Source organism: Rhodopirellula bahusiensis, from assembly GCF_002727185.1.
GTDB lineage: Bacteria > Planctomycetota > Planctomycetia > Pirellulales > Pirellulaceae > Rhodopirellula > Rhodopirellula bahusiensis.
Genome location: NZ_NIZW01000006.1, coordinates 1 through 115343, shown reverse-complemented (window position 1 = coordinate 115343; position 115343 = coordinate 1). Strand labels below are relative to the sequence as shown.

Here is a 115343-nt window from a genome sequence, read left to right as displayed (position 1 = left end):
CTTCCCGGCGGAACCCTTCGCGGCCGATCGCAGGAGGTGCTGCTTCGCGGGAGTGACAAGAGTTCGGTTGGGTCCGGGATCGAAGAAATTCCGCTGGTGAGCCAGCCCGGTGGCGCTGTGTTGACCGTTGGAGATCTCGGTCGCGTTCGTGATGAGTTCTCGGTCGAAGGAAGCATCAATGAGGTCAATGGTCATCCCGCTGTTTTGGTTTCAATTGAAACGACCAGTGCCGATGACCTGATTCAGGTTGCGGAAGAAGTTCGACAGTTCGTTGCAGAGGGCAGTGATGCACTGCCAAACGGCTACTCATTGATTGCGATGCGCGATCGCTCGACCAGCGTCAAAAATCGCCTCAATCTGCTGAGCAAGAACGCTTGGATGGGCTTGGTTCTCGTTTTTATCGTCCTGGCTTTGTTCCTGGAAATGCGATTGGCGTGGTGGGTGATGCTCGGCATTCCCATTTCGTTGTTGGGCGCATGCATCTACATGCACTTCGGCGGACATACACTCAACATGACTTCCATGTTCGCGTTCTTGATCGCGTTGGGGACTGTCGTCGATGACGCGATCGTGGTTGGCGAGAACATCTATGCGCATCGCGAAATGGGAAAGAGCTATCACCAAGCTGCCATCGACGGGGCGTATGAGGTGATGCCGTCCGTGATCACCGCGATTCTAACGACGGTGATTGCGTTCGCGCCGATCATGTACATGGAAGGCCGAATCAAACGATTGACCGTCGTTTTACCGATGTGTGTCGGTGCAATGTTGATCGTCTCGATGTTCGAAAGTTTGACCATCCTGCCATCGCACCTCTCGCACAAACGCAGTCGATTCTTGGATGTGGTGACGTATTTGTTGATGCCTTTGCGTCCATTGGCGTGGTTGCTTCAAAAAGCAAACTCGGGGATGTCGAAGCTTTTGACCAAATGCATTGATCGGATCTACACACCGATCTTGGGGTGGTCGCTCAGGAACCCGGCCGTTGTACTGTCGACGCTTGCCGGTCTGTTGATCTTGTCGGTGGGAGTCGTTCGGTCGGGCATGGTTCCGTTCTTGCTGCTGCCCAAGATCGACTTTGGTTTCATCACCGTGCAGGTGACCTACCCTGACGGAACGCCGGTGGAAATCACCAACGCGGCCACAAAACGCTTGGAAGACGCGATCTGGAAAGTCAATCAGCGTTCGATCGACGAAAAGATGACGGCTGATCCTGGTGGGTTTGTTCAAGCGGTTCAACGAACCGTTGGCTCGTCGGGCGATGAGGTAGGCAGCAGCGTTGCCGGTCACGTCGGCGGTCTGTTCATCCAGCTCAACGACATCGGTGAACGAACGGTATCAAGCGATGACATTGTGCGGATGTGGCGTGAGGAATCAGGGCGATTTCCTGGAGCCGAAGCCGTTGCTTTTGGCGCGACGCCCCGTGGACCTGCATCTCTGCCCATCGAGCTGAGGTTGATGGCGACCGGTGAGAACCTGGCGATGCTGGACGCCGCGATCGAGCGATGCAAGGCAAAGCTGGGTGAGTACCCCTATGTCTCTGACATCGCAACGGACACACGCCAAGGCAAATGGGAATACCGCATCAAGGTTCGCGACGATGCGAAAGCGATGGGCGTTTCGCTGGCCGATGTAGCGGGGACCGTCCGAGCATCTTACTACGGTGAAGAGGTCATGCGATTGCAGCGGGGACGCCATGAAGTGCCCCTGCGAGTTCGCTACCCTCGTGAGGATCGCAACACATTGGTCAGCTTCAACGACATTCGCGTTCGAGGCACGGATCGTATGGAGAGGCCCCTCAACGAAATTGTCAAAGTCGATGTGCAACGGGGGTACTCCGAGATTAGTCGGGTCAACCAAATGCGTAGCATTTCAGTGGTGGCCGATGTCGACGAAACTCGCGGCAATGCGTTCAATGTCGTCTCCGATCTCAAAGCGAACTTCGTTCCGGAATTCCGAAAGGAGTTTCCTGGAGTTCAGTTGCAGTGGGGCGGACAACAGGAGCAGACCGATGAGACGGTCAATAGTTTGGTGGTGGGGTTTGTGTTCGTTTTGGGAGCGATGTTCCTGTTGCTGACAATCCAGTTCAATTCGAGTTGGCAAGCGATTCTAATCCTTTCGATCATTCCGTTTGGTTTCATCGGAGCCATCTTCGGTCACATCGTGATGAACATCGATCTGACGTTGTTCAGCATCTTTGGAATCGTGGCACTCGCTGGAGTGGTTGTGAACGACTCGATTGTGCTGGTCGACTTTATCAATCGTCGTGTGGCCGATGGCTTGCCGCTTCACGAAGCGATCATCGACGGCGGACGACGACGCTTTCGAGCCGTTTTGCTGACGTCGGTGACCACATGCGCCGGAATGATGCCGATTCTGCTGGAGCGATCCAAGGAAGCCCAAGTGGTTTCGCCGATGGCAACCAGCCTCACCTTCGGGCTTGCACTCAGCACCCTCGTCGTATTGATTCTGGCCCCGGTGATGTATCTCGTTGTCGCGAAGCTTTCCCCGCCTCAGTAGGATGCAGCAGATCAGGTAAGCCGCAAACAGATTTCTTGTGAGTGAGATGGGAGTGGTGGGGATGGCGTCGGATGTTCAAAAATTGGCAATGCAGGGTCGGCGATTGACACCGGAAGAGGTCGCTGAGCTCGAAAAGAAGGTGGCTGACCAACCGGCGGACATTGATTCTCGAACCAAGCTATTAGGGTATTACTTTCTCTGCCGGCGTGAGCAGCCTGGTGCAGAGGAAACGCATCAGCGACACGTGCTGTGGTTGATTGAGAATGCACCGGAGGCCGAGATCATGGGGACGCCCTTTGTCACAATCGACCGAATCTTGCAACCGGATGCTTATGACACAGCGAAGAAGGCTTGGATCAAGACAACGGATGATTTGCCTGAAAGTCCAGCGGTTCTTCGCCATGCTGCACGTTACTTTTTGCTTCACGATCGTGATTTGTCAGAAACGTTGTTGCAGAGAGGCAAACGATTGGCTCCAAATGATCCCGAGTGGTCTTCCGCTGTGGGCCAATTGTATTCCTTGGGAATGATCTCGCTTTCCGAGGGGCCCGAACGGAAGGACCTTGCAATCAAATCGTTTGGCGAGTACCAATCCGCTTATCGACTCTCGGGGCCAATGGAGCAAGAGTTTCTACTGCAAAGTTTGGCCAAGGTTGCCTTCGAAGCCGGGGACATCGACGCGGCAGCAACCTATGCCAAGGAGATGCTCCAAGTCGCTGAGTCCGGACGAAATCGAGGGAACCATCTCCATCATGGGAATTTGATCCTGGGCCGCGTGGCACTCTTCAACGGCGACGTGGAAGAAGCGAAATCGTATCTGCTTCGGGCCGGCCAAACGCCAGGTTCTCCTCAGTTGAAATCGTTCGGGCCCAACATGGTTTTGGCGAAAGCATTGCTGGAGGTGGGGCAAAAGAACGTGGTTCTGGAGTACTTCGAACTGTGCGAAGAGTTTTGGGAAATGTCTCGTGGAAGATTGAATCAATGGGCCGACCTCGTGAAAGCCGACCGCGTTCCTGAGTTTGGTGGCAATTTGGCGTACTGATTGGAAGGTGAACCACTGGCGTTCGCCATGATTCCCAGGCACAAACAGGCGAACACCTGAAAAGGTCGCCGTTCACCCACTACGACGAAGCTTTGCGGCTCAAAAGAAGGTCCACAACTGGGACCGGAAAAGGGTGCCGCTTTCTCCTGCGACATAACCCGTTCGCGATTGCTGTGCGGGTGAATCGTCGATGGAAGTCACGTCGAACGTGAATCGAGCGGATCGCTTGTTGAACAAGTACCAGTTGAACCCAGCCGAAATTTCGTCGCCGCTGCCGTACTCCCCGTTCACCTGGGATCCACGTGCAAACAGTTCCAGCGTTTGTGGAATCACAAACACGCCGCTCTGAACGAAGAACCCTTGGTCAAACTGTGACGGTAGCCCGGTGCCGGTGTCGCCTTCGATGTTGCGAAGCCACCTTAGGAACACTTCGCTGCTGAAGCTGAATCCTCGCCGTTTGATTCCAAAGTGAGCGGAGTACAACCAGATATCAAAGGCATTCACCGTCACCCCGGGAGCGATCGCATTGGGTTCGATCAGGCGAGTTCCGTCGCTGAGTCGAATGACGGTTTGCTCGGCCGCGGGGTCAGCGTTGCTGCTGCTGGCGTTTCTGGTTTGAGTCAGTCCATGTCCCAACCGGAATGCCAGTGACGGGTGGTTCTCGATGTCTGAGAAACCGGGCCCGAACTCCTCCAATGGTTCCCACCACGAGAGGGCGGAATAGGCGAGTTGCGTGTCGAGTTCGGATGCTTGCAGTGACAGCGTGTTGTATCCGTTCCCGACCAGCACGTGATACGAGATGTCGTCGGTCAGTTTGCCTTTGGCCCATATGCCCGCTGTGATGGACGGTCGAAAGAATGTCGTCGCCATCGTTCGGTCGGCACCGAGCGTGTACCGAGATGTTTCCGTCCATTCCCAGGTTCCTGGCAGTTTGCCAAGCCCAAGGTAGATCGATAACCGATCGGACATCCGAAACGAAATCCATCCCAACAGCAATTGGATGGGATTGGAGGTGACGGTGCTGTAGTCGATGTTGGAATAGAACCGCAGGTCCTCGTCAAACGCATACCCGGAAAACACCAACCGACCTCGGTTGATGTTGAAGTCGTTCCGGTTGTTGATCTCGCGAATGTTTCCGGCAGCGTCGACCGACGAGGCTTCCTCACGAGAGAAGCCCGTGTAGCGAAACTGGTTGTGCAATCCAACGGTCAACTCAAAAGGCGATTCCTGAGGGTTGCGGGGACGCCATGTCCAGCCGGAATCATAGATTCCATCGTGCGTGGATCGATCCGTGAACGGCACGTGTTGGGAGGCTGTCCCGTCGACCGTTGCTGGTATGGCCGCACTCGCCGACTCGGCCTGCATGTCCGCGACGATCGTTTCCAATTCGCGAATTCACGTGATGGCGTCAGACAAATCACTCTGACTGACACTGTCTTCGACGGGGGCGAAGGTTGTTGAAACGGCGGAGGGCTCTGCGACCAGACCGTCGGTTTCAGCTCGTGCGTTGGGAGCAGATCCTGAACCAATGACGGTCAGAGCTAGCACTGTCAAACAGTGGACGGCGCGGTGGTGCTAGCGGCTACCCATCGGAATGACTTGCCCAAACAAGAAGACGTTGTCTCGTTCATCGACCTTTCTGCTTGTAAGGGTTGCATCAAACACAGAAGATTTGCGGAATTGAGCCAGTGATCGACCAACGCGGGCATTCAGGCCTCGATCACGCTGACACACATTTTCATCAGGATCTTCTGAAGCGTCGTCAGTTCCTTGGCTGTCAGCACCGACATCACGCTCTTTTCCATTTCGCGAACATCTGGCTTGATCTTCTTCGTGAGTCGTTTGCCTTTCGCGGTCAGTTCAATGATGACCCGAGAGCGATTGGTGGCGTCCACTTCCCGCCGAATCAATTCGGCATTTTGCATCTTGCGCATCAAACGCGAGAGATTGGAGGCGTCGATCCCAAGGTAAGTAGCGATCTCCGAAGGCGAATTCAAACCTTTGTCCAATTTGAGAAGCAGGTTCGCTTCCATTCCGCTGAGCCCATGCGGAGCGACCGCCGCGGCCATGGCCGATGACAGACTGCGGGAGGCGATGTGCAGCCCGCACGCGATTCGCTCTTGGTCACTGACCTCCATCGCGTCGCAACTCGTCAGCATCAAGGCTGGCTTGCCACCGATTTTTGGATTCGTCACTCTCACCACCCGCCAAATTTGTCAAACGAAACTGTGAACAATGACAAGTGTTTGGGAGCGCGACCACAAAGTCAACGGCTATTGACCAAGCAAGTGTTGCCACATTCGAACGGATTGGGTTCGCCAGCTCACCCAATCGCTGCCCGTGCCGATTCCCTCGGAGGTGACTTCGTGGCCACCGTCCGCCAAAATTTTTGCGACAATTTGTGCTTGATCGCCCATGTTCCAGTTTTCCGACGGGTTCCGAAACTCATGCCGACTCCACTGCACCAAGATTTGACAACGGTCGTTGGGCAGTTTGGAAAGCTGTGACACCATCGGGTGCAACATTTCAAAGGCAAACGGAGAATGGCATCCGATCACGCCAATTTGGTCGCTCACCGGGAGAGTCGCCATCAACGCGAGCGTCGCACCGAACCCGCCACTCAGGCTGGCGCGGTCGTCGCGGTTCGCAGAGATGCGGTATTCACGGTCGATCATCGGGAGCAATTCTTTCGCGAAGAACTCCGGATAGCCGGATGCCCCTTGCATCGGGTAGAAGCGTTTGTCGATGAACACGACGACGACGGGATGAATGGTTTTCGACTGAATCAACTGATCGACAATCGACGCCTGATTGCCGCTATCCATTGCACCGTTGCCGTCGTGCACGAACACAACCGGGTAGGTTTTCTCTGGGGCACTTTGTTCGCTTTCGACGTATCCAGGTGGCAAGTAGATCGAAAGTTCAACGCTCTCTTTCAACGCAGCACTGTCCAGCCGTGTTTCGACGATTTTTCCCGAGATATCCGAGTTCGGTTGGTCAACATCGATCACCAAGTCCTCGGTGAGGTTGCCTTTGTCAAACCAAGAAAGCTGCAGCGAGGAGCTTGGTTTTCGGAAGATCGGTTCCATTTCGCCCGCGACTAAACCACTCGTGAACTGTTGATCCGAGGTTGGGTCAACCAGTGGTTGGTAGTCGGCAAAGAAGACGTAAGAAAGTCGCGTTGTCTCAGGAACTTGAACCCCAAAGTAAAACAGGTCGGTTCCTTGCATTCGCTGCATGGCTCGTTCTTGGCGTACACCAAACAGTTCGCTTGCCACGGCAACGTCTTTGTAGTCCCCTTGAAGAATGAAGTGGACGAAGTCGTCTTCGATCAGGGGCAGAGACTTCCCACGCAAGTACTCGTCGACCGTGGTTTGTTTGTCGTCCGAGGACTCCACACTCTGGATGAACGCGGCGAAGTCAGGCCCAAGTTTGGGTTCATCGGAAGATGCCGTTTGAAGTTGTTGGCCAGATTCGAGATCGATTCTCGCGATTGCACCGAGACTTCGCAGGTAAATCGAACGACCGGCGATCGATGGCAGGCTCCACATCAGCCCGTCCGAATCGGTGTCGCCTGTCTTGAACACTCGCGTTTGAGCCGCTTCGTCGAACCCGTCTTCCGTGACATCGCCAACATGCAACGTTCCGTCCAGCGTTGCCACCACCAAGCGTCCGGCAACCGTCGCGAGAAAGCCGTTGCTCGGCGACCGAGTTCTCCAGACCTGATCGCCGGTCTCGGGATCCACGGCGACCAGAAAACGAGACGAGTACGAACACAGCAGCCCGCCCGACATCACCGGCACGCAGTACGTGTTGCGAATGGTGCGTCCTGACCAACGCTCCGACGCGCTGTCCGCATGAAGATTCAAGCCTGTCGATCCATCACGACTGTCGTTCAAGAACAGCCCGTCGCCCGGCAGCGGAACAGGCACGACTGCGGCCACCGGTTCACCCGAGGCACCGCCGTGAGGCCGAGACCAAATGACCTTTCCGGTTGCAGGTGCGATCGCAAACAAAGTTGTGTTGCAAGCGACGAGAACGGTGGTTTCTCCTGCTAGCTCCATCAAGACGGCCGACTGAAACGCGGCTTGGTCCTGTCCCACTTTCCAAGCCACTTGGCCCGTCTTCGTATCAAATCCCATCACAGCCCCTTCGGGCGATCCGACTGGAATGATTAGCACTCCATCATGAACAATCGGTGAAGTTCCAAATCCATAAAAGTTTGGTTCGACAGAATACTCCTTCTTTAAATCATGCTGCCAAGCGATGCTCCCGTCCGTCAGGTCATAAGCAGCCAGAATGCCAAACGGTGAAAGATGATATGCCTGAGTGTCATCGACGGCTGGGGTAGACACAGGGCCGTCGAACGATCCGTTCGCTCCCTTCATCACCTTCCCGGTCGGAGTTTTCCAGAGTGTCTCGCCGGTCTTTGCCGACATGGCGACCACGTACTCTTGGTCAGCCGCCACGTCCGCCATCGCCGAGACCAAACGTTCGCCTGATTTCACGACACCGGAATAACCGCTGCCGATGGGTTGCTTCCAAACCACCTTCAATTGCAGTGGGCCTTCCGCCAAATCCTGGTCGCCTGAGGCGGCTGATCCGTCATACTGCGGTCCTCGGATTGAGGGCCAATCCTGTGCGACAACCGGAATCGCATGCAGCCCAATCGCGAGGAGAGCCAAGCAGTGGAGGCGGGGGCGGAATCTTTCGGTCGTCATGGAATCTGCCAATGCATTGGGTGGAGGAGGCTTGAACGCCAACGACCTGTTCCGGAGTTCGGTTCAACGGTTGACATGACCAGTGTTGGCCGCGTGGCAAGAGATGTCAATGCATTTTCGGATCGCTCTGATCTCCAGGGATCCCAGCGAGGAAATGCCCGCCCTCGACCACGACGCAGTGACGCTTGTCTTCATCATCCAATCTGGTCGGGGGCGACGGACACCCGGCGATGGTTTGTGTATCTTCGTGTGGAAGGGAACGGTGGAATCAAATTTGTTTTCCATCCCTCCGGACCATTCCTGCTGTCGCTGACCACCCAAGTCTTTCCTCGCTCCCGCCTTCGTTGCCGAACATGATCAACCCAGTCTGCTTTTGCCTGTTCCATCCGTTCTGGCTGGTGTTCGTTCTCAGCATCGTTTCGCCGGTTGTGGTGGTTGGCGACGAATCGGTGGGTTCCAATCAGCCGGCATCTGTTGCGGTGGCGGAGGACACTCCCGCTGGTCAACTTGAAAATCAACCTGGTGTCCAAGTTTCCGTCAGCGATTTCCATGGGTTTGTTCAACGTGAATTCAAGCTGGACGGAGTGGCTTGTAAGTTGGTCAGCCCTGCGACGTCCGCCGAGAATGCACCATGGATTTGGCGGGCTCGGTTTTGGGGCCACGAACCGCAACTCGACGTGGCTTTGTTGAATCAGGGGTGGCACGTCGGTTACTGCGACGTCGCAGATTTGTTTGGCAACGAAACCGCGCTCAAGCGTTGGGATCAGTTTTACAAACTCAGCCAGCAGATCGGTTTGAATCCCAAGCCGTTGTTGGAAGGGATGAGTCGTGGCGGGTTGATTGTGATGCGGTGGGCATCCGCCAACCCGGACCAGGTCAGCGGCATCTATGTCGACAACGCGGTCATGGACATTCGTTCGTGGCCAGGTGGCAAAGGAGACGGCATCGGCGCGCCTCGAGCATGGAAGACGTGTTTGGATGCCTATCAAATCACCGAAGAAGAATCAAAGTCGATGGAAGATGGACCGCTGCATCGTTTGGCTGGACTTGCCAAAGCGGGAGTGCCCATTTTCGCCATGATCAACGAACAGGACAACGTCGTTCCGCCGAGTGAGAACAGTGATGTGTTAGTCCGACGCTACCGAGAATTCGGCGGCCAAGTCCGAGAATTCCGTCGACCCGGATTGGGGCATCACCCGCACTCATTGAAGGACCCTGCTCCGCTTGTCGAGTTCGCCGTTCAAGCGGTTGCGAATTAAAGGGACTTGGCCACAATTGGAATTCCGACAGTGGCAACTCTGAAGTCAATGATCTCGCTCAGTTGGGCGAGTTAGCTTTCACGCAGGGCACGTGAATGGCGAGGGACGAAGGGAAGTCAGTGTGAATGAGGATTGGGTGAATGGATTGTCCGTCGTGGACACTACTGCAACATCGACCACGTCCCTTGGACGCGTAAAGTGCAGCGTCGGCACGTTTGAAGGCGGTTCGGAAAGTGTCGTCGCTGTGAACGGCGGTGACTCCGCAGCTCACTGAAATTTTGATCAGATCCTGAGGGCCGTGTGAGAAAGTACAGGAAGCTTGTAGTCGACTCGCAATCGCTGATAGTTCTTTCAGGTCTTCGACCGGGAACAAAACGGTGAACTCCTCTCCGCCATGGCGGTGTAGATCCCACTGCTCATCGGATGCTTGCGAGAGTTGGTTTGCAACACGTTGGATGACTTGGTCGCCCTCATCGTGCCCGTACAAATCGTTGATTGCTTTGAATCGATCGATGTCGACGACGACCAAACCAAACATGACGTGATCATTTCCAAGTCTTGTTCGTCGCTGCTCGAAGGCAATGTCGCTCGCACGACGATTGCCAAGTTGCGTGAGTCCGTCGGTGAGCGAGTCTTCTTCCGCTTGCCGCAGACGCTTCTGTCTTGCAATGGAAAGCTGAGTCATTCTTGCGAGGACCTGTCCCACCATGTGTTGTTTGGGCAAGTAGTCCTGTGCGCCTGCTTGGATCGCTGCGATCGCAGTTGTTTGCCGCTCGTCACCACTCAGAATGAAAATGGGGACGTGGGGTGAATGATTGCGTATCGTCTCGACGGCTTCGACTCCGACATTGTCGGGCAGTCCGAGATCGAGAAGCACGAGGTCGAAGTTGGAGATTGCCAGTTCGGAGAGCGCCATGGCCAATGATTCGGCCTGCGTGACCGACACTTCAAAGTCAGGAGACCTGCCCAGCATCATTTGGATGAACTGGGCTTCCTCTTTTCGATCTTCGACGTGAAGTATATTGATGGTCATGTCAGTTTCGATGTTATTGCGATCGATAGGGCAGATTCGCCTGCTGGGGCACGTGAACTGTAGGACACAAAGGTGTGACCCATGTTTGGTTATCAGGTAGGTGGATCAACTCAAAAAGCCTTGGTCCATCTCCGGTTTGGTCAGTCCGTTTCCATCGATTGTGAGGGATACATTGGATCCTCGTGATGTTCTTGCTCGATCCGTGCGTTGACGCATTGAGAGCCGTATGGCTATCGCGGGTTGTGTGCCAAAACACACGTTTTGCTTGACCGGGCCGCGTTTTGACATAGGCCCATGCGTGAAATTCGCGGGCAGAGCGATTTGGATCGCCGATTCATTTTGATGGAACGTGAGGGAACAATCGACTTGGTTTGGCTGGTTCCTGATCCCCCGCCGGATACACTCGTCTTGAACCGCGGAGAGAACTTGGTTGAAGTCTGCTACTTCCAACGAGCGTGCTGAACGATGGGATTCGACGAAGGCTACGAGTCCATGTTTCTCACTCGGGAGTTCGCACCTGCAAGTCTGCTGAGTCCTGTCATCCTGTTGCACCCGACCAGTAAGACGAGGGTGAGCAGCCCTTTCACTCCGAACTTTGTTTTGCGGCTGATCGGAATGCTGATATTGAATTCAAACTTTTCCATCCATTGGCTCCTGGTTTTCAACCTTCTTTCGTTCCTTTTGTTCAGCGTAATGGGTTTCAGCCCGGATTCAAATTTACGCTGATAGATCGGTGAAGCTTGTGTTCAAAAGCCGCTGTTGGCAAAGCTGGCCACTCTGAAATGGGCTTGCCGCAGCCATCGCGCGCATCCTGGTAGCAGCTCGCCGCACGGCACGTCGCTCATTCGGCCATAACCTGACAGGTAGGGTGTCAGTGCATCTCTTGCGTCGCCGACGGTCGGGATTGCTTTGTCGATTTCATGCCTGCCGTCTTGTGTTCCGGTGGACCATGGATCCAATCTTCGCCTAGTCGATCGATATCCATCGGGCAAATTCGGCAGATCTCCTATGGGCGGGCGCCTGCTGCGACCTGAACACGGACCGTCGCAACAACGGTCGGAGAGAGAGACTCCGCAGTGGCCCGAACGATAGTGAGGTCGACTGGTTGCTGCTGCTTCTTCGGCTCGGGTGCGGTCGTTTGCCCTCGCTTCTCCGGTGAGTTGTGCTCACCCAGGTAGTACGTCCTGCCACTGAGTGTGGCGACGGCCTGTCCAGAAACTTCGAGCCGGTACTGCGGCATTGCCTTTCAGATGCGTCCCATGGTCGTTGCTCATTCGAACAAGAGTTTTTGGGTATCGATTCCCTAAAAACTTGGTGGCAATGATTCGCACGCCCAATGGCTTTCGCACCGCAATCGATGAGTCAACAAAGAATAGCAAAGCTGTTTTGAGTACCCCCGACAGGATTCGACCAGGGCCGTATTTCTCGGGGAAAAGTAGGCTCTGCGGCAAAGTCGGGACAGAAAGCGGGACAGGTTAAAAAGCCTCGTCGAGCTTTGACCTGGCTTCTTCATCGACGGCACACCCGCCCATCAATTGCCGGCACGCACTCTGGCATGATTTCGGTTGCCGCATCACGCGGCGATTTCTTCCGGCGTGTCTCCAACGACAGCGACACACGGGAACATCGGAGAGTTCGACGGTGCAACAACGATCGACCTCGCTTCGCAACCGCCCATCGGATCTAGCGTGGGCGCTGCTCACTTGGATTGATTGCGTCGTTCTCAATCACTCCACTCCCTCTGCGGATCAGGTTTTGATCCGTCGCCTTCGCGTCTTCTGACTTGAGGCCGCACCGAGCCACTCTTGCTGCGGTGAGGGCTTGCACCGAATCGACTGCAAATTTTCCTCGCTCAGCCGCCGTTTTGTTCCCTGGTGCAACAAATCGGGAATAGCCGTTTGCCAAATTCAGTTTGTACTTGACGCATTTACCAGGGTGAACGTCGGGCAGTTGGTCAACGTGGCCACTCGATTTTCACCTGATGCGTCGCCTCAATTGCAAGTTTTTGGCGAGCACATGAGTGATTCTCCGAATCGAAAGATCTCCGTCCCCAAACGATTGGACGCCCGTTCAACGCGGATTGAACTGCGGCGTCCGAAAACCGACCGATCAAGCGAACCCCTCGCGTTCACGTACCAGCAAGCAGCGGACGCGTTGCAGGTCAGCGTGTCGACGATCAAGCGTCGCGTCGAATCAGGAGATCTCCACGTCGTGATGATCGGCACGCTCCCCCGGATCCCCAAAGCCTCGATCCAGCAACTGCTGGGCGAAGCGTAGCCGTCGGCTGCTCGCTCCTGGAATGGATCCAAATCCTAAACCAATCAACTTCTTAGAAAGGGCATCATGCCAAACCCCATTGCGTACAAAAAGTACAACAAGACAGCGTACCTCTTCCGTTTCAATCGACCTGATACAGGCAAGCGAACCACCTTGCGTCTGGGTGTCGTTTCGAAGTCCGTTGCAAATGACTTCGGTCAAAGGATTGACGAGATTCTGGAATGCAACAAGTACCAAACCGATTTGAGCCCGAAGCTCTATAGCTGGCTCTCGAAGCTGGAAGACGAGACCTACGATTTGCTCGTCAGGGCCGGGCTCCTGGCTGCCCGTCAGGCATCGACCCTGCCGCGATTGAAAGTCTTCCTTGATGACTATCGAGAACTCAAGAAGGGCGGTGGCGGACGAAGCGGCGGCTGGAAGCCTGGCACCTCGAACAATCGCAAACAAAGCGCGGATGACTTGGTCCGGTACTTCGGCGAAGACAAGGCTCTCCACGAAATCAGTGCTGGTGACGCGGAGGACTGGTTCCAGTGGATGCAGAAGCCAGCTCCCAAGGGACGTGGACTATCCGCGGCCACGGCATCGAAGAAGCTCAAGGACGCTCGCCAGTTTTTCCGTTACGCGGTCAAGAAAAAACTGATCGACGAAAATCCATTCGAAGATCTTCGAATTCCAACCCAGGACAATCCTGATCGGCTGGTCGAAGTGACTCGCGAGACGGTGCAGAAACTGATTGATGCGTTCGACGATCCTGAGTTCAAGCTGGTCCTTGCGTTGGCCCGGTTTGCTGGGCTGCGTGTGCCCTCGGAGGTTTCTTGCCTCACCTGGGATGACATCGACTTTGATGAGGAGACGATGCGTGTCTTTGCTTCCAAGACGGAGCACCACTCACGTGGTGGCCACAGAATCTGCCCGCTTCTTCCTGAGCTCGTTCCTTACCTCCAGGCCGTACGGCCAGCCGACGCAAAGCACGATGACTTCGTGTTCAGGCAACTACGAGGCCCGAAGTTGAATTTGCGGACACCTCTGCTTCGCAAGATTGAGTCGCTGAAGATGGAGCCATGGCCAAAACTCTTCCAGAATCTACGAGCGAATGCACTAACCGACTTGGCTGAGGAGCACCCGATCCACAAGGTTTGTCGTTGGCTTGGCAACACGGTCGATGTAGCGATGCGACACTACGTGATCATCAAGAAGCGAGAATATGACGGGCCCCGCCAGGACAGGAAAAATCGCTAATCGATCAAGTGACACCCATTCCAATTTCCCTCGTTCCAAACAAGGAAAACAAGATGATGATGCCCAGCAAAAGCGGGACAGAAAGCGGACAGATTGAAAAGCCTCGTGGAGCTTTGACTTGGCTTCTTCGTAGGCGGCATGCCTGCCCATCAATTGCCGGGACGCACTCTGGTGTGAATTTAGTTGCCGCACCACGCGGCGACTTCTTCCGGCGTGTCTCGGCTCTCAGTTGTCTGCATCCCTTTTGATGCGACCTCGTGCGTCCTTCGGATCTTCGAAAGACGCACCTCTCTCTTCGTTCTCGCACACAGCAAGGCGTTCGTCCAACGCCGAATCAACCATACAAATCGAAAGTAACTCACATGTCAAAAATCAACTCGCCTCAAACGACGTCATCAGGTTTCGTTGTCGTGTCCACTTTCAGTCAAGGGAAGCGTCCTCGGGGCCTTCCGGAACGTGCCGACTTGCTTGCACTCGCGACAACCTATCTGGAAAAACAGACTTTGCATTGGCCTGGGCTCGCCGGCGGCAAGCTTCTTCCCAAACAAGACCAGGAGTCACTTGCTCGGTTGGCGAACGAGTTCGAGGCAAGCTACGCCTCGGGCCAGTTGGGCTCTCCAATTGCTCCGGCGACCCTCGGATCCGACTCCCCTGAACTTGGTGCTGCCTACATCCGCTACAGCGACGCCAACTCGAATACGCGGTCGCTCGATCAACAGCTAATCAACGTTCTGCAAATCGCGCGGCGGGAACAGGTCTTCATCCCTTGGAACCGCGTTTTCGCCGACGCGGCAATTAGCGGAACAACGGTCAATCGATCGGGCTACCAAATGCTCCGCGAGCTGGTTCAGTCTGATCAATCGCAGATCACTCGACTGTTTGTCGACGACCTTGACCGACTGAATCGAGAGCAGATCGAGTCGCTTCGGTTTCTTCAGCTAGTAAACGCAAACAACATGCGTCTCACAACTGCCAATGGCTTTGACTCGTCGCAGCAAATGTCGAAATTGACACACGCGTTCAAAGCGATTCAGAATGAGCTTTTCGTTGATCAGCTGAAGGAGAAGGTGATTCGAGGGATGAAAGACGAACATGCCCAGGGACAGAATCTCGGCCTTCCGCCAACGGGATTCAAGGTTGTGCCCAAACGTGACGCTTCGGGAGTTCCCATCCTCGATCGGAACGGCAAGTGCGAAACAGAAGTCGTGATCGATGAGGAAGCGGCGGCGGTTGTTCGCAGAATTTTCTCGATGTACGCAGACGAGAAGAAGAGCCCTGGAGACATTGCTCGAACACTGTGCCAAGAAAACGCGTTGGATCGAAATGGCTGGAACGCGACAACGATTGGCCGCACGTTGAGAAACGAACGCTACATTGGAGTCTACGTGTGGGGGAAGCGCCGTACCACAAAGAATCCAGAGACCGGAAAGCGTCAAGATGTCATGCGTCCGGAGTCTGAGCATCTTCGACGCGAGGATCCTCACCTGCGTATCATTGACGACGAACTTTGGAAGGCCGTCCAAAACCGCCTCGCTGAAATGTCGCGCAACACCCGGCCGAAGGGGGCCAAGAAATCGCGGCAAGCATGCTATCCTACGAGGTTGTTCGATTTGTACTGTGGGTATTGTGACAAGCCGCTATGGCTCAGCAGAAGCGGCAAGTACTCTCACCTGCAGTGTCTCCATGGAAAAGGGGGATCAAATAATTGTGAGCTGCGAACCTCCAAATCGATCCGCATCATTGATGACTGCATTCTCCAATTCATTAAAACCCAGGTTCTCGACGAAGCGATCGTCGACGGTCTGCTCGTGAAGGCCAACGCATTCTTAGCCGAAGAGGCCGCGAAGCCGACAAAGGACACTGCGGAGCTGATTGCCAAGATTCAAGCGGAAGAACATACCATCAAGCGACTTGCCGAACGGCTTGCCGTTCTCGGTGACGGCATCGCGGCCCAGACGCTGCTGCAAAGCGCCGTGAGAGCTCAAGAAGAGTTGAAACGCCTGCAGGCGGAACTGGATATCGCTTCGGCAGTGAATTTTCGTCCGGAGCCAATTGGTCGTGAAGCGTTCATGGCGTTGCTAGTGCATCTACGTGAGCTGATGCACGAGGATGTGGTTGCATCACACGAAGTCTTGGCAAAGTCGCTCGGCCGAGTCAACATCACGCAGGGCCCCAAGGCCAAACGGGGGCACACTTGGATTGCTGAACTGGACATCAACCCAGCCCCCGTATTTCTGGAGATCGCCAAGAACAAGAATTGTCCAAGTTCGGGTTCACTGGATTACCTCCAGATCCGAAGTTGGACAAACAAAAATCCCATCACTGTTAAGATTGACCAACGCGGGGAATACCAGCAAATCAGCAGCGACCCAAAGGCCTCGTCGCCAAACACTCCTCCATCCGGATAGGCCTTCCGAGCCTTCGGACCGTCAACTCGCGAGTCAGTCGGCTGAACTCCGTTGGCATTACGACCAGGCAAGACGATCAGCCGTTGAGGCGAGCATAAGCATAAGCCACCGTCAGTGTTGACTGTCGTGGCTTGGGGCCCCACTCACGCGCCCATACCCCATTTCGTGCCAGACAACTAACCTCGGCTGGAACAGCTCGTCACCGAGGTCACAGAGCACTGGCTCCATCAACTGCATCGACGCAGTCAGAGGGGCTGAGCGGCATGGCCCTCAACTCGAATCAACCAACTCGTTGACCGCTACCTCCGGCAGCCGAAGATTCTACATCCGTATCTGAAAGACTGCTTTCTCGCTCGACTGGCAGCAGGAGCAGTGTGAATTACAGCTTCGCCTACGGATCTGTGCGGGGGGCGGCTAGCAACAGCCGTCCCTATCGTGATTCTTGGTGAAGTCCTCTCGAAGCCAGCGACACCGTCTTCGAACGTCTCGTCGGCCAGGACGCTCGCGGCAAGTAACCGCCGCCGCTCCGGTGATTCGAATCACGAATGGAAACTTTTCTCTCGGCCCCATCCTCCCTCGGCTCCGGCCCATCGTCAAACTCCTGCTCCGTTTGAGTGTAGCGGCATCCATCCGCCCCCGCGGGAGATATTGCGCACCGATTTTCCGCCGGGCAACTTTATTCCCCCGCTAAAACATGCTGATCACTTGCCCACAAGTGGGGGGGCGAGGATAATCTGCCTGCGGAAGATCCACCACAGGATGAACCGCACGTGAATGCTTAGACAGAACATCATGAAAAAACGCACTCGACGGCAATCTGCAAAATCACGACGAAGTTCAATCGAACGACTCGAAGCGAGGAACCTTCTCGCTTCCGACTGGACCAATCCAGTTGTTTGGGAGGATGTCAACTCCGATGGTCGAATCAGTGCGCTCGACGCACTGAATGTAATCAACCAAATCAACCGTGAAGGATTGAACGAGGATCTGTCATCGGTGCGTCCAGCTTCCGAGCGTTATTTCTACGATGTAAACGGAGATGCCCGCTTGACTGCGGCTGACGCACTATGGGTAATCAACGCCCTTAATCGCAACTCAACAATTCCCGTTGAACTTCGCGAGAGCGAAGATTCTCTTGGCTTGAGTGATGTCAAAACTCTCAGGATTTCCATCGGCGAATCGGCACAACAAACGAGGAAGTATCGGTTCCGCCTGGACACGTTTTGGGGAGACCAATCGGCGAGCAATGTTTTAGATAGCGTCAGCGTTTACCTGGTATCTGAAAACGCTTCTGACTTGAACGATGAGTCAACGACAGACCGTTCCTTGTTGACGGTGACCCCTAGAGGTATCGCGTCTGGGAATGAACGCGTTCGCTTCGATGGCAATGTCGTTGAAGTCGATCTTTCGAGCGCAGGCGACCTGCAGGGAGCCTTGCTCGAATTTCGACCGCTCTGGGCTGGGAATTTGAGCAGCCGAGTTGTTGTGACGCCACTAACAAATGAAGTGCGGTCAGCGAACCTAGTGAGCGCCGCGTACTCGCCAAATTTTGCTGTCCAACCTGGGCAAGCAACCGATACGACGGTACTTCAGTCAAAAGAAACTTTTGCGATTTCCCTGCAAGATGTCTCTTTTGATCGCGACCTTGAAACGACTTCCGTGACACTCTCGATCAAGAACGAAGGATCAGCTATTGGAGCGGGTAGCGTTCTCACATTCCAAAACCTTCCGACTGGCGTGGAGGTACTCAACCGCTCTGGAATCACAAGCGACGGCTTACCCTATGTATCGCTTCGTAACGCCATTCCAAGTGGATGGCTCGGGAAGAACGCGACGACACTTCCGATCACAGTCAATTTGACTGGTGTTCGCACACGTTTTGGGAAAACTCGAATTGGCTTGCTTGCGACAGGTGAAAACCAAGCGCCTACGGTATCGTCAATTCCGCCGAGAGAGGTTGCGATCGGATCGACAGGACGCATCAACATTGCAGCGTCCGATGCAAATGGAGATTTGCTCTCCTATGTCATGCGAGATCGAGATGGACTGACGGCGGTCACTATTTCAGGAACCGAGCTGATTGTACGGCCTGAACCGGGTGATCAAGGAACGTATGAAATAGTTGTCGCCGTTTCTGACGGCCTCCTCAGCACCGAGCAGAAAATTGAAATCAATGTGCCTGAGTTGACGGAGGGAGACACACGCATCGCGGGAACCGTACTTGGTATTGATGGTAGTCCCCTGGCCGGCGTGCCAATCGAACTCGGCGGATACTTTGACACAACCGACGAAAGCGGGCGATTTGAAATCGCACTCCCGACAATGCTTGTGCCCACCGCGCGGTTCGATATAGCGATTCCTGTTGGGGATGTACAGTTCGATCCATTCAACACCGGCACCCAAACCATTCCCTTCAGGCGGGCGCGGCATGAACCGGGAACAGGAACGGACCTCGCGAACCCTCGCCTCCATCCGAATCTCGTCTCCAGCTTTCTAGACGCAAGCGTCGTCTACGGCTCTGACGAAGCGAGAGCGACGGCACTACGAACACTTTCGGGTGGGAAGCTCAAAATGGACGCAGGCAATTTGCTTCCTGCAAACACGGATGAGAACTTCCCTGATGGCCCGCTTGAAAACGACAATGAAGGACGGTCAGACCCGTCCACACTTTTCTCTACGGGTGACACGCGAGCAAACGAGAACGTTGCACTGCTTTCGCTTCACACCGTTCTGGTGCGTGAGCACAATCGGCTGACCGACCTCTTCGCAGCAGAGAATCCCGCAGCGAATGATGAAACGCTTTACCAACGTGCCAGGCAGGTCGTTGGTGGTCTTCTGCAACAGATCACGTATTCTGAATACTTACCGGCGTTATTGGGCCAAGACGCGATTGCTCCCTATGATGGGTACGATCCTGAAGTGAACCCAAGCCAGAGCGCATTGTTTGCTGTCGCAGCGTTTCGACTGGGGCACTCGCAAGTCTTCAGTGAACTTGAGCGACTCGACACGGACGGAAACTCGCTGCCGGGTGGACCGATCGCGTTGAAAGATGCCTTCTTCAGCACCGACCCGATTCGCTTGGATGGAATCGACCCGTTTCTTCGCGGCTTGGTTCAATCGAGGGCGGAGTCAATCGATCCGTTTGTTATCGATGATCTAAGAAACTTTTTGTTCGGCCCTCCTGGGTCAGGCGGTATGGATCTCGCCGCGATGAACATTCAGCGCGGGCGGGACATGGGCTTGCCGTCCTACAACCAAGCTCGGATTGATTTTGGCTTGGCACCTGCGGCGACGTTTGATGAAATTTCTTCTGACTCGTCAATCGTGTCGTCTCTCCAGAACACCTATCAGTCGGTCGATGATGTCGACGTGTGGGTTGGGGGACTTTCAGAAGATCATGTGGCGGGCGGCGCAACGGGCGAATTATTCAGTCGAATCATTGCGGATCAATTCCAGCGTGCGAGAGACGGCGATCGTTTCTGGTTCCAGAACGGGGTATTCAACGAAAGCGATCTCGACTTGATTCAGCAAACGACACTTGCGGGTCTAATCGAACGGAACACGGAGATTTCGGGCTTACCCGATAGTGTCCTCACGCCCGACCTCTCGACAAAAATGGAGCTTGGTGACGGGACGGCAAGCGATACGCTCATCTCGGAGTATCGGACTTTTTCGGGCGTGGGCAACAACCAAACACAACCAGAACTCGGTGCGGTTGGCACACCGCTTGTTCAGAATCACTCCTTGGGATACTCCGACGGTTTCAACAGTCCCGCAGGTGAAAATGCTCCTAACCCTCGCACCATTAGCAACAACGTACAAGCTGATCGAGGAGCGAGTGCATCAGCCAGTCTTTCCGGCATGATGGTTTATTGGGGACAGCTTATCGACCACGATCTTGGGCTTACTCCTGGTGGCGTGTCCGACACGCTCAAGATTTTTGGAGACTTGAAAGAAGGAACGGACTCGTATCCTTTTGTTGCCGAACGACTTGGCCTTGTTCTTGGTCACGATGCTTACGTGGGTGCTCTAAATGAGATTGAGCGTCCGATCTATTTGCCTGTACTGGACATGGCAAATTCGGTGACGGTCGATCCGAACGCAATGACAATGGTGACGACAGCCAATATTCCGATGGCCGAGCTTGGCATTGCAGCGGGAACGCTCAAAAATCGTCAAGGGCAGTTGTTCAGTGGCAATATCAGCATCACCGAAGTGCCACGCGATCTCACGCCTGCCTCATTACCGGACAACTTGATTCCAGAAATGGTCGTCACCATTCAGCCAGCCGACATGGTGTTTGAGACTCCAGCTCCACTTAGTTTGCCAAACACGGCTGGCTACGAACCTGGGGCAATCGTCGATCTCTATTCGATCAATCCCACGACGGGCGAGTTCGATGATGTGGGCGATGGTGTTGTCAGCGCCGACGGCCTGCAAATTACCACAACCTCGGGCGGGGTTAGAAACAGTAGCTGGCATTTCTTCTGTCCGCCCAATCCAGATTCGTCTAATAATCCACAGAATCCACATCCGGGATGCCCCACCTGCCCATCGGCGACTGGAACGGCAAGTTCCGATGTTGAATTTCAAACAGGTGCGTTAATCGAAACGCACGATCTCGTTTCATACAATTCGCTGGGTGTTCAACGCGGCGTATCGCTCGTTTACGACTCAATTCGCGCTGATCCGCGACCGGTGATCCATTTCGGTTTTGACCGAGTGGCAAGCAATTTTCCAGAGGTTTTTCTGACAGGTCGAGTTGACTCGGCAGCATTCACATCCGGAGGGATTGGAACGGTAGACAATGGTCTGTTGCCGGGTGAGAACATCTGGGCAATTCCAGATGGACAAACGACGGCACGTGGCGCCATTCAGCTCGATCTACGTAATTTGCGAACCGGGACTTACCAATACACGACTTATCCCCGCTTACTTGTTGGAGATGATGGGCGATTCCGGAATGTCGTGAACACTGAATTTCAATCCATACTTACGCATGTCAACACTCGCGAAAGCGTTTTTGGTGCTGGGTGGGGAGTATCAGGTTTGCGGGAAGCCAAGCTTGATTGGCGGTCAGCTGGCGGAGGTGGAGGTGGAGGAGGCATCACGGCATATTTTCTAGATAACGTGCTGATCGTCGATGGCGATGGTGGTGAGATTTTGTATCAGCGCGACCCTTCAAAAGAAAATCAGTTCAAGAGTTTTGCTTCTGGTGATTATTCCACCTTGACGCAAGAAGGGCTCAATTCGCTCGTACACCGGATGAAGAATGGGACAACATATCGATATGAATTCGTATTTGGCGAAAACAGATCTGGTCGTCCCGAGACGCTGCAATTGATTTCGATGACTGATCGAAACGGAAACACGACTAGTTACCGTTATGACAACGGGATCGGAATCACGGAAATCGTCGATCCCGTCGGTCTCTCAACAACATTCGTTTACGTCGGGGATCACGTTGCCTCAATAACTGATCCCGCTGGTCGGACTACGAAACTATCGGTTGAGAACAATGGACTGACTTCGATCGAGGATCCCGATACAACCGTTCGAACATGGTCATACGATGAACTCGGGCATATGGTCAGCGAGACAACCAAGCGAGGATTTGAGCAGCAAGCATTCTTTGACTTCTCAGGTCGTACCTATCAAGCGATTCGCGAAGACGGACAACTCATTGAGTACCAGCCGCTGCAAACCATTGGCTTGTTGCCTCCTGATCAAACACGAAACTTCACGAATCCGCCAAACGCTTTTGAACGCCTGAGCGAGGCGACAGTTCCTTATGTAGATGGAAACGGGAACCTGATTGAGACTGTGGTCGATGGCCGTGGGCAATCGACAGAAGAACGTGATTCAGTTGGGAACGTTCGACGCATAACGCGGAATGAGGAGAACCAGGTCTCCAATGTTATTGATGGAAGAGGTAATCTTACTGAATATCGATACGATAATCTGGGAAATGTCGTCGAAATCATCGATGAAGTTGTAAGTGGGGCGGTCGCGTTTGAAGCTTCGATTTCCTGGACGGGGGCTATCGATAATCAATGGAATAATCCATTGAATTGGAATGAAGAACGAGTGCCAACATCTGTTGATAGGGTTTTGATTCGACGGACGAACGAAGCGATTGGTTCGGTTGTGGTTGGTCAAGCTCCAGTCAATGTCGATGCACTTGATTCATCCCTTCCAATCACGATTGACGGCGTGGCACTGACTCTGCGTGGCCAGTCTCGCCTGCAAGATGACCTGGGGGTTGTCGCTGGTGGGCAACTGGTCGTTACGGGCAACGATTCCGATCTCATTGTTCTGGGACAGATTTCTGACGATGAAGGCGAGATCATCGCTCGCGATGGGGCAACCATCGAATTTATATCGGTCGACAAAATTATTGATGCCGATGGATCCATCGCTTTGGGAATTCGAGCAATTGGGTCAGAAAGCAGCGTCAAATTTTCGAACCTCACAAGCATTGCTGCAATTCCTAGACGCTTGACCATTTCTGCTTTGGAAGGGGGGGCTGTCGATCTGGGGTCGATTGAGGCACCTGTTGGTTTGCAGCTAGAAGCATCCAATTCCGGTGTAATCAACCTTGCCCGCGCAACTAGCTTGATTGGGGGTGGAATCTCAATTTCTGGCGGAACGATCAACGGAATAGAATCACTTGAAAGAATTAGTGATACGAACATCTCGATTTCGGCTGGATCAGTTCTCGAACTGCCTTTGCTACTATCAACATTTGAAGAAGGGGGGGCGACTAGCCAATCCCGCTTCGATATTTCCGAAGCCGCAACTCTAATTTTTAGATCGCTAGAAAGTTCTTCCTATATCTCGGCAAGCCTACGCACTGGTGGAGAAGTCCAAGCTCCAGAGTTGCTGGAAGCGAACAACTTCTTTTTTGATGTTCAGGGCGACTCACGGTTCGATGCACCAAAGCTGACACGGGCCACGCGTGGTGAGGTCCGTTTTCAAAATGTGAACGCATTCCCTATCGCTCAGATTTCGGACTTTGACTATTCAACTGTTCGAGTTCGGGATATCAGTGTGACGATGCCGCTGCTGACAAGCTATGCGGAACCGGATTCGCTTGCGGGTATGTCAGCGTTTCAAGTTACGGGAGAGGGAGCTGAACTTTCTTTGCCAGCACTTGCGACATTCATCGATTCCGGTGCCGGGCAAGCAGCGACGACTTTCCTTGCGGAGGATGGTGGCACGCTTAATATCCCACTGCTAATACAAAGTAACACTGCAAGGTTTGAGGCTCGTCGGGGTGGAACGATACGATTGCCAGAATTGGTTGCTTTCAATAATTCGAATGTGATCGTCGCTTCTGAATCCGCCATTGAAACTCCGAAATTAGAAACATTCACCTCTGGTTTCCTGCAACTTACCGGAAGCGGTCAGTTCCCATCGGAGAGAATCACAGGTCTCGATTTTGCTTCAGTTCACGTCACAGACAAGGTTGTCAGTTTTCCTCTGATCACCAGCTACTTGGAGCCGAATCAGCTCGCCGGGATGTCATCGCTCCGGGTAAGTGGCGAGAACGCGGAGTTGTCGTTACCTGAACTCGCGACCTTCGTCGACTCAGGTGCCGGACAAGCGGTGACAACCTTCCTTGCTGAGGATGGTGGTACGCTCAGCATTCCACTGCTGACACAAAGTAACACTGCAACGTTTGAAGCTCGCAGGAATGGCGTAGTTCAGCTTCCTGAGCTGACCAACTTTGATCGCTCCACGGTTTCTATCTCGGACGGTGGTGTGTTCGAGGCACCCATGGTTGAATCAATTGAGTCTGGTACGGTTACTGTCGTCGGAGATGTCACGTTTCCGTTTGATCAAATCACAAGCCTGAATGACACCTTGGTGAACGTTCGTGGCGGCCAAGTGAGTCTTCCGCAAATTTCTACGGTGACAACAGCGAGTTTTCGCTTGTCGAACAGCGGGATGGTCACACTTCCTGAACTCGTTGATTTTCGAGGATCAGAGGTGATCGTCAGCGATGGTTCGGCATTTGAAGCCGACAAACTTGAAACTCTCTCCGGGACACTTGAGATATTCGGTTCCGGTCTATTCCCAACGAGTCAACTTACAGACATTGATCAAGCGTCTATCAAGGCAACTGACGCAGCGGTTAGTTTTCCGTTGATCACGAGTTACCAAGAATCAGGAAATCCGTTTGGAGGAAGCATTCGCGCGATTGGAGTTTCTACAACGCTTAGTTTCCCAGCCCTTGCCAACATCATCGACTCACCAGTCGCTGGAACCGTCTTTTCCGCTGAGCAAGGTGGTCTACTTGAGCTGCCAAGACTCACGTCAAGTAACACAGCATCACTTCGAGCACAGGGTGGTGGAAAGATCGATCTTCCGACATTGACGATCGTCGAAAACTCAGACGTGATTGTTGGTGACGGATCGCTTTTTGTAGCACCTCTGTTGACTACTCTCACTGGCAGCCTCGCAATCACTGGAAGCGGCCAATTTCCTACAAACCAAATTTCAAACATTGATGAAGCAACGATTACAGTAGTTGATGCAGTGGTGAGCTTTCCGTTGATCACCAGCTATGTTGAATCTGGAAGGCCATTTGGAGGAAGTGTCCGAGTAAGCGGTTTATCGGCAAGCCTGAGTTTTCCAGCACTCGAATCGATTGTCGATTCACCTGTCGCTGGCACCGTGTTTTCAGCCGATCAGGGAGGCGTTTTGGAGCTACCGCTTCTCATCTCAAGCAACACAGCAGGGCTTCGGGCGCAAAATGGTGGCACGGTCGAAGCACCCAAGCTGACGACAATCGAAAATTCCGAAGTGATAGTCGGTGACGGTTCGATCTTCATGGCGGAAAGTCTGAGGAGTGTCACGGGTCGCTTGTCGATCACGGGAAGTGCTGCTTTCCCAGCAAGTCAAGTCACAAGTGTTGGTAACACTGCGGTAACCGTCCTTGACTCATCCGTTGTTTTTTCCGGCTTGACCACAGTTGAATTGAACGGCACAAACCGACTTGAGTTCCAGGCCACTGGTCAAGAGGCTTTACTCTCGTTTCCCAATTTGATAACCCTCTCAGTTGGCGATGCCGGGACATCGTCATTCGCTTTTTCCGCGAACAATGGAGCAAGTCTACGACTAGCATCATTCGTGAACGCCGATGCCGACCGAGTGCGATTCAATTTAACCAATAATAGTCGTGCAGCACTTCTGAGCTTAGCTGACACGGCCGGCATCGAACTTAACTCCGATGCTACGTCTGAGTTCTTCTTTGATGAGCCGCCAAATGGAGAAGGCGAGTTCTTGAATCAGTCGACTTTCTTTTCGGCGTCGGAGCTAGCAGGTAGCGTAACTGCCGCCGAGGGCGAAGATGACGAGGAACCAACAGAACCTCAGACTGTTTTCTCAAGAACGTTTCGCTATGACCCAATCTTCAATCAAATGGTCTATGAATCAGATGGATTGGGACGGCAAACACTCTACCAAATTGATCCTCGAAACGGAAACGTTCTATCGGTTACGAACGAAGTTGGATCTCAAAGAAGTTTTCCAGAAGACACCTCGATTGCGATTGATGTATCTGGGGCTGACTACAGATACATCGATTTTGATGGAGATCAATCGCGAGAACTTGCCTTCACTAGCGGTACACAGTTGTTCGTTGGCACTGAAACCGACGGAACTGTTGATGCGTTGGTTGCTTTCGAGTCGGAAGATGCGATAACGAGTTTTTCCGAAGGTGACTTCAACCAAGATGGTTTGCAAGACGTTGCTATCGCGACGCGAACTTCAGCAAGCGTTTTACTAAGAACGGCATCCGGAGGATTTGAAGAACTCAGCATTTTGGCTGACTCAGATGAGTTGGTTTCAATGGCGGCATTAGAAGACCTTGATGGGGATGGAGTCGATGAACTTGTCGTTGGACAACGTGCTTTTGACCCAAACAGTCGGACATTCGGAACTCAGCTTGATTTCTACCGACGCAGTGGTAATGAAACAATTCTGGCCGGCGGCTATTTAGAAGAGTTCACACAAAACGGTCCTGTTAGTTCCATCAAAGCGGGCGATTTTGACCGAGATGGCGAACGAGACTTACTCCTGTTGGTTACTCAGCTCGTAGATGAAAGAGGGTCAAGTCTTAGCTTTCTCCGAGTAGCCTGGGGAACATCAACTTTGCAATATGAAGGGGATGGATTCTTAGGGCAGACGAATACCGCAGCAAGAATGGAGTTTGAGCTAATCGATTCGGACCTTGACGGAAATCTTGAACTCGTGTCTCCAACGCTGAGGAATGTCGAGATAAACTCGGACCGCTCGTTGGATTATCTGCAAGTCGCGGATGTCGATCGTTTCCTGACAGATCTTTCGCTTGCTGACCTCAATGATGACGGACGCCTCGATATTATTGGAATCGTGAGGGGTGACAACGCAACCCAACGACTTGATCAACAGCCCGGAAATCTTGTGATCCGACTGTCTGCCGCCGATGGTGGTTTCTTAAATCCATTTTCCGTTGCAGTCGGAGACGATCCTCGGAACGTTTTTGTCGAAGACTTTGATAACGATGGACGCCTAGATATTCGGACCCGTCATAAAGCGAACGATGCGGACTCTTCAGAATTGCACACCATCTTCGCGGCGCACGAGCGTTTCTTCGGAGCTATTGGCGATTCTGATGACCAGATCACTCGGTACAGCTACACGCCACAAGGCTTGGTTGACACGATGACAGACCCGTTCGGGCGGGTGATGGACTACGACTACGACCAATTTGGTCGTCTGATCACAACCACGATGGCTAAGGGCACGCCTGACGAGGTTGTTTATCGCAACGAGTACGACCAATCGAAAGTTGGCGGACGAGCAGGGATGCCGACGGCGACGATTGATGCGAACGGTAATCGAACTGAGTTCGATTATTTGGCAATGAATCCAGTCGAGCGGATTTCGGAAGCCGATCCAGACGGTGACGGACCACTCACGTCGCCTGAGACGACGTTCTTCTACGACGAAGAACTCAACATGACTTTGGTGGTTGATCCCCTCGGACATGAAACGAGGTACGAGTTTGATGAGCGTGATCGTCAGGTGACTGTCATCGAAGCCGATCCCGATGGCGACGGGCCGCTTGAGCAGCCAATCACTCGCTACGAGTATGACGGAAACGATAATCTCACCAGCACCACCGATCCGCTCGGTAACGGTTCGCAGAATGAATACGATGCTCGCAATCGTTTGGTCAAGTCGATTGATCCCGATGGGGGTGGCATTCGGTACGAGTATGATCTCGACAACAACTTGATCGCTCTCATTGATCCAGTCGGCAACCGCACTGAGTTTGTCTACGACTCGCGTGACAGGCTAGTGAGCGAAGTGGATCCACTCGGGGCAATCACGCAGTATCGCTACGACGGAGCGAATAACCTCATCGAGAAAGTTGATCGGAACGGTCGGGTCACACAGTTTCATTACGATGATCTTGATCGACTTGTGACTGAAAACTGGCTCGTCGGTGAAGAAATCGTCAACACAATCACGTCGGTGTACGACATCGTCGGAAACCTCGAATCGATCACAGATGTCTACAGCGATTTGACCTTCACTTACGACAGCCTCGACCGAGTAAAATCGGTCGACAACGCGGGAACACCCGAAGCTCCAAACGTCCTTCTCGAATACACGTATGACGGTAATGGGAATGTCCTCACGGTCATTGACACGATTGAAGGCGAAGCGGGAGCAACAACAAGCTACGCTTACGATGGACTCGACCGACTCGCAACACTCCAGCAAACGGGAACGGATGTCGCGGACAAACTCGTCGACTTTTCCTACAATGCTATCGCTCAATATACAGGCATCCAGCGATACTCGGACACCGTTCGCAGCCAGCTTTCGGTTCAATCAAGCTATCTCTACGACTCGCTCAACCGCCTGAAGAATCTTTCGCACGATAACGCATCTGGCGAGCGATTGAGCTTCTTCGACTTCCGCTATGATGTTGCAAGTCGAATCACGCGAATCGAAGACGTCCACGGCGTCACGGACTATCAATTTGACGACCGCGATCAGCTCACTGCGGCTGAGCGAAGCGACTCAGACGCAAGAGGCGATGAAGCTTTCGTCTTCGATGCAAACGGCAACCGTGTTTCGAGCGAACTACACGGTGACGGGTACGTCACCGGAGACTCCAACCGTCTGCTTTCCGACGGCACCTTCAGCTACGAGTACGACGACGAAGGCAACACAGTCAAACGAATAGAGATTGCGACAGGTAACTATCGAATATTTGAATGGGACCATCGAAATCGCCTGCTCGCACTGAATGACTTCATGGGCAACGGAATATTGTATCAAGAGATAAAGTTCAACTATGACGCGATGAACCGCCGCATAACGAAAGTCGTTCGTGTATCGCCTAATAGTGAATTCGAAGAATCGACGATCTTTTTTATCTATGACGTTGAAAACGTAATAATAGACTTGACGTTATCATCGAATTCAGGAGAGATCGCAACGTTTGAAGAATCTGTCAGGTATCTGCATGGCATTGATACCGACCAGGTTATTAGCCAAGAGACGGCGAAGCTCTCTGCCAATATTAGGTTGGATTGGTTGCTTACTGACCAGCTTGGGACAATTCAAGCAATCGCTTCGGCAAATGGTACTGAAGTGTCGACGTTCCGGTACGACGCATTTGGTAATCGAAAAGATGATGAAAGCCAAATTGGCCGCTACGGATTTACTGGGCGTGAGATCGATGAAGAATCAGGCATGATTTACTCGAGATCGCGATACCTTAACCCTGTAGTTGGTCGATTCTTTTCCGAGGACACAATTGGATTCGAAGGACTGGATGCGAACTTATACAGATATGTGACTAATTCACCTTTGCAGTACGTCGATGCTGATGGGAAACTACCGCGGATTTTTTCTGGCGAAGGATTCGATGTATTTGCGAACACCGCAGGAGACACAGCCAGCCCTGGCTCCCGTGTTGAGCACGGCCCGCGCCACGTCGACATCAAACATAAAGACGGCATCACAAAAGTCAAAGTCGATGATTTGTCGAAGATGGGAGCTGGTGACAGATTGGATGGCAAGAAAATCCCGGCTAATGTTCGAAAGAAAATCAAAAACGCCTCCGACTCAATAATCGGAGAGTTCGACAAACAGATTAGATGGCCAAACCAAGCTGGAAAGATCAGCCTCAAGTGCTTGCGTTTCCTCGGTTTTGTCGGAGCAGTTGTTGACATTATGACACCGCAGACACTGCAGTGCATTCCTGAGGAAGGATGCAACCCAGAAAATAACTAATTGCAAAAAAGAGCAAATTATGAACGTATTGACACCGATATGCCAAGTGTATTTGAAGTAATTGCCGAGACTGTTGAGAACAATATTTCATACCCGTGTGAAGCGAGCGAAACGCGACTAGGTTTTTTTGATTCAAATGGAAATGCGCAGAAGTTTGTCGATCGTGTAGCTCAGGCCCAACGTGTAGAGAAACTGTGGAGTGTTGATCCTTCGGAGCGTTTACTGGCGTTTCGGATTGAGTAATACACTTTCAAGTCGCCGTTTGTTCACTTATCAACGTCCCGCCAGCTAGCGTCGAGTACGCTCTGGATGCAGTACAACCACACATATGGAAGGCTAAAAGGCAGCCCAAAAACTACTTTAAGATTTGGAGTTGGTGAATTTGTCGAATTCTTGAACTACAGCGCAGGTGATTCCTCGTATTTGCAGCTTGGTGTAGTGGCCTGCCTGCCTCCGAATTCTTGCCGGGCTGGGACTGTGTTTTCTCCGGAGTTAGATGCATCAGACGAGAAATATCTAGTTCTCTATGAGAACGATAAATATTGGCACATACATGAAGTCTATTTGAGTGTCGCTCTTTCTAGGATAACGCCTGAAGAAAAACTAAAACTCCAGATTCGACTAAATCGACAAAGAGGTTAGCTGGAAAGCGCCGCTTTGACGAATGAACGTCGTATTTCGTCGATCGTAAAGACACGTGGTGCGTGGATCGGGGTGCCCAGCTAGGCGCTGAATGTCCTGATTGAGTGAGTTGAAAATTATTGCGACCCGAACGGAGTGGGGCGAAAGACGTTATGGGTAAAACAAGGTTATAGGAGTAGCCAAATCGCAAAAAGCACGCTTACCAAAAAGCAATTCTGTAAGGGCAGCACTGACAAGAGGCTCAGCCACCATGGGGAAGCAGGGGCTTTTTCGGCCCACGCGGACTCGACGTAAGACGAATTTGCGAACCAAGGCTTCCAGTACTTCCGAACAAACTCCTCGTTGAAAAAGTCGCTGTGCCCGTAGTCGTGGCCTCGATCAATGACTGACGCTCCACGTCCGAATCCGTGTCGTCCAGTGTCTCCGTAACCCCAGCTCAAAGATTTGGCTAAGACGGGAAGAACATCGCGTGTGCCGTAGTCATTGATAACATCGGTTTCAACACGGTGGGTGACTGTCTCCCAGGGGAACGAGCGCGGGATGATGCACCCGCACAACACGAGACGCTTTAACTTCAGGTCGGTCTGATCGGCGAGGATTCGTGAGATTGCATAGCTTCCAAAGCTGTGCGCGACCACTGAAATAGCCGCGCCGTCATTTGCAAACTTAGCGTTCTGAATTTCATGACGAACGTCATTGATCGCCGCAGAACGAGTCCCGATTGGAATCCAGAAACGGATAATGTCCAAGTAGCCAAACTTGATCGGTACAACCTTCACTCCGTCGATTTCACGAAGTACTCGCCCGACCATCGGCTGCCAATTCGCGTGCGTACGTATTCCGTGAGTTAGAACGACCTTCTCAGTAATTGAATCAGATGATGATGGCATCGGCCACGACTTGCCGAGTGATCTCGGGTGGCGTGATGATCGAAAGTGATTCGGGAATGATCGGTAGATCGGCGATCTTCGGATACGCCTTGTTCACGTCAATCTCATTTGAGCGGATAGGTTTTGCGGTCGGCGGCGAGCAAGGCTTTGAAGACCTTGTAACCATACTTGTGCGTGCGAGCCGATGCGCCGCCGACGGCGTAGGTTTGCAGCAAGAAGAGATTCGGTTTCGTTCATGCGGTCGAGTACTTTTGCAGAAGCGTGCGGTTCTGTAGTTGAGGGCGGAGACGTCGCAGGGAAACATTTTCGCGAAAAAACGATTTCGTGCGAACCCTGCTGACGCGAAAGCGTCTATTTCTCCGAACACACAAGTCACATTCATAGACGAGCGAGTAACGAGCTTTCTGATGTTAACGAATATTGAATCCAGTCGACTCGAACGGATACACGAAGGCAATCTCTTCGGCGGGCAACCGTTGAATACAGATAATGCCCCGGCGTATCCGCGTCTGATGTGACACTCGCTTTTATTAGCGAACGACTTCTTGATGAAGGCTCGGTGTCACACAGGCATCGAGCCTTTTTTCGTGTCCGCATTGCAGCGGGCAACCCCAATAACGAACCCAACATGGGCTGGTAGCTGAGACGGTCTAGCGGCGGTCTGAAGAACCGCAGACGAGGATTCGAGCGCCTCCCGGCCCACTGACAAGGAAGATATGCGCCGACAGCAAACGCTGCGGCGATGGAAGTAACACAACATCGGATACAGGTGCAGATGGAAGCACGCCTGGTTTGGGACCAGGAGGCTGTTTTCATTTGTGAGTGGCTCCGCCACGGGCGGTTCGACTCCGAGGTGTCCGACTTTTGCAACGACAGATGGTAGTCGAGGGCTGGTTGTCCAGGCCTTGCTGATAACGAGGTTGTGCCGAGTTCGATCCTCGGGGCTACCACTCACGACAACGACACGAAAGGAAACCAACATGCTGCCTGCACTGCGATTGAAACGCATAGCCGCGACTGAAAAAGCGGGGCTGTGGTGTAACTGGCAGCATGACGGACTTTTAATCCGTTCGGTGAGGGTTCAACTCCCTTCGGCCCCATCGCTACACATCGGCGTGTAGCTCAGGGGTGAGAGCGGCGTCCTTATAAGGCGACGGTCGCGGGTTCAATTCCCGCCACGCCGACTGAAACGAAACAACGACGACACATGGGATTGTGGCAGACAAGGTAATGCATCGGACTCTTAATCCGAGCGATGTGAGTTCAATTCTCACCGATCCCACTGAAGAAAGCGACTAGCAATTAGCTGCTAGCGCCTAGCTCCATTATTGGAAAGCTGATTGCTAAGAGCTAACCGCTAAAAGCTATTTTGATCTTTGACAGTTTGGTAGTGATGCATTTTTGCGCCCATGATGTAGCGGTAGCCTGCTGCCTTGCCATGGCGGAAGTGTGGGTTCGACTCCCACTGGGCGCTCTTTTGAGGTTTGCAACGAGAAGTTCGAAGCCCGAGAAAGTCACGATGCGGTGGGTCCTGTGTTGGTACGGGAACGCGGCTGTTAACCGCGCTGACGCAGGTTCGATTCCTGCCTCCGCAGCATTCACGCTTCAACCATCCCGCTTCCAACTTCCATTTGTGTCGTTGGCCGATCGGCAAAGGCGTCGGACCTCCAATCCGATCAGGCGGGTTCGATTCCCGCAGGACACTTTTCAGCAATGCCGGTCGCGATCAACCGATCGCGGAACGACGAGGGAGCACTGGCAACCATTTTCTCACCGAGGCGGCAACTGTTGGTTGTTGCACCTGACTTTGACTCAGGCAAACACAGGTTCGATTCCTGTCCTCGGCGCTGTGGCCGTCCTGCATTGGTTTCAGGAACTTCGCTGTGAACGAAGTCCATGTCGGTTCAATTCCGATCGGTCACACTGTGAACATATTCGGTGGCAATTTCCTCTGGGAAGGAAGCTTGATTGTCTATCAAGTCGCTGCGGGTTCGACTCCCGTTGCCATCGCTTTACTCAAGCCGCATTCGACTACTGGCTAGGTCGGCTGCTTCTCAGGCAGCAGGAAGGAGATCGAAACTGCTATGCGGTACTCGCTTCGATCGAAGCAACAAAACGGCATGGTAGATTCTGTTGGCAGAATCGTCTGGTTTTCATCCAGGAGTCCGCGGGTTCGATTCCCGCTCACGTCGCTGCGAGCAATCGCAAACTTCGGAAGTCACCCGGCCGGATGAGGACACTGTCTTGAAAACAGCTGCGGGTCAAACCGTTGTGGGTTCGAGTCCCACGGCTTCCGCTTGTTTGACGAAAACTTGGGAGCGTTTCCACACGGGAGGTTGTAACCCTTCTGCCTTTAATTGTGTGGTAGCCGGCGAGAGGTGCGATTCCTTGCGTTCCCACTTTTGCAAACACACGTCTCTGGTGTAACGGTAGCACTGCTGATTCCAAACCAGTAAGTCAGGGTTCAAATCCTTGGGGACGTGCTCTCCGGATCGACAAACACAGTCCTGTGGTCCAACGGCTACGACACCTGTTTTACACGCAGGAAACGATGGTTCGATTCCATCCGGGACTACTGCCGGCGTCGTGGTGACGCCGGCCCGCATTTGACCACGGAGAACGACAATGTCCAGAAACACGAAGTACGTGCAATGTGCGATGAGACGCAGCATCGCCGGCGGATCAGAGCAGATGACTTCGTTCATTCCGCGAGAATTTGCCAAGGTCGGCCGAGTGCTGAGACTACGAGACGACAGCGTTGGTTGGGTCGACGGCTGGGTGGTCGAATGCGTCGGTGAGGTAGTTGTCGAAGGCGACCAACTTCCTGACTCGCACAAGGCGATCAAAAACCATCGCAAGTCGACGGGCGACAGTGCTCCGCGACTGCATGCGTAGCACGGAAGGAAGCTTGAAGAGTGAAACTCCCGAGATGAACCATTTTCGCTATCCACTCATCACTCTTCTTGCTTCATTCATGGGGCGCTCGTCCAACGGGAAGACGTCTGTTTTGCAAGCAGAAAATCGGGGTTCGATTCCCCGGTGCTCCACTCATTCACAAACGCTGAGGTAGGCCAACGGCGAGCCGCTTGTCTTAGGAACAAGTGCTTGCGGGTTCGACTCCCGCCCTCAGTACTGACTCAACATGCTGTGGTACGCAAACCGGCAAAGCGGCGAATTTCAAACGTTCGTGTTTGAGGGTTCGACTCCCTCCCGCAGTACTTCGATTCATACAAAGCCAAGTGGTGGAATCGGTAGACACGCGACACTCAGAATGTCGTGCACCGCATTCTGAAAACGGGGCGGCGTGCGAGTTCAACTCTCGCCATGGCTACTTTCACTCTTGCAGGTGAAACAACGATGCGGGTGAGCCAGGCTCATCCGGGCCTCATAAGCCTGGACCGTCGGGTGCGACCCCCGAACCCGCTACTGAAATACCTTTTAACGACTAGCAATTAGCTGTTGGCTCAGGAGGAAAAGCTAACAGCTAATCGCTTCCTCAACGATCGCGTGGTCCAGCGGCTAAGACGCCTGCGTGACAAGCAGGAGACCGATGGTTCGATTCCATCCGTGATCACTGAAACGACAAGGTCTGTAAGTGTTACGGCAGCACGCGTCTGTGGTATGGACGAAGACCGGGATCAATTCCCGGACGGACCTCTGAGTGACGTTTGAAACAAATGGGCTGGCATGTTCCAAGGAGGCGACTGACTTTTGCAAAGTCGGTGGAAGGGTTCGATTCCCTTCCGGTCCACTCTCAGCTTTGATTTACGGAAGGCAGCCGGATACGGTTTGCCGGGCCGCACTGCTAACGCGTGCCACCTTCGGGTGATGAGGGTTCGACTCCCTCGCCTTCCGCTCGTTTGAAAAACGGCTCGATGGTGAAACGGACATCCTCTCTGGCTTCTAACCAGAAATTCCGGGTTCGATTCCTGGTCGGGCTACTGATGCGACAACCCATGCCGACGTGGCTCGACGCAGAAAGGCACCGCTCTTGTAAAGCGGCTCATGCTGGTGCGAACCCAGTCGTCGGCTCTTGAACCTTCTTGAAAACACACCGAGACAACTTGATGACTGATGGAAACCTATATTCGATTTCAAACCCAATTGCGATGCTCGGACACTGGTCGTCCTGCAGGCATCTTTGTTGCCGCTGGCCGTGTTGAAGACCGTACAACGTTGCCCAACGCGACTCGCGAGAGGCTTCACGAAGTACTCACTTGGTTTAACCGCAACCTGACCGTTCCCAAATTGGACAAAGCAGATTTGAGATGCTTGTTTTGGTTTCGCTCAGACTCACAGCCGGTCATCAGTCGCCTCTGGGAACTGGCCTACCTGTTGGAAGATGAGGGTGTTTTCGTGAGTAAGGTGCGAACCCGACAACCCGGAATGATTGTCTATCGAGACGAACATCAAGTCGCGGCCAAACCGCAACGAAAGAAACAGGCCTTGCGAGTGTGATGGACAGCACGACGGTCTTCGAAACCGTTAGACGGGGTTCGACTCCCTGGCGAGGTACTCGGCTTCTTGATGAGCCATCCCATATTCTCGGAGTGTGCCGGAACGCACGCGACTTTGCGAAGGTCGTAGACCAGGTTCGATTCCTGGCGAGAGCACTTGTTTTCAGGCGAACGTTGAACACTCAAACTGGAGCAGACCAATGCGATACGAACACGAGCACAACGAAGACCACTGCTTTCGAGCCCATGAGTAAACGACGACGCGGTTTCCCGTCGGAAACGCACGTCAAATGCGGAGTGCGAGTCGTTCATGGCGACAAGCAGCTCGAAGAAAAGCTTGGACGCAACGATCCCTGTCCATGCGGAAGCGGTCTGCGATTCAAACGATGTTGTCTCAAGTCGGGCCACTTTTGATGGTTCCAATCGGGACGACTACTTTTAGGGACAAAGACTGAAACGCGTCCGCCACATCGGCGGACAACAAAACGCTGGAGCCAGATGGCAAGGCAACCGGCTGCAACCCGGTCGAAGTGGGTTCGACTCCCACCAGCGTTTCTGATTCGAGGACTAGCACGTCATTACAGCTAGCTCATTTGGTTAGAGCATCAGATCCTTAATCTGAGTGTAACGGGTTCGAGTCCCGTGCTTGAAACATGACTGGCAACCTACCTCGAATTTCTTACATGGTTCTTCGGAACCGTGATGCCGGGGACTCTCTCGTCAATTCAGTGCGTGTTACCAACGCGAGGGTTTGAGAAACCTTTACCAAAGGCATTGACCAGAACCTTACCCCGGCACTTTTGCATCACAACCAAATCGCAAGGGAACCCTGAACACATTGCATCGGGAACTAGCGCGTCGATACAGAGCCATCAAAATGGCTGTACGCGAAAGCGTTTGAGGGTTCGAATCCCTCCTCCTGCGCTTTCAACGACCTCCTCGGTCGTTGCACACACGCGGGAGTGGTGGAATTGGCAGACACACAGTTGTAAGCGTCCCGCACCTTGCCCCGATGTTGTGTTCTCAATTCGTCTTGTTTTTGAACTGAACACGAAGGAGTTACACGAATGGATCTGATCAAGACTGCAAGCCTGCCATTGCGGCCGACTGATGCGTTGTCCGATTCGCAGCGTGAATTGCTGCCGCTTGCATTCGGTTCCTTCCTTGACTCGGTCGCAACGGCTACCGGTCGCGGCACGTTCTATAACTCACGTGAAGAACAAGCGGCAGCCGTCGAAGCAGCCCACCGTGACCTGTTCGATATCGACCGTGACGTTTACACCGCAGCTCTGATGCTGCCGGGCGTGACGGACTACAGTCGACAGATCGGTGTGCGTCGATTGCTGCAAACGACTCGCGACGGCGGAATCCTGCCGGCCGAGTTCGAAGCAGCGGCAATGACGCACCTGGTCCGTGGTCTGCCAACGCAGCGAATGCTGAAGTTGTTCGGAATGCTACGTCGTGACCGCGTCAACAACGCGCGAACGCGTCGATTGATCCTGAGTGAAATCCTCGGTGCTGACGGTCTGGAGTTCTGGGCGGTCAAGTACCGCGAGAAGCTACGGGTCGCGTTGACGCACGCGTGGGGACGCCGAACGACGAGCATCCTGCGAAGCGTGTTGGCGAAGTCGAAGGATGAGCGTACCGAAAAGGAATCGCAGATCGTTCGCCAGAACGTGACACGTTTTTCAAGTGGGATAGGCATCCTGCCTGTCGAGTCGCAAACCTCAGGCTGGAAGCCTAAGCCACAGTCTGTCGCTCGAGTCGAACAATGCGTTCGTTTCATCCTCGGTGATGAAGACGGCGTGACACTGAATCGTTTGGCGGCGTACCGTGACGCGAAGTCCGACTTCGATCGTGGATCAGTCCTGCCACCGGAAACGATGGAAGGTCTGCGAAGCCGATATCACAAGGATCGTACCAACGCCGAAGTGCTCGCACTGACGAAGTCTCAACTGACGACCGGTCAAAAGATCGCCGTTCAGCGAAAGGCGGAACGGTCGGGTGTTGAGGTCGAATTCGATCCGGCGAAGTACGACGCAGTTCGGCTGTACGTTTACGCTTTCGAGATGGGCATGACCGATGCAATTCGCCAAGCCCTTCGCGACAAGGCTGAAGCGGCTGCCGCACGGCTGCCGGTACAGTTCGAGCGAGTGGGTGTGCTGATCGACGCATCGCAGTCGATGATCGGTCACGACACGCAGGCTCGTCGTCCGATCGCCACGGCACTCGCACTACGCGACCTCTTGTCGGCGACTGCGGGTGATGCCGTCGCGATTACTTCGGATGGTCGAGCGATCGACAGCTACGAACTGGTTGAACCTTCGGGCGACACGTCGCTGGCGGCAGGACTGGTTCAGTTGCTGAAGTCCGATCCGGATGTCGTATTCGTTCTGTCGGATGGATACGAAAACGCGCCGGCCGGACGCTTCGGTGAAACGGTCGCGGCCGTACGACGAATCGGTATTCAAACACCGATTCACCAATTTACGCCGGTCTTCGCGGCCGAATCACAAGGCGTTCGCACGCTGAGCGATTCTGTGGTTGCGATGCCGGTCAGCAAGCCGGAAGCAATCGGACTTGGATTGCTGAAGGCGTTGATCGAGTCCGACGTCGACCGAGGCGTTGCGGCTCTGTTTGGAATGACCAAGGTCGCTGGCTACTTGCCGGCGGCCTAATTCCATCGAATGCCCCGGCGTCCGATCCACTACCGGGCGCCGGGCATCTCGGTGAATAGCTAGGAGATCTTTGAGAAATGTTCCGTAAGCGAAAGAAGAACACAAGCACGCGCATCGAGGTACGCGAGGTCCTGCGCGGATGTGAGGCTAGCCGACTGCAAAGTGTTGGCTACATGCAGGTCATCCCTTTGGTCAGCGACTTGAACGACGATCGATTCGTATCGCCGGTCCAGTGTGATGCGGACGTCTACACGACCAGCTACGGAACGCTCGGTTTTCGCAACTCGAGCGAGTCGGTGATGATCGTTCCGTGCCATGCCGGCTATGTCGTTAAGCAGCACGCACAGGACCACGCGATGGCGCACGCCGGCGTGGTCGCTGCTGCGGGCGATCGCCGCTACGACACCGCGGCGTGCATCCAGGCATCGCAAGGTGGATTCATCAAGAAGGGTTCGTACCGCATGTTGATTCTGCCGCATGCGCTGCGTGAGCACGCGTTGCAGAAGCGAGGCGAAAAGAACTACCAGAAGCTGTGGGACGACATCTCGGTGTTCAACCAGCGATTCGGAGTGAACGGTCAAGGTCACCTCGAATACTTCTTGAAGGCATTCAAGAAGGAACTCGATGAGTTCGTCGCCGAGTTCGAGTGTGTTCCACGGCAAGTCGGAGCGATCGTCTTGGTCGATGACCGCGTTGTCGGCATCGAGCGGGCACCATCGCACGAATACTGGCTGAGCATTTGGCCAAGCCTGATTCGCGAGTGCTACGGATCGTTGGCGATCGAAGCGGCCAAGGCAAACGGAGATCGAGCACCAGATCGATCACCGCGAGTCCAATTGCCGGTCGAGATCGCATCGCTAGACGAGCTGGAATCGTTGATCGCCGAGATCGCTTCGCAAGAAGACGAACGAGCCCGATCAACGGTCCGCGAGCTACTCGGCGAACCACTTGACTTGCAATACGAAGAAACTGTGTCTGACCGACGGGTTGGGGCCGACGTGTCGATCGACACCGCAACCTCGGAGCACTTCACCGGCCAAGTGATCCGCGACGGGGAAAAGATCGTCTACGCATCACTCCCAGCCACCAGTGCCTTCGTCAAGAGTCAAGAATGGACGCGAGCCGAACCGTTCGCGATCTGATGCGTTCGAGAGATCGAAGCCAAGCCAAACGCCTGCGTCGGAGCAATCCGGTGCAGGCGTTTTCGGGTTCTGGTTGATGTTGCATGATGAATCAGCCGGCTACCCAGGGCTTTGTGGTCTCACGTGGATCTTGGCTGGAATCAACGCTGAACGTGAGCCGGCCCTGCGGCCGTTCGTCATCGATCTAAAAATCCGTGTTAGGGTCGCTCAGTTCGATCGGCTTGATCCAGATGTTTCGGTAGAGCACTTCGTGACCCTCGCACTGCAATTTGATGCCACCGGGAGTGTCCGTGATTCCAAATCCGTTGTCGTTGCCACCGTCGATTCCTGAATTGGCTCCGCCCCAAACTTTGTTGATCTGCTGATTGAGATGAACCTTTTCACCATTGAAGTACATCGTCACCATTGGCTTCTCGGAAAGCTTGCCCTGTTCAAATCGAGCCGCCCGAAATTGGATGTCGTAAGCATTCCATTTGCCGAGCCCGTTGTAGGCATGATAGGGCGAGGGCGTTTCGTTGATCACAGCACCAAGTCCATGCTTGGTCTTGTCGCCATCAAGAATCTGAATCTCGTAGCGGTTCTGCAGGTAAACGCCGCTATTGCCACCCGCGTTCGGAATCAAAAACTCGACGTGCAATCGAAAGTCACGAAATTTCTGTTGGGTCACGATATCGGCGGTTCCGTACTTGCCCCCTGCGGCGGCTGGATCGTCAGTCATGATCGTCGATCCATCGTCCACCGGATCTTCGACCACCTTCCATTTGATCGGCAGCGAAGAACTGAACCGAGGGCCTTCCCAGTAAGTCCATTTCTCGTCCAACATTTCTCGCGATCCATCAAGGATCAGCTCTGCCCCCGCGATCGGCCGGGCACCGACACCAATCGCATCGTCACTCTTGGAAACCGCCGGCGCAAGAAACCCGATCCAGAAAACACACCATGAAGTCGAACAAAGAAGACGCATCAGCAGGCTCTTGACCGAGGAATAACGGGCTAGCGACAATCGATCACTATAGCCCATTTTCCAAACGGCATCGTTTCGTCCTTCCCCCAGTGGCTTCAGACGCGCCGATCAGCAATGACGTTCATCCAATGAATCCGCTTGACTCGCGTCGTCCGGTGTTTCACACCCAAGTGTTCTCGACAAATCGTGTTGCTTGGCCCAGATAGCGGGTCGTCAGAGGCGGTGCTAGTTATGATGAAGGATGAACTGGCGGACGCAAAGTTCACTGGTCGTATCGTCATCGTCCAAACTCCGACAAGCAAACGATCACGAGATTGAATCATGGTCCGAGCGGTTAGGCCAGGGATTGAATTGAACGCCACTCAAAGATCCGTCTTGGAGCAAGTCCAATGATCCGCAACGCCACCTCCGGATGCATTCTGGGAACCGCTGTTGGCGACGCACTCGGCGTGGCATGATCTCGGACGACACCGAACACACCTGCTTAATGGCTCAATTGCTGATCGAAGCCAACGGCGATGTGGATCGATTCGCACGTCTCTTCGCGAGTCGACTGCGATGGTGGATTCTGGCTTTGCCGCGGGCGTCGTGAAAGCGACCACTCGGGCGGGCATCAAACTCTGGTTGGGTGCGAAGCCGGCCAGCGCCGGCGTGTTCTCTGCGGGCAATGGACCGGCGATGCGTGCAGCGATCTTTGACGCAGCGATCGACGACGTGCCGCAGATGCTCGAGTTCGTGCGTGCTTCCTCGCGTGTCACACACAGTGATCGCAAAGCGGAGTTCGGTGCGATCGCGGTGGCGTTTGCCGCTCGACACTCTCGCGTTCACAAACAGGTCGATGCGAACCTGTGGCTGTCCGATGTTGTCAACGCAGTGGGTGACGACGGTTCGGAGTTGACCAATCTCTTGCATCGATCCGTCGATCGCGTTTCGGCTGGCGAATCAACCAAGTCGTTTGCAGATTCGCTTGGGCTACCCAAAGGCGTCACCGGCTACACGTACCACACCGTCCCGGTCGTCATTCACGCTTGGTTGTCCCGCCCGGAAGACTTCCGACAAGCCGTCACTGCCATCATCGAGTGCGGAGGCGACGCCGACACCACCGCCGCAATCGTGGGCGGGATCGTCGGTGCTGGCGTGGGAGAAGCGGGGATTCCGTCCGAATGGGTCGACGGCATTTGGGAGTACCCACGCAGCATGAAATGGATGCGATCGCTTGGCGAGCGATTGGATTCGTCTGCTACGATCGCACCGTCCATCAATCCGGTCGCCGTGTTGTTCCGCAATGTGCTCTTCCTGTTCATCGTTCTCTTCCACGGTTTCCGCCGACTCGCACCGCCTTACTGAACCGAAGAATTTGGGCCCATGAATCCCGACCGCGATTTCATCGAAGCAAACCTTCGCCTGCATGTCGATCGACTTGCAGGTTTGATCGGTCCGCGCACGCTCAAGAAGCCGAAGACGATCGAAGCGACAATCGGATACATCGAAGGCCAGTGGTCCGAGATGGGCTATTCCAATGATCGCGAATCTTACGACGCACTCGGCGACGAAGCCACCAACCTGATCGTCGAGCAACCTGGAAGCAAACGGGCTGACGAAATCATTTTGCTCGGTGCCCACTATGACACGGTCGCAACCACACCCGGAGCCGACGACAACGCCTCGGCCGTGGCCGTCTTGCTGGAAGTCAGCCGGTTGCTGCGCGAGCACACCGGCCGGCGGACCGCACGCTACGTCGCGTTCGCTTGCGAGGAGCCGCCGTACTTCAACGTCGATGCGATGGGCAGCCAACACCATGCTCGCGGGTCACGCCAACGCGGCGACAAGATCGTCGGCATGTTGTGCCTGGAAATGGTGGGCTACTACGCGTTGCACAAAGGCTCGCAGATCGTCCCACCCACGATCCCCCAGTTCCTGCATCGCTTCTTTCCGCAACGCGGCAATTTCCTGGCCGCCGTCGGCAACATGCCGTCCTGGAAACTCAACTGGCAATTCCGGCGAGGCTTCAAACGCGGCACCCGCCGGATGCCCCTGTTCTCGATCTGCCTGCCCGAAAAGATCAACGAGATCCGGCTCAGTGACAACAGTTCGTTCTGGGACCAGGGCTACCCGGCCTTGATGCTGACCGACACCAGCTTCCTGCGCAATCCTAACTACCACCAATCCACCGACACCCCCGAAACGCTCGACTACCCCCGCATGACCGAAGTTACCCTCGGCGTGGCCTCGGCGATGCGAAGGTTGCTGCATTGAACACGCGATCGTCGTGCAAGTGGTCAAACTACCTCCAACTCAACTCGGACTTCAAATAGTTCACAGTCGCCATGCAACCGCTTGAGAACAAACGCACCAAGATTCAATCGGGGATCGCCCGTGCGCGTTTGCTCCTCAAACGCGATTTGGCTTGGTTGCCCGGCTACCCGATGAGGATGACAAAGATCGAAGGCGAACCCGAAAATCCTTGTCCCTGGCAATCCGATTCGATGACGTCTGAAAACGATTCCACGAGCTGGTCGATTGACGGGGAACACCTACGGCGGGCTCAAATGACGGTCACCAAGCTGCGTCATCGGTTTCCTCGTGCGCTTCCGAAAATTGTGGATGATGCCGATGATTGGCTAAGACGCATCGACTTTCTGTTGGGCTTGCTGAAAGGGTTCGTTCACCACGGCCAGACTTTCGGCAGTGACGATGTTCTTCAAAGCGGAGTATTGCCGGCACGTTGGACGAACTTAGCCGGCCGGATGAAATCCACGCATCCACAGCTCGCGAATCTGCTGGATGCGGTCACGTTCCAAACGCTATCCGACCAGCGAAATTGCGATCTCGAGTCATTGGTGTGGATTGAGCTGCATGCTGCCGAACTCACGTTGCTCAGCAGTGTCAACCGCGAACAACCGCTCCAACTTCCGATTCGCATCCTGACCGCACGAGAAAATTTCCCGTCGGAATTGTTGAATGTTCTCGTTCGGTGTTTGACTGATCCCTTGATTTGCACCTGCCGGTGGAAGCGACCGCACGCTCGGCTGCGTCAGTTGTGCGAAACCACCCTGAAGGCAGCGAAACAAGTCGAGGTCGTTTTCCCGGAGGATTCGTCCGAAGAATCACTCGCCCATCTAGTCACGACCACTTTCCTCGAAGTTTGTGCCGATCGTCCAAAACAACAACGCGACCGTTTTGCGCTGCTCAATCAACTCCTGGCGTCTGAGCTGGTTGACGTCGTCGCTGAGACTCAGGCGAAAATCGTCGCCGGTGAAGAAGAATTGTCGAAACGATTGCGGCGGTTGCAACCTCGGCATGACCAAGGTCCGCAGCCGGATTTCAGTTCCCGTGACTTAAAACGCAAGGTCGCAGCAACTTCGGAGATCGACCGCGTCCGAATCGCGACCATCACTGCGCTGGGAAATTGCCTGCAGTTGCAAAAGACTTTCAGTCCGACGGAATCGAGACTTTGGATTGATTTCTTGACAGGATTCCCGCCTGACCATGTCGCACTGTCGATACGTCTGATTGCCAAATGGTGCCACAGCTGGAACTACAAGGCCGATCATCGGAGAAACTTCATTCGAGTCATCATATTGGTTTCGGCATTGATTCGGCGACGTGGAATCCCACAGTCAATGCTGAAACATTGGTACCACCATGTCGACGAGAAACGTGCGTACAACGAATTCGTCGTGGACACGGCAGACGAATTGGCGGACCAGCCCAAGTTGGAAGTTCGCACGGTGCGACTGTTAGAGAAGGTTGCCTTCGATTTTCAATTCGATATCGGATCCGAATTGATTTCGTCGCTTGTGGAGTTCGCACAAGCGACCGACAACGACGACATGTCATGCTCACTCATCGAGCACTTGACGCGGAAACCCGACACGACCTACACCGCGATTGATTTGCGACTCGCGTATCACTTTGGCGACTCGGTTGACGTCATCTCCGATGTCTTGCTCTCGTTGGACAACCATCCCGATCTGACGGAGTTAGCGACACAGTTGAAGCCGCTTGCCGACGATAAAGATCTGAAACGGATAATTGCACGGCGTTTGGCTGACAACGATGGGAAGGTTCTATCGAGGATTGCTGCAACGACGTCAATTCTCCGCAACCTGAAACAGCCAATCCCGAAGTGCGAGCGGTTTGATCAGGCTGCGGGTTGGGTGAATCGGTATCCGAGCGAATTCCATTCGGCTCTCGAGTCACTCGGCCAAGCAGCCGCTGACGCACCCCGAATCGCGGAAAGCGTGTTGGGCAAAGCGTTTCCATCCCCGGAAAAACTGAACCAACAGATCGACGCCCTTGAATCGAAACTTACCGAGAGTGCGGCAAAGCGGAATGACAATGCGCAGCGGGATCACCCCGCGGAGCCGTTCGACACTCCGCAGCCCAATGACGAAGGCCGCATGCGTGGTCGTCTGACGAACCTTCGGCGAAGGAGAACGCAGGTGCCGTCCGTGTCGCTGGCGCGGCGTGAAAAGCTGATCGAGAAGTTGAGGAAGCGAACGGAGCTTGAACTTCTTCAACAGTACGCAGCGACGTCTCGATTGCACGCCGCCGCAGCGATGCAACGACGTTTCAGCCTAAAGACGTTTCCGGATGAATGGCTCAGCCCGCCGTTTGATCGCGTGCTCCGCGAAATCAATGGCTTGGATAATCCCATGCAAGACTTGGGCATTCGGCTCTTGTTTGAGACTTCGGAACGAACCACTCGAAATTTTGACGAAGAGCCCCGAAACCTAGTGTTTCGCCAGCGTATGGAAGCCACGGGAGTGCGGATGGAGCCTTGGTTGAGCGATCAAGTCAGACAGTCCGCAACCACCGCCGATGGTTTACCCTATCAATTGGCCTTCACTCGCGATGTCATCGACTTCCTTCTGATGGGTTTTCATTTCGACACCTGCTTGTCGCCCGATTCGTTCAACTTTTTCAGTACCGTTGCCAATGCGGTCGATTTGAACAAACGCGTCGTTTACGCAAAAACGGATACGGGGAAAGTTATCGGCCGCTGCTTGTTTGCGTTGAATGATTCTGGCGAAGTCCTCACCTACTATCGCTACTCGCACAATCCTCGAGATGGCTTCGCAGAAGCGGTGGATCAATTTGCAGAGCAACTTGCTTCGCAGATGCAGACTTCAATCGCGACTGGCGGCAAGGTTTCCAAGTTGGTCGCGAAGGATTGGTACGATGACGGACCCTGGCAAACGAATTCAAATTGGCTCGGTGATGACGGGTTGCTCGCAAGGCTGACGAAAGACGGGGGTGACGCAAGTCTGCTGCCTGTGTTGTTGGAGGAGGTAGGCAGAGACTTCTTGAAACGCCGCGTAACTGAGTTGGCAATCAATACACGTGTTCGCGAAAAGCCCCAATTCCTACAGTCGTTGCTGGATGAATTTGAAAACGAATTGAGCGTCAGGCACAAGTTCACAATCGGAGTCAACGTCGATTCCATCGCCATCAGCCATCGACTGCTTTCACAGTTGCGATGGTCGGAGATTGTCGGCTTGGTCAATCGGCATCAATGCAACGAGTGCGATGTTTTCCACGGAATCGCAGAGTATTCACGCGTCTTCCGTGTCCTGAGCAATTTCCATCCGACGCTTGCCCTGCGAGCGATACGGGCATCACGCCCCTCATCCATCAAAGATGACACCAGCGACCCCAACCGAACTCGTCGTAGTGCCCTGGCCCACGTACACCGACTGCTGGGACGCGAGCATTTGGCGGCCAAGCTGAGTGCGAAGTAGAAGACTGGTGTGATTGGAAATGGATCCCATCCTTCATTCATGAGCCCACTGACATTCGGCCAATTTCTTGGAGTTCAGCTCAATGAAGGCTTTCCATTGATCTGGCACATCGTCCTCGTAGAAGATCGCTTCGGTCGGGCATTCGGGAACGCATTGCCGCGAGTGAACGACAACCAGTTTGTGCTCGGCAAGCTGATCGGCAGCGGCGGCTTCGGAAAGGTCTACCGTGCCAACATGCAATCCGACGCCAGCACCGTCGCAGTCAAATTTCTTCGCAAAGCGTTCTGGCAAAACGAAGACGCACGACTGTCGTTCGTTCGAGAGATAGGCATCGCGTCGCAGATCCAACACCCCGGCGTCATCCGCTATCTGGGCTACGGCAAATCACCTCACGGCGGCCCGTACGTCATCTGCGAGTGGATTGACGGATGCTCATTGCGAGACGTTGTGATCCCCGCGGGCGTTCTTTGATGGTGGATTCGTTATCTTTGAGGACATGGATACCACAAGATGACCATCGCCTACGTTGACGTCGGCTACACCGAGTCCGAATCAAAACCAACGAGAGCGATCGCTGCCTGCGTGGTCATCAGTGACTGGCGAGACGCCGAGCCGTCGTCTGAGCACGTCGTCCATCTGACCGACGTCCAGGCTTACCAGCCCGGTGAGTTCTACCGCCGAGAATTGCCGTGCATCCAAGCCGTATTGGCGGAGCTTTCTCACGAGCCATCTTACATTGTCATCGATGGCTACGTCTGGCTGGACGAGCTCGACAATCCTGGCTTGGGCGCACACTTGCACCGATCGCTTGCGGAATCCATCCCCGTGATCGGCGTCGCCAAGAATCCGTTCAAGCGGTCCGAACACGCAACCGCACTGACACGTGGCGGCAGCACACGACCGCTGTACATCACCGCGGCAGGAGTCCCAATTGCGCAGGCCGTCCACAACATCGCGGCAATGCACGGCCCACACCGATTTCCAAGCATCCTCCAACGAGTTGACCGCCTCAGTCGAGGAGAACAGCCCATGCAATCGTCAGCCCACATCACCAGCAAACGATCACGCTGACCGTGTACTGCCGATCAATCGTCGAACTGCTTTGAGCCGTGCTCTGCTTAGAAGGATCACCTTTCGCCAGTGTCCGCATTCTCGGCCGCTCGCTTTGCGGCCTGCATCGCTTTGCCGATTGGCAGGCCAGCGAATGGGAACTGAAGGTCCACCTCCGTTCCCTCGAATGCGGTCTCGATCGCGTGACGATATTCCTTCCCACCCAAACCGATCACTTCATCGAACTTTGCCAGCCCGCGATCTTTGGTTTGCTGCGATAGCGTTTTCAAGTCAATCGGACCCGACGATTTCTTTTTGAAGGTGACTTCGTAGGGGCCCGGTAGCACGAAGTCCGGATCAATGAAACCGTGCTTCGCACTGAGGATCAGCCACTGATCGCCGATGCACTCCGCGTACTTGCGGTTCACCTTGAACGGCGATCCCACGTAGGCATCGCGGGCAATCGTTGGTCCGGCCGATGGATTCTTCGACCAAACCTTGCTGCTACCGCAAGGAACGATCACGAGAGTCGTCTTCGGCATCAGCGGCTTTCATCGTGTGGGGTTGCTTCGTGCAAGACCGCAACAAATTCACCGAGCACCCTGAGGTCCGTTGCGGCTTCCTGGTCGATTTGGATTGCCGAATACTCTGGATTGAGCGGCTGCAACTCGATGGTTTGGTGTTGCCAACCGTCTTCGCCTCCGCCCTTGGTGGAATGGTATCGCTTCACCGTATAACGTCCACCATCCACCGGGTCCGCATGCGTGTTGATCTGAACGAGCACCAAGCGGTTCTGTCGCGAACCAGCCGGACAGGGACGAAACAGACACAAGCTTCCACTGGTGATTCGCGGCTCCATGGAGCGACCGATCACGCGAGCGGCGAACATTCCCGTTGAGAGCTTGCGGTCGGCAACTTCGATCCATCCGATCTCTTCCGGAACGCCTTCCGGTCCAAAACCTCCGGCCGCGGCAACCAAGTCGTACACGGGCACGTGGCTCGCGTACTTCGCAGAGTCTTTGACCGACGGCTCAATGGCCCATTCCGGTTCATCCGGTTCGGTCAGTGCATCCGCGATTGGACGTTCGGAAGTATCAGCAGCAACGGCGTTCTCAACGCCGGTCGGCTGCACATGCCAACGCCCCTCACGCAATTGAAAATGCACACGGAAATCGGTTCCCGGCAGCCCCGCGTCCTCCCCGAACCACTGGCGGAGCAACTCCGACAAACCATTCTTCTTTTCACCTTTCGGGTGCGCGACGTTGCAGGCGACTTTCACAAACTTGAACGTCCAAAGGTCCCCATTGGGCAATTGCACTTCGGTTGGCCCCACCGGTCGCCCCGGTTCTTTCTCCACCGTTGGGATGAACACGATTGCTTTTCCATTCGCATGCGAGACCTTTCCCGTGAACGAATTCGCTGTCTCAGGCGACTCTGCCAGGCGTTTCGATTGGATGTACCGAGCCAAACGTCCCTCGACCAGTTCTTCCGTCATGGACTCAAGGGAAGCATGCAGTTCAGGCGGGCAATCAATTGCCAACTGCAGTTGATCACCTGTCCGCTTGAACCATCGCGATCCGTTTTGATTATCCAGCCATCGATCAATGGGCCATTTGATCCACCACGCCATCCACTCCGTGTCGCTTGCATGGCGATGGTCGATTGCGTGCTTGCCCTCCAGCAGATCCCGCCGGAGCACAGGGTGTTCCAGCATGTGAGTCCGACAGCGTTTGGCAAACTCTGGCAAATCAACCGGATCAAAGAACGACGATTGATCCAGCAGCACGCGAAGCACCACCATCTTGTACGACTTGTTCAGACTGGTCGTCTCCACCGTCTTGAACCAATCGGCGAACAAGCGAAGCGTCTGCTGTTCCGCAGCGTTCAGATCACCTTCGTCATCGGCGAACGCAAACCAGCTTCCCGCACTGCGACTGATCGTTCCCGGAATGTACCCGCGTGCGATCAATTCCGATGGCGTCGGGCGACGCCCCAGTTCATCACGCATTCCGCGATACGCCTCGACGCCGGCCGCGGCTCCCGTTGGAAGGAATTGCTTCAGCAGATCCTTGGCTCCTAGCTCAACATCCAGCAAGCAACCCTCAGGCAGCTCAGGGGACGCACCCTGGATCCACTTCCGCAAATCACCCCACTGGGCCGTGTGGTTTCCCAGTGACAACAAGTGGAGCATTCGCTGAGCAAACAAGCGGTGATTGCCGACGAAGTCGATCACCAACAACCGTGTCTTGCTAACGCTGGCTCGCAATCCACGGCCGAGCTGCTGAAGGAAGACAACCTTCGACTCCGTTGGTCGCAGCATCACGACGCGATCGACAGCCGGGACATCCAGCCCCTCATTGAACATGTCGACCACGCAGAGTGTTTCAAGCGAGCCATCACGCAACTGTTCCAACGACTCGCCGTAGCTGTCACCGCCTCCACCTGAGAAGACCGCTGCCGAGCTGACGCCTTTTCCACGCAGCCAATCACGTGCGAACACGGCGTGACGCCGGGAGCAACAAAAGACGATCGTTCGCTCACCGGGATGCTCGTTGATCGCTTGCCACAGCCGTTCCATCCGCTCGCTCGTGGCGACGCGTTGTTCCAGTTCATCGGGATCGAACCGGCCGTTGCGCCACGGGACTTGCTCGAAGTCCACCGTGTCTCGGATGCCGACGTAGTGGAACGGAACCAACGCTCCCTCTTCGATGCCCGTTCCAATGGAGGCGTGATAGGCCAAGTTGTCGTCGAAGATGCTGACCACATCGACGCCATCGGTGCGTTCAGGAGTCGCGGTCAGCCCCAGAATAAAATCAGCGTCCAGCTTTGCCATCACGCGGCGGTACGTCGGGGCCTCAGCGTGGTGAACTTCGTCAATGATTGCGTAGTCGAAATGTTCGTTCGCCAACCGCTTCAGACCTTCGGGGCGGGCGAGTTTCTGAATCGAGGCGACCACCAACTCACCGTCCAGCTCGCTGCGTGAGCCGACATACCACGACGTTCGAGACGCCAGCGAATCGCCATCCTGGAACGCGTCGTCCAGCAGTTGGGATAAAACGCTCTCGGCTTGCGTCAAAATGTGCGAGCGGTGTGCAATCACCAGCACACGCGGGCGGCGTCCGAGTGCGTCCCCGACTTGCCGCACATCAAAGGCAGCCAGCCAAGTCTTTCCCATGCCGGTGGCCACCGAGATCAACGCCTTCGCAAAACCGTCGGCACGCAGCCTTGCAAGCGATTTAAGCGCCGCCGCCTGCCAAGGCCGAGGCTCAGGAATCGTTGTGTGGTCGACGCTCTGGGCTTCGAAGTGTTCCTGGCGGTAGGCTTTCGCATCCAACCGGTACTGCTCTACCAGATCAACCGTCAGCGGTTCTGCGGATCTCCACAGTTCATCAAACGCCTGAACGAAGTCATCGGGCACGCCAACGTGTCCTCGACTGGAACAGATCAGATTCCATTCGACACCCGTTTCCAAAGCGGCCTTCGACAGGTTGCTGCTACCGACCGCCACCAGCGAACCGTGATCGTCGATGATTCGCCACGCCTTGGGATGGAATGATTCTGGTTGACCCGAGAGCGACTTGTGTTTCACCAGCCGCGCCTGCAGCTCACCACGCAAGTCTTGATCGTCTCCGACTGTGTCCTGCCACGCGAGCAACCGAGCCAATGCGTTTGGATGCGAGATGTACAGGTAGTCGCTGACGAGGATTCGAACCGCGGCGTCCCTTCGCAGAGTTTCGAACAGCCGACCTTCGATCACGGCGAGACCTGAAGGCTGGACAAACGAAGCCAACACGTCGATCTTTCTCGCATCAGCCATCCGGTCCGAGAGTCGTTCCCACAAAGTGGAATCCGGGTACCCAGTCGCCAGTTCCAAACGCGGAGCGTTCGTTGTGTTCCCGGGCTTCGGTTCCGCTGTCTGGACCGGTGGCTCGTCGACCAGGTAGTTCGCTTTCTCGGGGATCACATATCGAACACCGCCCCGTGGATCCGGCACATCGCCGAGGTAGCGAGGGATCACATGAACGTGAACATGCATGACCGTTTGGCCAGCGGTTTCGCCGCAGTTGAAACCGACGTTGTATCCAGTGGGCTTGGGGGCCAGCGTTTCATCCAGCCGTTGCTTGACCACGTTGACCAAGCTCATCAGCGCAGCTTGTTCTTCTGGCGACGCATCAAACCAAGTCGGCACCACCCGACGAGTCACCACCAATGCATGGCCGCGTGTCACCGGAAAACGATCGAGGAACGCGAACGCCAGTTCGTTCGAAGCGATCCAATCCTTTTCGTTGACGCTTAAGAACGGTGAGCGATCCATGCGTTACTCAAACGTGTGTCGTGTCGAACCAGCGAGTTCACCTACTGGAGCCCGGCAGACCCCCTGCCTGCTTGTCCCGTCGTCTCTGGCACAATAGGATGATGGGCTTCAGTTTGCAACCACGTGAGGGATTCACGTGGCAATGTGTGTTCGCAATTTCAATGAATGAAGCAAGCCTATGTCAGAGGCGGATGGCCAGAAGTTCCTCAAGGATCTCGACAAGAAACTTTGGACGGCAGCGGACAAACTTCGATCCAACCTGGACGCAGCCGTCTACAAGCACGCCGTGTTGGGGTTGATCTTTCTGAAGTACGTTTCGGACGCGTTTGAGCTTCGCCAAAACGAAGTCGCTGCGCACTTACGGAACCCGGACCAAGACTACTACTTGGATCCAAGTGACTACTCCGAAGACGAGTACGAAGCCGAGAGAGTGGTATGATGGCAAGCGATGGCAAGCAAATCAGCAACCCATTTTCCACAGGCGGTGGCGGCGTAAACTTCGAAGTACAGGTCCAGGCTTCGTTTGTTGCCCTGATGCTTGCGGGAGGATTCGCACCATGTTTGCCTTGCCGGCCAATTCGGAAACTCAAGCTGCAAGGGAAATACGCTGGCTATCACACCGATGACCTTATTGTCTTTACGGGTGATGAAGGTGATTCGGAGGAACGGAAGATCCTGGGCCAGATCAAACATTCAATTACAATTACCGAGAACAATACCGTATTCGCCGACGTGATCCGAGGCGCTTGGAATGACTTCAGTAATGGGAGCATATTCACAACAGGAAAGGATGCGATTGCGCTTATAACAGGTCCTCTGAGCGCAACGGATATCACCGATGTTCGCGTGCTCCTTGAGTGGTCCCGCTCGTCCGAATCCCCGCAAGAGTTCATCGAGAAAGTTGAGACGACGAATTTCAGCAGTGCGTCGAAAAGAAAGAAGCTTCAGGCTTTTCGGTCACATCTTGATTCGGCGAAAGGCGAGGCAATAACGGACGATGATATTTTTCAATTCCTGCGACATTTCCACTTGCTCGGATACGATCTGGACATCCGATCGGGCGTAATGCACGCGATCCTGCATTCGTTGATCGGGCAGTATTCACCGAAAAACGCGGCATCTCTCTGGGCGCTGATTGTACAGGAGGTGGCTTTTGCCAATCAGAATGCAGGAACGATTACTTGCAAGTCCGTACAACATGATCTTCGATCTGCGTTCGAGAAACGCGCCGTTCGACAGATGCCTGAGTCTCTATCTCATACCCTGCCGCCACGAAAAGTCCACGATTGGAACACTTCGGAGTTTGCTTCCGCGCTGGTTATCACGAATCTATTGGGATCGTGGGACGAGAATTCGGAGACGGACATCGAAATCGCTCGGCGGCTGGTTGACGTTCCATTTGAGGACTGGCAGTCGAAAATCCGGCAGGTTCTGCTATTACCAGATAGCCCGTTAAGTCTGGGAAATGGTGTGTGGTCAGTCAGGCAACGTGGCGACCTTTGGCAGGCTCTTGGCCCCAGCGTATTTGACGCCCATCTGGATGCGTTTAAGAGATGCGCGCTGGCCGTATTGCCAGAGATTGATCCCCAATTTGATTTAAATCCCAACGAGAGACTTACAGCTAACATCCACGGAAAAGTTCTTGCCCATTCTCGCTACCTACGAAAAGGACTTGCCGAAAGTCTTGCATTGGTGGGAGGCCGCCCCGAGTGCCTAGAGAACTGCTCGCGAGACAAGCCGCGCACGATCGCTGTAGAGGTGATTCGTGAACTGCTCCAGGATACCGACTGGCGATTTTGGGGAAGCATCAACGATCTGCTTCCGCTCCTTGCCGAGACATCACCAGAGGAGTTTCTGAGCGCTGTTGAGGCTGCATTACGTCAACAGCCATGTCCATTCGATGAGTTATTTTCCCAAGAGGGCAAAGGTATTACCGGACGTAATTATGTGACAGGTCTCCTTTGGGCCCTGGAGTCTATCGCCTGGAGTGAGACGGACATCGTCCGTGCGACGGTCGTTCTCGCCCGGCTTGCGGAGCGAGACCCCGGAGGGCAATGGGCCAACCGACCGGCCAGCTCGCTCGCGCACATTTTCCTTCCTTGGTTTCCTCAAACTACGGCGTCTATTGAAAAGCGCAAGATCGCGGTTCGGACATTGTGTAAAGAATCTCCGGAGATCGCGTGGAAACTTCTCCTTAATCTGCTGCCTGGTCAGGTTTCTGCAAGCAGCGGCACGCATAAACCAATTTGGCGGCGAGTCATTCCTGATGATTGGGAGGATGGCACTACACAGGAAGAGCATTGGGAACAAATCTGCAACTATGCTGAAATGGCCGTCGGCATCGCTGAGAACGAAATGTCAAAGCTCAATCAGCTGATTGAGCATCTTGACAATTTGCCACGGCCAGCATGCGAGAGGCTTTTGGGCCACATTTCGTCAGATGAGATCACAAGCAAGTTGGAAGTGGAGAGGCTCGGCTTGTGGACTGCGCTTGTAGAAGTGGCTTCGAAACATCGACGCTATTCGGACGCTGACTGGGCATTTCCAGATGATCTTGTTTCACAGATCGAAGCGGCTGCGGCTGTACTGGCACCCAAGGACCCTTCGAATCGCTACCAGCGATTATTCTGCGGACGTGATTGGGAGCTGTACGAAGAGAGCGGGAACTGGCAGGAACAAAAAAAACAGCTCGAATTGCGTAGGCATAAGGTCATGCAAGATCTTCTTGATGCTGGTGGAATCGAACACGCGGTTCGTTTTGCTGAAAGTGTGGAGTCACCTCAACAGGTTGGCTTTTCACTCGGCCGCATTGCTGTTGAAGATGTCGATGCCTCGGTGCTGCCGTCGATGCTGAATGCGTCCAATGAAAAGCACTCTGGGCTAGCCGCCGGATTCGTGTGGGGCAGGTTTCAGGAGAAGGGATGGGCTTGGGTGGATGCGACCTTCGTATCGGCTTGGTCGAAAGAAGACATTGGCAGGAGTCTTTCGATCCTTCCGTTTGTGAACAATACATGGCAGCGAGTAGATCAGTTGCTAAAGGATGATACGTCCGAGTATTGGAGAAAGGTGGTAGTTAATCCTTATCAAGCAGAAGGCCGTTTATGTACGGCCATCGAGAATCTACTTGAACACGAGCGGCCATGGGCAGCAATTGATTGTCTTGCAAAACTGGCGCACGACAATGAGCGGCTGAACAAGCAGCAGGCGGTTAGAGCATTGCTTGATGCCGTCTCATCCAACCCCACAAGTGGAGATGGCTACCATGCCGTTCAAGTCATTAAGTCTCTTCAGGAAGACCCCGAAACGAATGAGGAAGACTTATTTAGAATTGAATGGGCATACGTTGCGTTATTGGACGGACATCATGGTGCGACGCCTAGATACCTCGAAAGTCGTCTTGCAAACGATCCCGCGTTCTTTTGTGAACTCATACGCATGATCTTTCGCTCGAGGAACGTGACACCGAGCGACGAAGAACCGTCTGAAGAAGAACGGACGTTGGCGACGAATGCGTGGCGGCTTCTTCACGAATGGCGCACGCCCCCCGGAACGGATAGACTTGGCAATTTCTCTGGCCCTGCCTTCAAGCGGTGGATTGATGATGTAAGGCAATCTGCATCGGATTCCGGCCATCTTGAGGTGGCGCTTTCAAATGCCGGCAATGTCCTGATTCATAGCCCACCGGACCCGAGCGGTTTGACGATCCACTGTGCCGTTGCGGAAGTTCTTAACGCAGACGACTCAGAAGAAATACGACGGGGATTTGCGATGGCGATCCATAATTCGCGGGGCGTGCATTGCGTCGACCCAACGGGTAAGCCAGAAAGGGACTTGGCTGCCAAGTATCGTGGGCAAGCCGAGGAGATGGAAGACGCTGGATTCCATCGCCTGGCGACAACGCTACGAGGGGTCGCGGAGTCTTATGATCGCGAAGCGGAGCGAATCGTTGAAGAGCACAAGACGGAGTTAGAGTAAGACGAATGACGATACACCTTCCAAAATTGGGACATAAAACACACTACTGGAAATGACCACCGAAGACCAACTCGAACAGCTATCCCTCGACTGGTTCCAAGACACTGGTTGCGACTACGCCAAATGCGTTGACAAATCGCCCGAATGAGACGATCCGGAGCGGGACGACTACCGAGTGGTCGTCTTGAAAGATCGCTTGGCCGAGGCGGTGGCTCGGCTGAATCCTGATCTTCCGCAATCCGCCGTCGATGACGTGGTGCACGTTGTCGCTAATACCGATCATCCCAGCTTGGAACAAAACAACCGACAACTGCACAGGCTTTACACCAACCGCGTCAAAGTCGAATACGCTTCGACCAGTTCCACGGAGTCCGCGAGGCCGTCCGCGTCGCCACGATCGCGGCTAAGGATTCAGGCGACGAAGTGCCCCCGGCTCGCGGAAGGCGGGCGTGCTCTGGCACACGCAGGATGGCGGCCAAAGCATTTCCATGTGCTGCTACGCGTGCAAGCCGCTGCAGCAAACGGTTCAAAGTCATGATGCTGTCGGCTCCGAATTCGCCCGACACGATCAAGTTGGACCAGCCCATCCCAAACGACAAACGTTCGAAGTCGGGCAAGCCGACTGCGTTCACGATGGGGCAACGCTACGTGCCCAGTGAGCGATTGCTGATCGCGAAGGTGACGTCGGATTTGGATGAGGCGGAGTAGGCGTGCGGCCTTGCTAACGCGGCGGGTTGTGATTCTGCCCCACACCCTGAACCTCTCCACCACGAAAAACGCGGGAGAGGTGACAAGCGTTGCGTGTATCCCTGCAGCGAGTCATGTCGCCTCTTCAGGGCTTTTTCTTGCTTTCAATTTATCCACGGGCTTGCGTCCGTGGCGACAACGTGACGTCCCGTTGGGACTGAGTTGGATCGTGGCGATGGAGTTGGTTGGTGACGCCCCCGTGCGGATGCCGGGCTGGTGCTTGCGGATGTCGGCTGTCTTTTCAATCGGGATTGATGCGGCGTTCTGGGGGTTTTAATCTGCCGGGCTTGATGTCCGTTCAAACGATTTGAAATTTAGTGAGTGCACCGTGATCGTCCAAGAGAAAGAGTCTCCGCGGCCCAAGGATCCGATGGGGAAGGCTGGGTTTGAAGCTGAAAAGCAAATGGCGTTCTTCCTGCGACGTGCCTTCGCAGAAGCATCCGACGTGTTTGTGTTCAATGACATCACGTTCGAACGAAATGGCGAGCGAGCCCAGATCGATCATCTGGTGATGCACCGATTCGGTTTCGCAATCGTCGAAAGCAAATCCATCACAGGCACCGTCGAAGTGAACGAACATCTTGAGTTCGTTCGCAACTCTTGTGGGCGACGTTCTGGAATGCGGTCGCCGATCGAACAGGCTCGATTGCAGGCCCGGCTTCTACAAAGCCTGCTCAACGATGCGAAGGAATCGCTGCGTCCGAAGAAGTTGATGGGCACGGTTCAGCCATCTTTTGGTGATGAACGTTTCCAGGTCTTTGTGGCGATCTCGGATCAGGGCGTCATCGAACGCAATGGCGTCAATCCGCCCGAGTTGATGAAGGCCGACCGAGTCGTCGCGGAACTGACCGAAAAGGCGAACGCCTACGAAGAAACCCAAGGCATCAAGGGATTTGTCAAGTTCGTGAAAGCGGGGAAGGAGGAAGCCAAACGGTTGGAAGACCATCATATTGCTCCGTTCACGGATCAAGAATTGGCGTCCATCCGCGAGTTTCTATTGAGCCAACGCAAACGTCAGCGAACAACGAATCCACCGACGGTTGAAACTAAGTCTCCAACGGCCGTGGAGCGAGCGACGGAGCCCGTTTCGAAGGCAGAAGCCAGTCCGTCGGATGCTGGGATGAAGTGCGACGCGTGCTGCGCGTCGGATGTCGAGATCCTCTATGGTCGGTATGGCTATTACCTTCGGTGCCGAGTTTGCAATCAAAATCAAAACGTGCCGCAGAAGTGTGAGGTGTGTGCGGCGAAGGCGAAGCTTCGCAAGAAAGGGCTCTGCTTCTATCGAGACTGCGAGGCGTGTGGCTCACCAAGGCTGGTTCATACCAACTCGACGCCCGCGGAAGGTTGAAAGGGGCGTCCGTGCGATCGAGGCAATGGCGAGCCGGCGAGTTGAATAGGCTGTGGTTCGCTGCGAAATGCTCCTGGCCATCAAAACAAGAGTTGTTCTTGCTGATCGGGTGCCACCGCTTCGTCGAACTCGGTGGCTGAGTCTTGTGCTTTCTGGCGTTCGATGAACGCTTCGATTTCGTTCTCGTAGGGGAACCAGTGGAACATGAGTTGGGTGTTCACGTCATCCGTGTTGGCGTTAAACGACTCGCATCGTTTTCGCATGTCCTTGAACATCGCATGCCACTTTTTCTCTTTGACGACCGCTTCGGATTCCGACATCGCTTCGATGTGTTCCACCTTGAGGCGGAATGGGCATCCCGACTGCAATTGATTTCGTCGTCGTGCGATGTTGGTGGATCGACCGATCTTCACAAATCGTCTGCCGAGGAACTCGCAGGTGATGAAATAGACGCCAGAGTTCGACAAAGTTCGTGCTTCCGATTTTGGTGGGGAGCGGGCAGTTCGCATCGAGATCGATCAAGGCCATTCTACGAAGTCCGCAACCTGACCAGATGCTGGCCGCCAGTGCTCCCGATTTTCGTGCGGATGTCTGGCCCAGGCGTGAGACGCGCGAGCCAAACTAAATTTGGGGCTGTTTTGTGCTACGTCTAGGTGAGTAGCGGTTAGCAACTGGGGTGGACTCTTTGCCCGCCGGCGTTGTTGGATGGCCGCTCACTTGGATTGATTGCGTCGTTCGCAATCACACCACTTCTTCTGCGGATCAGATTTTGATCCGTCGCCGTCGCGTCTTGTGACGCGAGGCTGCACCGAGCCACTCCAGCTGCGGTGACATACAGCACTCTCAACCCAAGGGGATCCTATGCGCAGCCCACACATGCACGCCAACGTGACTTGTCGTCATCAGCCTGATGCGTCGCCTCACCTGCAAGTTGTTGGCGAACAGGTGAGTGGTTCTACGAATCGAAAGATCGCCATTCCCAAACGAGCGGCGACCCAACCAACACGGATTGAGCTTTCTCGTCCGAAGGTCAGCCAATCTAGCGAGCCTCTCGCACTCACCTACCAGCAAGCAGCGGATGCATTGCAGGTCAGTGTCTCGACGATTAAACGCCGTGTCAAAGACGGTGATCTCACCGCCGTGATGATCGGGAGTCTCCCGCGGATTCTCAGGGCATCGATTCAGCAACTGTTGGGCGAGCATTGACCTCGCCGTCGAAAATTGTATTTCAGGTGTGTTGTAGTCTTGGGCCATCTCAATTCGGCCTGGAGCCGAATCAGTGGTCAGATTCCGATCGAACCAAACGCCAAACGGCGATCCAGGGACACTGCAACGCTGAACTAAATTTATGGCCACTTTGAGCTACGTCTAGGTGAGCAGCGGTTAGCAACTGGCGAGGACTCTTTGCCCGCCGACGTTGTTGCATGGCTTCTCACCTGGATCGATTGCATCGTTCGCAATCGCACCACTTTTTCTGCGGATCAGGTTTTGATCCGTCGCCTTCGCGTCGTCTGACGCGAGGCCGCACCGAGCCACTCTGGCTGCGGTGACATTCAGCTCTCTCAAACACAAGGGGATCCTATGCGCAACCCAAGCACGAATGCCACAAGCTCCAGTCGCTATCAACCGAGGCCCGTGCAGCACGACTGCCAAGTAAGGCCACGAGAGGATCGCAAAAAGGAAGTCACCCGAAGCACGCTTCGGCAGCGTTACCCAATGTCTCTGACGCCGACAACCTACGGGGAGTTTCGTCGACGGGGGAAGAAGCGATGAGCAAGCCCAGTCAGCTTTTACACGGAACGACCGGCTAGCGAAGTATCGCTGCGGGTTTGGCACGGTTCGCTTTGCCTGATGCCGTACCGTTTTGTGCGGCATCGATGCCCGGTGACAGCAAACGCTCTCGCCGGGCTTCTTCCCATCATTTTCTCGACTCGAAGTTAACACGATGCAGAGCACATCGTGGCTCGGCTGGCGTGATTTAGAAGCACTGTTTCTGTACTCCGATCCTATGCAGGTCTCCAATGAAAAAGAAAGAACAACCCTTTGACGCTGACGAACTCTTGACCCTCATTGCGAGACTCGCCGCGAAACGCTGGCTTCGTGAACAGCAAGCCAAGCACATCGAGGGACTGAACGCTGGCTCCGAGAAACTTCCTCAATGCGAAACCGATCCCGACGCCAGTCAGTAAGAGTTATCGCGATGGCACGATGTGCACCTCGACCGTTCCGGAACTGCGACGCCTGCGTCTCCTTCTAAACGGTGACACCGATGTGTTGCTTGCTCAATTTTCGCGATGCGATGTGACTGGTTCGCCAACTTGCTGGCATCGCCGACGCAGGCGGTAGACGGCATGACCGATTCCAATGAGCTGTATCGGGCGGCGGTGACTTCCGGCTTCGGTGGTGAACCAGCATTCATGGCAGCGAATGATTATCGTATTCGTCTTGTTTGAATGTTTGGCAGTACGCGGCTTTTGGTGATGCCGCCCTTTGCGAAGGTTGAATCAATCGGATGCGGAAGACCACGAAGACCTCGAAACGGAGCGGGCAACAAGTCGATGATGATCGAACGAAGCGAGTCAATGCTCGAAAGCAGCTTCGCGTTTGGTTGACTCGATTCGGGAATGATGGGATCAAGCTCCAGACTGAGGAGGATGTTAAGCAACAGGCAAGACATCTCGTCTCGCTAGTTCGCGAAGCGCACTCGCGAAGCAGTTCGGCTGCTCACCGGCGGTTCAAAGAAATCGCAGCCGCGGTCGATGATCAGATTGGCCTGATCGACCAAAGCGAAAAGCACATGAAGATGCTCTTTGAGCGGTTGATTCGTGCCGCGGATGCGGAAGTCGACTTTAAGTGTCCTTGGGATCATCTACTGATGGAACTAGAGCGCAAGCCCAGACAACTGACTGTTGCCAGGGCGCTTTGGGATGCCAACAAGGACCTGTCAGCAGAATGGACAATCCCGCTCGGTGACTTCGTTTACAAGGTTTGGGGGTGCGATTTCATAAAGAGCTCAAGGATTCGCCCGGTCATCTGCAAGCTTGCGAAGTTTATTAACGAGCGAGGAGTTGGCCTGAAAATTGAGGTGCATGACAGTGAGGGCGTGCACCGAATCGATTGCAAACTTACCTAGCTTAGCCGCCGTTTGCCAAATTCAGTTTGTGCTCGACACATTTACCAGGGTGAACGTCGGGCAGATGGTCAACGTGGTCACTCGGTTTTCACTCGATGCGTCGCCTCAGCTGCAAGTTTTTGGCGAGCACATGAGTGATTCTCCGAATCGAAGATCTCCGTCGCCAAACGATCGGACGCCCGTTCAACGCGGATTGAACTGCGGCGTCCGAAAAATGGCCGATTAAGCGAACCCCTCGCGTTCACGTACCGGCAGGCAGCTGAGGCGTTGAAGGTCAGCGTGTCGACGATCAAGCGTCGCGTCATCGACGGTGATCGGAAGGTCGTGAAGATCGGCAACCTCCCCCGAATCGGCAACACGGTCGAAGTAGCGATGCGACACGACGTGATCATCAAGGAGCGAGAATATGACGGGCCCCGCCAGGGCAGGAGAAATCGCTAAATGATCAACTGACACCCATTCCAATTTCCCTCGTTTCAAGCAAGGAAAACAAGATGATGAAGCCCAGCAAAGTCGGGACAGAAAGCGGGACACTCAGTGCCATTCAGAGGCATTCACAGAGGTTCACGCGAAGTGACAAAGTGCGGAAAACACCGTGTTTTCCGCATTCTATGAAGTACCTGATACCCCCGACAGGATTCGAACCTGTGACCTGCGCGTTAGGAATGCGCTGCTCTATCCAGCTGAGCTACGAGGGCGTTTGGGTTGCAATGCGTTGTTTGAGTTTACGTTGCTGGCGGTGAGGCTGGAAGATCGTTTGGGACCGGCAATCGGAGATGTCGGTGTAGTGGAGACGTGTTATTTGGGGAAGTAAATGGCTGGGCGCGAGAGTTCCAGGGAGTCTTGTTCGATTGTAAGCATCGACTCGATTTCCAAGCTTCCGTATCGCGAAAAACCGGTGTGGACGACGAGGTTGTCAGCCATCTTTGCCACTCCGTCGTGATGGGTGTGACCGCAGAGGACGATGTGTTTGCGGTCAGGGGCTCGTTCGGCTGCTTCCCGGAGTGCCTTGCCGAGTTGACCGCAGACGAAGAATGGAGCCCAGTTGTCGTCGGTCGTTTTGCCTTCGTACCAACACGCTTCACGGAATGGTGGCACGTGCGTGGCGATCAAGACTTGCGTGATCTCGTCAGGCAGGTTTTGAAGCTTTTCCGCGACTCGATCCGCGGCGGCTTTGCCCTCGGCGACCAGTAACGATTGCCAGGCGTCAGGATTGCTGTTGCGAAAGTCGTCGATCAGCTGGAAGTCATTCAGGCGGACATTTGAATCCGCGTAGTTGCCCTCCGTCGCATCGCCCCAACCATCGTCACCGATCAGCACCGTTGACTCATTGAGCGGCAGTGCGGGGTGGTCGGTCAGGTAAGTCAATTGCGGGACGTCACGGCACAGAGCAATCAGATCACGCCGCGCGGACGCGATCGATTTTCCGTAGAAGTCATGGTTGCCCAGCACGAAGTGAATCGGTCGATTCAGGGTCTCGGCCAAGCATCGCAATTGGTAGGCAACGTCGTCGCCCTCGGACAGATCTCCGGTGATCAGAATCGCGTCTGGATCGAGTTCCAGCAGCTTTGCAGCCCACGATTGCCAAACATCGAGTTTGGCATGATCAAAGTGTGGGTCGGTGATCCACGCGATTCGACGAAGAGGCTGATTCAAGGAGACGTTGCAACGACTTTCAAAGGCGAAACCTCAAGCGGTGGCGGTAGCACCAGCGGCTTCGGCCAAGGCTTCTGCTTTGTCGGTCTTTTCCCAAGTGAATCCATCGCCATCGCGACCGAAGTGGCCACCCGCGGTGGTTTCAACGAACACAGGACGACGCAGTTGCAAGTGATCGATGATGCCGCCGGGAGTCAACGGGAAGTGCTCGCGGATCAGTTCGCAAAGTTTGGCGTCGTCGATGGTGCCGGTGCCTTCGGTGTCAACGTGAACGCTGACGGGTTCGGTCACGCCGATCGCGTAAGCCAACTGAACTTCGCATCGTTCGGCAAGGCCAGCGGCGACGATGTTCTTGGCAACGTAGCGCGCCATGTAGGCAGCACTGCGATCAACCTTGGTCGAGTCCTTGCCACTGAAGGCACCGCCACCGTGACGGCCCCAGCCGCCGTAGGTGTCGACGATGATCTTGCGTCCGGTCAAACCGCAATCGCCGTGAGGTCCACCGATGATGAACTGGCCGGTTGGGTTGATGTGATACTTGATGTCGCCCTTGTCCAGTTCGGCTGGGATGGATGGTTTGACGACGTTTTCGATCACGAACTTTTCGATTTCGTCGTGCGAGACATCGGGGCCGTGTTGAGCGCTGACAACGACGGCTTCAATGCGGACGGGGCGATTGCCTTCGTATTCAACCGTGACTTGGCTCTTGTTATCGGGACGCAACCAGTCGACTTCTTTGTTGAAGCGAGCTTCGGTGATGCGGTTGATGATGCGGTGCGACAGCGCGATCGGCAGTGGCATCAATTCAGGAGTGTCTTTGCATGCGTAGCCAAACATCAGGCCTTGGTCGCCGGCACCGATGTCTTTGCCCGATGCTTCGTCGGAGTTCACGCCTTGAGCGATGTCAGGGCTTTGCGCGTCCAAGCGGACTTGTACTTCGCAGGTCTTGCCATCGATTCCGATGTCAGGATCGTCGTAGCCAACCGCAACGATGGTGTCGCGAACAATCTTTTCGTAGTCGACGTCGGCCTTGGACGAAATTTCGCCAGCGACGACGGCCAATCCGGTGGTGACCAGCGTTTCGCAAGCGACGCGGCTGTTGGGATCTTGGGCCAACAGTGCATCCAAGATGCTGTCGGAAATTCGGTCCGCCAGCTTGTCGGGGTGGCCCATGCTGACCGATTCACTGGTGAAAAGAAAACGGCCTGATTCGTTACTCACTACACTGATCTCCGGGAAAACAAACGAAAATGATCGCTGATGGAAATTCGTTTCCTCCCGCGACGTGCCCCATAGCGTAAAGTCTGGTCACGACGGCGCAAAGCGGCACAAATAACGGAAAAGAACGCTCTCGAGCTGCCATGGCCACCTCGCCTTCCAACGATCCGAACACGACCAAGCCAAAGCCAGGCAACAGCCCGCCCGCCGACACTCCTTGGCAGCGGCCGGCGGTATCGACGTGGCCATTGGTTGGTTCGTGCTTGGTCCACCTGATTCTAATTGGTTCGGTCCTTGGTTGGGTGAATTCCCAATCTGCGGGGACAATCGATCAGCCGACGACCAGCGTTGGTGTGGCGATGGCGTATCGGTTGCCCGATCGGACTCGGTACGTCACCGAAGATTCGTCGGAAGATTCCGATGCCGCGACGGCGGATGCATCCGATCGGAAGATGGACGAGCGTTCCAAGTCAGTCGACCAGTCCGATGCGGAGCAGTCGCAATCAACAGCTTCGGCGGTGTCCGCTCCACCCTCCGGTTTCGTTCCGCCAGTTGATTTGGACGGACTGTTCGCAGAGCTGACTCGTCGCGGGGCGGCGGCTGGTGAGTCCGAAGGGACCGGAGTCGAAGGAACGCTTCGATTTGGCGATGGCAAGACTGCGGACCAATTGGGCACCGGTGAACTCGTTCCGGGAACATCGCGGGCGGGCGAAGGTGCCGGCCAAACGACGACGTCGGTGTTCGGCGTGTCGGGTTCCGGCAGCACGTTTGTTTATGTGTTTGACCACAGCGAAAGCATGTCCGCGTCGGGCGGCAAACCTCTGCGAGCGGCCAAGCAAGAGTTGATTCGGAGCTTGCGAACGTTGAGTGAACGACAGCAGTTTCAAGTCATCTTTTACAACGATCGTCCCAAAGCGTTTTCCCCCGACGGGCAAAACACTGGGTTGGTCTTTGGCGAAGACGGGATTCGTCGGCGGGCCGAAGCGTTCGTGAGCCGAACGGTGGCGCTCGGCGGAACGGAGCATCAGTTAGCGTTGCGAATGGCATTGCGATTAGCACCAGACGCGATCTTCTTTTTGACTGACGCATCGATCCAAACGATGAGTGCGGATCAGATGTCCGACATTCGCCGAAGGGCTGAGCAGGCAGGGACCGTGATTCATGCGATCCAATTTGGAAGCGGGCCCGAACCAGCCAACTCATTCATGAAAGAGATCGCTCGTCAGAACCGCGGCGGGTATCGCTACCTCGACGTAGTCTCGGGCGGCTGAGGGGATCGTTTTCCAATCAGCTTCCGAGGTTGTGCAGCAGAGTAGAACAGTTGTCCTCAAGTGTTCCATCGCCAGGCCTCATCGCACCCAAGTCCACTTTCAAACGTTCGCGTCACACTGCTCGACGAAACCGGCCTATCACGCAAACATCTGGGGACAAATGTTCTACTCTGAAAGGACATTCTGCCCTCACTTTCGCGTCCACCTGAACGGCTTCGCTCGAACTTCTGCCAAACTGCGGATTGGGGGAGAAGCAGGTGCCGGAAGCCCGCTGAAAAACGGCATCGAAAAGCAGCGAGACATGTTTGGAGTGGGGGGCGGCTTGGGGGGAAGACCGAAGTCTGGCGACACCGCGTTCGATCCGATGGGGAGCGAAATCGGGCCAACCAGAGTGAGAGCGGGGCCGCTTCTAACGCCAGTTGGGGCGGATTTCGCCGGCACCAGCTTCTTCGGCATCCAAGCGTGCTTTGGGGATGATGCGACGAAACTCGGAGGCGGAACCGCGAATGGAGGCTCCCATTAGAAGCAAACCCAAGCGGACTTCTTCGCGTTTTCTTAAGGGAGCTTCGATGACTCCGGGGGCCAGCGATTTGGCTTTGCCTCGCAAGAATACGGTCACGTTGTTCAGGCCGTCGCCGAGTCGGTCGCCTGCATCGCCACCGACCACGATTGTGCCGCCGAGAGCACCCGCACCGGTGTCATCGCCGACGCTTCCGCGAACGAAGATGCTGCCACCACGCATAGCTGAGCCGACGCGATCGCCCGCCGATCCGTAAACCGCCAGTGTGCCGCCGGTCATCGCGGAGCCCAAGCCGCAGCCCGCGTTGCCGGTGATCAGGACAACGCCGCCGCACATTCCGTCGCCAGCACCGTGGCCCACATTGCCATCCAGGCGAACGTCCGCGTCCCGACAAAACGCGAACGCGTAGTCGCCCAATTCGCCGGTGGCCTGAAACCGAAGCGGCATTTCGCATCGCATCATCGCCGAGTGCTGGCCTTGCAGACCAGTCAGCTCAACCAGCGGTGCTGGAGCGTCTTCATCGGACTGGCAGGGGATCGATTGCATCGCCGACCGCAATTCAGAATCGGACATTTGAGAAATGTCGAATGAATGATCGGGTTGCTGGGGTTCCTTCGTCACGTCACGCTCCGTGGGTGGCAATCGCTCGAACGATTTGTTGTAACCGCTCGGCGGCCTGTTCGCACACATCCAAGACATCGGCGTGGTCAGCGGTTGCCGGTGCGTCGGGCAGGGCGAGGTTGGTGACGACCGAGATACCAAGCGTTCGGACTCCAGCCGAGGCGGCACACAACAGTTCCGGCACCGTGCTCATGCCAACCAGATCAGCACCAAGTTGCCTCATCATGCGGCATTCCGCCCGGGTTTCGTAATTGGGACCGTTGACGGCCAAATACATTCCTCGTCGAAGTTCAAACCCGTTCGTATGAGCGGTCTGGTGAGCGATCGCGTCGAGCTGTGGATCGCAGGTGCTCAGGCTTCGTCGGAAACATCCCGTGGCAGCGGCGGACTCGTTTGCCGAGACGTTTGATCGTTGGAAACTGATTGGCGGGGCACCCAGTTTTCCGTCCAGCCAACTGCTGTGTTCGTTGAGGAGGACCAGGTCACCGACATCGAAATTGGGATTCAATCCGCCGGCGGCGCAGCTGACGACCAGCTCGCTGATCCCCAGACCAGCCATCAACGCCGCGGGCCGAGTGACGTCTCGTAGGGAATGACCTTCGTAAACGTGCAATCGGCCAGCCATCGCGATGACGGGCCGCGAGGCGAGACTTCCGATCAGAAATTCGCCTCGGTGGCCTGATGCGGTGGAAGCTGCCAACCCCGGGATTTCTTTGTACGGCACGATCGTCGGGGATTCAATCGCATCGGCCAGCCCCCCCAATCCGCTCCCGAGGACCACTCCGAGAGGAGCTTTTTCGAATTCCTTCAGGATTGGAGCCTTGGTCCGGAAAGCGGAGAGCGATTCCGACAGATCCGGGACCGAGTCCGCGGCGGCAGCGAGGTTGGAGTTGGCGGGCAAAATCGTTTCAAAAATCCAATGTCAGGGGGGATCCGTACGCAATGACAAGCAAAGATTGCGCCTGATTCGTTTTGGGGTTCCCGATCGGAGCCACCTTTGCGATATTTCCGTTCGATTTAGCAACGTGATTCGAAAAGAATGTCCGGGCGATTCCCGGTTTTGCCAGTCTACACCCCCCAACAATTTTTGACGATTCGTCGGCCACCCCCCAAATCCACCCCGGAATTACTGCGACAGCCATGTCAGAGTTGTCGACGGGCGAGATTGGAACCGCCGCATTGGTCGAGCTTAGGTGAAGTATTATGAATTTGGAGAAGGTCAGAAACATTGGTATCAGTGCCCACATCGACTCGGGCAAGACCACTCTGAGCGAACGCATCCTGTATTACAGCGGACGTATTCACAAGATCGAAGATGTTCGCGGTGGTGGTGACGGCGCGACGATGGATCACATGGAACTGGAAAAAGAGCGTGGGATCACGATCACCAGTGCCGCGACCAGCGTCACGCATAATGGCTACCACATCAACCTGATCGACACCCCCGGCCACGTTGACTTCACCGTCGAAGTGGAACGCTCGCTGCGTGTTCTCGACGGTGCCGTTTTGGTTCTGTGCAGTGTCGGTGGCGTTCAAAGCCAGTCGATCACCGTTGACCGCCAAATGAAGCGATACCAAATTCCTCGCTTGGCGTTCATCAACAAGATGGACCGTACCGGTGCTAACCCACGCCGTGTCGTCGAACAACTTCGCGAAAAGCTCGGTGCCGATGCCTTCTTGGCTCAAATCCCAATCGGTGCGGAAGAGAACTTCCGTGGCGTCGTCGACCTGATCGAAATGGTGGCTTACACCTTCGAAGGCGACCAAGGCGAAAAAGTTGTCACCGGCGAAATCCCAGCTGACTTGAAAGACGAAGCCGAAGAATCACGCGTTGCAATGTTGGATTCATTGTCCAACTACAGCGACGAAGTGATGGAATTGCTTCTCAGCGAAGAAGAAGTTTCCAAGGAAATGATCTATCGGGTCATGCGTGAAGCCGTTCTCAACGGGGCGACTCCTGTCTACATGGGCAGTGCATACAAGAACAAAGGTGTTCAGCCTTTGCTCAACGCAGTCACCGAGTACCTGCCCAGCCCGCTGGATCGCGAAATTTACGGACGTGACCCTTCGGACGAAGAAAAGAAAATCGAATTGTCACCCGATGCGGACAAGCCGTTCGTTGGCATGGCGTTCAAGATTGTCGAAGATCCGTTTGGTCAGTTGACCTTCATGCGTATCTACCAAGGCACCATCAAGAAGGGCGAAGCTTACACGAACCAACGTTCGACCAAGAAAGAACGCTTCAGTCGCATTGTGCGAATGCACAGTGAAAAGCGGGAAGAAATCGACGAAGCTGGCCCTGGCGACATCATCGCCGTCATGGGGATCGACTGTGCGTCCGGGGACACGTATTGCAGCGAGCGTGATTACGCGACGTTGGAATCGATGTACGTGCCTGAGCCCGTCATCAAGATCGCCGTCAATCCACTGAACCGTGGCGATGGCGACAAGATGAGCAAGGCGTTGCAACGCTTCCGCAAGGAAGACCCAACGTTCAGCGTCTACACCGACGAAGAAACCAACGAGATCTTGATCTCGGGCATGGGTGAATTGCACCTGGAAATCTACATCGAACGAATTCGTCGCGAATATGGCGTCGAAATCGAAGTCGGTGCTCCCAAGGTTTCCTACCGCGAAAGCCCGACCAAGGAAGTCGAATTCAACTACAAGCACAAGAAGCAAACCGGTGGTTCAGGTCAGTACGCTCACATCGTTGGCAAGCTGATCCCGATCGAGTCGGAAAGCGAAGACAGCTTCGAGTTCGAAGAAAAGGTCGTCGGTGGTCGTATTCCTAAGCAGTACATCCCTGCTGTTGAAAAAGGCTTCCGCGATATCCTGGGCAAAGGTCCAATCGCCGAGTACCCCGTTGTGGGAACTCGCATCGAGCTGCTCGACGGTAGCTACCACGATGTTGACTCGAGTGAAAAAGCCTTTTACACAGCGGCTCAAGGTTGCTTCCGCGAGTACTTCAAGCAAGCTGCTCCGAAGTTGCTCGAGCCGATCATGAGTGTCGAAATCGAAGTTCCTGAAGACTTCCAAGGTACCGTGACTGGTGACGTGATTCGTCGTCGTGGTCTGATGACCAGCAACGATACCAACGAAGGCATGACCGTCATCTTGGCCGAAGTTCCTTTGGCTGAAACGTTCGGTTACGCAACCGACTTGCGGTCGATGACTCAAGGTCAGGGAACGTTCACGATGGAATTGGCGGCCTACCGTCAAACTCCTTCGAACATCCAAGAAGAGATCATTGCAGAACGCAAGAAAGACGAATTGGCCGGCGCTCGCTAAGCCATTTTGACGATCCAATCACAAGAAAACCACGCGACTCACCTCGCGTGGTTTTTTTGTGCTCGGATGGAGCATCGAATGTCGATTCATGGCAACTTCATTCATTCGCCGATGATTTTGACGAGGATTCGTTTTCGGCGTTTGCCGTCGAATTCGTAGTAGAAAATGTGTTCCCAAGGGCCTAGGTGAAGTTCCCCATCGGTGATGGCTACCACGACTTCGCGGCCCATGATTTGTCGTTTGTGGTGAGCGTCGGCGTTGTCTTCACCAGTTCGATTGTGCATGTAACCACCGGATGCCGGATCGGTTCCCGCGTTGAATGGCACCAAGTCTTCAAGCCAGCGTTCGTAGTCCGCGTGCAGGCCTGACTCATTGTCATTGATGAATACGCTGGCCGTGATGTGCATCGCATTGACCAGAACCATTCCGTCTTGAATGCCGCTCTCGCGAACCAATTGATCCACCTCGCGATGGATCGAAACGATTCCGCGTCGACTGGGGACTTCCATCCACAATTCTTTGGTTAGTGACTTCAAGTTGAGCTCCAGGATCGTTGGATTCGGCAATGTGAGCGAAGGCGAAGCATTCATGAATTTCATTCCCGTCTCGAAGTGGATTCATGTCGCGGCGATCATTTTATGAGATGATCATTCGGAACGCGATTCGCTGCAAATGCGGCGACCTGTCTTTGCAATCTACCCGATCATGCCTGTCTCAACCGCGACATCGGTTTCTGGCATGAAACTCTCAAAACGGTCGAGTCTCAATCTGTGTTTGGCAATCGATGGATGTCTGGTTTGTTGTTGACGGGAGCCTTCCTGGGGGCGGCATCCAATTCAAGAGCAGAGGAATTAGCGCCAGTGACATCGGAGGCGTCCGAGTCGGAAGCGACGCAAGACCTGGCGGAAATGGTGTTGAGTCGTGACGATCATTTTCGCTGGGACGTTCGTGCGAGAGGTGAGATTGCCGGTTGCGATTACGTCGTGCTTCATTTGGTGTCTCAGTCGTGGCAAGGAGTTCCCTGGCACCATTTGCTGTATATCCTCAATCCACCCGAGGTCGATCCGAACGAATCCAACGCGTTGATGCTGATTACCGGTGGATCTTGGAATTCGGAGTGGGGAGAGGATGGTCCCGAAAAGATTGAAGTGCCGCGGGAAGCTTCCTTGATGGCAAACGTCGCGATTGAAGTGAAGACTCCCGTTGCGATTTTGAAGCAAGTTCCCTTCCAACCAATGTTCGATGGCTTGAAGGAAGACGCGTTGATCTCCTACACATTCCAAAAGTTCTTCGAAACGAGCGATCCGGAGTGGCCTTTGTTGCCCGCCATGGCACGCTCTGCTTCCGCCGCGATGGATGCTGTTGTTGGAGCAACCAAAGAGGAATGGGGACTTTCGATCGATGGCTTCACCGTGACCGGGGCGAGCAAGCGAGGTTGGACGACGTACTTGGTCGGAGCCACTGACCCTCGAGTCAAGGCAATCGCTCCAATGGTGATCGACATGTTGAACATGGATGTCCAAATGAAGCACCAAATCGATGCGTGGGGTGCCTACTCTCCTCAGATCAAGGACTACACGCGGCGTGGTTTGCAGAAAATGATGGGAACGCCGAAGGGGAAGTCTTTGCTGCAGTTGGTGGATCCATACGAACATCGGGCAGCGTTGACGATGCCGAAGCTGGTGTTGCTGGGCAGCAACGATCCATATTGGCCGGCCGATTCAACCCAGCACTACATCGACGATCTTCCCGGCTCAACGTCGCTGCTGAACATCCCGAACAATGGGCATGGATTGAACGACATTCAAAGAATGGTGGGCGGTGTTTCGGCGTTGCATCGATTTGTCTGCCAAGGCAAAGCCATGCCCATCTGGGAAACTCGCTCGGATGCCACTTCAAACGGATTGAAGTTGGTTGCAACGAGCGATCAAACTCCGATGGAAGTACTGTTGTGGACCGCGACGTCTTCCACCCGTGACCTCCGGTCGGCGACATGGGAATCGTCCTCGTTGATGGCACACGACGACGGGACTTGGAACGCGGAAGTCAAATCACCAGCGTCGGGTAGTTCAGCTGCATTCATCGAAGCGCAGTATGAATCCGGAGGCACGTTTCCGCTGTCAGTGACATCGCAGATCCACGTTTTGGACTGAAACAAATCGCATGACCAATCTGTAGCTCGGTGGTCCCCCACCGAGACCCATCGTTTAAATCACTCGCGTTCTACATTGCGTGCTGTCCATCTGAGTCAATCGGCGACAATCATGCCATGACGTCGTGGATGACGCTGCCGTGCACGTTCGTCAGACGTCGTTCCAAACCGTTGTGGTAGAATGTCAGTCGTTCGTGATCCAGCCCCATCAAGTGCAGCAAGCTGGCGTTGAAGTCATAAACGGACGTTGGGTTCACGGCAGCTTTGAATCCGAACTCATCGCTCTCGCCGTAGCTGAATCCCTTTTTGACGCCGGCACCAGTGAGGAAGCACGTGAACGCATCCGGGTTGTGATCTCGTCCCGTACCGTTGGACTGCAAGAACGGCATCCGTCCAAACTCCGTCGCCCAAACGACCAAAGTGTTTTCGAGCAGACCACGTTGACGCATGTCCGCAATCATTGCTGCGGTTGGTTGGTCCATGATCTCAGCCTGCATCGCATGCGTCTTAGCGATGTTGGAATGAGAGTCCCAGTTTGTGATGCCATTGCCGCCCGCAGGATCGCTGCCGTTGAACAACTGCACGACTCGGACACCTTTCTCGATCAAGCGACGAGCCAAGAGGCAGTTCTTCGCGTATTCCCCTCGCAGTGCGCTGCCGCCTTCAACGCCATAAGCCTTCAGCGTTGCTGCCGTTTCGCCGGAAAGGTCCATCGCATCAGGGACGGACGTCTGCATTTTTCCCGCCAGCTCGTAACTTGCGATTCGACCAGCCAAGTTGGCGTCGCCCGGATAAAGTTCCAAATGCTTTGCGTTGAGACGCTGTAGCAAATCAACCGTCGCGTGATCCGCGGCGGGGGAAAGGCCACTTGGACGATGCAGATTGTTGGGCGGGTTCTTGGCGTTGAAGTCCGTGCCTTGGAAGGCCGCGGGCAAGAATCCATTGCCGAAGTTGTTTTTGCCACTTCGAGCCAACCCTCGCGGGTCATTGATCGCAACGAAGGAGGGAAGCTCTTGGTTCTCGGTGCCGAGTGCATAGGTCACCCAGGAACCAAACGACGGGAAGCCTTCCATCGTGAACCCGGTGTTCAGGAAGTTTTCGCCTTGTGGGTGGGCGCTGGTGTCGGTGTTGAGCGAATGCAGGAAGCAAAAGTCGTCGACCTGTTCCGCCAAGTGTGGCAACAAGTCCGAGACCATTTTGCCGGATTCGCCACGTGGTTTGAAATCCCAGAACGGTTTGGCAATGTTTCCGGTCGGGCCTTCAAACGTGACCGCGGGAATACCCGGTGGCTTTTGCCCATGCAGTTTCGTGAGCGCCGGTTTGTAATCGAACGTGTCGACGTGACTGACCGCACCAGGGCAGAAAATCACCAGCACTTGTTTCGCGGGCGCTTCGAAATGGGCTTTTCGCGGCAGGTAAGGATTGTTCGGATCGATCGACGGTCGGATGGGTGTCTTGCCGCCGGCAGTTCCGACGTCCGACGCGAGCAGTCCATCCGACTGCAACAGACTAGCAAGGCCGAGCCCGGCGGTTGATAGTCCCGCAGTGCCGAGGAAGCTGCGTCGATCGAGCAACCGGCGACCTTGAACGGAGAGGTTCTCTGGATTTGTCATGGTGTTTGTGTCCGGTGCTAAGGCAGAAAGGCGAGTTCGTTGGAGTTGATCAACGCTCGGCAAACCAATGCCAACTCGCCATCGCGAGCGATGTTCATGCAAGCGGTTCGTTCGGCTTCCGATGATGAGCGATCGAGCAACAGTTCGAAGCAGCGGTCAACGGCGAGTTCGAGTTCGTCGTTCGATTCGCGTAGGGCTCGTTCCGCAATCAGGTCGGATTGTTCCAGAACGAAGTCGCTGTTCATCAAGTTCAATGCTTGCAGCGGCGTGGTCGAAACCGGTCGCTTCGCACGAACCTGACCGCAGTCAGGAAAGTCAAAAGCGGTGAAGATTTGATCGTCCACGCGGCGCATTCGTTCTTGGTAGAGCATTCGCCGCCAGGTCTCTTTTCCGTGGTTGTTGATGACTTCCCATTGGGCGTAGGTCGCTTTTTCATTGTGGATGCGATAGCTACGACCGCCAATTCGCAAGTCAAGCGAGCCGGAAGCCATCAAGATGGAGTCGCGAATGACTTCGGCCTCCACGCGGCGAGGTGGGAATCGCCAAAGCAACGCGGAGCCCGCGTCTCGTTTCAGTCCCTCCTCGTTCGGGAGGCTGGATTGACGGAACGCATCGGACATCACCAGCATTCGCAGCAACGACTTCACGGACCATGCCGGATTGTCAGCATCAGCCGGCGAGACAAACTCGTCGGCCAGCCATTCCAGCAATTCGGGATGCGTTGGTGGAGCACCCGCTCGACCAAAATCGCTGGTCGTTGGAACGATTCCGGAACCGAAAACATGGTGCCACACTCGGTTGACCATGACGCGTGCCGTCAGAGGATTTTCAGATGAGGTCAGCCATCTCGCGAATTCGCGACGGCGCTCAGGGCCAGATGCGGAGGAATCGAGACCAAGGTCGCCGTCGAAGATTTCCGGTGCGGCAGGCATCACTTCATCGTGAGGACTCTCTGGACTGCCACGCAGTAAGACATGTGTCACAACCGGTTCCACGAAGCGTCCCACGAAACTTGGTTGGGGACCTTCTTCGGACAGTTGATCGATCAATCCTTGGATATTTGCAATCGTTTGTTTTCGTTCAGGATTGTTCTTCAACAATTTGGAGTTGACCGCCCAAGTGCCAGTCCATGGTTGCCAAGTTCCATCCTCCTGCATGATGTCCATGTCGAATTGATACTTGGGTAGATACGGTTTCTTGTTCAGATAGTCCGTGTCGTAGAAATACTCGCGGTTGTTGCTCAAACGAAGTCGGTTGACGGTTTGAGGTCCTTGGAATTGGAACTCGACCCAAGGGCGTTCTTCTTTCTTCGCATCGAGTTTTGTCCGCCAAGCCATCGTTCCGTACTCGCCGTCGTTGATTCGCCCGATCGGATTGCGTCCGTCCGTTCCCTCTTCTGGGAATCCTGTGACTTCCGTTCCTTCACGGGCATCGGCGAGGTTTCGGTTCAAACCGTGGGGCCCGAGAACTTCCAGTTCATCCAAGCCCAGGTTGGGTGTCTTGAACCGAATTCGAACGGCTGTCGTTGTCACAGCGGGGAAGTGAAGCTCACGGTAGGCACCCCAGTTTTCTTCCCAGCCACCGGCGTCGCGAAGTTTGTCTCTTTGGGTTTGGATCTGCTGCCACAGCTCTTTGCCACGTTTGCGTAACGGGTGATCTTCGGAGAACTCAGGATGGCGACTTCCAAACTCAATGTCTTGGAAGACCGCTGTCATCGAGTAATAGTCTTGGATGGAAACCGGATCGAACTTGTGGTTGTGGCAGCGAGCGCATCCCACGGTGACGCCCATGACCGATGCACCGACGGTTTGCATGATTTCGTCCAAGCGGTCCGCGCGAGCCTGGCGAATCGCGGTGGGTTCACGTCCGACGGTTGCCGCGGGAACGTGCGGTCCAGCGACCAAGTATCCGGTCGCTTCTCCGGCACCCATTGAATCGCCCGCGATCTGTTCTTGGACGAATTGATCGTAGGGCTTGTCTTCATTGAAAGACCGCACCACATAATCGCGATAGACCCATGCGTTCTTTCGATACAGGTTGGCTTCGGAACCATTGGTCTCCGACCAACGAATGACGTCAAGCCAGTGCTGAGCCCAGCGTTCGCCGAAGTGAGGTGATTGAAACAACCGATCCACCGCTCGTTCGTAAGCAGCATCACCGTTCGCCGCAAATTCGCGAACGAAGGTTTCGGTCTCTTCAGGAGTTGGTGGCAATCCAGTCAAGACAATCGCGAGTCGCCGGATCAACGAACGTGGATCCGCCGGATCTGAATACTCAAGACCATGTTCCGCGAGACGCGATCGCAAGAACGCGTCGACTGGTAGCAAAGTGCCTGGTTTGGATTGCTCACCGGTATCTGCAAGTGCAGGAACATCAGGACGCACGATAGGTTGGAATGCCCAATGGTCTGATTCGAATTCTAGGACCGCATCCATCTGTCCGGGCCATTCCGCGCCTTCTGTGATCCAACGCGAGATCATTTCAATCTCTTCTTTGGGCAATTGGTCGTCGTCCGGCGGCATCGCCATCTCTTCATCGAGATGCTGGATGACGTTCATGACATAACTCTTCTCTGGATGACCGGGCACCAAAGCTGGCAAACCCGAGTCGCCGCCTCGCATCATATGAGGTCGTGAATCGAGACGCAGGCCGGATTCTTGCTCGTCTTCGCCGTGGCAATAGACGCATCGATCTTCGAAAATCGGAGCGATGTCGTTCTCGTAGTCGACCTTCTCTGCGGAACTAACGTTGGCAGTGCAAGCCACCACGACCAGGAAGATTGCCGGGATCGCAGAGTGACTGAAAAATGTGTGATCTTTCATCGTGCAGCCTCCCATCCGGCATTCCACTGTGCCAGCAATTGGCTGGTCAGTTCGGGGTTTTTGTTAGCGATGTTGGTGGTCTCGTCGGGATCGTTTGCATGATCGAACAGCTCGACATAGATCGGAGCGGAACTCGAATCGCGATGGTCCTTCCAAATGACCAGCCGATATCGATCGGTTCGCATGGTGTAGCCCATCAGGTGTTGCTCGAACAATTCGCGGTCCCACGACTCTCCCAGTTGCTTGATGATCCGCTCTTCCACTTGCTGAATCAGAGGCCCGAACCATGTTTCTCGCATTCCTTGAGAAAGCGGATTGGCGGCCCATTCTCGCAGTGCCGGATTGGGGTATTGGCTGAACGCAGCGTCTTTCCAGGATTGGTTCGGATCGTTCATCAGCGGTTTGAAACTGGTGCCTTCGGTGTGTTCCGGTATAGGAATGCCCGCCAATTCGCACAGGGTGGGATAGATGTCGACCAATTCCACCAAAGCATCTGTGTTCGCACCTCGAGTCTGCATGTCGGGTGACCAAATCATCAAAGGGACACGGGTCGCGATTTCGTAGTTGGTCGCTTTGCCCCAGACACCCATGTCGCCGAGGTGCCATCCGTGGTCGCCCCAGACAACGATCATCGTGTTGTCACGAACTCCGGCTTCTTCCAAGGCAGCAATCAGTTTGCCGATTTGAGCGTCGACATAGCTGACCGAAGCGAGGTAAGCGTGCTTGAGGGTGCGAGACAATTCAGGTGACAGAGGTCCGATCTTTGGAATGCCAGCCCGCGTTCTTAGTTCGAACGATGCGTGCAGTCCCATCGCGGCGCCGTTCTCGGGGGCGTTGGTTTCGCCAGCCATCGGGATGTCCGCGGCGTCGTACATGTCCCAGTATTTGGAGGGAGCACACCAGTTCAGATGAGGCAATTTGTATCCCATGGCCAAGAAGAAAGGCTTGTCATCATCCTTCACCAATTCCTTCAGGGTTGCGATAGCCAATGCGGTGTTGTAACCGTCGATGTAACCGGTGTCGGCAACGTCGGCTTTTTCGTAGGCTGGACCAGCGGCCAATCCTTTGCGAGCTGCTTCGCCATACTTTGCCAACATGTTTTTCATGTTGTCGGCCTTCATCTTATTGTTCTCGGGCAGCGCGTATGGTCCTCTCGGTTTTCGGATGCCATTGATTCGCTTCACCGATTCGCGACTCCATGATCGCCCGTCATCGGTGTCGCCTTGGTGAAAGATCTTTCCGCAGTAGGCCGCTTCATAACCGTTTGCGATGAAGTGTTCGGGCAGTGTCAGAATGTTGGGTTGCAGTTCGCGAAGCGAAACGTAGTTGTGATAGAGCCCGGTCGTATCGGGGCGAGCTCCCGTCATCAGGCTCGCTCGCGAGGGACGGCAGATCGCTTGTTGGCAGTAGGCACGATTGAACAGCAATCCGTCGGCGGCCAATTGGTCCAAGTGAGGCGACTTGGCGATCGGCGAACCATAACACCCAAGCTCTGGTCGCAAATCGTCAACGGCGATGAACAACACGTTCGGTTTTTCGGCCGCGAATCCGGCGGATTGCAAAAGAAGACCGAAACAGAAGGTGGTCAACAATCGGATCATGTTTTTCGGTGGGGCGATGAGGAGGGATGTGTGTCGGTTAATCGTGTTAGCCCGGTTCTGGTGTCAGCAACCGGGGCTAACGCTCAAACGGCTCGTTCAGAGTGACGGGGGCGAGTCAGGCCACTGTTCTTTAGGTTCAGTAGCCCAGCGGTTTGCCGGATTCGTACAGCGAATGAATTTCAGTTGCTTCCAACGCTGCGTTGTAGATCGTCAGTTCATCGATCGTTCCGTCCAGATTGCGGACGGCGAACCAAGGCGTTTCGCGAAAAGGTTGGCCCCAGTTTCCAATTTCTGCGGGACCAATTCGTAGGGTGTCGATTTGATACTTGGGTTTGATTTTTTCGGCGCTGACTCGGACTCCGTTCACGTATTGCTGCACAAGTCGAGATGCTGGGTCATAGACCGCGACCAAGTGGAACCATTGCCCGCTTTTGGAGATGTCCCAAATTGGGTCCGTGATGTAGACGCGGTGCAGTCCCGCGTCTTTGACAACTCTATGGTCGCGTTCGTTGTAGAAGCTAACGCTCTGTGAATCGTCGACCATGACGGAAAACATCAATCGTCCGTCGTCGCGAATTTGCCAGTGAGGTTCGCCGTTCTCGTATCCATCGCCCATAAATAAAGCGTTGTAACGCTGGTCCAAATTGTCGATTTTGACCCAGCAAGCAAACGTGAACGCCTCGAATTCACCGTCGATGCGAGTGCGGACACGAGATCCGGGACGATCGAAATTGATCCCGTGTGACGAGGCTCCAAATCGCCCGTCGACGACCTCCGCTGGCCCCACCAACAATCCATCTCGGGTGTCATCGGTGGTGGAGCCGTTTCGAATGACGCGTCCCTCAAGTTCTGATGCGGCGAAGGTTGCAATCAGGCGGTCGTCCTCTCTCAGTGATTGCATCGAACGTCGCCATTCTTGGAAACGTTGCGTCGACGCGGATTGATCTCGCTGATACAGATCTGATGCGGTGATCATGTCTTCGATGCCTTGGCTCGAGGGAGAGCCATGCAATGTTTCGTGTTCGCCGGTGTGAAGATGTTGACCATCCCGGTCGCCGCCACGCAACATGATTTCGCCGTCGACCACTTCCACACGGGCTTGGTCAGCCGAAACATCCATCGTGAACTCAGTTCCCAGGTCGATGACTTCGGACTCCGCTGCTTTCACAGAAAAGCCACGTGCCGCTGGCGGCACGGTTGCTCGTAGCCGACCCTGGTTCACTCGGACGGACCAGTCCGATTCGATGTCGAGACTGGCCGGGCCTTCCACGATCAGCGTTGCTCCACAGAAGAAGTCAATCTCGGCGACGCCACTGTCAAATTGAAACCGACCGTTGGCCAGCACATCACCAACTTTGGCTCGGCTGGTTGGATCGGTCCATTGAAGGTCGACCGCACGACGAAGCGTTGCGTGCCCAGCGATCTGAGATTCAGATGCATCCGATCCCGTTTCAGTGATCTGCGCAATGCTCGGCGAGGGCAATCGTTGGCGTCCCAGCCAATAAGCCATTCCGCCAACCATGAAGAGTGCTGTCGCGGCGATCATCAGCGAACGGAATGCGAAAACGCTTGGCCAACGGTAGAGCGGCGGGGTGGCGGACGATGCTGGTGAGCTTTGCAAAGGAGCTGCGGCGATCTCGTGTAGTGATTCGCTCAGGTTCACCGCTTGCAAATAGGCTTGTCGTACTTCCTCGTTGTCTTCAAGCAAGTTCTGCAGTTGCTCAAAGTCTTCTGCTGGAATGGTTTGATCAATTGCCTGGTAGATTAATTTTTGTAGTGAATCATCCATGGCGAAGCTCCTGTCGCAATTGCTTTTCAACGCACTGCTGAAGTGAAGCTCGCAAGACGTTGATTTGGTAGTACAAGCGACGAGCTTTCTGCCCGGTTTCTTTCGCGATCGAAGAAACCGATTGGCCAGGTGAATGAACACTCAGGACCAATTGGCGTTGAGTCTCGTCCAGTTTTGACAAGCAGCTCTCGATGGCTCGCCGTTCCTCGTCGCGTTGTTCGAGCTGCGGCAAGGCGGACGCCGCGAGGGCTTCCACGACCGAGTCGCGAAACACCAGTCGATCGCGGCCTTGGTCGCGTTGCCAACTGAGGGCTTTGTAGCGTGCGATCACGCAAGCCCAGCGGGCAAACTCTTCGGGGTGACCTGCGTTTTGTGTGGCAAAATCATCGAATTTTCGCCAACACTCCAGTGCCGTTTCTTGCACGACGTCGTCCACCGCATCTCGGTTTGGCAGCAGTGAGCGGACGAACCGGCGGATCGACAGATCGTGTCGCGATAGCAACGCAACGAATTCGTTGTATCGCTGTTCGCGTTCGCTCGAATTGACATTGTTGGTAGGTGGATCACTCGCCGCCATTGTTTGTCCTCCACCTAGTCATTCCTCTTGGCCAGGGATTTACAATGAATTTTCCCGGGATCGATCGGGTTGTTTCCGGAGCTCGCTACTCTCTGGCACCACGAGTTTCAGTCGAATGTCTTCGCGGGTGGCATTTCGGATTGCAGCGAATCCCAAACTGAAAGCAACTTTTTCAATCGAGCAGGTTGCGTCTCGGACAAATTTTGGGTCTCGCCGGGGTCCGATTCGAGGTCAAAGAGTTCGACGGGCTGATTTTGGCGAGCTTGGACGAATTTCCAGCGGCCTTGGCGAAGTGCTCGGGCACCGCGGGGCATCCGCCACCAGACGGTTCGCTCGGAGGTGAAAGTGCCTCGGCCGATCCATGGCAACACGTTGATGCCGTCCATGTCGGTCTGGCTTTCTTGATTCAGGGCCAGTGATAGAAACGATGGGGCGATGTCGATGCTCAATACCGGTTTGTCCTCATCCGCACCGACCGGAATAGTTCCAGGCATGCTCCAAACCATCGGGATGCGAACGCCGCCTTCGTACAGACTGCCTTTGCCGCCTCGCAGCGGTGCGTTGCTGCTGGTCAGTTCCGCGGTGGGGCCACCGTTGTCACTGAAGAAAACCACCAGTGTTTCTTCCCGAAGGTTTTGCTGGTCAAGCGTCTTTAGGATCCGGCCAACGCCACGATCCATGGCGATCAACATACCCGCGAAAATCCTTCTTTGAGGATCTTCGATGTGGTCCATTCTTTGATGGTCTTTGAGTGTCGCCTGCATGGGTGAGTGCACGGCGTTGTAAGAGACCACCAGGGCAAATGGATTCGATGCCGATTGGGAGATCGAGCGGACGGCTTTGTCTGTGATCGTATCGGTCAGATATTTCCAATCGTCGATCGGTTCGGAGCCCTCCATGACTGGGTTGCCAGCATCGTATGCGGGTTCGTTGATGGGAGCGTAGTTGCCGCGAATCGTTCTTTGGTCAGTCTGGAACTGTCCGGCAGGAAGCGATTTGTCACGAAGCATCGTCCAGACATTTTCAAATGGCGGACCAGGAACGTAGTAGTGACCTTCGTGCAAGAAGCCAAAAAAACGATCGAAGCCTTTCGAGGTTGGGACCTGTGGCTGTCGAGTGCCAAGGTGCCACTTGCCGATCAGCGAAGTGTGATAGCCAGCGGACTGAAGATGTTCGACGAAGGTCTTTTGCTGTGGTGGCAAGCCCGCGTTGGGATGGTTGTTGCGTTCTCCAGTCGGGTTGAGGTCATAACCAAACCGGGATTGGTAGCGGCCCGATAGGAAGCCGGCTCGAGACGGGCTGCAATACGACGACGTCACATAGCCGCTGGTGCAGCGAACTCCCGAGCGGGCCAATGCGTCAATCGCGGGTGTTGGGATCTCGGCGTTGCCCATCATCCCGGTTTCGCCATAACCAAGATCGTCCGCGATGATCACGACAAGATTGGGTTGCGATGCGGCAGTCGATCCCTGCCAGCACAAAACTACGCTCGCCAGGATGATGCATGCAGTGAAACGGTCGGCGATCGAGCGTGGGGGCAACGCTGGCATGATGGAGCTTGGCTTGGGGGATGGTGGGGTGTTTAGTTTATCAGGGGTCTGGGGGTCTGGGGGTCTGGGGGTCTGGGGGTCTGGGGGTCTGGGGGTCTGGGGGTCTGGGGGTCTGGGAGTCTGGGAGTCTGGGAGTCTGGGAGTCTGGGAGTCTGGGAGTCTGGGAGTCTGGGAGTCTGGGAGTCTGGGAGTCTGGGAGTCTTTTGCGCATGAAAAAACCGGGCGTCTTGGGGACGCCCGGTTGATGTTTTCAACGATTCGAAGTGGCGATCACTCGCCTTCGGTCGTGCTGGATGTGGTCGAGGCTGGTTCGCCATCGCCTCCGAGCAACGGGAAGGATTCTTCGAGTGCCGAGACAGGAGCCTGCGACAATTCCTCGAGTGCTTCGCGGCGGTAGTTGACTTCCGACTCTTGGAAGATGCGGAAACCGGTACCGGCTGGAATCAAGTGACCCAAGATAACGTTCTCTTTCAAACCGACCAACTTGTCGACCTTGCCCGCCAAAGCGGCTTCGGTGAGCACCTTGGTGGTTTCTTGGAACGACGCTGCCGAGATGAACGAGTTCGACTGAACGGCGGCCTTGGTGATACCGAGCAACTGCGTGCTGGCCGTTGCGCTTTTGCAACGTTTGCCCTTGGCAGGCGTTCCGCCCATCGCTTCGACTTCAGCGTTGGTTTGTTCGAACGCTTCCTTTGGCACGATCGTGCCTTCGGTGTAGTCCGTGTCACCTGGGTTGGCGATCTTGATGCACTTCTGCAAGTCTTGGTTGGCTTTGCGGAAGTGGAATCGGTCCATCACGCTGCCGGGCAACAGGTTGGTGTCGCCGGCGTTCTCGATCTTCACCTTGCGAAGCATGCGAGCGATGATGATTTCGCCGTGCTTGTCGTTGATTTCCACACGCTGGCTGCGATAGACCTGTTGGATTTCGTGCAGCAAGTATTGCTGAACGGCTTCTTCCCCGGTCACACGCAAGATGTCGTGAGGAACCAACGCACCATCGACCAAGGCTTGACCAGCCTTCACGATGTCGCCGGTGTGCACCAAGAAGTGCTTCCCGTGAGGCACCAAGTGCTCGCGTTCGATCCCAGATTCGCTGCGGACGATAATCGTTCGCTTACCGCGTTTGCGTTCGCTGAGAATTTCGACTTCGCCGTCGACTTCCGCGATCACAGCCGGATCCTTTGGCTTACGAGCCTCGAAGATCTCGGTCACACGAGGCAGACCACCGGTGATGTCCGAGACACCGCCCGTTTCACGAGGCATTTCAGCGAGGACCTTACCGGGAATGACTTCTTCGCCTTCCTTGACCGAGATCGTTGCACGTTCGGGCAAGTACTGTGCGTGAAGCGGACGACCGGTTTCGTCTTCGATGACCAACTGCGGGTGCAAGTCACCCTTGTGGTCAATGATCGTCATCCGGGTGTTACCGCTGGCTTCGCGATCCAGACGCATCGTTTCGCCTTCGACGACGTCTTCGAAGCGAATCTTACCGGTCACTTCCGACAAAATCGGAATTGAGTACGGGTTCCATTCGCAGAGAACTTGTCCGGCGGTGACTTTGTCGCCTTCTTTGACCATCAGCATGGCACCGGTCGGGATGTCGTACGACTCGACTTCCCGGCCACGTTCGTCGACCAACATGATTTGACCGTTTCGCGTCAGAACGATGTCTCGTCCTTCGGCGTTCGTCACGGCCTTCATTCGTGTCAGGCGAACTTCACCGTCACGAGCCGTTTTGATGTCTGACTCTTCGACTTGCTTGCTCACTGAACCACCGATGTGGAACGTACGCATCGTCAACTGAGTACCAGGTTCTCCGATCGATTGAGCGGCGATGATACCGACAGCCATGCCTTCTTCGACCATCGATCCGGTCGACATGTCCATTCCGTAGCAGCATCGGCAAACACCCAGAGGTGCGTCGCAGGACATCGGCGTACGAACTTGGATTTTTTCCAGCCCCATCGCTTCGATGTTGCGGGCGATTTCCGGAGTGATCATCTGGTTCGCTTCCACGATCACTTCGTCCGTGACCGGGTTGACGATCGACTTCAGGCTGACGCGACCGTTGATCGATTCGGCGAGCGAAACCTCGACCTTTTCACCACGGTAAACGACACCCTTCGTGATGCCTTGAGTGGTGCCGCAGTCATGCATGGTGACCACAACGTTCTGAGCCACGTCGGCCAGCTTACGAGTCAGGTAACCAGAGTCAGCTGTTTTCAACGCCGTGTCAGCCAGACCCTTACGAGCACCGTGCGTGGACGAGAAGTACTCGAGCACAGACAGGCCTTCGCGGAAGTTTGCCTTAATCGGCGTTTCGATGATTTCACCGGTTGGCTTGGCCATCAGACCACGCATACCAGCGAGCTGACGAATTTGCTCGATACCACCCCGTGCACCCGAGTGCGACATCAAGAAAACGGGGTTGATGTACCAGCCGCCTGGACGGATGTCGTTTTCCATCGCCGACATCATGTCTGCCGTGATGGCTTCCCGAGCGTGGGTCCAAGCATCGAGAACCTGGTTGTATCGTTCCTTGCCCGTCATCAGACCACGGTCATAAGCCTTCTTGTGCTTCATGACCTCTTTTTCAGCTTCCTTGATGAACTGCAGCTTCGTGTCCGGAGTCACCAAGTCATCCGTCGCGAACGACAGACCACTGCGGGTGGATTCGCGGAAACCAGTTTGCATCATGTCATCGAGCAAGTGAATCGTTGCTTTGCGTCCGAGGCGCTGATAGCAATCACTGATCGATTTGGCCAAGTCACCGCTACGCATGGCACGGTTGTAGAAATCCATCCCGACGGGCAGCATTTCGTTGAAGCGAACACGACCAGGAGTGGTATCGATGACCGCTCCGTATTCGCCGCTCTCGTCGTCCGTTTTCAGTTTCTGGTACTTCGGCAAACGCAATTTGATTCGCGTGTGCAAAGCAACAACGCCTTGAGCCAACGCGTAGTCGACCTCTTCGTAGGTGCTGAACGTCATGCCCTCGCCCTTTTGATCGGGCATCTCAACGGTCATGAAGTAGCAACCCATGACGATGTCCTGCGAAGGACTCATGATGGGCTTTCCGTTCGAAGGAGCGAACACGTTGTTCGTGCTCATCATCAACGTGTGAGCTTCGACTTGGGCTTCGATCGAAAGCGGCAAGTGAACCGCCATTTGGTCGCCGTCGAAGTCGGCGTTGAAGCCTTTGCAAACCAGTGGGTGCAAGTGGATCGCGTTGCCTTCGACCAAGGTTGGTTCGAAAGCTTGGATGCCCATCCGGTGAAGCGTTGGTGCTCGGTTGAGCAACACGGGGTGGTTCGTGATGACTTGCTCGAGGATATCCCAAACTTCTTCGTCTTTTCGTTCGAGCATCTTCTTGGCCGACTTGATTGTGTCAGCGTGGCCAAGCTCTTTGAGGCGACGAATGATGAACGGTTGGTACAGTTCGAGCGCGATCTTCTTTGGCAAACCGCATTGGTGCAGTTTCAAGCGAGGACCGACCACGATGACCGAACGGGCCGAGTAATCGACTCGCTTGCCCAACAGGTTTTCACGGAATCGACCCTGTTTTCCCTTGATCATGTCGGTCAAGGATTTCAGCGGACGGTTCGACGAACCCAACACGGGACGCTTGCAACGGTTGTTGTCGAATAGTGCGTCGACCGACTGTTGCAGCATTCGCTTTTCGTTGCGAATGATAACTTCGGGTGCGTTCAGATCGACCAGTTTGCGCAAACGGTTGTTGCGGTTGATGATCCGGCGATACAGGTCGTTCAGGTCGGACGTGGCGAAGTTGCCGCTGTCCAGCAACACCAACGGACGCAGATCGGGAGGAATGACCGGGATGACATCGAGGACCATCCACTCGGGACGGTTGTCGCTGTCACGGATCGACTCGACGATCTTCAGTCGGTTGATCAGATCTTTCTTCTTTTGCTTGCTGCCGGTTTCAGCCAAGTCAACACGCAGTTGATCGGACAGCGTGACGAGGTCGAGCTTGTTCAGCAGATCGCGAACAGCTTCGGCACCCATGTCGGCTTGGAAGCTTCCGGCACCGTACTGTTGGCGTGCAGCGCGGTATTCCTCTTCGGTGAGGAGTTGCAGCATTTCCAGGTCGGTGTCCTTGGGATCCGTGACCACGTAATCCTGGAAGTAGATGACCTTTTCCAGCGAGCTGGTTTTCATCGCGAGCAAGTTGCCCAGTCGCGAAGGCATGGCTTTGAAGAACCAGATGTGAACGACGGGAGCCGCCAATTCGATGTGGCCCATGCGTTTACGACGCACGCGACTGTGGGTGACCTTCACGCCGCAGCGGTCGCAGATCATCCCTTTGTATTTCATCCCACGGTATTTGCCGCAGGCACATTCCCAGTCCTTCTCAGGGCCAAAGATGCGTTCGCAGAACAGACCGTCTTTTTCAGGACGATAGGTTCGGTAGTTGATCGTTTCAGGCTTTTTGACCTCACCGAACGACCAAGCTTTGATGTCTTGAGGTCGCGCCAACGAGATACGGACGGAGGCGTAATCGTTGATGCGATCGTAGTTGCTGGTTTCGCCAATGGACATTCTGAGAAGCTCCTAGCTATTAGCAGTTCGCCGCTAGCTTTTTTGCTGGTGCAATTGATGTTGGGAAGAAGGTCAGAAGACGGGGGTGAGTCATTCTTCTGACGCTTGAGTTCGAAAACCGGGGGAGTTCAAAACCGGGGAAGGTCTCGCGTTCGCCCCGTCCAGGCCAGCGTGATGCTGGCCCGAACAACCAAAGCTGCTAACTCAACGCTAGCAGCGTATGGCTTCCTTAGATCGGCCGTTTCTCGAGTTGCATGTTCAGGGCCAGACCACGAATTTCGTTGGTCAACACGTCGAAGCTGGCAGGTGTACCGGCTTCGAGGGTGTTTTCTCCCTTGACCATCGATTCGTAGATCTTGGTTCGACCTTCCACATCGTCGGATTTCACCGTCAGCAATTCTTGCAGGATGTAAGCGGCACCGTATGCCTCCAACGCCCAAACTTCCATCTCGCCGAAGCGTTGGCCGCCGAAGCGAGCCTTGCCGCCGAGCGGTTGCTGCGTGATCAACGAGTATGGTCCGGTGCTGCGTGCGTGGACCTTGTCGTCGACCAAGTGGTGAAGCTTCAACATATAGATGTAGCCAACCGTTGTTTCCTGTTCCATCGGCTCACCGGTACGACCGTCCGTCAAACGAATCTTCCCGTGGGCTGGCAAACCAGCTTCGGCCAAGCAGTCGTTGATTTCCGATTCGCTGGCACCGTCGAAGATTGGCGTGAGAGCTTGGAATCCAAGCTTAGCTCCCGCCCAACCGAGGTGAGTTTCCAAAATCTGTCCCACGTTCATCCGGCTGGGAACTCCCAGCGGGTTGAGCATGATCTGAATTGGCGTTCCATCGGGCAAGAACGGCATGTCTTCGATCGGAAGGATCTTCGCGATCACACCCTTGTTCCCGTGGCGGCCGGCCATCTTGTCACCGACGCTGATCGTTCGCTTGGTCGCGATGTAAATCTTGACCATTTGCAGCACACCGGAGCGAAGTTCATCGCCACGTTTCATGCTGTTCAGCTTGCGATCGCGTTCGTCGATGGCTTGCTCGACGTTTTGCCACTGCGTTTGGTGAATCTTCTCAGCAGCCTTGCGTTGTTCTTCGTCTTCGATCTGTTCGAGGACGAGTTCCAAGCGGAAGCTGGTCGCACGTTCGGCGACGAACTTGGGGTCTTGCCCGTCGGCGAGTGGCGTGCCAGTCGAATCCTTGAACTTGACTCCGGAAGCTTCTTCCATGTCACGAACCAACGACTCAAACGTGCTGGCAATTTCTTCGTTGCCTTCCGTCTCGTGTTGCTTCAGTTCACGTTCGAATGCCTTCCGTTCGTCTTCGCCAAGGCTCATTCGGCGGCTGAATTTCTGCGTGTCGATGACGATGCCTTCGATGCCCGATGGCACTTCCAGCGAATCGTTTTTCACATCTTCACCGGCCCGACCGAAGATAGCGTGAAGCAACTTTTCTTCCGGTGTCAGTTCGGTCTTGCTCTTTGGCGAAACCTTGCCGACCAGGATGTCACCAGGCTTCACATAAGTGCCGGTCTGAACGATCCCGGTGTCATCCAAGTTGCGAAGAGCTTTCTCGGAAACGTTCGGGATGTCTCGCGTGAATTCTTCGCGACCGAGTTTGGTTTCGCGAATTTCGACGTCGAAGTCTTCGATGTGGATCGAGGTGTACGTGTCATTTCGCACCAGCTCTTCGCTGATGATGATCGCATCCTCGTAGTTGAATCCGTCGAACGACATGAAGCCGACCAAAACGTTTCGTCCGAGAGCCAGTTCACCTTTTTGGGTGGCGGCACCATCGGCGATGATTTGGCCCTTTTCGACCTTGTCACCCACGGTGATGAGTGGCTTTTGGTTTTGGCAGGTCCGTTCGTTGAGTCCTTGGTACTTCTTCAACGGGTAGTGATCGCTGCCGATTTCGATGCGAGTCGCATCGGCGTAAGTCACTTTGCCCGCACGGCGAGCACGCACGACCATCGCACTGTTCTTGGCGACTTCACGTTCCATTCCGGTACCGACAATTGGCGGCTCGGTGACCAACAATGGCACCGCTTGCCGCTGCATGTTCGATCCCATCAAAGCACGGTTTGCATCATCGTGCTCAAGGAACGGAATCAGCCCAGCCGAGACACCGACCATCTGTGCGGGAGCGACGTCCATGAAGGACACTTGCTCTGGCATCACGATTTCGAAGTCACTGCGGAACCGGGCGATCATGTTAGGGCCGGGGACCAACGCACCGTCTTTGACTTCGGTGTCGGCAGGTGCGACGTAAGATTCGCCTTCTTCATCGGCACGCAACCAAACGGTTTCGTCGCTGATCTTGCCGTCGATCACTTTGCGGAACGGTGTGCAAAGGAATCCGTAATCATCGACGCCGGCATAAATTGCCAACGAGCTGATCAGACCAATGTTCGTGCCTTCGGGAGTCTCAATCGGGCAGATACGACCGTAGTGAGAAATGTGCACGTCGCGAACTTCGAAGCCCGCACGTTTCCGGTTCAAACCACCAGGGCCGAGTGCTGACAGGCGACGTTCGTGAGCCAACTGCGACAGCGGGTTCGTCTGGTCAACGACCTGGGAGAGTTCGCCACGACCGAAGAAGAAATCGATCGCTGCCGAAACGCTTTTGGGGTTGATCAAAGAACGAGGCGTCATGTCTTGAGCGTCTTTAACACTCATGCGTTCTTGAACCGTACGACGCAGTTTCAAGAATCCCTTGCGGAGTTCTTCGCTGGCCAGTTCGTCAATCGTTCGCAAACGACGGTTGCCAAGGTGGTCAATGTCGTCGATCTCGGCACCGCTGTCCGCATCGAACAAGTCGATCAGATAGCGGATCGCGGCGATCATGTCGTCAGGACGCAACGTCATCACGGTCTCTTCGACGCCCAGGTCGAGTTTTCGATTCAGGCGGAAGCGGCCGACTTTACCGAGACGGTAACGGTTGTCGTCGTAGAACTTCTCTTGGAACAGCGTGCGAGCTTTTTCCAATTGAGGCGGGTTGCCTGGACGCAGACGTTGGTAGATCCGCAGCAAGGCTTCTTCGTGGCTGGCGGTGTTGTCGTCAGCAAGGGTGTTAAAGATCAAAGGAACCTTTGGCAGGTCCATTGCTTCGACCGAAGTCACGCCAGCGTTGCAAATCGTTTCCGATAGCTCGGTGGTGATTTTGTAGCCAGCTTCCACGATGATTTCACCCGCACGCTCGTGGCCGCTTGGGTAAACGACATCGTCGACGGCGATCTTGTTTTCGATCTTGGTCGAGTCCTTGCCACCGTTCACCTTGATGGTGCCGGTTTCGTAGAACGCCGACAGCAAATCCGCATCGGTGCTGTACTTCGGATCCATCGCACGCAGCAACATTGTCGCGGCGAACTTGCCGCTTTGGTCAATGCGAACGGTCAACGCGTCTTTCTTGGTGACGTTGACTTCGATCCAGGATCCTCGTTCAGGAATCACGCGGCACGATGGCAATTTGCGATCGGTCGTCGTGTCTTGTTCCAGAACGAAGTCGACACCGGGGCTGCGGTGCAACTGCGAAACGACCACACGCTCGGCACCGTTGATGATGAATTCACCACCGCCCAGCATGATCGGCAGGTCGCCCAGATAGACTTCCTCTTCGATTGGCTCTTCGCGGTTCAGACGCAACCAAATTCGCAGCGGACGACCATAAGTCAAACGCAGCTGACGGCATTCCTGAATGGTGTAGCGAGGTTTCCCCAGCTCGTAGTACAGGTACTCCAGCGTCGTGTTCCCGTCGTAACTGGCGATCGGGAAGATCTCCCTCAACACGGACTCCAGCCCGTGATCTTTGCGAGCGTTGCTGGCCGCATCTTCTTGCAAGAATGCCGCGTAGGACACTGTTTGCAGGGCGGTCAGGTCAGGCAAATCGAATTGGCCGAGGCCGGTTCCGAATTTGCGAATCGAGGTGGGTTCGAGGCGACGCTGAGTCGTAGTTGCCATCGTGAGTGGGAGCTCCTTCGCGGGGAAGAACAAAAACACCAACACAGCCCGGAATCCGCCCACACATTGTTTGGAGCTTGATTCGTCGAAACCGCATCAATGAGATGACGAAATTGGTTCGTGGGAACTCCGACGGTGAATACCGCTTGTCAGAATGGACTGTCTCTTTCCAACATTGAAAAAATCGACGAAATCGAAAATTTGAATGCGGTTCCCGTTCCAAAATGCACTCCGAGACGGAATCAGAAGCGAGAAACCGATCGCCAACAAACGAATCCGTTCGATGGAATTGGCTTCGCGAACAGAACCGCGAAAGGAATGGAGGGAACGTAACTCTAAGCTCACGAAGGACTTCGCGAAAGAAAAGCTAGTTGGGAAAAGGGGAGGACAGAACGAATACAGACGCGTCACGCAACACCGGGCCGAAGATCACTTTCGAAACTTTAACGATTGATCTTGCATCCGCAAAGGGCAACCAAACGAATTTTGGTCTGGTTTATGCTCAGCGGGATTTCGGCTGCATTTTAAGAAGCGAGCGTCCGCGGCCGGGCACGTCATGTGCCCGGCCCGTGAAGCCGTCGTGAGCAATCGATTCAAAACCGGTCTCGCACGAGATTGTCGCGAAAAACGATGGTTTTGAGGCAATTCATCAACGATGTCAGCCCGTGGCCGCAAGCTGACCGCGTCCGGCTCCACGCTAGGCGAACTCGCGGAAGTGAGGCTAAGCCTACGTGCATTGATGGGGCGGTCAACATCTGATTCTTCAATTTTGACCGCGCGCACCAAGAACTCATCAAATCTAGATTTGGTAGTCAAAGTGATGGCAGTTTGCTAACCAACGTTGCCGGTTCAGGTTAAGTCACCCAGGTCGCCGAGGCTGCTTTGCTAGCAAATGCTGCCAGGCAGAAAAAAAAGTCCCCGTGAAGTGCCTATAGACTTCTCGCCCGCTTTTCCCAGTCACGCTAGGTTGTCTGTTTGTCGCACGTGGCCGGGCTTTTCCGCCGCGATTGGTGGTTCCTCACTCCAAGACCCTGTCGAATGTGGTCGCGACGCCCCTTCTGCTAGATTCTCGATCTCGTCCGTACTTTTTCAGGGAGCCAACATGCCAGCTGCTGAGCCATCCTCCAGCGAAGTTCAGTTTTCCGGTCCTGTTCACTTGGCGGTTGATGTTGGGGCATCCAGCGGTCGGGTGATCGCTGGCGGAGTGAACGACGGTCGACTCGAGCTCGTCGAAACGGGACGGTTTGTGAATCGGCCGCTGAAGGTCCAGGACGCGATGCTGTGGAATCACCTGCAGTTGTGGCAGGACATTCAGGACGGGCTTAGGGATGCCGCATTGAGAGCTCAGTCGAGCTGGACACAGGCGACGATCGCTTCCGTCGGGGTGGATACCTGGGGCGTCAGTTTTGGCTTCGTCGATCCGCGCGACCAAATCGCTGGTCCGGTTTGGCACTACCGCGACGCCCGCCACCGCGGGATGGCCGACAAGATCTGCGAGATTGTTCCTCGCGAAACGATCTTTGAAGAGACCGGCATGCAGTTCATGGACATCAACTCACTGTGTCAGTTGATTGCGGCCAAGCAGAATGGCGACTCGGTTTTCGAAACGGCAGAATCATTCTTGATGATGGGCGACCTGTTTCATTGGTTGTTGTCGGGAGAGCGATCGATCGAAGCGAGCAACGCTTCCACGACTCAGTTGCTCAATCCGGCAACGCAAAGTTGGTCAACGAAGTTGTTGGACGGATTCGGGTTGCCCCACAAATGGTTTGCGGAGCCCACGCCTGCCGGAACAACGATCGGCAATGTCCAGTCCAGCGTCGCGATCGAAACCGGCTTGCACGATGTGCCGGTGATCTTGCCGGCGACCCACGACACAGCATCGGCGGTGCTGGCCGTTCCCGCAGAAGGCTTTGCACCGGCGTCACCGGATTGGTGTTACATCAGTTCGGGGACGTGGTCTTTGATGGGAGTCGAGATTCCGCAGCCGAACGTTTCGCCTTTGTGCGCGGAGTTGAACTTCACCAACGAAGGTGGAGTCCGAGGAAGCACGCGATTGCTGCAGAACATCGGCGGGCTGTGGATCTACCAGCAGATTCGGGCGGCACTGGATCGTCAAGGCGACGCACCGTCGTGGGCCGAGATGACTCAGGCCGCTGCCGGCGCCGAACCGTTCGCCTTGTTGGTCAATCCAGATGATCCCGCTCTTGTCGCGCCGGACAACATGATCGATGCCATCTGCGGATTGGCTGGTCGGACCGGTCAACGAGTTCCTACGGACAACGGTGTCTTGTTCCGCGGCGCCTTGGAAGGGCTGGCACTTCGCTATCGAATGTGTTTGCAGCATCTGGAATCACTGACTCAATCGCACATCAAGACTATCCATATCGTGGGCGGCGGTTCACTCAACGCGTTGCTTTGTCAGATGACCGCCGACGCTTGCGGCCGCTGTGTTGTTGCCGGTCCGGTCGAAGCGACCGCGATCGGGAACATCTTGATGCAAATGATCGGAAGCGGTTCATTGCATTCGATCGATGAGGCTCGCCAATTGGTGCGACACAGTTTCCCGACGCAAACCTACGAGCCTCAGCTGACAGATCGCTGGGACGAACCCGCGGCCAAGTTCGCGACTTTCTTCGAGTGAGAACGCGATGCCGGCTTTCGATCCGATGAATGCTGAGCAACAAAGGCTGGCGGCACGCAAGGAGGAGATTCGAACGGCCGCGCACGCAGCCCGTCGCGAACAAGCTGACAAAGACATCCTGAGTCGAGCGATCACCGACGTTGTCATGCAGTTGCCGGTCTATCAATCGGCTCAATGCGTGATGTGGTACATCGACGTCCGATCCGAAGTTCGGACTCGGCACGCTTTGCAGCCAGCGATCCGAAGTGGCAAACGCATCATCGTTCCTTTTTGCGTCGACGGCGAACTGGAGCTCTTTCATTTGGAATCGATGCAAGAGCTTTCCGAAGGAGCGTATGGGATTTTGGAACCTCGCGTTGAACTGCGACACGAGGCGTCCAAGCGAGTCGCTGCGACTGATTTGGATCTGATTTTGGTTCCCGGCGTTGGCTTTGATCGACGGGGAGGCCGTGTCGGACATGGCAAAGGTTACTACGACAAATTGCTTCGAAGTGTCCGTCGCGATACCGCGTTGGTTGCAATCGCTTTCGAGTGCCAAATGTTCGACGCGATCCCGATGCAGCCTCATGACATCTTCATGGACATGGTCGTCACCGAGCAGCAGATCTGCCAGCGCATCGAATGACCTGCTCTTGATTGATGCGAGCAACTTGTCAGGCGGAAACTTAGGTAGGATTTTGAAGCCAATGCTTTCCGCCGGGCTCGACTGTGCCGGCTTCGTTTCATGATGTCCCAAGAAAAGAGTGATGCCAATGTTTCGTGTTGGATCGATTGCTTCGGCGTGTTTTTGCTGTTGCGTCTCGTTGGGGGCGATTCCGCATCCAGTGGTTGTTTGGTCGCAAGATGCTTCGGCGGGTCGATCAGATCAGTCAGAGACGAAGCCGGCGGAGGTTGGGCTGTTGGAGCTGCAACTTCTTACTCGTGACATGGAGCTTTCCAAGGAGGTCGGGCTGACCACCGAGCAGAGAAAAACGATCTTGGTGGCGATGCAAAAGTACCGGGATGCGACGATGAAAGGATTCCGAGCAAAAACCGGCGAGCGAGTTGCGCCGGACGAGATGAAGAGGTTGATGGATGCGGCTGTTCGTGACGCCATGGAGGCTATGAGCAAGGAGCAAGCGGAAAAATTGTTGGAGGTATCAGAGAGGAAAAAGGCAGAGAGAGCCGCCACTCCTCGACCTCCTCGGTTCTCTTCTGAGAAACTGAACGAGATGAGGGAGCTCAGTCAAATTCAGTCCAAGTTAATGCGATTGTCATACGACACCGAACTGTCGGAGGAGTTGGAGCTCACTGCCGAGCAGCGGGTGGAACTCAGTGAAGTGCAGAGGGAGTATCGAAGTGCTTCCGAAGAGCTGCGCAAAGACAGCAAAACAATGGATCTTGGTCAGCGGAATGAGCTGCTACAGAAGTTGGTGATGGATTCGCAGACCATCCTCTCTCCCGATCAATCTGAGAAGTTGGCGTTCGAGATTAAGGTTGAACGATTGAAACGAGAGCATGGTGACGAGTTCGCTTTGATCAATGGCCTGGCTGATGACTACGGATTAGATGATCGAGCCAAAGCGAAACTGAGCGAGAAGATCCAAGAGGTTCGGAAGGACTACTACGACGATTGGATGGCTCTTAAGAAGAAATCGATGGAAGCAATCATCAATGAGTTGCCGCGAAAGCACCGCGAAGAAGCGGAAGCTGCGGTGCAGGATTTTGTCGACGAAGACCCTCGCGACAAAATGAATCGGTCTCGTTTCTCGCTTCCGGTAAGGAAGTGAATCATCAACGAATTCTCAATTTGCTCTGCCCGGATTCAGCACAGCTTTTGCGGCCACTCTTTCGCGATTGGATCGCAGGTCGGTTGTGCGGGTTGGGCAAGATGCGGTGTCGCGATGGTCTGCTAACCGTGTCGCAATTTCTGGGCGGACGTTGGACGATAAGCCAACGACACAGCCGACTCGGGGTGGCTGTTTTTTTCCGCTCGTCGATTGGGATTTTCTTTCATGCCGTTTCTCTCCGGTAGCCTTTCCTTTGAACGATTTCGCGTCAAACAATTTGAAGACGGCCCCTTTGGGCAAGAACACATCGAACGGATGGCGGAGAACGTGGCGGGCCGAACGGAAACTGCCAACGAAGAAAACGTGCACCTAGGTTTTCTTGGCGGCGATCACCTTTTCGATCAAGATTTTGATCTCGCGAAAAACATCATCGACGATGCCGTCCACTTTGGTGTTCGTGTGGACACCAACCAGGTTCCTTCTGTGATCAAGAAGGCTTGGTTGTCGATGGAACTGGCGGCGCTGAGCCGCGAAAATCCGGGCGGGAAACCGACCAAGTCGCAACGCAAAGAAGCCAAAGAAGCGGTCGAACAACGCTGCGAGAATGAAGCGGCGACGGGCAAGTATCGCAAGTTTCAGCAGCACGCATTGTTGTGGGATTGCAGCCGCGATTTGCTGTATTACGGCGGAACCGCAGGCACCGGCAGCGGTCACTGCATCGATTTGCTCGAACGAGTGTTCGGGATCGAATGCGGTCACATCGGTGCCGGCGTCGTGGCTCAGGATTGGGCTCGCGACAACGATCGTTACTCGGAGATGGATGACGTGATGCCATCCAGTTTTGTCAGCGGCGAAGCGTTCAGTGGCGTGGCTTGGGCGAACGAGCACTCGCAGTCACCCGACTTCCTCGGCAACGAATTCTTGCTGTGGTTGTGGTGGATGTTGGAAACCGAGACCGACACGATCGAAACGTTCGACGGAACCGAAGTCACGTTGATGCTGGCCAAGACACTGTCTTTGGAATGCCCGCTGGGCGACTCCGGCAAAGAGTCGATTTCGGCTGAGTGCCCGACGAAGTTGCCCGAAGCGATGCGAGCGATCCAGAGTGGCAAGTTGCCTCGCAAAACCGGCATGACGCTGATTCGCGAAGGCCAGCAGTTCGACTTGACTTTGCAAGCCGAAACGTTTGGGATCAGCGGCGCTCGGATTCACTTGGACGAAGACGATAATGACTTCGGGCCGGAAGATCGCATTGAAGCTGTGCGAACGCTCAGCGACACAATCGACGGGATGTTCCACACGTTCTGTGATCGCCGGACCAGTGAAGCATGGTCGGCCGATCTGAATGGCATGCGGGGTTGGCTTGCACCAACCCAAGCGGCCCGGAAATCAGCGGCCTGATCAGAAGGAGTCGGCTTCGATGACTTCGTAATTGGCTCGGGTCACCAACGCGTGGTAGACCTCTAGGTCGATGAACTGCGAAAGCATTCGCACCGAACCGTCACTCAGGACGAATTGGGCACCGGCAGCGTGATAGCTGCTGAAGTCTTCAAAGTGACCAACATCGCTGTTTGGCGTGTGGTCGGCGGCACCAACGATTCGCGAGGCCGCAGCGTTGGCTTCGGGGATTAATCCCTGCCAAATCGAACCGCCCAATCGACTGTTCCGTTCGCCGACCATCACAGTCTGGCTAAGGCCGTCCAAGACGTCGCGAAAGCGGTGTCGGCTATTGCCGTAGAACAGCCCATCGCCGTGATACATGTCTTCGTGGATATCAAACGTCCCGAACACGCCGGCGTAGTTGCTCTTTGCAATCTTGAAAAGAAACTCGTCGCCATCATCGACGTTGTGGCCGTGCTCGTGTTCATCGTCGTGGTCGTCGTCATCGTCGTCCGTTGAGCTCGCGTGATCGTGTTCATGTCCATGGCCGTCACCATGAGATTCGGCGATGAAGAACAGCGTTTCGAGTGTATCGCTGGGGCACATGTAGGCAGGGATCGATGATTCGCGAGCTTGTTGGTTCTCGTCTTCTTCGATGGCCATTCCGAATTGGATGGTGTCGTAGATGTTTCCGCTTTCAATTTGCGGCGTGATCGCGGCGGCCCAGCCCCAGCCGGGTTCGTGGTGGTCGATGTCGTCGGCCAGCCAACCGCTGGGCAACTGATTGAAGATGCCGTGGTAGTTGTGCAGGGCGATGCCCATTTGATGCAAGTTGTTTTGGCAAGACATCCGGCGGGCAGCTTCGCGGGCCGCTTGGACGGCGGGAAGCAGCAGGCCAACGAGGACACCGATGATCGCGATGACGACTAGTAATTCAACGAGTGTGAATGCGTTTCGCTGCGAGGATCCGGCAGTCGAACGATGGCTTAGGGTCGCGTGCGCACGTGCAGCGGGGGAGGAGAAGTTTGGCATGGAATGAGACCTGAAAATGAGAGCGCAGTGGCTCTCGAAAGAAGACGGTGAGTTTGCGTTACAGTGAAACTGGTTTTCACCGCAACCCAGAACGGCAGTTTTCAGGTCAAAGAAGGTGGGCCGCGAGTGTACGGACGCCAGCAATCTGCCGAGTCTTCAAAGGTGGTCGATTCGATCCGTTGATTGGCTGTGCACCGAACGGTTTCGCGGTGGACGGACACCGCAATCGGGCTTTCGGCCAGCGTGCGAGCGTTGCACAACGCACAAAGGTCACCGCATTGATGAGCGTGCTGGTGGTCCGAAGCGATCTCTGCGGACGGCAGGCTCGTCTCCCAAACCAGCAGTTCTTCCGAGCAACCTGGCGGCAGCGGTGCGTGCTGGACCGCGTCTGCAGAGCTCGAATGTGAGCAACATTCAGTGACATTCTCAGGCGAGTGCGTGTGGGAGCAGTCGTCGTGGACGCCGACATGCGGATGGGTGGAATCGCACGTCGCCACATGATGGTGGGCGGCTGGCAAAAGCCAGCCACCGACCACATAAGCGATCAAAGCGATTCGACGGACCCAGAGTTCCACGCGGTTCCAAATATTTGAAGTTGTTCTTTCTTGTTGGCGATTTTTTCGCCAAACGGACGCATTCTGTAGCAATTACAGAATAAACCAGCTCGCGGTTCAATGCGAATTTAGCAAACTTCTCGCGAAGTTTAGCCTGAATACAGCCGGGATCACCAATCCAAAGGTGCTTGCCAGGCCGATTTCGCGGTTGCGATGTCGGTCTCCAGCACCACGGCGTCACCGTCACGGACGGTGAATTTGTCGGAATCGGTGACTTGTCCCAGACGTGTCAGGCTGATGCCCGCGTCCGCGAAGACCTTGGACAGGGCGTCGGCTGATTCGGGGGCACATTCGATCAGGAATCGTGTATTTGATTCGCTGAACAGAACTTCCGTTGCCGACAATGCCGCCGCGGTGAGCACACCGTCGTTGGAGGGTTGCTCGCGAGAAACGGTCGCGAGGTCGAGTTCCATTCCCAATCCGCCAGCCAATGCCATTTCGACCGCGGCGGCCGCCAAGCCACCTTCGCAAAGGTCGTGGCACGAGCGGACCAGTCGTGACTGGATCGCTTGGTGGACGGTCGCGAACGTTCGTTTGGCCAGTTTCGCGTCGACTTCTGGGACCGCACCGCCGGGTTCGTTTTCGACCAAGCCGTAGTGCGAGCCACCGAGTTCACGATGCGTGTCGCCGACCAGGAAGATCACGTTGCCGGCTTCCTTCGCGTCCATCGTGACTGATTTGCTGACGTCATCGATCTGGCCCATCGCACTGATCAGCAGGCTGGGCGGAATCGCGATGGTTTGCTTTTCGTTGTTGTCATCGAAGAAGCTGAACTCGTTGTTCAAGCTGTCTTTGCCACTGACGAAGGGCGTGCCCAGCGTGACCGCGAGGTCTTGGCAAGCGATCGCGGCACGGACGAGCGACCCAAGCGTTTCGGCTCGATCGGTGTATCCCCAGCAGAAGTTGTCGAGGATCGCGATCTTGGAAGGATCGGCTCCGACCGCGACCGCGTTTCGCATGGCTTCGTCGATCGCCGAAGCGGCCATGTGATACGTGTCGAAGTCGCCGTAGTGCGGGTTCATGCCGCAACTGATCACCAGCCCACGACGGCTGGTCAGTTTGGGACGCACAACGGCGGCGTCGCCGGGTCCATCGCATTGTGGGCCGACCAAAGGTTTGACGACGCTGCCCGCTTGGACTTCGTGATCGTACTGGCGGATCACCCAGTGCTTGCTGGCGACGTTGTAACTGCCGAGGATTTTCAGCAGGGTTTCGGAGTTGGCTGCGGCGTCGCGATCACCGATCGACAACGGTTTGGCTTGAGGTGGTTCGTATATCGCATCGCGAATCACGGGCGGACGTCCGTCGTGCAAGAACGACATGGCGACGTCGCCGACCGTTTGGCCGTGGAAGTTCAATTGCAGTCGGCCGGTTGGAACAAAGCGACCGATCGCGGCGGCTTCGACGCCTTCGCTTTCGCACAGTTCTCGCAGTTCGTCCCAGCGTTCCTGTGGAACGGCCAAGACCATTCGCTCTTGAGCTTCGGAAATCCAGATTTCGGTGTAAGTCAGACCGTCGTACTTGAGCGGGGCTTTGTCGAGCCAAACTTCGGCGCCGAGTTCTTCACCCATCTCGCCGACGGCACTGCTGAAGCCACCCGCACCGCAGTCAGTGACCGCGTTGTACAAGCCGCGATCGCGAGCTTGCATCAGCACGTCGAGGACCATTTTTTCGGTGATCGCGTTGCCGATTTGAACAGCACCGCCGGACAGCGATTCGGATTCGCTGGTCAGTTCCGCACTGCTGAACGTCGCCCCGTGGATTCCGTCTCGTCCGGTGCGTCCGCCGACCGCGACGATCAAGTCATTGGGTTTGACTTCCTTGTCTTCCATGCCAACCGGAATGATGCCGACGTTGCCGCAGTAAACCAGCGGGTTGCCGAGATAACGCTCGTCGAAGTAGACCGCGCCGTTGACCGTGGGGATTCCCATTCGGTTGCCGTAATCTCGAACGCCGGACACGACGCCTTGAATGACGCGGCGTGGATGCAGCACGCCAGGTGGCAATTCTTCGGGCGAGACGTCTGGCGGAGCGAAGCAGAACACGTCGGTGTTGCAGATCGGTTTGGCTCCCATGCCCGTGCCCATTGGGTCACGGATGACGCCACCGATTCCGGTGTTGGCTCCGCCGTAAGGTTCGAGCGCCGACGGGTGATTGTGCGTTTCGACTTTGAAGCACACGTGGTCTTGTTCGTCGAACGTCACGATGCCCGCGTTGTCTTTGAACACGCTGACGCACCAGTCGTCATCGCCCAGGGAGCGACGAATGGTTTGGGTCGCTTCAAAGATCGTTTCTTTGAGCATGTTGTTGTACTGGCGTTCGTCACCGCCGGGCGTGCCATCGGCACCAGGACCCTTGTAGTGGATTCGACCGGCCAACGTTTTGTGGCTGCAGTGTTCCGACCAAGTTTGAGCGACCGATTCGAGTTCGATGTCGGTTGGGTCGCGTCCCAGTTCGACGAAGTGATCGCGAATGGTTTGCATCTCGACCAGCGTCAGGTAGAGCTGGCCTTCCTTGGAAAGCTTTTCCAGTCCGGCGTCGTCCAGTTCTCGAATCGGCACGTGCACCAACTCAAATTCGCCTTCGGATCCGACATCCAAACGGTCCATCATCAACGGCCCGATCACAAACGCTTCGATGGAATCGTTTGAGAGGGCGCGGCGGCAGATCGTTTCCAGTTGAGCTTCGTCGACGCCGGCGATCCAGAATTTGCGGAACGTCTTGACGGTGCTGCCTTCGACACCGCGATCGGCGAGCGCGCCTTGTGTACTGGCAGCGACCGGATCCATCACGCCGGGTTTGGGCATCACGTGCACCAGGTGCGGTTCGGATTCGATGCCGCGTTCAGCCAACAACTCCATCAATGTTTCCGGAGCTTCGGACAAGTCCGCTTCGACCTGCGAAGCGTCTTTGCCAGGATGCCCAACGACGACCGATTCGGTGATGGAATCGGCCAGCAAAGTCGATGCAATTTCGCTGGCAGAAGCTTCGTCGATGTCGGCTTGGATCAAGTATCCTCGTGCGGCGGCGATCAGCAGGTCGTCGCCCAATCCGAGTTCATGGATCTCACGAGCCGTTTGTTCGCCGAGTCGATCAACTTGACCGGGAGCAGGATGAATGTCGATTTGCCAAAGCGGCATGATGCGAAATCAGAGAATGAGGATGGAGACGGAAAAGGATCCGGCAAGCTTGGCCGCGGGTGGTCGCGGTTAGGTTTGAGCGGATTGTCGAATTTGTTTGGCGGTGTCGAGCCAGGTTCGCAGGGCAGCGTCGTCGCCCTGGTTCACGATGGTTTGCAGTGTGTCCAAGTCCGACCGGGATTGTTCGATCGCACTCAGGATCGCGTCGCGGTTTTCGGAAACGATGGCGGTCCAAAGGTCCGCATCCCCCGCCGCCACACGAGTGGTGTCCAGCCAACCGGTGCCAACCAGATCAAGCATTTCGCGAGTGATTTGGCGTGCGGCGAGCGACGACAGCAAGTGTGGCAAATGAGACGTCAATGCCAAGGTGGCATCGTGCTGTTCGGCCGGCATCGTGACAATTCGTCCGCCGGTGGCTCGCCAAAATTCGGTCGCGGCGGCGACGTGTTGCGGCAGTTCTTCGCCGCTGGGCGTGATCACGATGGGTTTGTCGTCGAAAAGGTCCGCTCGTGCGTGCTCCGCCCCGCTTTTTTCGCTTCCCGCGATCGGGTGAGCCGGAACGAACTGTTTCGCCGACGCCGTCCCCAATAATTCGCGGACCAAACCGCCTTTGGTGCTGCCCACGTCGGTCAACGTCAGCTCCGGAAATTGGCCCGCAAGTGTCTGGGTCAGCGAGGCGATCCGGTTGACTGGCGTGGCGATCACGGCCAAATCACAGCCATTCGCGGCGGCATCGGGGGTCTCGAAGACTTCATCGACGATGGACCGATCCAGAGCCAATGCGCGAGTTTCAGGCGATCGGGCGCAGGCGGTCAGTCGCACTGATGGCCAACGTCTGCGAATCGACAACGCCACACTTCCACCCAACAACCCCAAACCGATGATCGCAACGGATCGGCAGGAGGGCTCGGGCATGGGGCTGGATTCGATGGAGGCCAAAGGGCGTTTGCTGCACAGGTTTCGATGGCAACGGGGGTCGACGGCAGAAGAATACCGCACAACACCCACCGTTCCCATCGGTGGTAGTCAGACGTTTTTGTAGGAGACGTCGTCTTCGCCAGTGTTTACGTCGGGGGTCGCCAAGTCGCTGCGTCTTCCGTCCGCACGGTGTCGCAAAGGGATCGCAGAGATCAAGCGGATGGTTGGACGCGGTTTGCACGTATCGAAATGCGGGGCAGCTCAGGCATGAGAAGATTTGCGGCGATGAGGAAGAGCACGGACGCCTCACGCGTCATCTACAATCTGACTCCGTGAGAACTTTTTCGTTCCGGTCGAACGGTTCGATGATTTGCATCTGACGTCAAACTGTTTGTCTTTCGCGACTTGAATGTCGTTGCCCTTTCGAAGTGTTGAGTCCGTGTCCGATTACAACCCCTTCACTACGCCAGTCGAAGAACCGGAAGACTTGGTTATCATGTCGGAGACTGGACCGCAGACCCCAACAGCGATTCGAATTACAACTTTGATTTTCAGCGTCGGTTGCTCGTTCGCACTTTCATTTGCCGCGGCGATCATGTGCTCGTCAGGTGCATCGGCGGAGAGTGGCTATGTCGCTCTCTTCGTCGCGTGCGTCGTTTCACCCGTTGCGAACGCGGCTATCGGTGCGGCTTGCATCGGGATGTGTGCGTTGGGGGGATGGTATCGCGAACCGACCGCAATTTTGGCGACCCTGGTCGCGCCGTTTCTGTCGATCGGATATGTCTTTTACCAAGCAATCACATCGCTTTCCTTTTATGCCTGCTGACAACGGTTGGTCCCGTTGCCAGACGCGACGGACGATCTGGAATCGTGATATATTCTGACGTGTGTCAAACGGTCGATGAACCAACTCGCATCAGAGGCATGGTTGTTCCGATGGGTGCACAGCTTCCGCTGAATCGAAACGAACGTTGTTCCAGGGCGGCGATACCAGATACGGTGTCACCATGGCTCGCGGAATTGGTTCGCGAAGAGCTTCTTCCCGATGAGACGATTTTGTGGGCGGAGACACCGAAGCCGCAATTCTTCACTGGGACCTCGACGGCGACGTTTGGGTTCGCTGTCGTGTGGACGGCGTTCTCTTTGTTTTGGGTTGCCAGTGCTTTGGGATTCCAGGTGCCGAACTTTGATCGCGGAGTCGACTTCTTTGCATTGTTCGGAGTTCCGTTTGTCCTGATTGGCTTTGCTCTGTTAGCGACCCCAATCTGGACCTATCGCAACGCTTTTAAGACCGTTTATTTGTTGACCGACCAACGAGCGATCACGTTCGTTGGAGGATTCCGGATGACGATCCGCAGTTTCCATCCTCGTGAGCTTCGGACTGTTTACCGGAAGCAGTCTGCCGATGGGTCGGGGGACGTGATCTTCAACGCGAAACGTTGGACGGACTCGGAAGGAACCAGCCACTCCGAAGAGATTGGGTATCTAGGAATCGCGGATGTGAAATCCGTCGAGCAACTTCTCAAGCAAATGGTTGAGTCTCATCGTCGCCAAGCCGAACGCAAAATGACGACACGCCGAAGTCGTGAGGACGAGTGAGTCTTGATCGGGCGGCGATGAAGCGGTTGAAGCGAAACGTCGGTCGACCGGCAGCACCCCACTGTCTCCAACGAATGCCGCGTGCCGGTAATCATTGGCGGAGATGTTTTTCGTCCGAATGAGCTTCAATTTCGTGCGAAGTTCAGCGATCGCGTTGGATGTTGGCTAGGATGATTCTTCGAGACGGGCGGGCACGTTGCTTGCCACCCGTCTCGGTCCCACCCCGTCATCCTACCTGATCTCTTCCGTCGGAGAATGCCATGTTCCATCGGCAATGTTCCCGTTTGTTGCTTGCTGCCTTGTTCTTGTTGGTTGCCTCGCCGGCACACGCTGAAACAGATACGTCCAAGCAGAAAACGTCACGACCGCACATTGTCATGGCGTTCGCCGACGATTGGGGCTGTTACGCGAGTGCCTATGCAAGGCATTTCCCTGGCACCGCCAACGAAGTGATCTCGACTCCCAAGTTTGATTCGATCGCACGCGATGGTGTGTTGTTCACCAACGCATTCGTGAGTGCACCGTCTTGCACGCCTTGCCGAAGTTCGCTGATGTCCGGCCAACCGTTTTGGCGATGCGACAAGGCTTCGATTCTACTCGGTGCGGTTTGGGATTTTTCGTTGCCCGCTTACCCGTTGTTGTTGGAAGAATCTGGGTACCGGATCGGACACACCTACAAAGTCTGGAGTCCCGGGCGTCCCGGCAACGCACCGTTTGGTGGATCCCGCACCGCATCGAACAAGGCTGGATCGAAGTTCAACGGGTTCTCTCAGTTCGTGATGAAAGCCAAGGACCGTGACGCCGCGAAGGCGAAGCTGTTCGAAGAAGTCCGCCAGAACATTCGTAACTTCCTTGACGCTGATAACGATGGAAAGCTCGATGGTGATTCACCGATTTGCTATTGGTTCGGACCCACCAACACGCACCGAAAGTGGATCGCCAAAAGTGGCAACGAGCTGTGGGGGATCAACCCGGATGACTTGAAAGGCAAACTGCCCGCGTACCTGCCGGATGTGCCCGAAATTCGTGAGGACTTTGCCGACTACCTCGGTGAAGCGATGGCGTTTGATGCCGCACTGGTGGTCTTGGACGAAGAACTGCAACGACTTGGCATCGCCGATAACACGCTGTTGGTTGTCAGCGGTGATCACGGCGTTCCCGGTGTCTCGCGTGGCAAATGCAATCTGTACGACTTTGGAACCCACGTGCCGCTCGCGGTCCGTTGGCCAAACGGAGTCGAGCATTCCGACCGCGTCGTCACTGACTTTGTTTCGTTGCCCGAATTGGCGACCACGTTCTTGGACGTTGCCAGTGTCGAAGCTCCCGCGACCATGATCGCTCGTCCAATCACTTCTCTGTTGACCAGTGACAAATCTGGTCGCATTGATCCTTCGCGAGATGCGGTCTTCACAGGCCGAGAACGGCACGTCGCGACGGCTCGTGATGGGGCCAAGCCTTATCCGCAACGGGCCATCCAATCCGACGATTGGTTGTACATCATTAACTTCGAACCCGAGCGAACGCCCATGGGCGACGGTCCCGAAATCGATGCAAGCGACAGTGAGTTCCCATTGGAGGAACAATTGCGTGAGAGCACTTTCGCGGCCTACGCAGACCTCGACGCCAGCCCAACGAAGGCGTTCGTGACATTGAATCGCGAGAAGTTTCCCGAAGCGTTTGAGTACATGGTGGGCCGCCGACCTCGTATCGAGATGTATGACCTGAAGTCCGATCCGGATTGTTTGAACAACCTCGCGGGGCACTCGGATCACGCGAAAACCGAGTTGCAGCTGAACCAACGCTTGATCGGTGAGCTCAAACGAACCGGCGATCCTCGAATGAGCGAACCGGTGATGTTCGAACAGGGTATGTTTGTGGAACCGGTTGGCCCTGGCAATAAAAAGAAGCAGTCCGCCAAGGCGAAGAACAAAAAATGAACTCGCTGGAGAAGTCCCGATGAAACGAACGATCTCACGCCAATCCGGCCATCTGCTTTGGTCCTTCGGTTTGGCCGTCGTGTTTCTCGGGTTCTCCGCTTGCAGGAAGTCCACGCCGGTCGATGAAGTGTCGATCAGCGACAGCGGTGTGGCATTGCAAATTCGCGAAACCCCTGCGGTTGATTTGCCTTGGTCGCAGTGGCGTGGTCCCAGCATGGATGGGCACGCCGACGATGCCACGCCGCCAACAACCTGGGACGAGTCCACCAACATCGCTTGGCAAGCCGACATCCCAGGCCGCGGTCACAGCAGCCCAATCGTGATCGGTGATCAGGTTGTGCTGGCAACGGCCGACGATGCGAGGCAGCAACAGATGCTGATCTCGTTTGACTTGGAATCGGGAGCCGAAAAGTGGAGACGAGTGATCCACGAAGGAAACTTCCCGGCTGCTCGAGAAGTTCACAACAAAGCCACCAACGCCAATGGCACTCCCGCTTCTGATGGCGAGTTGATCGTGACCGCGTTCCTCAACCAGGAACGCATCTTTGTCACCGCGGTCGATCTGAACGGCGAAGTGGTTTGGCAAACCGACGTGGGAGCTTTTGCTTCGAAGTTCGGTTACGCCCCTTCACCGGTTCTGTACCAGTCGTTTGTGATTCTCGCCGCGGACAACTTTGGGGGTGGTTACTTGGTGGCATTGGACTTGGAATCTGGCGAGGTCGCTTGGCGACGTGCTCGCGGCAATGCCAGCAGTTACTCCAGTCCCATGATCGCGAACGTCGGTGGCACGGATCAGTTGTTGATCAGCGGCGGCGACCGTGTCGCCAGCTATGATCCTGCGACCGGCGAGCCACGTTGGGAGACTTCCGCGATTGCCGAAGCGACTTGCGGCACGATTGTGACGGCGGGTGATCGAATCTTTGCCTCGGGTGGTTACCCCGACAAGCAAACGGCCTGCTTCTCCGCGACGGGCGAGGAAATTTGGTCGGACCGCACGGCTCTCTATGAACCGTCCATGGTGACCAACGGCACCAGTCTGTTCGGTGTCACCGACAACGGCGTTGCGATGTGTTGGTCAAACGAAGACGGGAGCGTTCAGTGGAAAAAACGTTTGGGCAACAATTTCAGCGGGTCGCCCGTGCTGGCGGGAGGCAATGTTTACGTGTCAGATCTGTCAGGCAACCATTACGTTTTTTCTGCCAGCGGTGACGACTATCAACTGATTTCGAAGAATCGTCTCGGATCAGATTGCTACGCCAGTCCCGCGGTTCTGGCGGACTCGTTGTTGCTGCGAATTGGGTTTGGCGAAGGTGATTCGCGAAAAGAACGATTGGTTAGAATCACGGAAAGTCTTTGAGTTTCGAAGCAGGGATCACGGCAGCGACGATCGGTCCCTCGCTCACGCATCGGATTGTGATTTTATTGTAGGTTGGCCACTCTTGGCCGACATCCACCACTCTGACGGCCAAGAGTGGCCATCCTACCTTGCTCTGCACCCTGCTCTTTTGACCCGATCCATGAACATGATGTCTCGCCTAAGCTGGGCTCTTCCGGCGTTCTTGATTGCCATCGCGCTATCGCCATCCTCTTTCGCGGAAACGCCAACGAAAGAGCATCCCAACGTCTTGTTCATTTACTTGGATGACTACGGTTGGCGTGATGCCAGTTTCATGGGTTCGGATTTCTATGAGACGCCGAACCTGGATGCTTTGGCCGAACGAGGCATGGTGTTCTCGAATGCTTATTCGTGTGCCGCGAACTGTGCACCGGCGCGAGCCAGTTTGCTATCGGGGCAGTATTCGCCGCGTCACGAAATTTACAACGTCGGAACTGAGCGTCGCGGCAATCCGAAACACGGAACGCTGAAGCACATTCCAGGCACCGACGTTCTATCGAAGAACATCCAAACCTGGGCTCATCGAGTTCAGCAGGCCGGCTACCAAACGGGCATCATTGGCAAGTGGCATCTGAGCGATGATCCGTTGCCTTACGGGTTTGATATCAATGTCGCGGGAACGCACGGCGGCAGTCCACCGAAGGGCTATTTTCCACCGCATCCCAAGGTGCCTGGGTTGGAAGACGCGAGCGACGACGAGTACCTGACCGATCGTCTCACGGACGAAGCCATCCGGTTCATCGAAGACAATCAGAAACGTTCTTGGTTCCTTTACCTGTCGCACTTTGCTGTCCACACGCCGTTGCAAGCCAAGCCGGAATTGGTTGCCAAGTACAAGGCGAAGCAACCAGGCACATTGCACGATCACGCGGTGATGGCGGCAATGATTGAGAGCGTCGACGAGGGAGTCGGGCGTTTGGTCGATACGCTGGGCGAGCTTGGATTGAAAGAGAACACCGCGATCGTCTTCACCAGCGACAACGGCGGATACGGACCAGCGACTTCCATGAAACCGTTGCGAGGCTACAAAGGCACCTACTATGAGGGCGGCATTCGCGAACCGTTCTTCGTGACTTGGCCGGGCGTGGTGGATGCGGGGACGAAGTGCGATGTGCCCGTGATCGCATCGGACTTGTACCCAACCTTCTGCGAAATAGTTCGGACGACGCTTCCCGCCAACCAGCCGCTTGACGGTGTGAGCTTGATGCCGTTGTTGACCCAAGATGGGATGATTGCCAATCGAGCTTTGTTCTGGCATTTCCCGGCTTACCTGCAAAGCTATTCTGCGACGGATGGCCAGCGAGATCTGCTGTATCGAAGTCGCCCGTGCAGCATCATTCGCGATGGTCGTTGGAAGCTGCACGAGTACTTCGAAGACGGAGGATTGGAATTGTATGACTTGGAAACAGACCCGGGCGAGTCGAACAATTTGGCGAGCACCAATCCGATCAAAACACGGGCTCTGCACAGCAAGCTGGCGAACTGGCGAAAGCAAATTGGGGCTCCCGTGCCGACCGAGTCCAACCCCAATCACGATCCGGCAAGCGAAGCCAAAGCGATGCAACGAGCTGCCCGCAAGGCTGCTAAGCGGTAGGCGGCTGTTGGATCATTGTGCTGAGAATTTCCTCGCGATGCTATTGTCGGGCTCCTGTTGGATTCCATAATCATTGGGCAAGGTTTTCATCCCGGGTGGGGATGAAGCAAGACAGAAGCCGGAAGAAGAGCTGCCTCCGCTGTCGGAGCCTCAACACGGACCAATTTGCGGTTCAGGCGAACGCCCAAATGGCGATGTGATTTTGTCCGTTCGAGCGGTGATTCTTTTTATGGTGGTCGTGAAAGCGATCGCGACATTCCAACTCATGGTTCTTTCTCTCCCTCCGCACGATTTCGCGTTCCCGGCCTCGTTGCCGAAACGCACCAGCGTGTTTGGACGGGTGGGCGTGATCGTCGCAGTTTGGTTGGTGGCTGGGTTGCAGTTCCTGCCACCCGCGTTGCCACCCGTTTCGGTCGCGAAGTCAGATTCGCTCTCTGCCGCCGTTTCGACGCTTGAGAATGTCTCGGTCGAACGTCCCATGGCGGTGGGATCGGAACGTGGTGCCGCTTCGCTGGCTCAGGCGTTCAAGGACGCCCGCGAATGGTCGGGGGCCTTGGATTCAAGTGTGCCGGATCGTTGCAGCCAAGCAGCTCGTTTGCTGTTTGCATGTGCGCTTGAATCGCGTGCTTGGGCAAGCGTTGGCGAAGGGGATTCTCTCGTGAACTTGCATGTGAGATTGCAGATTTAGGACGCCTTCGGGTTGGTCTTCGATCTGTTTTTCTTTTGCAATGTTCTTACTGAGAGTTTTGTCGATGTCTGTGCGCACATCCCATCCTGTTTCTTCCCCTCCCGCAGTTCAAAAACAACCTGCCATACCGAATCGGACGCCTGAATTGCCGGCGGCGGTCAAGTCCGTTTCCAGTCTTCTTTCCAAGCGTGACTACGAAGGCATCATCCGCCGGTTGCACTCGGCAGGGAGGTCACCCGCGATTCGCAACACGCTGGGCGTTTGCTTGATGCGATTGGGGCGGAAGGAAGAGGCTTTGTCTGTGTTTCGTCAGTTTGTGCTGTCCTCCAACGGGTTCTTGGAACGGTCGGAAGTATCCAGTGCTTGCAAACGCAACTTCGCGACCGCGCTGCTTGTCAACGGGTTGGTGGGTGGAGCGTTGGATGCGCTCAACCAGTCCGGTGATCCGGATCACCCACGTGCGATTGAGTTGCGAACCTGTCTTCAAGATTGGGAGCGTTCGCTTTCTTGGTGGCGATGGCTGGATTGGAAGATCAATCGCATTGTGGCCAAGGACTGCCAAGTGCCAATGAATTTCGAGCCTGGTGAGTTCGAGTTCGAAGTGTCGTGACCGACGACACGCATGCGGTCGTCGAAGGGCGATCTAGCTTCTAGCTAGTCGCTAGTCGAAAAGAAATGCCGGACCGCTTGAAGGCGGTCCGGCATTTGGTTCGTTTCCGTTGCCCCGAATGAACGGGACGCGAGAGAATCGACTACATGTCGATTTCGTAGCCCTTGCGACTTTCACGCGAGAGGAACGAATTGGCTTCGTCATCGCCAACGATTTCACGTTTGGTTGGGTCCCAGTTCAATTCGCGGCCCAAGCGGATCGAGATGTTGGCCAAGTGGCAGGTTTCGAGCATTCGGTTGTGGGTCCAAACGTCCGAGATCGGTTGTTTGCGTGAACGCATGGCTTGCACGAAGTTGTCCGTGTGATTGGCCGCGACGGGACCACCGTAGACATTTTCAATGGCGTCTTCGGGCAGCGGGTTGGATTCCAAATCTTCGACTGGCTTTCCAACGATCTTGCCGCGGTTGACGAAGAACCGGCCCTTGGTGCCTTCGAACATGATCCCGTTGTCGCCTTCGCTTGTGATCACCATCGGGATGTCGCCGGGCATGTTAGCGTGGATCTCGAACTTGGTCGGCGAGTTGTATTGATCGCTGACGGTTGGATGGCCATCTTTGTAATCGACGGGCAATGAGAAGCTAACCGGCGTGATCTTGCTGGGGCCTGACTGATCGGCACCCAACGCCCAGGTGGCGATGTCGACGTGGTGAGCACCCCAGTCATTCATCTGCCCACCGGAATACTCGTACCAGTTCCGCCAGGCGTAATGGCAATTGGTGTAAAGCGGCACGCCGCCGCCGTATCCCTTTCGCATCTCAGGCAAGGCCCGGTAAGGAACCTTGGGGGCTGGGCCGAGCCAGAAGTCCCAGTCCAGACCTTTGGGCACATCAATGGCGGGGATCACTGGTGAGCCGGTCGCACCGTTGATTCCGCAGGTGACTTTTCGGATCTCACCAATTCGTCCATCGCGGATCATCGCGATCGCTTGAAGGAAGCGTTGGTTGTTTTCGGTCCGCTGCATTGTTCCGACTTGGAAGACGCGTCCGGTTTGTTTGACGATCTTTTCGATCAGCTTGCCTTCGTCGATCGTCAGCGTCAGCGGCTTTTCGCAATAGACGTCTTTGCCAGCCAACATGGCTTCGACGGAGATCTTGGTGTGCCAGTGGTCGGGTGCTGCGATCATGACCGCGTCGATGTCTTTACGCTCGAGCAGCTTGCGGTAGTCGGCGTAGCCCTCGGGTGCCTTGCCTTGTGCTTTCTTTGCTTTCTCGATGTTTTCTCCCAAGACGTTCGCATCGACGTCAGCCATCGCGGCGAAGTCAGCGTACTTGAACGACTTGTTGGTGATCGTCCAGCCTTGGTTGCGAAGGCCGATGGTCGCGAACACGGGACGTTCGTTGGGCGATTCCTGTGCGTTTCCGAGGCTGCTCGTTCCGGCAAAGTAGCCAGCTGCGGTGGCGGCACCGGTGGTTTGCAGGAAGTGACGCCGATTAAGTTTTTGACGGGCTGACATTTAAGACCTCGTGGGGAAATACGACAAATAACGTCGGAAGTGGAAAAGAAAAGTTAGTTGGAATCGTCTAGGTTTTGGGACTGAAAAAGCTATTTGCCCAAATCTTTGAATCGTTCGTACTTTTGGTTCAGTGGGTGAGCTTCTTTTTGACCGTCGATCATGTTCGCCGTCCATTCTGACAAACGCAGGCCGAGGCGGCGGCATGCTTCTTGGACTCGTTCTTCGTCCGGACCGCCGGCGGAGATCGCGCCGTAGTGAGCGGAAAACTTGATTCCGGTGTAATCGGTCAGCCCAAAGACCAGGAATCCGTAGTTGATCAGGATGGACATCAGAGCCATGCATGTCCATTCTTGCCCGCCGCCCCAGGCACCGGCTGATGTGAAAACACAGCCAATCTTGCCGTCGCGTTTGCCCCAATTTTCAATGGGTTGCTCGTCCCACCAACGTTTCATCTGCCAACTCAGAGTGCCGTAATTCGTCGGCGAACCCAGTGCGATGCCGTCGCACCAATCCAAATCCGTGTGGTCGGCGTCGTCGATGTTCCTGAGCCGAACATCGGCTCCATCGAGTTGCCGAGCACCCTCGGCGACCAGTTCCGCCATTCGATGCGTATTTTGAGTGTTCGAATGGTAGAGAATCAGGACTTTGGGCATTGGCGATTGCAGACAAGGTTCGAACGAGCGGGAGTTACCCGCGTGTGCGGCCGCGAATCATCCCCGCACAATCCGCTGATTGCGGGGGAAACTCGGTGGGGAGTCGCAGCGGGGGCTGGGTCCGCGTTGTGGCAGTCTAACGCAACCTGATTTCTCCTAGTAGTCCTGTGGCCGATGACCGACGGGGCGATCCGGAGCATTGACGAACGCAGTTGTTCTAAGAGGCTGTGCCGTTTCAACGGAGCTAGCCAAGCAGGATCAGCGATCCAGTACCGCAACCGGTTGGTTGGGGACAGGAAGCACGATGGTCGTGGCGTAGCTCGTGAAGTCGAACTCATCGGACTTCTCGTCGATCGCGGTGTGGTGAGCCGCGATCAGGTGGCGTGTCGCTATTTGAGGGACGAACGTGGCTTGGCCGGATTCATTGGTCGCGAATTCGTAGTTGGGGTCCCGCTCGCCTTGCAGAGTTTCGCCTTCGGGGATGAAGCTGACGACGGCGTTTTGGATTGGTTTGCCGTGATGCAGGACCGTGACCGTGATCGGTTGACCAGCGGCAACTTCGCTGAACGGGCAAGTGTTGAGCACCATCTCAAAGGGCAATCCGACTGGCGTCTCGTGTGTGTGACCGTCGATCTTGGGAGCGTCCAGAGAATCGCTGGCCAGCACATAGCTTTTCGCGGTTCGAATGCTGCGGATCGATTTGCCATGGTTCATCACCCGATCAAGTTTCTGAACGAACTGGTGCACTCCGGGCTGGGTCAGCGTGACCGGCGTAGTCCAGTAACCTTGCTTTTCAGCCGACGCGGAGGTGAAGAGTTGAGGTTTCAAATCGGAACGCTTTCCATCAGGGCCGATGTGTTCCATCGACGTCCAGTCGAGTGTCAACAAACCGGCCAACTTGAAGTCGCGATGGTGGTTGCCGTGATTGCCTAATCGCAGGTCGACGTGCACGACTTCGCCGGTGCGAACGATTGGTGAGTTGGTTTGGATCCACGTGTCGTGAGCGGATGCCATCGTGGGGAGAAGAAGAGCCAAAGCGAAAGTCAGGTTTCGAAAAGTTGTGTTCATATTCAGTTGCAAGTGGAAAGAGAATGCAGAGTTGTCAAAAGGAAGTTTGCAGTGACTTGGTCGATTCGTTTCGCGATGGAGGTCGCTGATCGATTCATTGTCGGCGTCACATTCGCCGTGTTGAGCGACAAAGGGCAACTTGTCACGTCGTGGATAGCGAACATGCAATCGCCGCAAAAGGGATAGGTTTTGGAGGACTCATTTCGGCGGTTTGGTTTTCGCAATCTCATCTCAGAATGCCTCCAAGACTTCGCGGCCGTTTCGAGTGCCGAGAGCTCGCCATGTTTCCAGGTTGATGCTTTCGGTGATGAAGCCAACGCTGCCGTCGCAACGAGCAACGTGAACACCGCCAGGGTGATTGCTGCGGGTGCCGAAGACTCCCCAACCACAACTGCCCATGTCGGGGATCAGGCTTTGCGGTGGGTGATAGTGGGAATAGCCAGTCCAATATTCGCGACCATTGATCCATCCCGCGCCGCGATGTCCAGCCCAGCCGCGATGCAGTCCGCTTCCGCGAACATAGGCCTCCATTTCATTGGGATTTTCCGGAAGGAAGAATCCGGTGAACCCTGGTGTGGTGGGCGGCATCGAGCGACTGATGAAAGCACAGGTCACATTCATCATCACTCGTTTTCGTAGATGCGGTTCGGTGGGCTCGGCTGGGGCTTGTTCCGACAGACCCAACAAGTGTTCTGCGAAAGCTGCCGTGTTGCTCAGGCCGTCGAGGATTGATTCGAAACCGACGTTGGAGTTGATCCATAGAATGCCATCGGTCGTTCTCCGCGAGTCATACAGCGTCCCGACGCCGGTGCCAAAGTTCATGCCATAGTTGGTGGCGGAGTAAGCCTGGGTTGGGCCGCTCCCTGAAAGCGTGGTGACAAAGTATGTCCGATCATGGTCTTCGCTGGGGCAGGTCAGCATCGGCATGGCAGTCTTGGCTGCGGTATCGTGTGGCGTGACAAGTTGCCCTGGGCAGCAACCCACGTGCAGCGGACGGTCAAAGTGGATCATGTCGAGCATGTTGCCTTGCTCGTAGAAAGGAGCCATCTGGGCGAAGACCGAAAAGTTTCCCGCGGTGCTGGTTCCATTCGTGTAGTTGGCGGGGATTTTTCGGTGGGTGCTTTCGTAGTTATGCATCGCGAGCGTGATCTGTTTCAGGTTGTTGCTGCACTGCATGCGACGGGCGGCCTCGCGAGCGGACTGGACCGCAGGAAGCAGCAGCCCAACCAGGACGCCGATGATGGCGATCACAACCAGCAATTCCACCAAAGTGAAACCGCGTTGCGGTGAATTGTGTCGAGAGATGTTCATGGGAGATGAATGATTTCGTATTGGGGTGAGTCGTTGTTGGGTGGATGGATCGGTGCGCGCACCTTCCCCGTGGATCCAACCGAGCCGTTTTGAAGCTCAGTTCATTCGAAAGTGGGGTGGAGTTCGAAGGTCATTTCGAATCGGTGCAATCCGACGTCGAGTCAGTCGTCCTCGGCAATGCGAGGACGCTCCCGCGTCAGGGACGAAGACAACACTGGTGTGAGGAGCGAGCCTTCAACCACCAACGCGGCAGCGGTGATTTCTGCGCCAGTCCAATCGCTTCTTCAGCGACAGCACTGTGAGCGCAGCAACGAACCGGATTGCAATGCGAACAGGATTCACGCGTCCGAACGTTCCGGTGGAACGATCGGTCACGCGAGATCACTGGTTAGGGAACCGGCGGTTCGGGACAGAGGCTCACCACCGACGCTTGTTCGTCATACAGACTCAAGCGGAACAGCAGTGGCGGAGGAGAAAGGTTCAGCTCGAAGGCTTGAAAGTCCACAATGGCGCTGGAGAATAGACTCCAGACCATCTCAATGCCGTGACATTTCGCAGCGTCTTGCAAGCGAACCAAACGAATTGAATCGGAGGCGGATGAGGAGGCAGGTTCATCGCAACTCGTACCGCCGCAGCAGGACGCTGTTTTGGGGTTGGATGACGAGCAAGTGGAGGCGTCAGCGGATTGGCAAGATGTGGATTGGCAAGTCGCGGAACGCTGACGCATCATCGCGGAGAATCCTGGGGGCGGACCCGGTGAATCGGGGCCGCAGCAACCACCGGCGACGCAGCTTGATGCCGTGTCTTGCGTGGGGGCGTCCGCGATTTGGTGGAGCATTTCATCCACGCGAGCGACCAGGAAAGCTGGCGGCGTGACGTTGTTTTCGGCCGCCCACTGCAATTTCTCGAAGTCAGTGTGGCAGCAGCATTTGTCCCAGCAGTATTCAGCGGACGAACAGCCACAGGGGCAGGATTCGCAGGGGAATCGGCCCTCTTTTTCGGGCCGAGGTGCGGTGAGGGGCAGTCCAACCATGCCACATCCCAGCACCAACAGCAGCGTCAAGCTGACGCCGCGTCGTAGCAGGGAAGATCGGAACTGTCGAAAGAGAAACAAAACGGGTCGATGCCTGACTGCGTGCCAAATCTGGCTCGCTCCTCACGCTGAGAATGGTAAACAAGCCCTGCCTTTGGGGCAATCACCAACGTCCAGAATCGAATGCGGCGACCTGCCGCACGAAGTCGAGTTACGGCGGCCCCATCCGGGGCGGAATGGATAATCGCTTTGGGTTGCCATCTCGGGGCTGACACCCTTGTCTTTACCCACAAGTCTCGTTCGTCTTGTGAAACACTTGGTTGAATTTTATCGTTTTTCAGCTTTGAATTCTGGTCGGGAAACTC

General features: G+C 55.2%; 76 protein-coding genes and 24 tRNA genes (1 of these 100 running past the window's edge). 66 read left to right on the top strand and 34 right to left on the bottom strand.

What is annotated here, in order from left to right:
* A protein-coding gene (locus tag CEE69_RS08385) for an efflux RND transporter permease subunit (RefSeq protein WP_099260247.1) crosses the window boundary here: on the top strand, window positions 1-2520 show its 3' portion. The gene continues 735 nt to the left of window position 1, outside the view; only the last 2520 of its 3255 coding nucleotides appear in the window; the start codon falls outside the window, past its left edge; its stop codon occupies window positions 2518-2520.
* 61 nt (window positions 2521-2581) lie between these two features.
* Complete coding sequence (locus CEE69_RS08380; RefSeq protein WP_233215050.1) at window positions 2582-3562, top strand: RNA polymerase subunit sigma-24; 981 nt, start codon at window positions 2582-2584, stop codon at window positions 3560-3562.
* Between the two features lie 99 nt (window positions 3563-3661).
* Here CEE69_RS08380 and CEE69_RS32800 read toward each other — a convergent pair whose 3' ends face one another.
* From CEE69_RS32800 to CEE69_RS08365, 3 genes are all read right to left on the bottom strand, one after another.
* Window positions 3662-4948: an OprO/OprP family phosphate-selective porin gene (locus tag CEE69_RS32800; RefSeq protein WP_233215049.1), complete on the bottom strand. Its 1287-nt coding sequence runs from the start codon at window positions 4946-4948 to the stop codon at window positions 3662-3664.
* Between the two features lie 323 nt (window positions 4949-5271).
* Window positions 5272-5757, bottom strand: coding sequence for a MarR family winged helix-turn-helix transcriptional regulator (locus CEE69_RS08370; RefSeq protein ID WP_099260245.1), 486 nt, complete (start codon window positions 5755-5757; stop codon window positions 5272-5274).
* Between the two features lie 78 nt (window positions 5758-5835).
* Window positions 5836-8283 (bottom strand): outer membrane protein assembly factor BamB family protein, encoded by a 2448-nt coding sequence (locus tag CEE69_RS08365; RefSeq protein WP_099260244.1) that lies wholly within the window; start codon window positions 8281-8283, stop codon window positions 5836-5838.
* 353 nt (window positions 8284-8636) lie between these two features.
* Here CEE69_RS08365 and CEE69_RS08360 point away from each other — a divergent pair, with 353 nt between their 5' ends.
* Window positions 8637-9542 (top strand): alpha/beta fold hydrolase, encoded by a 906-nt coding sequence (locus tag CEE69_RS08360; RefSeq protein WP_099260243.1) that lies wholly within the window; start codon window positions 8637-8639, stop codon window positions 9540-9542.
* Window positions 9543-9600: 58 nt separating this feature from the next.
* On the opposite strand, the gene CEE69_RS08355 is transcribed toward CEE69_RS08360, so the two are convergent.
* Complete coding sequence (locus CEE69_RS08355; RefSeq protein ID WP_099260242.1) at window positions 9601-10575, bottom strand: diguanylate cyclase; 975 nt, start codon at window positions 10573-10575, stop codon at window positions 9601-9603.
* A gap of 294 nt (window positions 10576-10869) precedes the next feature.
* Here CEE69_RS08355 and CEE69_RS32470 point away from each other — a divergent pair, with 294 nt between their 5' ends.
* The 5 genes from CEE69_RS32470 (at window position 10870) to CEE69_RS08315 (ending at window position 29801) form a co-directional block, all read left to right on the top strand.
* Window positions 10870-11037, top strand: coding sequence for a hypothetical protein (locus tag CEE69_RS32470; RefSeq protein WP_158230987.1), 168 nt, complete (start codon window positions 10870-10872; stop codon window positions 11035-11037).
* Window positions 11038-12591: 1554 nt separating this feature from the next.
* Window positions 12592-12852, top strand: a complete 261-nt coding sequence (locus CEE69_RS08335; RefSeq protein WP_233215048.1) for an excisionase family DNA-binding protein — start codon at window positions 12592-12594, stop codon at window positions 12850-12852.
* Window positions 12853-12918: 66 nt separating this feature from the next.
* Window positions 12919-14091 (top strand): tyrosine-type recombinase/integrase, encoded by a 1173-nt coding sequence (locus tag CEE69_RS08330; RefSeq protein ID WP_099260239.1) that lies wholly within the window; start codon window positions 12919-12921, stop codon window positions 14089-14091.
* 362 nt (window positions 14092-14453) lie between these two features.
* Window positions 14454-16499 (top strand): recombinase family protein, encoded by a 2046-nt coding sequence (locus tag CEE69_RS08320; protein ID WP_099260238.1) that lies wholly within the window; start codon window positions 14454-14456, stop codon window positions 16497-16499.
* Window positions 16500-17291: 792 nt separating this feature from the next.
* Window positions 17292-29801, top strand: a complete 12510-nt coding sequence (locus CEE69_RS08315) for a peroxidase family protein (RefSeq protein ID WP_158230985.1) — start codon at window positions 17292-17294, stop codon at window positions 29799-29801.
* 809 nt (window positions 29802-30610) lie between these two features.
* Here the strand turns inward: CEE69_RS08315 and CEE69_RS08310 are convergent.
* Window positions 30611-31192, bottom strand: coding sequence for a hypothetical protein (locus CEE69_RS08310; protein ID WP_143549185.1), 582 nt, complete (start codon window positions 31190-31192; stop codon window positions 30611-30613).
* A gap of 245 nt (window positions 31193-31437) precedes the next feature.
* Window positions 31438-31548: a CoA-binding protein gene (locus CEE69_RS33820; protein WP_449314201.1), complete on the bottom strand. Its 111-nt coding sequence runs from the start codon at window positions 31546-31548 to the stop codon at window positions 31438-31440.
* A gap of 415 nt (window positions 31549-31963) precedes the next feature.
* On the opposite strand from CEE69_RS33820, the gene CEE69_RS08295 reads away from it, so the two are divergent.
* From CEE69_RS08295 to CEE69_RS08270, 8 genes are all read left to right on the top strand, one after another.
* Window positions 31964-32035 (top strand) — tRNA-Phe (locus tag CEE69_RS08295).
* A 58-nt stretch (window positions 32036-32093) separates the two neighbouring features.
* Window positions 32094-32194, top strand: a tRNA-Pro gene (locus tag CEE69_RS32460).
* 166 nt (window positions 32195-32360) lie between these two features.
* Window positions 32361-32433 (top strand) — tRNA-Lys (locus tag CEE69_RS08290).
* Window positions 32434-32444: 11 nt separating this feature from the next.
* Window positions 32445-32517 (top strand) — tRNA-Ile (locus CEE69_RS08285).
* A gap of 25 nt (window positions 32518-32542) precedes the next feature.
* Window positions 32543-32615: transfer RNA gene (locus CEE69_RS08280), tRNA-Lys, on the top strand.
* Between the two features lie 121 nt (window positions 32616-32736).
* Window positions 32737-32807, top strand: a tRNA-Gly gene (locus tag CEE69_RS08275).
* 46 nt (window positions 32808-32853) lie between these two features.
* Window positions 32854-32928 (top strand) — tRNA-Asn (locus CEE69_RS32455).
* A gap of 38 nt (window positions 32929-32966) precedes the next feature.
* Window positions 32967-33038: transfer RNA gene (locus CEE69_RS08270), tRNA-Gly, on the top strand.
* Here the strand turns inward: CEE69_RS08270 and CEE69_RS32450 are convergent.
* Window positions 33010-33231 (bottom strand): hypothetical protein, encoded by a 222-nt coding sequence (locus tag CEE69_RS32450; protein ID WP_158230984.1) that lies wholly within the window; start codon window positions 33229-33231, stop codon window positions 33010-33012. The two genes, CEE69_RS08270 and CEE69_RS32450, sit on opposite strands and share 29 nt — an antisense overlap.
* 39 nt (window positions 33232-33270) lie before the next feature.
* Between CEE69_RS32450 and CEE69_RS32445 the strand changes: the two genes are divergently transcribed.
* The 20 genes from CEE69_RS32445 (at window position 33271) to CEE69_RS08190 (ending at window position 39610) form a co-directional block, all read left to right on the top strand.
* Window positions 33271-33343, top strand: a tRNA-Asp gene (locus CEE69_RS32445).
* A gap of 107 nt (window positions 33344-33450) precedes the next feature.
* Window positions 33451-33525 (top strand) — tRNA-Glu (locus CEE69_RS08260).
* Between the two features lie 21 nt (window positions 33526-33546).
* Window positions 33547-33629: transfer RNA gene (locus CEE69_RS32440), tRNA-Ser, on the top strand.
* Window positions 33630-33745: 116 nt separating this feature from the next.
* A tRNA-Trp gene (locus tag CEE69_RS08255) sits at window positions 33746-33816 on the top strand.
* A 20-nt stretch (window positions 33817-33836) separates the two neighbouring features.
* A tRNA-Val gene (locus CEE69_RS08250) sits at window positions 33837-33908 on the top strand.
* Window positions 33909-33958: 50 nt separating this feature from the next.
* Window positions 33959-34228, top strand: a complete 270-nt coding sequence (locus tag CEE69_RS08245) for a hypothetical protein (RefSeq protein ID WP_233215047.1) — start codon at window positions 33959-33961, stop codon at window positions 34226-34228.
* Between the two features lie 81 nt (window positions 34229-34309).
* Window positions 34310-34380 (top strand) — tRNA-Ala (locus CEE69_RS08240).
* A 13-nt stretch (window positions 34381-34393) separates the two neighbouring features.
* Window positions 34394-34465: transfer RNA gene (locus tag CEE69_RS08235), tRNA-Leu, on the top strand.
* 12 nt (window positions 34466-34477) lie between these two features.
* Window positions 34478-34551: transfer RNA gene (locus tag CEE69_RS08230), tRNA-Leu, on the top strand.
* A 15-nt stretch (window positions 34552-34566) separates the two neighbouring features.
* Window positions 34567-34664 (top strand) — tRNA-Leu (locus CEE69_RS32435).
* A gap of 170 nt (window positions 34665-34834) precedes the next feature.
* Window positions 34835-34907, top strand: a tRNA-Val gene (locus CEE69_RS08225).
* A 105-nt stretch (window positions 34908-35012) separates the two neighbouring features.
* Window positions 35013-35084 (top strand) — tRNA-Ala (locus tag CEE69_RS32430).
* Window positions 35085-35202: 118 nt separating this feature from the next.
* Window positions 35203-35274: transfer RNA gene (locus CEE69_RS08220), tRNA-Arg, on the top strand.
* 17 nt (window positions 35275-35291) lie between these two features.
* Window positions 35292-35365: transfer RNA gene (locus CEE69_RS32425), tRNA-Thr, on the top strand.
* A gap of 42 nt (window positions 35366-35407) precedes the next feature.
* A complete protein-coding gene (locus CEE69_RS08215; protein ID WP_099260234.1) occupies window positions 35408-35791 on the top strand; it encodes a hypothetical protein in 384 nt (127 codons plus the stop codon).
* Window positions 35777-35848 (top strand) — tRNA-Arg (locus CEE69_RS32420). Before CEE69_RS08215 ends, CEE69_RS32420 begins: the two co-directional genes overlap by 15 nt.
* A gap of 188 nt (window positions 35849-36036) precedes the next feature.
* Complete coding sequence (locus CEE69_RS08210; RefSeq protein ID WP_037200435.1) at window positions 36037-36204, top strand: SEC-C metal-binding domain-containing protein; 168 nt, start codon at window positions 36037-36039, stop codon at window positions 36202-36204.
* Between the two features lie 70 nt (window positions 36205-36274).
* A tRNA-Cys gene (locus tag CEE69_RS08205) sits at window positions 36275-36345 on the top strand.
* Window positions 36346-36857: 512 nt separating this feature from the next.
* Window positions 36858-38468, top strand: a complete 1611-nt coding sequence (locus CEE69_RS08195; RefSeq protein WP_099260233.1) for a vWA domain-containing protein — start codon at window positions 36858-36860, stop codon at window positions 38466-38468.
* Window positions 38469-38545: 77 nt separating this feature from the next.
* Complete coding sequence (locus CEE69_RS08190; RefSeq protein WP_099260232.1) at window positions 38546-39610, top strand: ARPP-1 family domain-containing protein; 1065 nt, start codon at window positions 38546-38548, stop codon at window positions 39608-39610.
* A 184-nt stretch (window positions 39611-39794) separates the two neighbouring features.
* On the opposite strand, the gene CEE69_RS08185 is transcribed toward CEE69_RS08190, so the two are convergent.
* A complete protein-coding gene (locus CEE69_RS08185) occupies window positions 39795-40574 on the bottom strand; it encodes a 3-keto-disaccharide hydrolase (protein WP_233215046.1) in 780 nt (259 codons plus the stop codon).
* Window positions 40575-41132: 558 nt separating this feature from the next.
* On the opposite strand from CEE69_RS08185, the gene CEE69_RS08175 reads away from it, so the two are divergent.
* The 5 genes from CEE69_RS08175 to CEE69_RS08155 all read left to right on the top strand — a co-directional run bounded on the left by CEE69_RS08175 (window position 41133) and on the right by CEE69_RS08155 (window position 47389).
* A complete protein-coding gene (locus CEE69_RS08175) occupies window positions 41133-41921 on the top strand; it encodes an ADP-ribosylglycohydrolase family protein (RefSeq protein ID WP_233215045.1) in 789 nt (262 codons plus the stop codon).
* Window positions 41922-41939: 18 nt separating this feature from the next.
* On the top strand, window positions 41940-42830 hold the full coding sequence (locus CEE69_RS08170; RefSeq protein ID WP_099260230.1) for a M28 family peptidase: 891 nt from the start codon (window positions 41940-41942) through the stop codon (window positions 42828-42830).
* A gap of 71 nt (window positions 42831-42901) precedes the next feature.
* On the top strand, window positions 42902-46318 hold the full coding sequence (locus CEE69_RS08165; RefSeq protein ID WP_099260229.1) for a beta/alpha barrel domain-containing protein: 3417 nt from the start codon (window positions 42902-42904) through the stop codon (window positions 46316-46318).
* 39 nt (window positions 46319-46357) lie between these two features.
* Window positions 46358-46789 carry a protein kinase domain-containing protein gene (locus CEE69_RS08160; protein ID WP_099260228.1) on the top strand — a complete coding sequence of 144 codons (432 nt, stop codon included), beginning with the start codon at window positions 46358-46360 and terminating at the stop codon, window positions 46787-46789.
* A gap of 39 nt (window positions 46790-46828) precedes the next feature.
* Window positions 46829-47389 carry an endonuclease V gene (locus CEE69_RS08155; RefSeq protein WP_099260227.1) on the top strand — a complete coding sequence of 187 codons (561 nt, stop codon included), beginning with the start codon at window positions 46829-46831 and terminating at the stop codon, window positions 47387-47389.
* A gap of 56 nt (window positions 47390-47445) precedes the next feature.
* Here CEE69_RS08155 and CEE69_RS08150 read toward each other — a convergent pair whose 3' ends face one another.
* The gene (locus CEE69_RS08150; RefSeq protein ID WP_099260226.1) at window positions 47446-47910 is read right to left on the bottom strand and encodes a DUF6884 domain-containing protein; all 465 of its coding nucleotides are present in this window, start codon (window positions 47908-47910) and stop codon (window positions 47446-47448) included.
* Window positions 47910-51683 carry a DEAD/DEAH box helicase family protein gene (locus tag CEE69_RS08145; protein ID WP_099260225.1) on the bottom strand — a complete coding sequence of 1258 codons (3774 nt, stop codon included), beginning with the start codon at window positions 51681-51683 and terminating at the stop codon, window positions 47910-47912. Before CEE69_RS08145 ends, CEE69_RS08150 begins: the two co-directional genes overlap by 1 nt.
* A 178-nt stretch (window positions 51684-51861) precedes the next feature.
* On the opposite strand from CEE69_RS08145, the gene CEE69_RS08140 reads away from it, so the two are divergent.
* The 5 genes from CEE69_RS08140 to CEE69_RS08125 all read left to right on the top strand — a co-directional run bounded on the left by CEE69_RS08140 (window position 51862) and on the right by CEE69_RS08125 (window position 57753).
* Complete coding sequence (locus CEE69_RS08140; RefSeq protein ID WP_233215044.1) at window positions 51862-52122, top strand: type I restriction-modification system subunit M N-terminal domain-containing protein; 261 nt, start codon at window positions 51862-51864, stop codon at window positions 52120-52122.
* Complete coding sequence (locus CEE69_RS08135; protein ID WP_199169828.1) at window positions 52119-55658, top strand: hypothetical protein; 3540 nt, start codon at window positions 52119-52121, stop codon at window positions 55656-55658. The genes CEE69_RS08140 and CEE69_RS08135 overlap by 4 nt, the downstream gene beginning before the upstream one ends.
* Window positions 55659-55842: 184 nt before the next feature.
* Window positions 55843-56196 carry a hypothetical protein gene (locus tag CEE69_RS08130; RefSeq protein WP_233215043.1) on the top strand — a complete coding sequence of 118 codons (354 nt, stop codon included), beginning with the start codon at window positions 55843-55845 and terminating at the stop codon, window positions 56194-56196.
* A complete protein-coding gene (locus CEE69_RS32795) occupies window positions 56193-56366 on the top strand; it encodes a hypothetical protein (RefSeq protein WP_199169827.1) in 174 nt (57 codons plus the stop codon). The genes CEE69_RS08130 and CEE69_RS32795 overlap by 4 nt, the downstream gene beginning before the upstream one ends.
* 367 nt (window positions 56367-56733) lie before the next feature.
* Entirely contained in the window at window positions 56734-57753 is a 1020-nt protein-coding gene (locus CEE69_RS08125; RefSeq protein ID WP_099260224.1) for a nuclease-related domain-containing protein, read from the top strand.
* Between the two features lie 80 nt (window positions 57754-57833).
* Here CEE69_RS08125 and CEE69_RS08120 read toward each other — a convergent pair whose 3' ends face one another.
* The gene (locus CEE69_RS08120; protein ID WP_099260223.1) at window positions 57834-58262 is read right to left on the bottom strand and encodes a GIY-YIG nuclease family protein; all 429 of its coding nucleotides are present in this window, start codon (window positions 58260-58262) and stop codon (window positions 57834-57836) included.
* Between the two features lie 352 nt (window positions 58263-58614).
* Here CEE69_RS08120 and CEE69_RS08110 point away from each other — a divergent pair, with 352 nt between their 5' ends.
* The 5 genes from CEE69_RS08110 to CEE69_RS32790 all read left to right on the top strand — a co-directional run bounded on the left by CEE69_RS08110 (window position 58615) and on the right by CEE69_RS32790 (window position 61327).
* Window positions 58615-58959, top strand: coding sequence for a helix-turn-helix domain-containing protein (locus tag CEE69_RS08110; protein WP_233215042.1), 345 nt, complete (start codon window positions 58615-58617; stop codon window positions 58957-58959).
* An 815-nt stretch (window positions 58960-59774) separates the two neighbouring features.
* Window positions 59775-59942 (top strand): hypothetical protein, encoded by a 168-nt coding sequence (locus tag CEE69_RS32415; RefSeq protein WP_158230983.1) that lies wholly within the window; start codon window positions 59775-59777, stop codon window positions 59940-59942.
* 105 nt (window positions 59943-60047) lie between these two features.
* Window positions 60048-60206 carry a hypothetical protein gene (locus CEE69_RS33110; RefSeq protein WP_008670577.1) on the top strand — a complete coding sequence of 53 codons (159 nt, stop codon included), beginning with the start codon at window positions 60048-60050 and terminating at the stop codon, window positions 60204-60206.
* 155 nt (window positions 60207-60361) lie between these two features.
* Window positions 60362-60886 carry a hypothetical protein gene (locus CEE69_RS08100; protein ID WP_233215041.1) on the top strand — a complete coding sequence of 175 codons (525 nt, stop codon included), beginning with the start codon at window positions 60362-60364 and terminating at the stop codon, window positions 60884-60886.
* Window positions 60887-61165: 279 nt separating this feature from the next.
* Window positions 61166-61327 (top strand): hypothetical protein, encoded by a 162-nt coding sequence (locus CEE69_RS32790; RefSeq protein WP_199169839.1) that lies wholly within the window; start codon window positions 61166-61168, stop codon window positions 61325-61327.
* A 183-nt stretch (window positions 61328-61510) separates the two neighbouring features.
* On the opposite strand, the gene CEE69_RS08095 is transcribed toward CEE69_RS32790, so the two are convergent.
* The 3 genes from CEE69_RS08095 to metK form a co-directional block, all read right to left on the bottom strand.
* A tRNA-Arg gene (locus tag CEE69_RS08095) sits at window positions 61511-61584 on the bottom strand.
* Between the two features lie 100 nt (window positions 61585-61684).
* A complete protein-coding gene (locus CEE69_RS08090) occupies window positions 61685-62542 on the bottom strand; it encodes a metallophosphoesterase family protein (RefSeq protein WP_099260220.1) in 858 nt (285 codons plus the stop codon).
* 33 nt (window positions 62543-62575) lie between these two features.
* Window positions 62576-63763, bottom strand: a complete 1188-nt coding sequence (gene metK, locus CEE69_RS08085) for a methionine adenosyltransferase (protein ID WP_099260219.1) — start codon at window positions 63761-63763, stop codon at window positions 62576-62578.
* Window positions 63764-63903: 140 nt separating this feature from the next.
* Here metK and CEE69_RS08080 point away from each other — a divergent pair, with 140 nt between their 5' ends.
* A complete protein-coding gene (locus CEE69_RS08080) occupies window positions 63904-65031 on the top strand; it encodes a vWA domain-containing protein (RefSeq protein ID WP_099260218.1) in 1128 nt (375 codons plus the stop codon).
* A 409-nt stretch (window positions 65032-65440) separates the two neighbouring features.
* Here the strand turns inward: CEE69_RS08080 and CEE69_RS08075 are convergent, their stop codons facing one another.
* Together CEE69_RS08075 and CEE69_RS08070 are read right to left on the bottom strand one after the other, a co-directional pair.
* Window positions 65441-66172, bottom strand: coding sequence for a tributyrin esterase (locus CEE69_RS08075; RefSeq protein WP_099260217.1), 732 nt, complete (start codon window positions 66170-66172; stop codon window positions 65441-65443).
* 1 nt (window position 66173) lies between these two features.
* Window positions 66174-67073 (bottom strand): purine-nucleoside phosphorylase, encoded by a 900-nt coding sequence (locus CEE69_RS08070; protein ID WP_099260216.1) that lies wholly within the window; start codon window positions 67071-67073, stop codon window positions 66174-66176.
* Between the two features lie 302 nt (window positions 67074-67375).
* Here CEE69_RS08070 and fusA point away from each other — a divergent pair, with 302 nt between their 5' ends.
* Window positions 67376-69463, top strand: a complete 2088-nt coding sequence (fusA, locus tag CEE69_RS08060) for an elongation factor G (RefSeq protein WP_099260214.1) — start codon at window positions 67376-67378, stop codon at window positions 69461-69463.
* Between the two features lie 101 nt (window positions 69464-69564).
* Here fusA and CEE69_RS08055 read toward each other — a convergent pair whose 3' ends face one another.
* Window positions 69565-70062 (bottom strand): secondary thiamine-phosphate synthase enzyme YjbQ, encoded by a 498-nt coding sequence (locus tag CEE69_RS08055; RefSeq protein ID WP_233215039.1) that lies wholly within the window; start codon window positions 70060-70062, stop codon window positions 69565-69567.
* 189 nt (window positions 70063-70251) lie between these two features.
* Between CEE69_RS08055 and CEE69_RS08050 the strand changes: the two genes are divergently transcribed.
* Window positions 70252-71616 carry a PhoPQ-activated pathogenicity-related family protein gene (locus CEE69_RS08050; protein WP_099260451.1) on the top strand — a complete coding sequence of 455 codons (1365 nt, stop codon included), beginning with the start codon at window positions 70252-70254 and terminating at the stop codon, window positions 71614-71616.
* A 109-nt stretch (window positions 71617-71725) separates the two neighbouring features.
* Here the strand turns inward: CEE69_RS08050 and CEE69_RS08045 are convergent, their stop codons facing one another.
* The 8 genes from CEE69_RS08045 to rpoB all read right to left on the bottom strand — a co-directional run bounded on the left by CEE69_RS08045 (window position 71726) and on the right by rpoB (window position 90079).
* The gene (locus tag CEE69_RS08045) at window positions 71726-73228 is read right to left on the bottom strand and encodes a DUF1501 domain-containing protein (RefSeq protein WP_099260213.1); all 1503 of its coding nucleotides are present in this window, start codon (window positions 73226-73228) and stop codon (window positions 71726-71728) included.
* 17 nt (window positions 73229-73245) lie between these two features.
* Entirely contained in the window at window positions 73246-76065 is a 2820-nt protein-coding gene (locus CEE69_RS08040) for a PSD1 and planctomycete cytochrome C domain-containing protein (protein WP_099260212.1), read from the bottom strand.
* Window positions 76047-77651 (bottom strand): sulfatase, encoded by a 1605-nt coding sequence (locus CEE69_RS08035; protein WP_099260211.1) that lies wholly within the window; start codon window positions 77649-77651, stop codon window positions 76047-76049. The genes CEE69_RS08040 and CEE69_RS08035 overlap by 19 nt, the downstream gene beginning before the upstream one ends.
* Before the next feature lie 136 nt (window positions 77652-77787).
* On the bottom strand, window positions 77788-79440 hold the full coding sequence (locus CEE69_RS08030) for a LamG-like jellyroll fold domain-containing protein (RefSeq protein WP_099260210.1): 1653 nt from the start codon (window positions 79438-79440) through the stop codon (window positions 77788-77790).
* Window positions 79433-80017, bottom strand: coding sequence for a sigma-70 family RNA polymerase sigma factor (locus CEE69_RS08025; protein ID WP_099260209.1), 585 nt, complete (start codon window positions 80015-80017; stop codon window positions 79433-79435). Before CEE69_RS08025 ends, CEE69_RS08030 begins: the two co-directional genes overlap by 8 nt.
* 107 nt (window positions 80018-80124) lie before the next feature.
* Complete coding sequence (locus CEE69_RS08020; RefSeq protein ID WP_099260208.1) at window positions 80125-81567, bottom strand: sulfatase family protein; 1443 nt, start codon at window positions 81565-81567, stop codon at window positions 80125-80127.
* 270 nt (window positions 81568-81837) lie between these two features.
* Window positions 81838-86127 (bottom strand): DNA-directed RNA polymerase subunit beta', encoded by a 4290-nt coding sequence (gene rpoC / locus CEE69_RS08010; RefSeq protein ID WP_099260207.1) that lies wholly within the window; start codon window positions 86125-86127, stop codon window positions 81838-81840.
* Between the two features lie 229 nt (window positions 86128-86356).
* Window positions 86357-90079: a DNA-directed RNA polymerase subunit beta gene (rpoB, locus tag CEE69_RS08005; protein ID WP_199169826.1), complete on the bottom strand. Its 3723-nt coding sequence runs from the start codon at window positions 90077-90079 to the stop codon at window positions 86357-86359.
* Window positions 90080-91181: 1102 nt separating this feature from the next.
* Here rpoB and CEE69_RS07990 point away from each other — a divergent pair.
* The 4 genes from CEE69_RS07990 to CEE69_RS07975 all read left to right on the top strand — a co-directional run bounded on the left by CEE69_RS07990 (window position 91182) and on the right by CEE69_RS07975 (window position 95893).
* Window positions 91182-92723 (top strand): rhamnulokinase, encoded by a 1542-nt coding sequence (locus CEE69_RS07990; protein ID WP_099260204.1) that lies wholly within the window; start codon window positions 91182-91184, stop codon window positions 92721-92723.
* Window positions 92724-92730: 7 nt separating this feature from the next.
* Window positions 92731-93348, top strand: a complete 618-nt coding sequence (locus CEE69_RS07985; protein WP_233215037.1) for a 5-formyltetrahydrofolate cyclo-ligase — start codon at window positions 92731-92733, stop codon at window positions 93346-93348.
* Window positions 93349-93469: 121 nt separating this feature from the next.
* The gene (locus tag CEE69_RS07980) at window positions 93470-94492 is read left to right on the top strand and encodes a hypothetical protein (protein ID WP_233215036.1); all 1023 of its coding nucleotides are present in this window, start codon (window positions 93470-93472) and stop codon (window positions 94490-94492) included.
* Window positions 94493-94717: 225 nt separating this feature from the next.
* Window positions 94718-95893 (top strand): hypothetical protein, encoded by a 1176-nt coding sequence (locus CEE69_RS07975; RefSeq protein WP_099260202.1) that lies wholly within the window; start codon window positions 94718-94720, stop codon window positions 95891-95893.
* Here the strand turns inward: CEE69_RS07975 and CEE69_RS07970 are convergent, their stop codons facing one another.
* The 4 genes from CEE69_RS07970 to CEE69_RS07955 all read right to left on the bottom strand — a co-directional run bounded on the left by CEE69_RS07970 (window position 95894) and on the right by CEE69_RS07955 (window position 101573).
* The gene (locus CEE69_RS07970; protein WP_099260201.1) at window positions 95894-96904 is read right to left on the bottom strand and encodes a DUF1559 family PulG-like putative transporter; all 1011 of its coding nucleotides are present in this window, start codon (window positions 96902-96904) and stop codon (window positions 95894-95896) included.
* 101 nt (window positions 96905-97005) lie between these two features.
* Complete coding sequence (locus CEE69_RS33105) at window positions 97006-97479, bottom strand: hypothetical protein (protein WP_233215035.1); 474 nt, start codon at window positions 97477-97479, stop codon at window positions 97006-97008.
* Between the two features lie 149 nt (window positions 97480-97628).
* On the bottom strand, window positions 97629-100658 hold the full coding sequence (gene purL, locus CEE69_RS07960; RefSeq protein ID WP_099260200.1) for a phosphoribosylformylglycinamidine synthase subunit PurL: 3030 nt from the start codon (window positions 100656-100658) through the stop codon (window positions 97629-97631).
* A 69-nt stretch (window positions 100659-100727) separates the two neighbouring features.
* Window positions 100728-101573: a prephenate dehydrogenase gene (locus CEE69_RS07955; protein ID WP_233215034.1), complete on the bottom strand. Its 846-nt coding sequence runs from the start codon at window positions 101571-101573 to the stop codon at window positions 100728-100730.
* A gap of 442 nt (window positions 101574-102015) precedes the next feature.
* On the opposite strand from CEE69_RS07955, the gene CEE69_RS07950 reads away from it, so the two are divergent.
* The 7 genes from CEE69_RS07950 to CEE69_RS07920 all read left to right on the top strand — a co-directional run bounded on the left by CEE69_RS07950 (window position 102016) and on the right by CEE69_RS07920 (window position 109400).
* The gene (locus CEE69_RS07950; protein ID WP_099260447.1) at window positions 102016-102402 is read left to right on the top strand and encodes a hypothetical protein; all 387 of its coding nucleotides are present in this window, start codon (window positions 102016-102018) and stop codon (window positions 102400-102402) included.
* A gap of 173 nt (window positions 102403-102575) precedes the next feature.
* Window positions 102576-103175, top strand: coding sequence for a hypothetical protein (locus tag CEE69_RS07945; RefSeq protein WP_233215033.1), 600 nt, complete (start codon window positions 102576-102578; stop codon window positions 103173-103175).
* Window positions 103176-103435: 260 nt separating this feature from the next.
* Entirely contained in the window at window positions 103436-105112 is a 1677-nt protein-coding gene (locus tag CEE69_RS07940; RefSeq protein ID WP_099260198.1) for a sulfatase family protein, read from the top strand.
* A 19-nt stretch (window positions 105113-105131) separates the two neighbouring features.
* Complete coding sequence (locus tag CEE69_RS07935; RefSeq protein WP_099260197.1) at window positions 105132-106469, top strand: outer membrane protein assembly factor BamB family protein; 1338 nt, start codon at window positions 105132-105134, stop codon at window positions 106467-106469.
* Window positions 106470-106635: 166 nt separating this feature from the next.
* Entirely contained in the window at window positions 106636-108102 is a 1467-nt protein-coding gene (locus tag CEE69_RS07930; protein ID WP_233215032.1) for a sulfatase, read from the top strand.
* 265 nt (window positions 108103-108367) lie between these two features.
* Window positions 108368-108790: a hypothetical protein gene (locus CEE69_RS07925; RefSeq protein ID WP_233215031.1), complete on the top strand. Its 423-nt coding sequence runs from the start codon at window positions 108368-108370 to the stop codon at window positions 108788-108790.
* A 64-nt stretch (window positions 108791-108854) separates the two neighbouring features.
* Window positions 108855-109400 carry a tetratricopeptide repeat protein gene (locus CEE69_RS07920; protein ID WP_233215030.1) on the top strand — a complete coding sequence of 182 codons (546 nt, stop codon included), beginning with the start codon at window positions 108855-108857 and terminating at the stop codon, window positions 109398-109400.
* Window positions 109401-109542: 142 nt separating this feature from the next.
* Here CEE69_RS07920 and CEE69_RS07915 read toward each other — a convergent pair whose 3' ends face one another.
* The 3 genes from CEE69_RS07915 to CEE69_RS07905 form a co-directional block, all read right to left on the bottom strand.
* Complete coding sequence (locus tag CEE69_RS07915; RefSeq protein WP_099260196.1) at window positions 109543-110913, bottom strand: Gfo/Idh/MocA family oxidoreductase; 1371 nt, start codon at window positions 110911-110913, stop codon at window positions 109543-109545.
* A gap of 89 nt (window positions 110914-111002) precedes the next feature.
* Window positions 111003-111566, bottom strand: a complete 564-nt coding sequence (locus CEE69_RS07910; protein ID WP_008659051.1) for a flavodoxin family protein — start codon at window positions 111564-111566, stop codon at window positions 111003-111005.
* Between the two features lie 258 nt (window positions 111567-111824).
* Window positions 111825-112634 (bottom strand): DUF4198 domain-containing protein, encoded by an 810-nt coding sequence (locus CEE69_RS07905; RefSeq protein WP_099260195.1) that lies wholly within the window; start codon window positions 112632-112634, stop codon window positions 111825-111827.
* A 51-nt stretch (window positions 112635-112685) separates the two neighbouring features.
* Between CEE69_RS07905 and CEE69_RS33465 the strand changes: the two genes are divergently transcribed.
* Window positions 112686-112820 (top strand): hypothetical protein, encoded by a 135-nt coding sequence (locus CEE69_RS33465; protein WP_261341336.1) that lies wholly within the window; start codon window positions 112686-112688, stop codon window positions 112818-112820.
* 45 nt (window positions 112821-112865) lie between these two features.
* Here the strand turns inward: CEE69_RS33465 and CEE69_RS07900 are convergent, their stop codons facing one another.
* Window positions 112866-113945, bottom strand: coding sequence for a DUF1559 domain-containing protein (locus CEE69_RS07900; RefSeq protein WP_099260194.1), 1080 nt, complete (start codon window positions 113943-113945; stop codon window positions 112866-112868).
* Window positions 113946-114333: 388 nt separating this feature from the next.
* Window positions 114334-115059, bottom strand: coding sequence for a hypothetical protein (locus CEE69_RS07890; RefSeq protein ID WP_099260192.1), 726 nt, complete (start codon window positions 115057-115059; stop codon window positions 114334-114336).
* Window positions 115060-115343 lie beyond the last annotated feature (284 nt).

Coding starts and splice junctions, on each gene's coding strand:
- CEE69_RS08380 (WP_233215050.1), top strand. CDS start 2,582: ATGGCGTCGGATGTTCAAAAATTGGCAATGCAGGGTCGGCGATTGACA.
- CEE69_RS08365 (WP_099260244.1), bottom strand. CDS start 8,283: ATGACGACCGAAAGATTCCGCCCCCGCCTCCACTGCTTGGCTCTCCTC.
- CEE69_RS08360 (WP_099260243.1), top strand. CDS start 8,637: ATGATCAACCCAGTCTGCTTTTGCCTGTTCCATCCGTTCTGGCTGGTG.
- CEE69_RS08355 (WP_099260242.1), bottom strand. CDS start 10,575: ATGACCATCAATATACTTCACGTCGAAGATCGAAAAGAGGAAGCCCAG.
- CEE69_RS32470 (WP_158230987.1), top strand. CDS start 10,870: ATGCGTGAAATTCGCGGGCAGAGCGATTTGGATCGCCGATTCATTTTG.
- CEE69_RS08335 (WP_233215048.1), top strand. CDS start 12,592: ATGAGTGATTCTCCGAATCGAAAGATCTCCGTCCCCAAACGATTGGAC.
- CEE69_RS08330 (WP_099260239.1), top strand. CDS start 12,919: ATGCCAAACCCCATTGCGTACAAAAAGTACAACAAGACAGCGTACCTC.
- CEE69_RS08320 (WP_099260238.1), top strand. CDS start 14,454: ATGTCAAAAATCAACTCGCCTCAAACGACGTCATCAGGTTTCGTTGTC.
- CEE69_RS08315 (WP_158230985.1), top strand. CDS start 17,292: ATGAAAAAACGCACTCGACGGCAATCTGCAAAATCACGACGAAGTTCA.
- CEE69_RS32450 (WP_158230984.1), bottom strand. CDS start 33,231: ATGGACTTCGTTCACAGCGAAGTTCCTGAAACCAATGCAGGACGGCCA.
- CEE69_RS08245 (WP_233215047.1), top strand. CDS start 33,959: ATGTCCAGAAACACGAAGTACGTGCAATGTGCGATGAGACGCAGCATC.
- CEE69_RS08215 (WP_099260234.1), top strand. CDS start 35,408: ATGGAAACCTATATTCGATTTCAAACCCAATTGCGATGCTCGGACACT.
- CEE69_RS08210 (WP_037200435.1), top strand. CDS start 36,037: ATGAGTAAACGACGACGCGGTTTCCCGTCGGAAACGCACGTCAAATGC.
- CEE69_RS08195 (WP_099260233.1), top strand. CDS start 36,858: ATGGATCTGATCAAGACTGCAAGCCTGCCATTGCGGCCGACTGATGCG.
- CEE69_RS08190 (WP_099260232.1), top strand. CDS start 38,546: ATGTTCCGTAAGCGAAAGAAGAACACAAGCACGCGCATCGAGGTACGC.
- CEE69_RS08185 (WP_233215046.1), bottom strand. CDS start 40,574: ATGCGTCTTCTTTGTTCGACTTCATGGTGTGTTTTCTGGATCGGGTTT.
- CEE69_RS08175 (WP_233215045.1), top strand. CDS start 41,133: ATGGTGGATTCTGGCTTTGCCGCGGGCGTCGTGAAAGCGACCACTCGG.
- CEE69_RS08170 (WP_099260230.1), top strand. CDS start 41,940: ATGAATCCCGACCGCGATTTCATCGAAGCAAACCTTCGCCTGCATGTC.
- CEE69_RS08165 (WP_099260229.1), top strand. CDS start 42,902: ATGCAACCGCTTGAGAACAAACGCACCAAGATTCAATCGGGGATCGCC.
- CEE69_RS08160 (WP_099260228.1), top strand. CDS start 46,358: ATGAGCCCACTGACATTCGGCCAATTTCTTGGAGTTCAGCTCAATGAA.
- CEE69_RS08155 (WP_099260227.1), top strand. CDS start 46,829: ATGACCATCGCCTACGTTGACGTCGGCTACACCGAGTCCGAATCAAAA.
- CEE69_RS08150 (WP_099260226.1), bottom strand. CDS start 47,910: ATGCCGAAGACGACTCTCGTGATCGTTCCTTGCGGTAGCAGCAAGGTT.
- CEE69_RS08145 (WP_099260225.1), bottom strand. CDS start 51,683: ATGGATCGCTCACCGTTCTTAAGCGTCAACGAAAAGGATTGGATCGCT.
- CEE69_RS08140 (WP_233215044.1), top strand. CDS start 51,862: ATGTCAGAGGCGGATGGCCAGAAGTTCCTCAAGGATCTCGACAAGAAA.
- CEE69_RS08135 (WP_199169828.1), top strand. CDS start 52,119: ATGATGGCAAGCGATGGCAAGCAAATCAGCAACCCATTTTCCACAGGC.
- CEE69_RS32795 (WP_199169827.1), top strand. CDS start 56,193: ATGATGCTGTCGGCTCCGAATTCGCCCGACACGATCAAGTTGGACCAG.
- CEE69_RS08120 (WP_099260223.1), bottom strand. CDS start 58,262: ATGCGAACTGCCCGCTCCCCACCAAAATCGGAAGCACGAACTTTGTCG.
- CEE69_RS08110 (WP_233215042.1), top strand. CDS start 58,615: ATGCGCAGCCCACACATGCACGCCAACGTGACTTGTCGTCATCAGCCT.
- CEE69_RS32415 (WP_158230983.1), top strand. CDS start 59,775: ATGAAAAAGAAAGAACAACCCTTTGACGCTGACGAACTCTTGACCCTC.
- CEE69_RS33110 (WP_008670577.1), top strand. CDS start 60,048: ATGCGATGTGACTGGTTCGCCAACTTGCTGGCATCGCCGACGCAGGCG.
- CEE69_RS08080 (WP_099260218.1), top strand. CDS start 63,904: ATGGCCACCTCGCCTTCCAACGATCCGAACACGACCAAGCCAAAGCCA.
- fusA (WP_099260214.1), top strand. CDS start 67,376: ATGAATTTGGAGAAGGTCAGAAACATTGGTATCAGTGCCCACATCGAC.
- CEE69_RS08055 (WP_233215039.1), bottom strand. CDS start 70,062: ATGAAATTCATGAATGCTTCGCCTTCGCTCACATTGCCGAATCCAACG.
- CEE69_RS08050 (WP_099260451.1), top strand. CDS start 70,252: ATGTCTGGTTTGTTGTTGACGGGAGCCTTCCTGGGGGCGGCATCCAAT.
- CEE69_RS08045 (WP_099260213.1), bottom strand. CDS start 73,228: ATGACAAATCCAGAGAACCTCTCCGTTCAAGGTCGCCGGTTGCTCGAT.
- CEE69_RS08040 (WP_099260212.1), bottom strand. CDS start 76,065: ATGGGAGGCTGCACGATGAAAGATCACACATTTTTCAGTCACTCTGCG.
- CEE69_RS08035 (WP_099260211.1), bottom strand. CDS start 77,651: ATGATCCGATTGTTGACCACCTTCTGTTTCGGTCTTCTTTTGCAATCC.
- CEE69_RS08030 (WP_099260210.1), bottom strand. CDS start 79,440: ATGGATGATTCACTACAAAAATTAATCTACCAGGCAATTGATCAAACC.
- CEE69_RS08025 (WP_099260209.1), bottom strand. CDS start 80,017: ATGGCGGCGAGTGATCCACCTACCAACAATGTCAATTCGAGCGAACGC.
- CEE69_RS08020 (WP_099260208.1), bottom strand. CDS start 81,567: ATGCCAGCGTTGCCCCCACGCTCGATCGCCGACCGTTTCACTGCATGC.
- rpoC (WP_099260207.1), bottom strand. CDS start 86,127: ATGTCCATTGGCGAAACCAGCAACTACGATCGCATCAACGATTACGCC.
- rpoB (WP_199169826.1), bottom strand. CDS start 90,079: ATGGCAACTACGACTCAGCGTCGCCTCGAACCCACCTCGATTCGCAAA.
- CEE69_RS07990 (WP_099260204.1), top strand. CDS start 91,182: ATGCCAGCTGCTGAGCCATCCTCCAGCGAAGTTCAGTTTTCCGGTCCT.
- CEE69_RS07985 (WP_233215037.1), top strand. CDS start 92,731: ATGCCGGCTTTCGATCCGATGAATGCTGAGCAACAAAGGCTGGCGGCA.
- CEE69_RS07980 (WP_233215036.1), top strand. CDS start 93,470: ATGCCAATGTTTCGTGTTGGATCGATTGCTTCGGCGTGTTTTTGCTGT.
- CEE69_RS07975 (WP_099260202.1), top strand. CDS start 94,718: ATGCCGTTTCTCTCCGGTAGCCTTTCCTTTGAACGATTTCGCGTCAAA.
- CEE69_RS07970 (WP_099260201.1), bottom strand. CDS start 96,904: ATGCCAAACTTCTCCTCCCCCGCTGCACGTGCGCACGCGACCCTAAGC.
- purL (WP_099260200.1), bottom strand. CDS start 100,658: ATGCCGCTTTGGCAAATCGACATTCATCCTGCTCCCGGTCAAGTTGAT.
- CEE69_RS07955 (WP_233215034.1), bottom strand. CDS start 101,573: ATGCCCGAGCCCTCCTGCCGATCCGTTGCGATCATCGGTTTGGGGTTG.
- CEE69_RS07940 (WP_099260198.1), top strand. CDS start 103,436: ATGTTCCATCGGCAATGTTCCCGTTTGTTGCTTGCTGCCTTGTTCTTG.
- CEE69_RS07935 (WP_099260197.1), top strand. CDS start 105,132: ATGAAACGAACGATCTCACGCCAATCCGGCCATCTGCTTTGGTCCTTC.
- CEE69_RS07930 (WP_233215032.1), top strand. CDS start 106,636: ATGATGTCTCGCCTAAGCTGGGCTCTTCCGGCGTTCTTGATTGCCATC.
- CEE69_RS07925 (WP_233215031.1), top strand. CDS start 108,368: ATGGTTCTTTCTCTCCCTCCGCACGATTTCGCGTTCCCGGCCTCGTTG.
- CEE69_RS07920 (WP_233215030.1), top strand. CDS start 108,855: ATGTCTGTGCGCACATCCCATCCTGTTTCTTCCCCTCCCGCAGTTCAA.
- CEE69_RS07915 (WP_099260196.1), bottom strand. CDS start 110,913: ATGTCAGCCCGTCAAAAACTTAATCGGCGTCACTTCCTGCAAACCACC.
- CEE69_RS07910 (WP_008659051.1), bottom strand. CDS start 111,566: ATGCCCAAAGTCCTGATTCTCTACCATTCGAACACTCAAAATACGCAT.
- CEE69_RS07905 (WP_099260195.1), bottom strand. CDS start 112,634: ATGAACACAACTTTTCGAAACCTGACTTTCGCTTTGGCTCTTCTTCTC.
- CEE69_RS07900 (WP_099260194.1), bottom strand. CDS start 113,945: ATGAACATCTCTCGACACAATTCACCGCAACGCGGTTTCACTTTGGTG.